Here is a 115,343-nt window from a genome sequence, read left to right on the forward strand (position 1 = left end):
CCAGGCCCCTGTTCAGCCGCGTCGTTGAAGGTGGCCTGCCACTCGGTGCGAGCAGTACGGGGCAGGCTCACTGATCAGGTTGGAAAGGGCTCATTCCCAGCCCGTTGTCGAGCAGGACGACACGCCGGGCATGACGAGGAATGTCGATGTCGACCTCTACGAGGCTGCCGTCCGGCCTTTCGTGTATCGAGTAGCGACGGGCGCGTGTGCGATCACCCGCGTATCGCATCACTGCGCCGGTCACGACGCTTGCGCCGATCAGCCCGGCGACGCCCACGGTAAATTGGCGTTCCAATGACGCCACGTTCCCTCCCCGGCGATGTACAAGTGACTGCCATCCCGAAAGCTAGCACGCAGTATCGGGTTAAAATAACGGGGTTAATTGATTCTTCGGCCCGGGCGGTTGTTCTCGCGGGGCAGGGTGGCCCGGCCGGGTGCACTCCGGCTGTACTTGCGGAGTTCTATGTAGAGCTCGCCTATCATTTTTTTCAGGGCGGCATTTTCTTGGGTCAGTTCCGCTATACGGGCTGCGTCTTCGCCGCTTCTTCCGCCCTCGCCGGCCAGGCCGTTGCGGCCTCCTTCGATGAATTGCCGACGCCAGTTCGAAACGGACTGTTCGGAGACTCTGGCCTCTCGCGCGGCTTCACCCGCCGTCAGTTCACGGCTCACTACTCTAAGTATCAGAGCGAGTTTTTTGTCCGTCGGCAGTATCGGCGGACGTCCCATCTGCGACCCCGTCCTCTTGTTCACCTGCGTGCGTTGACTCGCCGTCTTCACGGTTTGACGTAGCAGCAGATGAACATGGGGGCATGCTCGTTGTAGGGGGTGCCGTCCCACCGCGCCATGTGGGCCTCGCGCTCCAGTCCGGCGGCCCGGGCGTAGCCGTCGATGTCCTCAGGAGTGGTCAGGCGAGTGAGCTCAGAGCCGACCCGGGTCGTGCCGTCGGCACCGTACAGGATGTGGGAGCAGTGCCACCGGTCGTCGGCGAGCAGCGTGGAATGGGTCTGCACCCCGGTGCCGGGCTCCGGGTAGGGGACGAAGTAGGTGGTGCGGGTCCGTCCTTCGTGCAGTTCCAGAATGGGCGGCTTGTTGTGTGTCTCGATCACCAGCCGGCCGCCGGGGACGAGGAGGTCGGCGGCGCGCTGGACCGCCTGTCGCTGGTCCTCCGGTGTGGTCAGCACGGAGAGGGTCGCGCATACGCAGTAGACCAATCCGTAGTGGGACTGCTCGGTGTACGTGCGTATGTCCCCGTGTACGGGGGTGACGTCACCGCCGTGCTTCAGTTTGACGCGCAGCGCATCCAGCATCTCGGGAGAAGAGTCGACGCCCGTCACACGGCCGACATCTGCGGAGAGCGGGATGGCGATCCTTCCCGTGCCGACGCCGAACTCGAGAGTCCCCGCCTCAGGATCGGGATGGAGAGCCTTCAGGCCCTCCACTGCCTCTGCGGTGACACTGTCGTCCGGTATCAGTCGGTCATACCACCCCGCGAACTGCCGCCCATAGCCGATGTCCTGAACCCCGTTTTTCATCGGTATTCCTCTCTTGGCCCCCACTATCGGTACCAGTGGGCGCCGCCGTGAAACGAGGAACTGGAGCGAGGCAAGGAATGAAAGGCTCGCAGAGACGGCCGAGTACTATAACTCGGCCGTAAGCATGGTTGGTCAGACCAGCAGATCCTGTCGATTCAGCAGTGACGCCTCAGCGAGGTATACGTGGGGGGAGTGACTTCGCCATACACGTTATCAGTCCCTCTGTGCGACGGCAATGGACTTTCTGTGGGCGAAGTGCGCCTGACCGGGCCGCGGTTGACTGCCTCGATGCCGCAACAGAACAGCGGATGAATTAGCCAGGAAGGCCGATTGTGGACGGCTCGGGCAGAAGTCCGCTCGCCGGGCGGCGCACGGTCCCGCTCTGTTCGGCCGCGCAACGGGCAGGAAGCAGACGGCCGTCTCGGTCCGCGGTGCCTTGCGGCGGGACACGAGAGCCCCTCTCGTTGCTGGTGTGAAGATCGCGATCCGGTGCCGGGCCGGGGACAGCACGCCTAGGCCGCCAACTCGGGCACGTCACGTATGCCGAAACAGCGCCGCAGTACGGAGCGGGCAGCCAGGTAGCCGGACATACCGTGGACCCCCGGGCCGGGCGGGGTGGCGGAGGAGCACAGGAAGACGCCCGGCAGCGGTGTGCGGTAGGGGTCGATGCGGGCGACGGGGCGCGCGAGGCTCTGGTACAGGGTCATGGCGCCGGTTCCGATGTCCCCGCCCACATAGTTGGGGTTGTAGTGCTCGTAGGCCGCGGCGGACACGGAGCGGTGGGCGATCACGGTATCGGTGAAGCCGGGGGCGTATCGCTCGATGCGGGCGCGCACGAGGTCGTAGGGGTCGGTCGGATCACCGTTCGGTACGTGCGCGTACGCCCACACCGGGCGTGTGCCGGCCCGTGCGCGTCCGGGGTCGGTCACCGCCGGATCCACGACGAGCACGAAGGGCTCCCCGGTCCGTACCCCGCGGGCGGTCGCCGTCTCCTGTCTGACCATCTCGGCGTGTGTGCCGCCCAGATGCACCGATCCGGCCCGGCCCACCGCGGGTGCCGACCACGGGATCGGCCCGGACACCAGGAAGTCGACCTTGGCGGCGCCGGGACCGTAGCGGAACCGGGCCAGGGCGCGCGCGTAGGGGCCGGCCAGCCGGTCGCCCGCGAGGGCCAGGAAACCTTTGGGACTGACGTCCAGCAGCACGGCGCGGGCTCCGTCCACCTCGGCCAGGTCCCGCACGTGGTGTCCGGTGCGGAAGACTCCCCCGTACGCCGTGATGTCCTCGGCCATCGCCTGTGCGATGCGGCCGCTGCCACCACGCGGCAACGGCCACCCGGTACCGTGTGCGAGGTGGCCGAGAAGCATGGCCACCGTGCCGGCTGCGAGGCTCGGCAGCCTGCCCACCGCGTGCGCGGCGACACCGGTGAGGAGCGCCGCCGCCTCCTCGCCGAAGCGTGCCGCGCCCAGACCGCTGCCGTGCACTGCCACCCGACGGGCGAGCAGCAGTGCGGCGGCAGGGTCTCGCGGAAGCCTGCGCTGTCCGGAGAGGACCAGGTCGACGACGCCTTCGCTGTGCTCGAGCAGAGGACCCATCAACCGCCGCCACCGACTGCCGTCCGGACCCAGGCCGTCGCAGGTCGCCGCCAGCGAGCGGTGGGCGAGGGCTGCGCGGCCTCCGCCGAGCGGGTGTGCGTAGCTGATATCCGGATGCAGGAGTTCGACGCCGCGGGCCGCCAGGTCGAACTCCTGGAAGAACGGGGAAGCGGCGGCCATGGGATGCACCGCGGAACAGATGTCGTGCACGACGTCGGAGTCGAACAAGGACGTGGTGCGCAGGCCTCCGCCGACAGCATCGGCTTTCTCGTAGAGCTCTACGCGCAGACCCGCGCGAGCGAGGACCACGCCGGCTGCCAGGCCGTTGGGCCCCGTGCCCACGATGGCCACATCAGCGCTGTTCACCCGTGCTCCTCGCTCTCGGCGGACCGAGCCCGGAACCCTGGCGTGAGGCGAGCCCCCGGGCACTGACCCGGATACCCGAACGCCGCTTCTGAGCCCGCCTGGAAGTTAACACGCCGCGCGGCCATAAAATTACGGTGTTAATTGACTGTGCAGCGCTCATTACCGGGAACGGAGAGGATGTGGCTGTTCGGCATGAACCATGGGTCTGCCGTTCGTGCCGCTGGGTTTCTTTCGGTGCCAGAAGGTGTGTTAGAAGTCCCGTCGACCTGCCTTCTACGAGAGGAGAACACGATGCGCGTCTCCCAGGAGCCGACTGCTACCGAAGCCGCCCTCTTCGCCAACTCCAGGCTCAGGAACGTCGGTCCGGGCTCGGTGAGGAAGAGCCTGGCCCGTCCGGTGATGTGTCTGGAGACCGCCACCACGGCAGAAGTGCTGGCGACACACCACGTCGCTGCGACCGCCACCACCGTCACGGTGCCGGCCACGGTGACCGTGGGCCACTTCTGACCGGCCCACCGCGCGGGCTGCCAGGAGCGGCGGCTGCCGGAAGTGAGGCCGGGGGCACCCGGGCCGCCGACGTGTCCCCGGTACCTCGGTCATCGCCGGGCTTCCCCTCGTGTGCCTGCCGGGCGGCGGTCAGTTCTCCGACGGGTCCGCGCACAGCCTCCTCAGCGCCGCCCCGCACCGCCGGGCGTAAGCATGCTGCAAGCCCCGCGTAGCCGCCCCGCCCGCCCGCGCGTACCACTTCGCCGCGCGGCTGAACGCCGCCACCGTCAGCCAGACCGTGCCGTCGCCGGTGCGGTCGACGACGAAGGCCTCCTCGCCGCACTCCGGGTGGCCGGGAAGCGTGCCGTAGGCCCAGCCGGCGCGGCGGGGTTCGTCGACGGTCCAGATGATGCGGCAGGGGGCCTTGATGACGCCGGCCAGGGTGACCGTGACGTCGACCTCCGGGGCGGCGCGGTCCGCGGTGGCGTCCAGGCCGACGCCGATCGCGCGGTGCATCTCCCAGGTGAGGACCGCCTCGGCGGCGCGGCGGAAGACCTGCTCGCCCTCGCCTATGCGCGTGCGCACGTGGAGCGGGTGGAAGCCGGGCGGGCAGGCGGCGAGGTCCTCGCGGGTCGCGCCGACCGGCTCGTAGGTGAAGGACGCCGAAGACATGGGACCCAAGAGTAAGGCGGCCCCCGGGAGCGACTTCGTCCCGGGGGCCGCTGCGGCTAAGTGGCCGGCGTCAGCTGACGTTGACCGCCGACCAGGCCGCCGCCACCGCGTTGTACTCGGTGCTGCCGGAGCCGTAGAGCGCGGCGGCCGCCGAGAGGGTGCCGGTGCGCGCCGACTTGTAGTTCGTCGTCGACGTGAAGTACGTCGTCAGCGCCTTGTACCAGATCTGGAGCGCCTTGGCGCGGCCGATGCCGGTGACCGTGGAGCCGTTGTACGTGGGGGAGTTGTACGAAACCCCGTTGATCGTCTTCGCGCCGCTGCCCTCCGAGAGGAGGTAGAAGAAGTGGTTCGCGACGCCGGACGAGTAGTGCACGTCCTTGCTGCCGACGGAGGAGGACCAGTTGTCCGCCGAGCCGCCGTCCTTGCTGGGCTTGTCCATGTAGCGCAGCGGGGAGCCGTCGCCGTTGATGTCGATCTCCTCGCCGATGAGGTAGTCACCGGGGTCGGAGGCGTTGTTGGCGTAGAACTCGACGCCCGTGCCGAAGATGTCGGACGTCGCCTCGTTCAGGCCACCGGACTCGCCCGAGTAGTTCAGGCCGGCGGTGTTGGCGGTGACGCCGTGGCTCATCTCGTGGCCGGCCACGTCCAGCGAGGTCAGCGGGTGGGTGTTGCTGTCACCGTCGCCATAGGTCATGCAGAAGCAGCTGTCGTCCCAGAACGCGTTGACGTACGAGCTGCCGTAGTGGACGCGCGAGTAGGCGCCGACACCGTTGTTCTTGATGCCGCTGCGGCCGAAGGTGGACTTGTAGAAGTCCCAGGTCTCCTGCGCGCCGTAGGCGGCGTCGGCGGCCGCCGTCACGTCGGTGGTGGAGCTGGAGGCGGTGCCGGTGCCCCACGTGTTGGTGGTGTTGGTGAACAGCGTGCCGGTGCCCGAGCTGCTGGTGTGCTTCAGGTTGTACGTCTTGTGGCCGCCGCGCGAGGCGTCGGTCAGCGAGTACGTCGAGCCCGACAGCGTGGTGGTGAGGCTGACGGTGCCCGAGTACAGCGTTTTGCCGGTACCGGTCGCGTTCTCGATGCCCTGGTACTCGAAGAGCTTCTTGCCGGTGGCCGCGTCGGTGATGACGTGCAGCTGGTTCGGGGTGCCGTCGTCCTGGAGGCCGCCGACGACCGTCTCGTAGGCGAGGACGGGCTTGCCCGAGCCGGCCCAGATCACCTTGCGCGCCCCGTCGGCCGCGGTCTTGGCGGAGCCGAGGGTCTTGGCGGCGGTCAGCGCCTGCTTCTCCGCCTTGGACGCGGCGATCTGCGGCTTGAGCGAGGCCACCTTGATGGCCGACTTCGTGGCCTTGGTGACGCCCTCGGTCTTGCCCGCCTTGGAGGTGTGGACGACCAGGTCGCCGCCGAGCACCGGCAGGCCCGCGTAGGTGCGCTCGTAGCGGGTGTGGACGGTGCCGTCCACGTCCTTCACGACGTCCTTGACGACCAGCTTCTCCTTGGCGCCGAGGCCTATGTGCTGGGCGGTCTCGGTGGCGCCGGCCTGCGCCTTCTGGATCAGGCTGGTTCTGGCGGCGGCGGACAGCGAAGTCGGGGCGGCGGCCAGGGACTTGGCGGCGGACCCGGTCGGGGTCTGCGCGGAAGCGCTGGTGGCCAACCCGGTGGAAAGCAGGGCTCCGGCCGCGACAGCGGTGGCGACGGCCAGGGTGGTGCGCTTGTGACGCGCGTAGAGGGGGCTCACTCAAGCTCCTTCTCGTGGGGGAGTCCGGGCAGCGTGGGGATACTGCCGGAGTGTGGCGTTGTGAAGTTGCTGTGTTGTGCGGCGGGTGAAGGAAGAGTGACACCAGGGGCGCGTACATGTCATGACCCTGAAGTGATGTTGGCTGAAATGCAGCTGTCAGCGCACTGTTGCGGCCATGTAAACGGGCGCCGCCCGGGGGAGCTGAACCTCCCGGACGGCGCCCTGCGTGTGGTGCCCTGGGCTGGGCCTACGGGAAGGTCAGCTTCCAGCTGTTGATCGTTCCGACGTCCTGCGCGGCCTGGTCCTGGACCTTCAACTTCCAGGTCCCATTGGCTGATTCGGAAGCAGCGTTCACTGTGAACGTGGCGTTCACGTTGTCCGCCGAATCGGACGAGCTGAAGTTCTTCAGGCGGTACGAGGTGCCCGACGGGCCGACCAGATCGATCACCAGGTCACCGCGCCAGGTGTGGCTGATATCGACCGTCACTTGGAGGTTGCTTGGCGCGTTTCCGCTCCTGCCCGAGACGGTGATGTTCGAGGTGACCGCGGGCCCGTTGTCCGGAATCGACACCGGCGTGGTGCTCTCGTACGAGGTGCCGCCACCGCCGCCGCCACCCGAGCGCGAGCCGACCGCGATGGCCGCCCAGGCGTCCTGCACCGCCTTGTACTCGGTGCTCGTGGTGCCGTACAGCTCACCGGCCGCCGCGAGGGTGCCGGTGCGGGCGCTCGCGTAGTTGGTGGTGGAGGTGAACTTGGTGGTCAGCGCCCGGTACCAGATCTGAAGCGCCTTGTCCCGGCCGATGCCGGTGACCGGAAGGCCGTCCGCCGTGGGCGAGTTGTAGCTGACGCCGTTGATGACCTTGGCGCCGCTGCCCTCGCTCAGCAGGTAGAAGAAGTGGTTCGCGGGGCCCGAGGAGTAGTGCACGTCGAGGCCGCCGAGACCCGAGTACCAGCTGTCCTTGGACGCGCCGTCCTTGCTCGGCTTGTCCATGTAGCGCAGCGGGGTGCCGTCGCCGTTGATGTCGATCTTCTCGCCGACGAGGTAGTCACCGACGTCGGTCGAGTTGTTCGCGTAGAACTCCACGCCCGCGCCGAAGATGTCGGAGGTCGCCTCGTTCAGGCCGCCGGACTCGCCGCTGTAGTTCAGGCCCGCGGTGTTGGAGGTGACACCGTGGCTCATCTCGTGGCCGGCCACGTCGATGGCCGTCAGCGGGTCGGCGTTGCCCGACCCGTCGCCGTAGGTCATGCAGAAGCAGCCGTCGTCCCAGAACGCGTTCACGTACGAGTTGCCGTAGTGCACGCGGGAGTAGGCGCCGACGCCGTTGTTCTTGATGCCGTTACGGCCGAAGGTGCTCTTGTAGAAGTCCCAGGTCTCCGCGGCGCCGTAGTGCGCGTCCGCGCCCGCCGTGGCGGCGTTCGACGTGGTGCCGTTGCCCCAGGTGTCGCTGGTCTGGGAGAACAGGGTGCCGGTGCCGGAGCTGCCGTGGTTGAGGTTGTACGTCTTGTGGCCGCCGCGCGCCCCGTCGGTGAGGGTGTAGTTCGACCCCGACTGGGTGGTGGTCAGCGTGACCTGGCCGCTGTACTGGGTGTTGCCGACGCCGGTCTCGATGCCCTGGTACTCGTAGAGCTTCTTGCCGGTGGTCGCGTCGGTGATGACGTGCAGCTGGTTCGGGGTGCCGTCGTCCTGGAGGCCGCCGACGACCGTCTCGTAGGCCAGGACGGGCTTGCCGCTCGCCGCCCAGATCACCTTGCGGGCGGTGTTGGCGGCGGCCGGCTTGACGGCGCCGAGGGCCTTGGCGCGCTGGACCGCCTGCTTCTCGGCGCTCGTGGCGCTCACGGCGGGGGTGAGGCCGGCGACCTTGAGGGTGGCGTTCGTCGCCTTGACGACGGACTTGGTGGCGCCGGATTTCGCGGTCTCGACGACGAGGTCGCCGCCGAGGACGGGCAGCCCGGCGTAGGTGCGCTCGTAGCGGGTGTGCAGCGTGCCGTCGCCGTCCTTGACGACGTCCTTGACGGCCAGCTTCTCCTTGGCGCCGAGGCCTATCGCCCGGGCCGTGTCGGTCTTGGCGGCACTGGCGTCGCGGAGCAGCTCGGCGCGCTGCGAGGGGGTGAGCCTGACCGCCGCGTGGGATGAATTCGCCTTGCCCGAGGGGGCCTTGGCCGGGGCGGCGCCGGCAACGCCGGACTGGACGGCCGCGGCGATCAGCGCCGTGACGCCGGCGAGGGCGACGGCGGCGGTGCGGCGCGCGGTGGTCCGGGAGGGGGTGTGGGAGGTGCGTCTGCGCGAGGTATTGCTTCTCAACACGGACTCCTTCTGCGTGGCCGCGGGTCACGCGGCCAGGGGAGATCACAGCGGTGAAACTGTGGGGTTGCTGTGAAGCGACTGTGGGAAGGGTGGCAGCGGTACGCGCATCTGTCAGGAGCGCGTCAGGAATTTGGCCGGAATCAGTTCGTTGACCGGATATTCACGTTCGATATACGAACTCTTTACGCCTGTCCCCCGTGCCACGTGCGCCACAGCGCCGCGTACGCCCCGTCGGCCGCCACCAGCTCCTCGTGCGTACCGAGTTCGGTGAGGCGGCCGTCCTCCATCACCGCCACCCGGTCGGCGTCGTGCGCGGTGTGCAGGCGGTGCGCGATGGCGATGACCGTACGGTCCTGGAGTACGGCGGCCAGGGCGCGCTCGGTGTGCCGGGCGGTGGCCGGATCCAGCAGGGCCGTGGCCTCGTCCAGGATCAGCGTGTGCGGGTCGGCCAGCACCACCCGGGCGAGCGCGAGCTGCTGGGCCTGCGAACCGTCCGTGGCGTGGCCGCCCGCGCCCAGACGGGTGTCCAGGCCGTCCGGCAGCTCACGCACCCAGCCGTCGGCGCCGACCGCGGTGAGCGCGGACCACAACTGCTCGTCGCTGGCGGCCGGTTCGGCGATGAGCAGGTTCTCCCGGACCGTGCCGAGGAAGACGTGGTGCTCCTGGGTGACCAGGACGACCTGGCGGCGCAGCCGTTCCGGCTCCAGCCCGGCGACCGGCACCCCGCCCACCGTCACCGTGCCCGAGCCCGGCGCGTCGACGCCCGCGAGCAGCCTGCTCAGCGTCGTCTTGCCCGCACCGGACGGACCGACCACCGCCAGCCGCTCCCCGGGCCGCACGGTCAGGTCGACCCCGCGCAGCACCTCGCCGCCGCGCTCGTACGCGTACCGCACCGCGCGCACGTCGATCCGGTCGTCCGCCGGTTCCGGGCAGGCGCCCTCCGCCTCCGTCCGGGGAGCCTGCGCCAGCCCCTCCACCCGGGCGAACGAGGCGCCGCTGCTCTGGAGTTGCTCCACCCGCATGAGGATCTGGTCCAGCGGATCCGTGAACTGCCGCAAGTACAACGCGGCCGCTACCACCGCGCCGACCCCCACCATGCCGCGCTCGTGCAGCCACCCGCCGATCAGCAGCACGCCCGCCACCGGGACGGTGTACGTCACCTCGACCGCCGGGAAGAACACGGTCCGCAGGCGGAGCGTGTAGAAGCGGGTGCGACGGGACTTCTCCAGGGCGTCCCGGCTCGCCGCGATCCGCCGCTTCCGCAGCCGGAACGCCTCGACGGTCCTGGCTCCGGCCGCGGTCGACGCCACGATCTCGGCGACCTCCGAGGTGGCCGCCCCCTCGGCGAGATAACCGTCCCGGGCCCGGCGCAGATACCAGCGCAGCGCCAGCCAGACGGGGGTCAGGCCGAGCACCCCGAACAGGCCCAGCAGCGGGTCGAGCGCGAACACCGCGCCGAGCACGAACAGCGCCTGCGCGGTGCACACCAGCAACTCCGGACCGACGTCCCGCAGCGTGGTGCCGACGGTCGCCACATCGGCCGTGCCGCGCGCGGTCAGGTCACCCGTACCGGCCCGCTCCACCGTCGACGCGGGCAGCCCCAGCACCCGGTCGACGTACTCCTCACGCACCCGGGCCAGCGTCCGCTCACCGAACCGGTGCCCCACGTACCGCGCGCAGCGGGCCAGCAGCAACTGGGCCAGCGAGCAGAGCAGGATCCACAGCGCCAGCCGGTCCACCGCTCCGGCTCCGTGTCCCGCCCGTACCTCGTCGACGATCCGCCCGACCAGCCACGGCCCGGCGAGCCCCGCGACGGCCGCCAGCGCGTTGAGCACCAGCGTGGCGGCGAACGCCCGCCCGTCGGCCCGCACCAGCCGCACGGTCGCCTGCCGCACCCCGGCCCGGTCCGCGACCGGCAGCAGTCCCTCGCCCGTCGTCACCGTACGGCCTCCTCGGCGGTCTGCGCGGCGGTCTCTTCGACGTCTCGGGCCACCAGTGCCCGGTACTCCGGCTCCTGACCGAGCAGCCGCCGGTGCGGCCCGCTCGCCGCCACCTTGCCGTCCACCAGGAACAGCACCTCGTCCACCCGGTCCAGCACCAGCGGCGAGGTGCTCGTCACGACCGTCGTACGGCCCTCCCTCGCCTCCCGCAGCCGCTCGGCGACGGTGGCCTCCGTGTGCGCGTCCAGCGCCGAGGTCGGCTCGACGGCGAGCAGCACTTCCGGGTCGGCCAGCAGCGCCCGCACCAGCCGGATCCGCTGCCGCTGCCCGCCGGAGAGGCTGCGGCCCTGCCCGGCGACGGCCGAGTCCACTCCGTCCGGCAGTCCGCGTACGATGTCCTCGGCGGCGGCCGCGTACACCGCCCGGCGCAGCGCGGCCCCGTCGGCCGTGCGCTCGGCGGCGACGACCTCCCTGAGCGGTCCGGCGAACAGGTCCGCCTCGTTGTCGGCGACCAGGATCCGGGCCCGTACGTCGGCCAGCGGCACCGCGTCGAGCGGTGTCCCGCCCCAGGTGGCACCGGTGGGGCCGTACCGGCCGAGGCGGTCGATGACGGCGGCGGCCTCGGCGGGCCTGACGGCGACCAGCGCGACGAGCCGGCCCGGCGCCACCCGCACCCCGGACGCCGGGTCGTGCAGCTCCGCCGGCCCGTCCGGCGCGGGCCGTGTGCCCTCGTCCGGCTCCGGCTCCAGCCGCAGCAGCCGTACGACCCGGCGGGCGGCCACCACGGCCCGGTTCAGGTCGTAGGCCATCTGCACGAAGAACGCCACCGGCCCGATCAGCACCGCCACATAGCCGTACACGGCCACCAACTCGCCGATGGTCAGGGACCCTTGTGCCGCCAGCCGGGCCGCGAGCCAGGTCACCACGGCCAGGAACAGCGTGGGCAGGCCCACCCCGAGCGCCTGCACCCAGCTGGCCACGGCACCCACCCGATAGCCCTGCGCGCGCAGCCGCTGCGAGTCCTTCCGGAAGGCGTCCGCGAACAGCCCCTTGCCGCCGAGGCCGTTGAGCACCCGCAGCCCGCCCGCGAGGTCGCCGATGCGCGCCGCCAGCACGCCCTGCCGCTCCCGGTACTCGCTCTCCGCGCCCTGAAGCCGCAGCGTCAGCGGCCCGGTGAGCAGCGCGATCACCGGCACCCCGAGCAGCACCACCGCGGCCAGCGGCGCGGAGATCGACAGCAGCAGCCCGGCCACCACCAGGTAGACCACGATCGAGCCCGCCCCGGGCCCGACCACGGTCAGCGCCTGCGAGATCGTCTGCACGTCCCCCACTCCGATCGTGACGATTTCCCCGGCCCCGGCCCGGCGGGGCAGCGCGGCCCCCAGCCGGACCGCGTGCCCCACGACGACCTTGACCGTGCGGAAGTTGGCGTCCATCCGCACCCGCGTCATCGTCCGGTGCCGCATGATGCTCAGCCAGGCGTTGAACGCCCCGACCACGAACAGCACCACCGTCCACCGGGCGAGCGCGCCCGGATCGCCCGGCACCAGGCCGTCGTCGATCGCCCGGGACATCAGATACGGCGCCGCGGCCAGCAGCGTCATCCAGACGCTGCCCAGCAGCGCCCCGGCGAGCGACCGGCCGGGCTGGCACCGCACCAGCCACCACAGGTACCACCAGCCGCCACGACAGTCGGGCGTCCCGGGATCCTCGTAGGCGTCGATCATCCGTCCCCCGTTCTCTCGGCTCCGTAACCGGGCTCCGCTACGCCAGGCTGTCCCGCCACGCCCGGTGCAGGTCCGCGAACCTGCCCGTGCCCGCGATCAGTTCGGCCGGTTCGCCGTCCTCGACGATCCGGCCGTGCTCCATGACCAGTACCCGGTCGGCGATCTCCACCGTGGACAGCCGGTGCGCGATCACCACCGCCGTACGGCCCCTGAGCACCGTCGACATGGCGCGCTGCACCGCCCGTTCGCCCGGGACGTCCAGCGAGCTGGTCGCCTCGTCCAGGATCAGGACCGCCGGGTCGGCGAGCAACGCGCGTGCGAACGCCACCAGTTGGCGCTGCCCGGCCGAAATGCGCCCGCCCCGCTTGCGGACGTCCGTGTCGTACCCGTCGGGCAGGGCGCTGATGAACTCGTGCGCGCCGATCGCCTTCGCGGCCCGCTCGATCTCCTCCCGGGTCGCGTCCGGGCGCCCGATGGCGATGTTCTCGGCGACCGTGCCGGAGAACAGGAACGCCTCCTGCGTCACCATGACCACCCCGCGCCGCAGTTCGGGCACGGACAGCTCGCGCAGGTCCACGCCGTCCAGCAGGACCCGGCCGTCGGTGGGGTCGTAGAACCGGGCCAGCAGCTTGGCCAGCGTCGACTTGCCCGCGCCGGTGGAGCCGACGACCGCGACGGTCTGCCCGGCGGGGATCGTCAGGCCGAAGCGGGGCAGCACCTCACCGCCGGTGCGGTAGGCGAACCGGACACCGTCGAAGACGACCTCGCGGCCGGGATGCCCGCCCTCGAGGACCGGGAGCTCCCTGGGCTGCGACGGCTCCGGCACGGACGGCGTCTGCGCCAGCAGGCCCGCGATCTTCTCCAGGGAGGCCGCCGCCGACTGGTAGGAGTTCAGGAACATGCCCAGCCGGTCGATGGGGTCGTACAGCCGCCGCAGGTACAGGACCGCCGCCGCCAGCACGCCCAGCGCCAGCGAGCCGGAGGCCACCCGGTAGGCGCCCCACAGCACGATCCCCGCGACGGCCGTGTTGGCCACCAGCCGGGAGCCGACCACATAGCGGGCCATCTCCAGCAGGGCGTCGCCGTTGGTCCGCTCGTGCCGCCGGTTCAGCACGCGGAAGCCGGTGTCGTTCACGGCCTCGCGGCGGAACGCGCGCACCGGCCGGATGCCGTTCATCGTCTCCACGAACTTCACGATCACCGCCGCGATCGCCGTGGACCGGGCCCGGTACACCCGCCCGGCGCGCCGCTGGTACAGCCGGATCAGCAGGTACAGCGGCACGAAGGAGGCCACCGCGACCGCGCCCAGGCCCAGGTCCAGCCAGAGCAGCATCGCCGCGATGTACACGAAGGACAGGACGACCGTGACGAGTTCCTGGAGCCCCTCGCTGAGCAGCTCCCGCAGCGACTCGACGTCCGTCGTGGAGCGGGAGATGAGCCGCCCGGAGGTGTACCGCTCGTGGAAGTCGATGCTGAGCGCCTGCGAGTGCCGGAAGATACGGCCGCGCAGATCCAGCAGCACGTCCTGGTTGACCCGGGCGGAGGCCTCGATGAACGCGAACTGGAGCACCCCGGAGACCAGCGCGCACAGCAGATAGCCGGCGCCCACCGCGATCAGCGGCCCGTGGTCGCCGTGGTCGCGCAGCGCCGGTACGGCCCGGTCGAGGGCGTACGCCACCAGCAGCGGGCCGGCCTGCACCGCCGCCTGCTGGAGCAGCAGCAACAGCGTGGTGCCCGCCACCCGGGCCCGCATCGGGGCGAGCAGCGACCGCAGCAGGGCGGCCGTGGCGCCGGGCGGGGTGGGCAGGACGTCGCGGTCGAAGGGGTCGTCGGCGGCGGGCGGGCGGGGGAGTTCCTCCTCCTCGTCGGGGGCGGGGGCCGACGTGGTGGGGGCGGCGGTCATCGTTCGTCCTCCTCTTCCCTGAGTTCCCCGGGCTCCGCGCCGGACATCAGATGGGCGTACTCGGCGTTGGAGCGCAGGAGTTCCTGGTGGGTGCCGACGGCGGCGATACGGCCGCCCGAGAGCAGGGCGACCCGGTCGGCGAGCAGCACCGTGGAGGGGCGGTGGGCCACGATCAGCGCGGTCGTGTCGGCGAGGACCCGGCGCAGCGCGGCCTCCACGGCGGCCTCGGTGTGCACGTCGAGCGCGGACAGCGGGTCGTCCAGGACCAGGAACCGGGGGCTGCCGACCACGGCCCGGGCCAGCGCCAGCCGCTGCCGCTGCCCGCCGGACAGGCTCAGGCCCTGCTCGCCGACCTGGGTGTCGGTGCCCTGTGGCAGCGCGTGCGCGAACTCGGCCTGGGCGACGGCGAGCGCCCGCTCCAGCTCCGGGGCACCGGCCTCGTCGCCCGCTCCCATGAGAACGTTGTCGCCGACGCTCGCCGAGAACAGCGTGGGCTCCTCGAAGGCGACGGCGACCTGGGAGCGCAGCCGAGTGCGGGACATCGCGGTGATGTCCGCGCCGTCCAGCGTGATCCGGCCGGACGTGACCTCGTGCAGCCGGGGGATCAGCGCGGTGAGGGTGGTCTTCCCACTGCCGGTCGCTCCCACCAGGGCCATCGACTCGCCGGGGCGGATGTGCAGGTCGATGCGGTCCAGGACGGGCGGGGAGCCGGGCGGGGCGTCGGGGTAGCGGAAGCGGACGTCGTGGAACCGGATGCCCTCGTCCCCGTCGGCCGGCGCCGTCGTGTCGGCGTCCTCGGACTCCGGCTCCTCGTCCAGCACCTCGAAGTACCGCTGTGTGGCGGTCGCCGCCTCCTGGCTCATCGCCAGCAGGAAGCCGATCGAGTCCACGGGCCAGCGCAGAGCGAGGGCCGTCGACAGGAACGCCACCAGCGTGCCCGCCGACAGCTGACCGTCCGCCACCCGTACGGCCCCCCACACCAGCGTCACCCCGATGGCCAGCTCCGGCAGGGTGATGATCACACCCCAGATGGCCGCCAGCAGCCGGGCCTTGCGCAGTTCGGTCCCGCGCAGCGTGCCCGACAGCTCCCGGAACGCCCGCGCCTGGCTGCGGTGCCGTCCGAAGCCCTTGATGATCCGGATCCCGAGGACGCTCTCCTCCACGACCGTCGTGAGGTCCCCGACCTGGTCCTGGGCGCGCCGCGCCACCTGGGCGTACCGCCGTTCGAAGAGGAAGCAGGTGACCATCACGGGCACGGCCGGGCCCAGGATCACCAGTCCCAGCACCCAGTCCTGCATCAGCATGATGACCACGCCGACGAGGATCGTCACCGAGTTGACCAGCAGGAAGGTGAGCGGGAAGGCCAGGAACTGGCGCAGCAGCATCAGGTCGGTGGTGGCCCGTGAGAGCAGCTGGCCTGAGGCCCAGCGGTCGTGGAAGGCCACCGGCAGCCGTTGCAGATGCCGGTACAGCCCCGCCCGCAACTCCGCCTCGACATGCGACAACGGCCGCGCCACCAGCCATCGCCGAAGCCCGAACAGCAACGCCTCCGCGAAGCCGAGCAGCAGCAGGTACAGCGCGCCCAGCCACACCCCCTGCGGATCCCGGTCGGCCACCGGCCCGTCCACCATCCACTTCAGGACGAGCGGGATCACCAGCCCCGTACAGGAGGCCACGACCGCGACGAACGCGGCCGCGGACCACCGTGCCCGCGCGGGCCGCACGTACGGCCACAGGCGCAGGAGAACACGGACGGCGGAACGGTCTTGGGCGGTGGTTGCACGTGTCGTGGGCATCACCGCGAGCCTACGGACCGCCACTGACAACGCCCACCGAGTTTTGGCCGGACCAGCGTCGTCCGATGGTCCTACTACCTGCATGTTCGGTGGGCCGTACCGTCATGGTGGGTCGTACCGTCGCATCAACCGATCGGCTGATACGGGGTCGAGCGTGACGGCCGATGCGGTCCGGTACCCCGCCCCGGGACGCTCTGCGTATGCCATCCGTCATCGAAGTCAGCGACCTGCGCAACTACGACCGGGGAATCCTCGGCTAGCGCCCGACAGGCACCGGAGCCCGCTCAGCCGGCCACCCTCAGCAACAGCACCGCCCGCCCCGGCACCGTGATCTCCGTACCCGCCTCGTGCACCACCGTCGGGGCCTCGCCCTGGTCCTCCAGTGAGGTGTCGACGACCACCTCGTACCGCTCCGCCCACGGCGGGCCGGGCAGGACGAAGGGGGTGGGGGCGTCGCCCGCGTGGAGGACGGCGAGGAAGCTGTCGTCGAGGACCGGTAGGCCCCGCTCGTCCCGGCCGGGTATGTCGCGTCCGGAGAGGTACATGGCGAGGGTGGCGGCGGGCGCGTACCAGTCGCCCTCCGTCATCTCCGTGCCCCGCGAGGTGAACCAGGCCAGGTCCCGCAGACCGTCCGCCGACTGGGAGCTGCCGGAGAAGAAGGCGCGGCGGCGGAGCACCGGATGGCGGTGGCGCAGGGCGATCAGACGGGAGGTCAGATCGAACAGGGGGCGCCAGGCCGGGTCGTCCAGCAGGGACCAGTCGAGCCAGCTGATCTCGTTGTCCTGGCAGTAGGCGTTGTTGCTGCCGCCCTGGGTGCGGCCCAGCTCGTCGCCCGCCACCAGCATGGGGACCCCGGTGGAGAGCAGGAGGGTGGTCAGCAGGTTCCGCAGCTGGCGGCGGCGCAGGGCCCGTACGCCCTCGTCGTCCGTGTCTCCCTCCGCCCCGCAGTTCCAGGAGCGGTTGTCGTTCGAGCCGTCCCGGTTGCCCTCGCCGTTCGCCTCGTTGTGCTTGCGCTCGTAGGAGACGAGGTCGCGGAGGGTGAAACCGTCGTGCGCGGTGATGAAGTTGACGGAGGCGTAGGGACGTCGGCCGCCCCAGGCGTACAGGTCGCTGGAGCCCGACAGGCGGTAGCCGAGGTCGCGTACGTCGGGCAGGGCGCCGCGCCAGTAGTCGCGGACGGCGTCGCGGTAGCGGTCGTTCCACTCCGTCCACAGCGGGGGGAAGGCGCCCACCTGGTAGCCGCCGGAGCCGATGTCCCACGGCTCGGCGATCAGCTTCACCCGGCGCAGCACCGGGTCCTGGGAGATCACGGCGAGGAACGGGGAGAGCATGTCGACGTCGTGCATGGAGCGGGCCAGCGCGGCGGCCAGGTCGAAGCGGAAGCCGTCCACGCCCATCTCCGTCACCCAGTAGCGCAGGGAATCGGTGATCAGGCGGAGGACCTGGGGCTGGACGACGTGCAGGGTGTTGCCGCAGCCCGTGTAGTCGGCGTAGCGGCGGGCGTCGTCCTGGAGGCGGTAGTAGCCGCGGTTGTCTATGCCCTTCAGGGAGAGCGTCGGGCCCAGCTCGCCCGCCTCGGCCGTGTGGTTGTAGACCACGTCGAGGATGACCTCGATGCCGGCCGCGTGCAGCGCCCGGACCATGCGCTTGAACTCGCCGACCTGCTGGCCCGTCGTACCGGAGGCCGCGTAGGCGGCGTGCGGGGCGAAGTAGCCGATGGAGTTGTAACCCCAGTAGTTCCTGAGGCCGCGGCGCAGCAGGTGGTCCTCGTGCGCGAACTGGTGGACGGGCAGCAGTTCGACGGCGGTGACGCCCAGCTTCACCAGGTGCTCGATCGCGGCGGGGTGCGCCAGACCGGCGTACGTGCCCCGCAGTTCCTCCGGGATGCCCGGGTGCAGCTTGGTGAAGCCGCGTACGTGCAGCTCGTAGATGACCGAGTCCGCCCACGGGGTCTTGGGGCGGCGGTCGTCGGCCCAGTCCTCGTCGTCGTGCACCACGACGCCCTTGGGGACGTGCGGCGCCGAGTCCCGGTCGTCGCGCACGGTGTCCGCGACATGCTGCTCCGGCCAGTCCCGCACATGCCCGTACACCTCCGCCGGCAGACTGAACTCTCCGTCCACCGCACGGGCGTACGGGTCGAGGAGCAGCTTCGCCGGGTTCCAGCGGGCGCCGATCCACGGGTCCCAGCGGCCGTCCACCCGGTAGCCGTAACGCTGCCCGGGCATCACGCCGGGCACGAAACCGTGCCAGATCTCGTGCGTCAGTTCGGTCAGGCGAACGCGCGTCTCCCGCCCGCACTCGTCGAACAGACACAGCTGGACCGCCTCCGCACCGGCCGCCCACAGCGCGAAGTTCGTGCCGGCCACACCGTCCGGACCGACCCGGAAGCGCGCGCCCAGCGGAGTGGGCGCACCCGGCCAGACCGGCACGGTGGGCGGCGCGGCGCGCCGGCTGCCGTTCACCACTGCGGCGCGCTGTTCCGCCACTACCTGCTGCTCGGCCGAGCTGGTCACGGGTCAGCCTCCTGCGGCTCGTGGAACGACGTGGAAACGGGCACGCGGGGTCCCGCCGTGTGCCCCGTCGCGTCGTCCTCCCCACTGTTCTGCCCAGCGCTAGCGTCGCACTCACGTTTCCCAAGGGCGGTGACGATCGTTGAGTCCCCCGTGAGGCATGCACAAGGGCGCGCACGGCGCGCAGGCGTCGCGCTGGCCGCGGCAATGACATGGGCCGTGCTGGCCGGAGCCACCGGCTGCGGCCCGGACATCACGGACGACATCGGCATCGGCCGGGTTCTCGGCAAACCCCCGGCCCCCAAGGACACCATCCGCGTCTCCCCGGACGACGGCAGCAAGGAAGTCCGCTCCGACCAGCGGCTACGGGTACGGGTGCCCGACGGGCGCCTGGAGTCGGTGACCGTACGCCGCTCCCAGGACGCCCAGGAGACCCCGGTGCCCGGCCATCTGACGGCCGACGGCACGACCTGGGAGCCGGACGAGCCCAAGCTGGCGCTCGCCGCCAGGTACACCGTCGACGCGGTGGCGCTGGACGGCGCCGGGCACCGCTCGGCCCGGCACACCACCTTCACGACGTACGTCCCCGACGAGCGGTTCATCGGATACGTCACCCCCGAGAACCGCGCCACCGTCGGCACCGGGATGATCGTGTCCCTGGCCTTCAACCGGGAGATCGAGAACCGGGCCGCCGTCGAGCGGGCCGTCCGCGTCACCGCCCAGCCCCCCGTGGAGGTCCGCCCGCACTGGTTCGGCAAGGGCCGCCTGGACTTCCGCCCCGAGCGCTACTGGAAGCCCGGCACCCGGGTCACCGTCGACCTGCGGCTGCGCGACGTGGAGGGGGCGCGGGGGGTGTACGGGTTGCAGTACAAGACGGTCGTCTTCACCATCGGCCGCAGCCAGGTCTCTGTGGTGGACGCGGCCGAGCACACCATGGAGGTGCGCAGGGACGGCGCACTGCTCGCCACCGTGCCCATCACGGCCGGCGCTCCCGAGCACACCACCTACAACGGGAAGATGGTGGTGATGGAGATGCTCGACGTCACCCGTATGAACAGCCGCACGGTCGGCTTCGGCGGCGAGTACGACATCCCCGACGTCCCGCACGCCATGCGGCTCACCGACTCCGGCACCTTCCTGCACGGCAACTACTGGGCCCCGGACGCCCCCGGGAACGTCAACGTCAGCCACGGCTGCGTGGGCCTGAGGGACGTCAAGGGCGGCAGTTCGGACACGCCCGCGGGCTGGTTCTTCGACCGAAGCCTGGTCGGGGACGTCGTCGAAGTCGTGCACAGCAATGACAAAAAGGTCGCTCCCGACAATGGCCTCGGAGGGTGGAACATGGGGTGGAAGGAGTGGAAGGCGGGCGGCTCGGTCAGTTGACGCCCTGTCCAGTTGATGTTGCTACGAAACGGTGACCTTCGGCTGACACGATCCCCAAAACCCTGCGGTTAATATGCGCCGATGCGTGCGTGGGGCGCGCGCCGGGGCGCGGGTCCGACCAGGCCCGGGGAGGGGAGAAAGACTTGAACGTGCGGCCGATATCGGGGGCGTCGGTGGGGGGCCGGCGGGGCCGGAGGAAGTGGCCGGTGCTCATAGCCGGCGTCCTGCTGATGTCCGTCACCGCGTGCGGTGGGGGCGACTCGGACTCGGGGTCCGGGTCCGGCGGCGGGAAGAACAAGGGCTCCTCCGAGCAGAGCAAGCAGTCCGAAGCCGTGGTGACCATCTCGCCCAAGTCCGGTGCCACCGAGGTCGACACCAGCGGCGCCCTCAAGGTCAGCGCCGGCAAGGGCAAGCTGACCGAGGTCGAGGTCAAGGACGACAAGGGCACCACGATCACGGGCACCATCACCGGTGGCGGCACCGGCTGGAAGCCCTCGACCCATCTGGCCGCCGCCACCAAGTACACGGTGCACGCGGTCGCCAAGGACTCCGAGGGCCGTGCGGCGGCCGAGGACTCCAGCTTCACCACGCTGACCCCGAAGAACACCTTCGTCGGCTACTTCACTCCCGAGGACGGTTCCACGGTCGGCGTCGGCATGCCGTTCTCCATACGCTTCACCCGGGGCATCACCAACCCGGGGGACGTGCAGAAGGCCGTCCAGATAAAGACCGAGCCGGCCGTCGACGTCGAGGGCCACTGGTTCGGCAACGACCGTCTGGACTTCCGGCCCGAGAAGTACTGGAAGTCCGGCACCAAGGTCACCGTCAAGCTGAACCTCGACGGTGTCGAGGGCCGCGACGGTGTCTACGGCAAGCAGTCCAAGACGGTGAAGTTCACCATCGGCCGCAACCAGGTCTCCGTCGTGGACGCCAAGAAGCACACCATGAAGGTCACCCAGGACGGCAAGGTCATCAAGACCATCCCGGTCACCACCGGCAAGCCCGGCTACGACACCTGGAACGGCCAGATGGTCATGAGCGAGAAGCTCACCGTGACCCGCATGAACGGCGAAACGGTCGGCTACGGCGGCGAGTACGACATCAAGGACGTCCCGCACGCCATCCGCCTGACCAACTCCGGCACCTTCATCCACGGCAACTACTGGGGCGGCGGCGCCTTCGGCAACTACAACGCCAGCCATGGCTGCGTAGGCCTGCGCGACGTCAAGGGCGGCTACGACAGCGGCGTTCCGGCGGCCTGGTTCTTCAACCACTCGATGCTCGGTGACGTGGTGGTCGTCAAGCACTCCAACGACCGCACCGTGGACCCGGACAACGGGCTCAACGGCTGGAACATGTCGTGGGACAAGTGGAAGGCGTGAGCCCCCGCTGACCGACGTACGGGCCCGGTGCTGTCACGGACGGCACCGGGCCCGCTCGCGTGAGTCCCCGTGCTGTGCCTGCCCGGGGGATGTGTGATGGAGCGCACCGAAGGGGTCGCCGTTAGTCCCCGTGCTGTGCCTGCCTGGGGGCAGCCCCCGGCCCCCCGGCAGGGTGTGATGGACCGCACCGAAGCAGTCTCCGTTAGTCCCCGTTAACCTGCCTGCATGACCGTCTCTCTCGAAGTCGCCGAAGGCGTCGGCACCCTCCGTCTCGACCGCCCGCCCATGAACGCCCTGGACGTCGCCACGCAGGATCGGCTCAAGGAACTCGCCGAGGAGGCCACGCGCCGCGACGACGTGCGCGCCGTGGTGATCTACGGCGGCGAGAAGGTGTTCGCGGCGGGCGCGGACATCAAGGAGATGCAGGCCATGGACCACACCGCGATGGTCCTGCGCTCCCGCGCCCTCCAGGACTCCTTCACCGCCGTGGCCCGCATCCCCAAGCCGGTGGTCGCGGCCGTCACCGGATACGCGCTGGGCGGTGGCTGCGAACTGGCCCTGTGTGCCGACTACCGCATCGCCGCCGACAACGCCAAGCTCGGCCAGCCGGAAATCCTGCTCGGTCTGATCCCGGGCGCGGGCGGCACCCAGCGGCTGCCCCGGCTGGTCGGCCCCTCCAAGGCCAAGGACCTGATCTTCACGGGCCGCATGGTGAAGGCCGACGAGGCGCTGGCGATCGGCCTGGTGGACCGGGTGGTCCCGGCCGCCGAGGTGTACGCCGAGGCGCACGCCTGGGCCGCGAAGCTGGCGCAGGGCCCGGCGATCGCGCTGCGCGCGGCGAAGGAGTCGATCGACACCGGCGTGGAGACCGACCTCGAGACCGGGCTCGCCGTCGAGCGGAACTGGTTCGCGGGGCTGTTCGCCACCGAGGACCGCGAGCGGGGCATGCGCAGCTTCGTGGAAGAGGGGCCGGGCAAGGCGAAGTTCCTCTGAACTTCTCGCCGCTTCTCGCCCGTAGGTACGTGCAATTGACGCGGCGTCTGATCCGGGTCCCTCGATGGGGCGGTTTACAGGAGCCTTAAAGCAACCTTAAGCCTGTCTTGTCGGGGGATTCCGGCGCTTGCCCGGGAACGAGCCGTCGCCGCAGGTCGGACCGGATGGCGGCGGCTTCGGAATGCCGCTGGCATATGCTGGCCGGATCCTGTGGGGCGGTAGCGCGCGGGGGGCGTATTCCTTCGGAACGGCCCCGGAGGGCGCCTCGGACGGCCATGATGGGGGCATGGCGGGGCTGGAGGGCATCGAACAGCCGCGGGGACACGGCCGTGCGACCGCGGCGCGCTGGTCGCCTGCGGTCGAGGACGAACGGGCGCTCAAAGCAGTCGAGTTGTTCGGCAATCCGACGGAGGCCGAGGTTCCGCTCCCGTCCCGCCCGGAGTCGGCGGCCACCGCCCGCCGGCTCGCCCAGGTCGTCGTCCTGCGTCAGTGGGCGCTCACCCCGAAGACGGCGGAGGATGTCGTCCTGCTCGTCTCCGAACTCGTGGGCAACGCCGTACGGCACACGGGCGCGCGCGTCTTCGGCCTCCGCATGCGCCGCCGCCGCGGCTGGCTCCGTGTCGAGGTCCGCGACCCCTCCCGAGGGCTGCCCTGCCTGATGCCGGTTCAGGAGATGGACATCAGCGGCCGGGGCCTGTTCCTGGTCGAGAAACTGTCCGACCGCTGGGGCGTGGACCTCCTGCCGCGCGGTAAGACGACCTGGTTCGAAATGCGAGTCGCCGACCGCTAGGCCACAGCGGCCCGAAACATCCCCTGATCAGGCTAATGTGCGTGTTTCTTACCATGCGCCTATTGATGTGAGATGCTCCGGGCGGGCGCGAGGCCCGCCGTTCGGGCGGACGAGGCGACTCTCGCATCAGGTCCTGGACCCGTCCAGCGGCCCGGAAACGCCTCCCCCGGATGAGGTCCAATGTGCGCATTTCTTACCATGCGCCCCTTAAATGGTGTGGGTGACCACCACCAACCGACGCGGGGTGCTCCGGACGGGCGCCGGGCTCGTCGCCGGGAGCGCGCTCGCCGTCGGCTGCGGGGAGACCGGCGCCCCCGCACACCCCGCCGCGAGCGCCACGCGGCCGCGCGCTCCCGGTCGTTCGGCGGCCACACCCGGGCCGGCCCCGTCCCCGCGCGCCTTCCCCCGGCACCCGGCCCAGATCACCCATGGCCCGCGCACGGATGCCGCCGTCGCCCTGACCTTCCACGGCCAGGGCGAGCCCGCCCTCGCCCGCCGCCTGCTCACCGAGGCAGAGCGGCAGGGCGCTCGGATCACCGTCCTCGCCGTGGGCAACTGGCTCGACGAGCACCCCGACCTGGCCCGCCGCATCCTGGACGGCGGCCATGACCTGGGCAACCACACCCAGCGCCACCTCGCGATCAACGCCATGTCCGAGGCGGGCGCCCGCTCCGAGATCACCGCCTGCGCGGACCGTCTGAGGCGGCTCACCGGTTCCATCGGCACCTGGTTCCGGCCCTCGCGCGCGCCCACCGCCTCCGCACTGGTCACCCGGCTGGCCCAGGAGGCCGGCTACCCGCACGTGCTGTCGTACGACGTCGACTCGCTGGACTACACCCGGCCCGGCGCCCCCGCCATCACCCGCACGGTCCTGGACGAGGTCCGCGCGGGCTCCGTGGTGAGCCTGCACTTCGGTTATCCCGACACGGTCGTCGCCCTCCCCGCCGTACTCCAAGAACTCGGCCGCCGCGGGCTGCGCGCGGTCACCACCACGGAGCTGCTGAGCTGATGCATCCCACCCACGCCGCCCGCGCCCTGGCCGCCGCTTGCGCCCTCGCCGCCCTGACGCTGCTGTCCGCGTGCGGCGGCGGAACCGGGCAACACAAGGAAGAGATCCCCGGCAGCACGGCGCCCGTCCGGCCGTCCGTGCAGAAGGCGCAGGCCGACGGGCTGCCCGGGATGCCTCCCGTGCTCGACCCGGCCGACGTGTACGCCGCCGACCGCCCGAACCAGCTCTCGCCGGTGGTGCGGGACTTCCCGTCCCGGGTCTACGTGCCCAACACCAACTCCGACACCGTCTCCGTCATCGACCCGAAGACGTACCAGGTCATCGACACGATTCCGGTGGGCCGGCAGCCCCAGCACGTGGTGCCCTCCTGGGACCTGAAGACGCTGTGGGTCAACGACGACAAGGGCAACACCCTCACCCCCATCGACCCCCGGACGGGGAAGGCGGGCAAGCGGGTCGACGTCCACGACCCCTACAACCTGTACTTCACGCCGAACGGCAGATACGCCATCGTCATGGCCTCCCTCGACCGCGAGCTGGTCTTCCGCGACGCCCACACCATGAAGAAGGTGAAGACCGTCCCGGTCGCCTGCGCCGGCGTCAACCACGCCGACTTCTCCCTCGACGGCCGGTACTTCATCGTCTCCTGCGAGTTCAGCGGCGACCTGCTCAAGGTGGACACCGAGCGGATGGAGGTGATCGACAAGCAGAAGCTGCCGCTCGCCGGTGCCATGCCGCAGGACGTCAAGGTCTCACCCGACGGCAAGCGGTTCTACGTGGCCGACATGATGGCGGACGGCGTGTGGATCCTGGACGGCGACACCTTCGCCAAGCCCAGCTTCCTGCCCACCGGCAAGGGCGCCCACGGGCTGTACGTCAGCCGGGACTCCCGCGAGATGTACATCTCCAACCGGGGCGAGGGCAGCATCTCCGTCTTCGACTTCACCCAGGACAGGCTGACGAAGAAGTGGCGCCTGTCCGGCGGCGGCAGCCCCGACATGGGTGGGGTCTCCGCGGACGGCAAGGTCCTGTGGCTGTCCGGCCGTTACGACTCCGAGGTGTACGCCATCGACACCGGCACCGGCAGCCTGCTGGCCCGCATCCCTGTCGGCAGCGGCCCGCACGGCCTGGCCGTCTACCCCCAGCCGGGCCGCTACTCGCTCGGCCACACCGGCATCTTCCGCTAGCACACGCCGGCTCCTTGAGTCTCCACCCGCTGGAAGGTCCAGACTCGCCGGTGTGAGCGCAGACCGCACCCCCCTCTTCACCATCGGCGAGCTGGCCCGGGCCACCGGCCTCACCGTGCGGACCGTCCGCTACTGGTCCGACGAGGGCGCCCTGCCCCCGGTGGCCCGCTCCTCCGGCGGATACCGGCTGTACGACGCCGAGTCCGTCGCCCGCCTGGAACTGATCCGCACCCTGCGTGAGCTGGGCCTCGGCCTCGGCCATGTGCGCCAGGTGCTGGCCGGCGAGACGACGGTCGCGGAGGTTGCGGCGGCACACGTGGCCGCCCTCGACGCGCAGATCTGTTCCCTGAAGGTGACCCGGGCGGTGCTGTCCACGGTGGCGCGACGCGGATCGAGTGCGGAGGAGACGACCCTGATGAACAGGCTGGCACGGCTGTCGGTGGCCGAGCGGCAGCGGATCGTGGACGAGTTCGTGGAGCACATCTTCCATGGGCTCGACACGGCGGACCCGTGGATCCGGGAGCGGACGCGGAGCATCGGCGTGAGTCTGCCCGACGATCCCACGCCCGAGCAGGTCGACGCCTGGGTGGAGCTGGCGGAATTGCTTCAGAATCCGGACTTCCGGGCCGCGATGCGCAGGATGATCGAGTACAACGCCGCCGACCGTGGACCCGACGCTCCGGCAGGTTCCTCGATGCTGTTCTTCCAGCGGCTGATCGAGCTGGTCGGCGACGCGCGTGCGCGGGGCGTGGCGCCCGGCGACCCCGGAGCGGACGCCGTGCTGGCCGAGCTGCTCGGCGCGGACACCGACCGGGCGGCCGTCCTGCGGCGCATCGATCTGGGCAACGAGGTCGCCCGCTACCGGGAGTTGGCGGCCGTCATCAAGGGGCAGACGGAGCCCCCGACGTACCGGGAGGAGTTCGCCTGGGTGGTCGCCGCACTGAAGGTCTGGCCGGGCCGTTAGTCTGACCTGCGTCAGCACGACAGCAAGACCGAAGCAACGCGACACAAAAGGGGCGGATCGGTGGCGGACATCGAGGAAGCACGCAAGCAGTTCCAGCGGATCGATGCGGACGGTGACGGTTTCATCACCGCCGCCGAGTTCAAGTCCGCCCTCGCCCAGGGAGGCGACTGGAACGTCACCGACACGGTGGCCGAGGCCGTCATCAGGACCCGTGACCTCAACGGCGACAAGGTCCTGTCCTTCGACGAGTTCTGGGCCTACCTGAGCAAGTGACGCGAGCCGAAGGGGGGCGCCCGGCCGGGCGCCCCCCTTCGCCTACCGGACGGCCCGGCTCACCGCGGACAGCACCGCGCGCACCGAGGCCGTGCCGGACGACGGACCCTCGCCCGCGCCCCAGACCGTGGCGCCGTTCACCCGGCACTCCGCGTAGGCGACCGTCCTCTCCCCGATCGCGTGCTCGGCCTGCTCCAGCACCTCCACGTCGAACCCGGCGCCGGCGAGCGCGTGGAGGACGCCGGACAGCGGCGCCGTCTCCGCGTGGTCCCCGAGTCCCCGCGGGCCCTGCACCATGTACGTCGCCCGGAACAGGTCGTACAGCTCCTTCGGCGCCACCTCCCGTCCGGTGTCGTCCGCGACCTCCTGGACGACCCGCGAGAAGTCCGGCCGCATGCGCTCGGGCAGGTCCAGCCCGTGGTGCGTGCGCAGCAGATAGGCCATGCCGCCCTTGCCCGACTGGGAGTTGACGCGGATCACGGCCTCGTACGAACGGCCCACGTCGGCCGGGTCGATCGGCAGGTACGGCACCGCCCAGGGGGCCGACTCCTCCGCCAGACCGGCCCGCGCCGCCTGCCCGGAATGATGGGCCAGGCCCTTGCTGATCGCGTCCTGGTGGGTGCCGGAGAACGCCGTGTACACCAGGTCGCCCGCGTACGGGTGCCGCGGGTGCACCGGCAGCCGGTTGCAGTGCTCGACGGTCTCCCGGACGGTGTCGATGTCCCGGAAGTCGACCATGGGGTCCACCCCTTGGGCGTGGAGGTTGAGCGCGAGGGTCACCAGGTCGACGTTGCCGGTGCGCTCCCCGTTGCCGAACAGGCAGCCCTCCACGCGCTGCGCCCCGGCCAGAACGGCGAGTTCGGCGCAGGCCACTCCGGTGCCGCGGTCGTTGTGCGGGTGGACCGAGAGGATCACCGAGTCCCGGCGGGACAGGTTGCGGTGGGCGTACTCGATCTGGTCGGCGTAGACGTTCGGGGTGGCGATCTCGACCGTCGCCGGGAGGTTGTGCGTCACCGGGCGGTCCGGGCTCGCGTCCCACACCCTGGTCAGCCCGTCGCACAGTTCCAGGACGAAGTCGGGCTCGGTGAGGTTGAAGGTCTCCGGGGAGAACTGGAAGCGGAGGCCGGCCGTGTCCCCGGCCCGGCGGGCCATGTGCTCCGCCGCCTCGCGCACGGTGTGCCACACCTGGCCCCGGTCCCGCCCGAGGACCACCTCGCGCCACACCGGGGACGTCGCCACGTACAGGTGCACGACGGCCCTCGGCAGCCCCTCGATCGCCTCGAAGGTCCGGTCGATCAGGTCCCGCCGGGCCGGGGTGAACACGACGGGTGTCACGTCGTCCGGCACGGTGCCCGCGGTCACCAGATGCCGTACGAAGTCGAAGTCCGTGCGGCTCGCGGACGGATAGCCGACCTCGATCTCCTTGAAGCCGACGGAGACCAGCAGGTCGAACAGGCGGCGCTTGCGCGGGGTGTCCATCGGCTCGGCCAGGGCCTGGTTGCCGTCGCGCAGGTCGACGGGGACCCAGAGCGGGGCGCGCTCGAAGCGGGCGGACGGCCAACTCCGGTCTTGGGCGGGGACGTTCACCCGCTCCTGGAAGGGGCGGTAGCGGTGGTACGGCATAGGGCTCGGACGCTGGGGGTTCCAGAGCGGATGAGGTGCGGTCGTGGTCATCGTCTGCTGCTGCCTTCGGCTCGGTCAAACGGTGACCGGCAGCACGGCGACCCGCGGCGGGGTGCCGGTCGCGTCAGGCCCCGCCGCGGCAGCCGAGGAGAAGGAGACCGCGAAGCGTCATGCGGGGCACGCTAGCGACTCCTCGGCTCCTCGGACAAGTGAGAATTTCCTCAACCCTCCTATCGCTCAGACAAGTTGGTGCATCGCCGATGACGCCAGGTCCCGTCCGCCCCAGCCCGTCGGTCGAACAGGCGGCCCAGCGGCTGCGCGCGCGGATCACCGGCGGCCACTGGCCGGTCGGCACCCGGCTGCCCGGCGAGACCACCCTCGCGAAGGAACTCGGCGTCGGCCGCTCCACCGTCCGCGAGGCGCTGCGCGCCCTGGCCGGGGCGGGGCTGGTGCGGGCCCGGCACGGCGCCGGGGTCTTCGTCATCGCCACCGAACCCGCCGAGGACTGACCCACCAGGCTGCGCCGTGCCCAGGTGAGCGACGTCTGCGAGGTCCGGACGGCGGTCGAGGTGCACGCGGCCCGGCTGGCCGCGCGCCGCCGCACCCCGGAGGACGTCACCGCGATCGAGGCGGCGCCGGCGGGCCGCCGTGCCGCCGCCACGGCCGACGAAACGGCGGACGACACGGCCTTCGTCGACGCCGACATCGCCTTCCACGCGGCCGCGGTCGCCGCCGCCCGCAACCCCGTCCTCACCGACCTGTTCACCGAGTGCACCCCCGTGCGCGCGGGACGGTGACGCGGAGACCGCCGCGCAGGTGCTGCACGCGGACCTGGAGGACCCGTTCGCGGGCTAGGGGATACGTTTGCGGTACTGGCCCGGTGCCACCCCGTACTCCCGCTTGAAGGCCTTGGCGAAGGCGAACTCCGAGGTGTAGCCGGTGCGCTGGGCGATCTGGCGGAGCGGCAGGTCGTCATGGCGCAGGAGGCGGCCGGCGGTGGTCATGCGCCACCAGGTCAGGTACGTCAGCGGTGGTTCGCCCACCAGGGCGGTGAAGCGGCGGGCGAAGGCGGCGCGCGACAGGCCGCCCGCCGCGCCTAGCTCCGCCACCGTCCAGGGGTGGGCCGGGTCGCCGTGGATCGCGCGCAGCGCCGCCGAGACGGCGGGGTCGGCCAGCGCGGCCGACCAGCCCCGCAGCCGCCCCGCCTCGCGCTCGCTCTGCCACCAGGCCCGCAGGATGTACAGCAGCAGGGTGTCCAGCAGGGAGGTGACGATCGCGTCCGAGCCGGGCAGGGCCTCCTCCAGTTCCATCCCCAGCAGTTCCACCGCCGCCCGCAGCGAGCGGTGCGTGCCGACCCGGGCCGGCAGGTGCACGATCTCGGGCAGTTCGGCGAGCAGACGGTGGGAGCGGCCGCGGTCCAGCCGGTAGGTGCCGCACAGGGTGACGGTGTCGGGGCAGCCCGACGGCGGCTCGGGTGCGGGCGCCGGCGCGCTCCATGTGCCGTCCGCCAGGAGCCGTACCTCCCGCAGCGGTACGTCGAGGCCGCTGGCCAGCGCGTGTTCCTGCCCGTGCGCCAGGAACACCACGTCCCCGGGTGCCAGCGCGACCGGCTCGCCCTCCACCGGGATCAGCCAGGCCGACCCGCGCAGCACCACGTGGAACCCGGCCTCCTCCGCGGCGGCGAAGCGCAGCCCCCAGGGCGCGTGCTTGTCCCGCCGGGCGGAGTGCGGCCGCCCGGTACGCATGGCGGCGACGGCGTCACTGAGTACGTCCACGGGCCGAGCGTATCGAGCGGAGCGGGCTCGGAAGACGTACGGACATGAAGGCGAGGGCAGCAGACATGGATCGTCTCGTGATGCGCCGCCTAGCGTCTGAGGCATGTCAACCAACGCACGCACAGTGCTCTTTCACGAACTCGGCGGCCCGGAGGTCCTCACGGTCGAGGAGGTCGAACTGCTCGCGCCCGGACCGGGCGAGGTGCTCGTCAAGGTCGAGGCGCTCGGCCTCAACCGCGCCGAGGCGATGCTCCGCTCGGGCATCTACTACTACCAACCGACCTTGCCGGGCTCGCGCAACGGCTACGAGGCCGCGGGCGAGGTCGAGGCGGTCGGCACCGGGGTGACGGCCTTCGCGCCGGGCGACCCGGTGCTGACGGCGGCCAACTTCAACCTCAGCTCCCACGGGGTGTACGGCGACCGGGTGCTGCTGCCCGAGACCGCGCTGGTCCCGCGCCCGGCCGGGACCGACGCGGTCACCGCGGCCGCAGTCTGGCTCACCTACACCACGGCCTACGGCGCCCTGGTCCAGCGGGCGGGCATGGCGGCCGGGGACCACGTGCTGATCACCGGCGCGTCCAGCGGGGCCGGCACCGCCGCGATCCAGGTCACCCGGCGCTCCGGTGCCGTGCCCATCGCCACCACCCGCACCGCGGCCAAGCGGCAGTTGCTGCTGGACCTGGGCGCGGAGCACGTGATCGTCAGCGGCGAGGAGGACGTCGTCAAGGAGACCAGGCGGCTGACCGGAGGGCTCGGGGCCGACATCGTGCTGGACGCCGTCGGCGGCTCCTTCTTCCGCGAGCTGGGCGAGGCCACTGTCCAGGACGGCACCCTGATCAGCTACGGCTGGCTGTCCGAGCGGCCCATCGAGCTTCCCCGGGCCTGGCCGCTCACCGTCCACGGCTACAACAACTTCACCGTCACCGGCACGGAGGACGGCCGCCGCCGCGCCGCCCACTACATCGGCTCCGGGCTCACCGACGGCACCCTCCGCCCTGTCGTCGCCGAGGTCTTCGACGGCCTGGACCGCATCCGGGACGCCCACCGCCTGATGGAGTCCAACCAGCACACGGGCAAGATCGTCGTACGGGTCTGACGACGTTCACCCGGTTGCCGTGACCCGCGGCGGAATAGCCCCCGCGCCCCCGCGGTTGACGCAGCACGACAAACGCATGCGCGCGCATCAACCCGGAAAGGTCTGTCATGAAGATCGGCATCATCGGGGCGGGCAACATCGGCGGCAACCTCACCCGGCGGCTCACCGCCCTCGGCCACGACGTCTCCGTCGCCAACTCGCGCGGTCCGCACACGCTCACCGAACTGGCCGAGGAGACGGGCGCGACCCCCGTACCGGCCGAGGAGGCGGCACACGGCGCGGAGGTCGTGGTCGTCACGGTCCCCCTGAAGGCGGTCCCGGCCCTGCCGAAGGGCCTGCTCGACGGGGCGGCCGAGGGCGTGGCCGTGATCGACACCGGCAACTACTACCCACAGCAGCGGGACGGCCGTATCGCGGCGATCGAGGACGACGGCCTCACCGAGAGCCGCTGGACCGAACGCCAGATCGAGCACCCCGTGATCAAGGCCTTCAACGGCACCTACGCCCAGGACATCCTCGACCGACCGCTCCCGGCCGGTGCCCCCGACCGCATGGCCCTGCCGGTGGCCGGCGACGACGCGGCGGCCAAGGCGAAGGTCCGCGCGCTGATCGACGAACTCGGCTTCGACACGGTCGACACGGGCGGCCTCGACGAGTCCTGGCGCCAGCAGCCCGGCACCCCGGTGTACGGCCTGCGGGCGGGCGTGGACGGCGTACGGAAGGCCCTGGCGGAGGCGTCCCAGGAGCGCCCGGCGGACTTCCGGGGATAGGACTGCGCAGACTCGGCCCGGGTCTACCGACCCACCACCCGGGCCACGAACGCGTCCAGCACCCCGCCCCCCACCTCCACCGGACGGGTCCGGTCCTGCCAGTCCACGATCGTGTGGGAGCGGGCCGCCGTCCGCAGGGACAGCACCTGGGCCCGGGAGCCCTTGCCGTCGCGGACGTCCAGCGCGGCGAGGGCGGCCCGGGCCCAGTCCCTGGCGGAGGCCAGCCAGGGGGCGGCCGGAGCGCGCAGCGCGGCGGGGACCGTGTCCGGCGCCGAGGCGAGGACGGTGAGCCGCTCGCGCAGGGCCCGCTCGGCCTTCCCGCCACCCCGCCAGTACGCCGCCGTCAGCGCCGCCAGCTGAGGTGCCTGCCCGGAGTCCAGTCGTGAGGCCCGGTTGACGTCGGCGAAGGCGCGCAGCGCCGTGAGGGCATGCCCGTCTCCGCCGGCCAGCACGGCCAGGCCCGCGTCGAGCGCGTCGGCGGGCCGGTACGCCGTGGGGTTCCAGGCGTACGCGGCCATCGAGAACAGCGCCGGGTCGGAGGCGGCGGCCTGGGGCATCGGGTTGGCCAGGAGGCCCGCCACCGCTCCGGGCAGCCCCTCGTCACGACCTGTGTACGGGCCCAGCAGCAGGTGCTGCGCGGTGTAGTCGTTGACCGGGTAGTTGTCCCACACCAGCACCGCGTGCCCGTACCGCTGCCCGGCCTCGCGGGCCTGGTCGGCACGGATGCTCGGCGAGACGATGAGCGGCCCGGTCCACATCACGCAGACGCCCCGGTCCAGCCGGTCCGCCAGCGCGGACTTGTACGGGCTGGCGGCCGACCCGTCGTACTCGGTGGGCACCGTGAGCAGCGGGGCGGCGCCCGGGCGGGCGTCGAGGAACTCGCGCCGCACCCGGTTCAGCAGGTCGGCCTGCGCCCGCCCGACCGCGCCCCGCCCGTTGCCGTACACGGTCGCGTCGCGCGCGCAGTTCCAGCGGTCGATGTCGATGTCGTCCAGCGGCACGGCGAAGGCACGCACCCCCGCGTCCCACAGCTGCCGGAACTTGCCGACCAGCGCGGCGGTGTCCGTGGCGGAGGAGTAGCAGACCGACTGGCCGGGGGAGAGGGCGTACACGAGGGAGACGCGGTCGGCCTCCGCCCGCCGGGCCAGGGTGCGCAGCTCGGCCAGCCGTGCCTCGGGGTAGCGCTCGCGCCAGCGGGCGCGCAGGTAGGGATCGTCCTTGGGGCCGTAGACGTAGGTGTCGAGCTTGAAGCGGGCGGCGAAGTCCAGCTGCTCCAGGCGCTCCCGCTGGGTCCAGGGCTCGCCGTAGAAGCCCTCGACGATCCCGCGGGCCGGAGTGGCGGGCCAGTCGCGGACGCGGAGGGCGGGCAGTTCGGTGCGGGCAGCCCCCGAGCCGACCGGGCGGACCAGCTGCGCGAGGGTCTGGGCGGCGTGGAAGGCACCGGCCGCGTCCGCTCCCGCGAGGACGGCGCGGGGCCGGCCGTGGTCGGTGCCGACGGCGAGGACGTACCCGCCGGCGGTCAGCTCGCCGGGCCCGTCGGCGCCCAGCGCCGACAGCTCCTTCGGCGTACCGCCCGTCGCCACCGTGACCAGCAGCTCCCCGGGCCCGGGCGCGTCCCCGAGGCGGACCTCCCGGGCACCGCCCGCGCGCAGCGCCCGGGTGACGGCGTCCAGCGTGGAGGCGTCGGTGCCGGCGTCGGAGCGGACCGCCACACTGCGGCCGATCCGCACGGAACCGGCGTCGCGGCGCACACTCCGCGGCGTGGGCCACAGGGCGGGCAGGCCCGCCGGGGCGCCGCCCCCGCGGGTCACGGCCGAGCCGCCGCCCGCCGAAGCAGCCGGAGCTGCCGCCGAGGCGCCTGCCGGGCCCTCCGGGCCGCCGCAGGCGCGGGCGGACACCACGATCACCAGACCGAGCACGAAGCCCAGCAACAGTTGCGGCGGGATGCGGAACTGGCGCACCCGGGCCCCCTCCACCGTCTGTCTGCGCGTTGCCATTGGCGGCGAACTACCACTCGCCGGACAGATTATGACGGAACGACAGTTTCTGTTCGGGGGTTTCCCGGTTGTCGGTGCGAGATCGTACGCCTGCGTGTGACGTTGTGGCGGAAATACCGCCGAACACGTCGGCAAGAGGGCATTGTGCGCCAGATGGCGTAGACACTGCCGCAAGCAGGTTCTATCCAGATATGCGCGGGGCGCACGCGAGCCCTGCTCCGGCACAGGAGGTCGCACATGCTGGTCCCGGACGATCCGCTCACCCACTGGATCGTGCTCCTCGACATCGAGGACTTCAGTCTGCGCCCGGAGACCACGCAGGCGACGCTGCACCAGAGCATGCACCAGGTGGTCGCATTCGCGCTGCGACGCGCCGGACTGGACCTGGACACGTGCCCCTGGCAGGACCGGGGGGACGGCATGCTGCTGCTGATCCCCATCGGCACCAGCCCCACCCGGCTGCTGCGTGAGCTGGTGCGCGGCCTGGAGGACGCCCTGGTGGCGCACAGCGGCCAGTACAACCACGACCACCGGATGCGGTTCAGGGTCGGGCTCAACCAGGGGCTGGTGATCCAGCAGGGGCAGCTGTGGACCGGCAACGCCATCAACGACCTGGCCCGGCTGGTGGACGCGGGCCCCGTCAAGCAGGTGCTCGCCCGGGCCGGCCGGGCCCACCTGGTGGTGGTCGTCTCGGAGGACATCCACCAGAAGGTGGTGCTGGGCGGCTATCCGGGCCTCGACCCGGCGGCCTACCTGCCCGCCGACTTCGTCACCAAGCACGGCGAGCCGCGCCGGGGCTGGGTCACCGTACCCGGCTACCCGGCGCCGCCCGGACTTCCCGCGGACTCGGGGGAGCCGCCACGTGACAGCAGACCCGGGGACACCCCCGGCACGGGCGGCCGCGCGGGAGCGGCAGGCGGCGGGACCGAACCGGGGAGCCCGGTCCCGCCGCCGACGCCGTACATCAGCGGCGTGACGAACAGCCAGATAGCCGTGGGGGACGGTGCGACGGCCGTCAACGGGCCCTACGTCAACGGTCCCTACGTCCACGGTGACTACGTGAACGGCGACAAGACCGTGTACCACTACGGACACCCGGCCCCGCCGCACCGCACCGGTCCCGCGGACGGCTCATGAGCACCCCCTCCTCACCCCCGCCCACCACCGCACAGCCCACGACGACCACCGCACCCACCGCGAGCACGGGAGCCCCGCAGCCGCAGAGCGGGGGCGCGCCCCCGCCGGGCAGCGGCAGCGGCGCACCCCCGTCCGGCCCGGGCACCGGCGGCGACGGCGGTGCCCCCCAGCAGGGCAACCCCCAGCAGGGTGACGGCCAGCAGCCCGCGTCTTCCGACAACACCGCCGGCACCAGCGACACCGCCCGCCAGGCCACCGCCCGCCCCGGTCAGGGAAGCCTGCGCGCCGGGCTGCTGCGCACCGCCTGGACCCACATCGGCGGCGACCGCGTCGAGGGCGACAAGATCGTCATCCACGCCGACGGGGAACGCGGGGTCGTCCTGCGCGCCCTGGCCGCCGGCATCGTGGACACCGTCCGGCGCACCTTCCAGGCGCCGCCCCGCTGGGACGACGTCGTCGCCGACGCCTGGCGGCGCCGCTCGGTCGTGCTGCGCGGCCCCGGTGGCGCCGGCAAGACCGCCGCGGCCGTACGACTGCTGCTCTCCGCCCAGACCCAGGCCTTCTACCTGCTGGACTCGGTCGCCGAACTCACCCGGCTGACCGAACTCAAGCAACTCGGCCGCGGCGCGGGCCTGTTGCTCGACCGGCCCGTCGACCTCGGCGAGTTACGCGGCTCCCAACTGGCCGGCCTCGAGGACCTGCTGTCACAGGCCGAGGCCCACCTGGTGCTGATCGCCGGCCCGGAGACCGAACTCGGCCACAGCGTCGGCGAGTACGTCCAGCGAATAGGCCGCCCCGACACCCTGCACGACGTGCTGCTGGCCCACCTGGCGCACCGGCTCGGCGAGGACGACGCCGAACACGCCCTCGCCGCGGCGGGCGTGCGGGCCCTGTGCGAGGAATTCCTCGACCCGGCCGCCGCCTGCCGCGACGCCGCCCGGCTGGCCGAGGTCATCGGGCACGAGCACGCCGCCGGCGTCATCGACCTGGAGCGGGTCCGCGCCCGGATGGACCAGACCGGCGGCGAGGGCCCCGAGGAGTGGTTCGAGGGGCTCGGCGACACCGGCCTGCGCACCCACGCCGTCGCCCTCGCCGTCCTCGGCGGACTGCCCCAGGAGTACGTCGCCATGGCCGCGAGCGCCCTCCTGGACCGCTTCCGCAGCGACCGCGGCGTCCTGACCGCCAGCGTCGAGCACGGCCCCGTACCACTGCGGCAGGACCCCTTCAGCCAGTCCCGCCGGATGCTCGACGAGAAGCTGCGCGCCCGCACCGTCACCGCGGTCACCCGGGGCGACAACGGCTGGCTGCCGTGCACCGTCGCCGAGTACCGCGACCCCGACTACCCGGCGCGGATCATCCGGCACGCCTGGTCGCAGTACACCATCCAGGGCGAACTCCTCGACTGGCTGGCCGACCTGGTCGACAAACCCTCGCAGCAGGTGCGCAGCTTCGCCGGGACCGCGCTCGGCCTGATCGCCACCGAGTCCTTCGACGCCATCAGCACCCTCGTCTTCCCCGGCTGGATCCGCGACGGGGCAAGCGGTGAACAGCGCCGCGAGGCCATCGCCTACGCCCTGCGCGTCTGTGCCCGCGACCCCGACCTGCGGCCCGGGGTGCGCGCCCTCGTCGAAGGCTGGTACCTCGGCGGACCCTGGGAGTTCCAGGCCGCCGCCGCCCGCGCCTACGGCCTGTGCCTGGGCGGCGCCGGCCTGCCCACCGCCCTCCAGGCCCTCACCCGGCTCGGCACCGTCGACTCCGTCCAGGTCGCCATCGCGGTCGGCGACGCCGTCGCCGACCTGATGGAGGAAGACGTCCGGGCCAACGCCCCGGCGGTGCTGCGCGCCCTCGCCGAGATGGCGCACGAACCGAAGAGCCGCCACACGGGACACCTCGCCTTCCTGATCCTCGCCAACGCCCTGGTCACCGACGAGCCCCCGGCCGGCGGCCTGCCCGGGCGCAGCCGCCCCACCCTGCTCAGACTGGCCGCCGACAGCCCGCCCGGCGGCGAACTGCGCCGCCTCATCGGCTACCTGTGGGCCGAGGCCATCAGCGGCGAGGTCTACTCCGAACCGGCCGGGACCGTCCTGGACGCCTGGGCCACCCAGGCGGAGACCGACCCCGAGCTGCTGGCCGACCTCGTCCGCGTCCTGGCCGACGACGTCGCCGCCCGCTCGCCGCGCGCCGGCCTGCTCCTCCAGCGCTACGCCGCCCACTGGACCGACCGCGACCGTTTCCGTCCCCTGCCCCGCTCGGCGGCCGTCCTCGGCGCCGCCCTGCGGGCCACGCCCTCCGCTCGACCCACTCAGCCAGGAGGTGACCGGTGAACGACCCGGTCTCGTTGATCGTCAACCGGACGACGGTGCCCCGTATGGCGGTCGGCCCCACCAAGGCGACCGAACCGCACCTCGCGGTCGTGTACGCCACCGCGTCCGGCGAGGTGGAGTGCTTCGAGGGCCGCCCGATGACCCCCTCGCAGCAGGTGTTCTCCAAGTACCGCATGCGCTACGAGGTCGATCTGCGCCCCCGGCGGCGCAGCGCCGTCCTCGGCCGCAACCCGCTGGTCTCCCGCGACGGCGTGCACGCCTTCGAGGTGAAGGTCGACTTCGCCTTCCGCGTCGACAGCTGGGACGGCGCCAAGGCCGTGGTGCGCTCCGGCATCGACAACCCGCTGCCCCTCGTGCACAACTACCTCACCAGCCTCTTCCACGGCGCCGGACAGCGCTTCGCCATCGAGGACTCCTTCGGCCTCCAGCACTACCTCAACCAGAAGTGCGCCCAGCAGGTCACCCTCGCGGAGGGCCTGATCGTGTACGGCTGCCAGGTGACCGTGCAGCCCGACGACAAGTCCAAGCTCTACCTGGAGTCCCTGATCGAGGCCGGCCGGCGCGAGGCCCTCGGCCAGGCCGAACACGTACCCAACCTGGGCGAGGTCCTGCGCCAGGGCCAGCTCGACTCCAAGAAGCAGGAACTGGAGATAGAGGCCACCGCCCGGCAGGCGGCGGCGCTGCAGAGCACCCTCACCACCAGCGAGGGGCTGATCCGGCACTACCTGATCACGCACCCGGAGGACGCCGCCGGCGCCTTCGAGATGATGCGCAAACTGGAGGAGGCCCGCTTCGCGACCACGGAGCTCCAGAACCAGCGCGCCCTCGGCCTGCTCCAGCTGATGGCGGAGAAGAACCTCGTGCAGGCCGGCGACCTGGACGCGACGCGGCAGTTGCTGACCGACGCGGTCGGCCGGGCCACCGGCGGCGAGGCCCAGCTGCCGCCCGCCGCCACCCCGCAGCTGACCGGTGCCCGGCCCTGGGACGCCCCGCCGGCCCAGCTGTCCGCCGCGCCCGCCGCCGGGCAGGCCCAGGCCCCGCCGGCGTACACCCCCACCCAGACCCAGCCCACGTACACCCCGCCCCAGCCCACGGCCCCGGCCGCCTCCGCCCCCTACGGCGCGGGCCCCGGCTCCACCGTGGCCGGCGACCCCGTCCCGCCGTCCGCCGGACGGCCGACCACCCCCGCCTACACCGCCCTGATCTACCTGGTCCTCGACGAGTCCATGGACCGCAACTGCCTGGAGGAGCTCAACCGGGGCCTGAGCGACCTGCACTCCGCGCTCTCCTCCGCCCCGGAACTCTCCACCGCGCTCAGGCTGTCCGTCCTCGGCATGGCCGCCACCACCGAACCCCGGCTCCAGCTGGAGACGGTCGCGCCCGGCACCCGCACCCCCATCCTCACCGGACGGCCGGGACTGTCGTACGGGCACGCCTTCCAGCTGCTGACGACCGTCCTCGGGCAGGACGTCGGCGTGGTCAAGGGCGAGGGCGTGCAGGTGCTGCGGCCCATCGTCCACTTCGTCACCGGCGGCGCGACGGAGGAGGGCAACGGCTGGCGCGAGGCCCACCGCACGCTGACCGACACCACCGGCAACCCGGCGGCGCCGCACGTCATCGCGCTGGGCCTGGGCCGCGCCGACACGTTCGCGGTCCGCGGTGTGGCCACCCGGCCCGAGTTCGCCTTCATGGCGCCGCCCAACCAGGACGCCGTGTCCGCCGCGCACAGCTGCGCCGCCTTCCTGCGGGACAGCGTCGTCGGCTACGCCCGCCGGATCGCCTCCGGCGACCCGCAGTTCGCGGTGAGCCCGCCCGACGGCTTCCGGCGGGCCGAGGACGCGTTCTGACCCGCCCGGCCCGGTCCCACGAACCACACAGTTCCCACCACGCAAGAACGGAAAGACGATGATGGAAAGCAACCGGGGGCACTTGCTCCCCATCTACGTCCTCGCCGACGAGTCGGGCTCGATGACCGACTACATAGACGAGCTCAACGACGGTCTGCGCTCGCTGCACCAGGCGCTGCTCGGCGAACCGATGGCCGCCGCCAAGGTGCGCTTCTCGGTGCTCGGCTTCTCCGACGACGTGGTCGAGCGGGTCCGTCTGGTCGACCTGCGCAGCGCCAACGAGTTCCCGCGGCTGCGCACCCGCGGCATGACCAGCTACCGCAACGCCTTCGAGGACCTGATCGTGCGTATCCCGGGCGATGTGAACGCCCTCAAGCGCGAGGGCTACCAGGTGCACCGGCCGGCCGTGTTCTTCTTCAGCGACGGACTGCCCAACCACCACGAGGACTGGCAGGACGCGCACCGCCGCCTCACCGACCGCAACACCACCCTCGGCGCACCGAACATCATCGCCTGCGGAATCGAGGACGCCGACGCGCAGACCATCAACCAGGTCGCCACCCAGCCGCAGTTCGGCTTCATCGTCAACAAGGGCGTCGAGGTCGGCAGCGCCATCGCCAAGTTCTGCACGGCCCTCACGCAGAGCGTGATCCGCTCCGGGCGGTCACTGAGTTCGCCGTCCCCGGAACTGATGGTGGACAAGCCGGAAGGCTTCACCGTCGCGATCGATGTGATCTGACGTGCCCCTGTTCTCGCACCGCCGGTCCGAAGACGACCCGAAGGAGCGGCGGCACGTTCCGGCGCCGCCCGGCCCGGCCCCGGACCTGTACCCCAAGGAACCCGCCGGATCCGGTCCGGCCGCCCAGCCCGGCGGGCCGAACGTCCGGACACCGGCGGCCGTGACCGCGCCCCCTCGGAGCGAGCTCGCCGGCGGCTGGCTGCCCCTCTCCGTGGACGGCGCCGTCCCCGCCTTCGACCCCAGGCCGCCCACGGGCGGGCTGTCGTACCGCCCCGACACCGTCTGCGACGGCTGGTCGACCAGTGCGCTCGACCTGAGGCTGGCCTCGGTGCGCGGCTACGCCCACCGGGCCGAGGGCAAGCCCCGCGAGGACGACGCGGCGGCGGCCTGGGACGAACTCACCGGCGCCGTCGTGTTCGCCGTCGCCGACGGCGTGTCCGACGCGCGCGAGCCGCACATCGGCTCCCAGCTGGCCTGCCGCAGCGCGGTCGACGAACTGCTCGCCCAGGTGCGGGCGAGCGGCGGATTCGTCACCGACTGGCGCAAGCTGCTCAGCACCGTCCACTGGCAGCTGGTCGAGCAGGCCCGCCGCATCCTGCGGGCGCAGGACACCCCGAGCGTGGACGACACCGCCGCGCTGCTGGCCACCACCCTGGTCGCGGGGGCGGCCACCCCCACCGCGGAGGGGGTGCGGGTGGTCCTGGTGTCGGTGGGCGACTCCGGGGTCTGGGTGATCAAGAACCAGGAGGTGTACCCGCTCAAGGGCGGGAAGTCGTTCGGCGCGGACGGGCTGCTCTCCTCGGCCGTCCGGCCGATGCCGTACGTGCCCGCCGACACCGATCCGTTCGAGTACCTCCTGGACCCGGGCAGCGTCCTGCTGGTCGGCACCGACGGCTTCGGCGACCCCGTCGGTGACGGACGGGGTGCCGTGGCCCGGCTGTGCGTCCAGGAACTGTCCCGGCCGCTGCCGCCGCTGGGCTTCGCGTACGCGCTCGACTTCTACCGCGAGACCTTCGACGACGACCGCACACTGGTGGCTCTGTGGCCGCGCGGAGGGGCGCCGGGAGCGGTGCGATGAACGACGTCAGGGTGCCCTGGACGCCCGCCGAGCAACTGGGCGACTACCCCGCGCACCGTCTGGGCGGCGGCGGCCAGGGCATCGTGTACGGGGTGCCGGACCCGCACGGGAAGTTCCCCGGGCAGTCCCTGGTCTACAAGGAGTACCTGCCGAACGTCCCGTACGACGGCGACGTGCTGTACGACATGGTCTGCTTCCGCCAGCTCCTCGACCCGGCCGGTCGTGCCTTCCTGGACGACCGCCTGACCTGGCCGACGGTGCTGGTGTACCGGGACGACACGCCCACCGACCCGCGGCCCTCGCGGAACCCCGGGACCACGGTGACCGGCTTCCTCATGCGGCGCGTGGGCCCGGAGCACGAGCTGCACAGCCCCGTCCTGAACGGGGCCAAGCAGCAGGCGATGGAGTTCCTCCTCAACGACGACTCCTACAGCGCCCACATCGGGCTGCCCGTCGACGACGCGCAGCGCCTGGAGCTGCTGCTCGATCTCGCCCGCACCGTGGACCGGCTGCACGGGCACGGTGTGGCGGTGGGCGACCTGTCACCCAAGAACGTCCTGTTCACCCTGCGCGGGCAGGCGCGCTGCCTGCTCATCGACTGCGACTCCATGCGCTACCGGGGCAAGGACGTGCTGACGCAGGTGGACACCCCGGACTACGAGGTGCCGGCCCCGGAGAAGACCACCGCGACGGTCGCCACGGACTCCTACAAGTTCGGGCTGCTGGCCGCGCGGGTCTTCAACCGCAGCCAGGACAGCAGGGACCTCACCCCGCTCAGGGCCGTCTCCACCCAGCTCGCGAACCTGGCGGCGCGCGCCCAGAGCCAGGACCCGCAGCGGCGGCCCCGGCTCGCCGAGTGGATACCCGTACTGGAACTGGAACACGGCCGCGTCAAGCGCACCCCGCCGCCGGCCGCCGTCGCCCCGCAGCCGAATCCGTGGCAGCTACCCACCCAGACCGCGCAGACCCCCGTCCTCACCCCGCTGCCCCGCCCGCGGCAGACCGCCTCGGCGGCCAGCCGGTGGGTCGGCGGGCTGCTCACCGCGGTGCTGATCGGGGTGGTCGGCGGCTACGCGGCGACGCACGTGGCGAGTTCGGGCGGCTCGGGCGACTCCTCGTCCTCGTCGGCCACGGGGACGCCCACCCCGCGCACGTACGTCGGCGGTGACCCGCCGACCGACCAGGCCTCCCCGGACCCCGGCGACGAGACCAATCCTTCCGGCGTGGCCGTGGCCTCCGGGGCCACCGTCGACTACTCCCAGGTCGCCGACGACGATGCCGCCGAGGACGTGGCCGAGATGTTCGCCCGTTTCTTCGGCGCGATCAACGAACACCGCTACGACACCGCGCTGAAGTACTACGACCCTGACACCGGCGTGGTCGACCTCGGCACCACGGCCGGCCGCGACAAGTGGAAGGGGGTCATGTCCAGCACCCAGGACAGCGACTTCGTGCTCGGCGGCCTGTCCTCGGACGGCCGGTACACCCTGGCCACGCTGAACTTCACCAGCCACCAGGACCCGGGCTACGGACCCAAGGGCAGCCCCGACGACACCTGCGACCAGTGGTCGATCACCTACCAGCTGACCCATTCGGACGGCTACCGGATCTACCAGGCGTCCAAGGACGGGGTGAGCTACACGACCTGCTGAGGCCCCCCGGCCCGGGCTCACCCGCCGAACGCCTGCCGCTTCAGCTGGTCCGCCGACCGCACCAGCAGGGCCTGACGCCCCGTCATGATCCATCCTCGGGACCGCCACTGCTCCAGGACGCGGCTCACCGTGCGCCGTGAGGTCAGCAGCAGGCCGGCCAGGTCGTCCTGGGAGAGGGCCAGGCCGATGCGGTGGCCGGTGCCGTCGGGGTCCGGGTGGCCGCAGCGCTCGACCAGGTCCAGGAGGAGGACGGCGAGCCGGGCCGGCACCGGCTCGGTGATGCCGGCGCGCTGGAGGTCGGCCTCGCGCAGGCGTTGCGAGAGGGTCTGCTCCAGGGCCGCGGCGACGCCCGGGCGGGACCGGGCGAGCACCTGGAAGCGGGTGGCGGGCAGGTTCAGCAGGTCGGTCGAGGTGGCTGTGACCAGGGAGGCCGAGCGGCGCCCGCGCTCCACCGCGGCCTGCTCGCCGAGGAGTTCGCCGGGACCGCGCAGCGCGAGCAGGGCGCGGTAGCCGGCGTGCGACTGGGCGATCACCTTCACCCAGCCGTGCAGCAGGACGACCAGGTGGTCCGAGTCCTCGCCCTGGGTCAGGAACTGCCGGTCCGCCGGCAGGGACATCCGCGTCGCCGCCCGCAGCAGCGCGGCCCGGTCACCCGGGTCGAGGGCCTCCCAGAAGGGGGCGGGACGGATGGTCACGGCGCCTCGCCTCCCGTCGACGTACACCGGTGCACCGGAACGGCATCAGTGTGGCCCCGCCGCATCCTTGTGAAACCTGCCCCGGCCGACGAATTCGGGCACGGCGATCGCACGGCACCCGGGTGCTTCCTGTTCCTCCAGGGGCTACCGCGCAGTAACCGCTTGCCCCTACGCTGCCGCCAACTCCGTGACTACGAAGGGGATTTCACGTGCGTACGGTCAGACGGCTGGCGGCGCTGCTCGGTGCGGCCGCGATGGTGCTGATGGGACCCGGCAACGCCCATGCGGCGTCGGGGAAGTTGTCCGAGACTACGGCGATCGGTACGCACAACGCGTACGACAAGGCCAAGTACACCTATTTCGCACAGGCGTTGGACTCGGGAGCCTCGCTGCTCGAACTCGACGTCTACGTCGACAGCCTGAGCCACCGCTGGCGGGTCAGCCACAGCAACCCGCTGGGCAACGACAACAACTGCGAATACGCCAGCACCCCGAGCGACCTGTACAGCAAGCAGCGCAACCAGGACCTCGGCAGCTGCCTGGACAACATCGCCGCCTGGAACCAGCTCCACCCCGACCACGCGCCGATCGTCTTCAAGGTCGAGATGAAGGTCGGCTTCAACAACAACGCCGGCCTCGGCCCCGACGAGTTCGACTCGCTGGTCGCCTCGAAGCTGGGCAGCAGCGTGTACAAGCCCTCCGACCTGCTGGGCTCCACGTACTCCACGCTGGACGCGGCGGCCAAGGCGAACGCCTGGCCCAGCCGGGACGCTCTGAAGGGCAAGTTCCTCTTCGAGCTGATCCCCGGCACGGTGGAGGAGTCCAACCCCTTCGACAGCTACTGGACGGACGAGGAGTACGGCGACCACCTGCGGGACCTGTACGCGGCCGGGGACATCTCGGCGGCCCAGGCCTTCCCCGCGGTCCTCGGCGCGGCGAGCGGCGACCCGCGTACCAGCCGCTACGACGCCTCGATCCAGCCGTGGTTCGTGTTCTTCGACGGTGACGCGGCGTCGTACGTCAACAACGGCTACGCCACGTCCTTCTACTCCACGAACCACTACATCCTGATCATGACGGACGCCCACAACGTGTCCCCGGCCATCTCCTCGACCGATCCGACGGACGCCGAGGCCGCGGCCCGGCTGTCCCTGCTGGCGGCGGACCATGCCAGCATCATCACCTCGGACTGGTCGGCGAAGTCGGCATCGGTGCTCGGGTCGGTGACGGCCCGGGGTTGAGCGAGCACATGCCGGAATTCCGGGGGCGGCGCCGGATCGGGAGTGCCAGGGTGGGGCATATACCAGTCAACTCGTGTCACCCCACTGGCACTTCAGGAGTCCCCCCATGTTGCACGGCATCGACGTGAGCGCCTATCAGTCCTCCTCGTACGACACCGACGGCCTCTCCTTCGTCTTCATCAAGGCGACGGAGGGCCGTTCGTACGTCAATCCGAGGCTCTCCGCCCAGACGAAGCACGCCCGGGACGCCGGTCTGGTCGTCGGCTTCTACCACTTCCTGTGGCCCGGCGACCTCACCGCCCAGGCCGAGTACTTCCTCAAGCACGCCCCCGAGAAGGCGGGCGATATCCTCGCCGTCGACTGGGAGACGACCAGCGAGGGAACGCACGCGAGCAACGCGGAGAAGGACCGCTTCATCCGGAAGCTGAAGGAGCTGCGGCCGCACAACCGGGTCGTGCTGTACGCGAACCGGAACTACTGGCTGAACGTGGACATCACCTCGTACGCCGGTGACGGTCTGTGGATCGCCGACTACGTCACCGCGGGCAAGCCCCGCATCAAGGCCAAGTGGCGTTTCCACCAGTACAGCAGCGAACCCCATGACAAGGACGTGGCCGACTTCGCGAGCAAGGCCGCGCTCGTGAAATGGGCCAAGGACGTCTGACGCCCACCGCACTGAGGGGGGTGCCCGGGGGTACTCGCTAGATATGAAGCTGCATCTTCCGGGTCGGAAAGATCCCCACGGCGGCGACGAGGTCCCCTCCCCCGAGGAGGCGGGGCCCGGCCCCGAGGTCGAGCGGCGGGCGCCGGACGCGCCGACGAAGCTGCCGAGGCAGGCGTGGAAAGCGGTGCTCAAGGGAAGCCTGCGGGAGTTCCAGGACGACGAGCTGACCGACCGGGCCGCGGCGCTGACCTACTACGGCGTGCTCTCGCTCTTCCCCGCCCTGCTGGTGCTCGTCTCCCTGCTCGGGATCACCGGCAGGTCGGTCACCGACAAGGTGCTGGCCAACCTCAGGCAGCTCACTCCCGGCTCGGCCCGTGACATCATCACCCGGGCCGTCGAGCAGTTGCAGAACAACTCCGGCACCGGCTCGATCGTGGCCGTCGTCGGCATCCTGCTGGCGGTGTGGTCGGCGTCCGGGTACGTCGCGGCGTTCATCCGCACGGCCAACCGGGTCTACGACATGCCCGAGGGCCGGCCGATGTGGAAGATCCTTCCGGTGCGCGTCGGGCTGACGGTCGTGCTGATGGTGCTCGCGGTGGCCAGTGCGCTGATCGTGGTCTTCACCGGCGGGCTGGCCCGCCAGGCCGGCAAGGCCCTCGGGATCGGCGACACCGCGCTGACGGTGTGGTCGGTCGCCAAGTGGCCCGTCCTGGTGCTCCTGGTCACCATCATGATCGCGATCCTGTACTGGGCCGCCCCGAACGCCAAGGTGAAGGGCTTCCGGTGGGTCACCCCGGGCAGCTTCCTCGCCCTGCTGATCTGGATGATCGCCTCCGCCGGGTTTGCGTTCTACGTCGCGAACTTCGGCTCGTACAACAAGACCTACGGCACCATGGCCGGGGTCATCGTCTTCCTGGTCTGGCTGTGGATCAGCAATCTCGCCATCCTGCTCGGCCTGGAGTTCGACGCCGAGACGGTCCGGCAGCGGGCGATCACCGGCGGCCTGCCTGCGGACAAGGAGCCCTACACCGAGCCCCGCGACACCCGGAAGTGGGACGAGGAGGACCTGCGCCGACTGGACGGCCCCTGAGGGGGCAGGTCCCGCCGCGATCCGGTCCGAGAGCGGCAAGAATCACCTATCAGGCGGCATTAGTCGAAATACCAGGATGTTGCGGTCGTCTTCTCTGGCACGTTACGCCTCTGCCCTATCTCTCCATGGAGGCGACGCGTGCCAGAGCTCTATCCCAGGTGGTCCGATCGGCTGATACGCGAGATCGACGCCGTCGTGGTCCGCAGGTCCAAGGCGAGCAAGGTGCCGGCCCTGGTGCTGGCCAGACAGGACGGCGGGGACGTGGCGGCGGCGGCCCGTCTGGTCCGGGACTACAAGCGCCGGCTCACGCACAGGGACCGGAACCCGCACAGCCAGGTGCCGCACGCCGTCGTCGACGACGAGGCGATGCGCGGGGGCGGGTTCGTCGAGGCGATGGACGGCGTGGCACAGCAGCTCCAGCTGACCATGCCGTCGGGGCGCCTCAGGCTGCCGCACTTCCACACGTGCCGGGCCGTGCTGGACCAGGAGAGCGGTGCCGGAGACGTCCGGGCCCAGCAGCAGCCGATCCTCGACGGACTGCACGCCGCGCTGCTGGGCCGGAGGGCGGTGCTCGGGGCCGGCGACAGGATCGCGGGTTTCTTCGGGCAGCACTTCCTGACCGGCTGGCTCCAGGGCTTCGTGGCGGCGTTGATCGTCGGCTTTCCCCGCTTCTGCTACCGGTTCCATCTGCGGCACTGGGGCCTGCGCTGGGTCGCCGAAGAACTCGACGCGGCCTGTTTCCTGGACGCCGCGCTCTCGTTCTGCCGGGACGGCCGACTGGACCGGGACGACCCGCGAGTGCGCCGGATCCTGCTGCGTGCGCTGCTCACCGATCTGCGCAGGGCCACCCGGTGGAGGTCTCCTCTGAGCCACCTGTGGGCCCGGCGCCGGTGGGCCGTCGTCGTCATGATCCCCGAGATCCACGACGTGAACGGGCCCGGCCGCACATTGCTCGGAACGTTCGAGGAACTCGCCCGCGACCAGCCGTCCCAGCCCCTGCTCATCCTGGCCGCCTGCGCGGGACCGCCGCCGGAGTACGCCCTCCCGCTCGACGCCGACCTGAAGCGGCCGAACGGCATCGCCGACGAGGTCTGCACCGCCCTCACCGAGGGCAGCGACGAACCCGTACGCCTGGTCACGCTGACCGCCGAGGACGACGACGCGGAACGCACGGCGGAGACCTGGCTGATCAACCACCCGAGCGTCACAGCCCGCAGGAACAGGTCCGTCGACTGGCTCGGCCCGACCGCGCTGCCGTTCCTGGCCACGGCCACCGCCGGTGCCCTCCTGGCCCAGCACTTCCTCTGGTCGGGGGCTCCACCGCGCCCGCATGCGGCGCCCTCCTCCTGCGTGACGGTTTCGACCGGTGAGCGCGTCGGCGTGACCGACGGAAGCCAGTGCGACCTGGCGGTCCCGGGAGAGCGCGGGAAAGAGCTCAGGGAGCTGGAACAGCAGGTCACGGAGGAGAACGCGAAGATCACCGACGGACGGTTCCGGACGCTCGTCTTCCTCGCGCCCCTGAGCCTCCAGGCCGACGTGTACGACGACCCGCCGATCGGTCTTCAGATCCTGCGCGGCGTCATCGCCCAGCAGCACAAGCTCAACAGCGAGAACCGCCAGAACAAGATGCCGATCCGCCTGCTGATCGCCAACACCGGCCAGTACTTCCTGTACGGGTCGAGCATCGGCAAGGGCCCGGACGTCACCCGGATGATCATCCGCCGCAAGGCCGAGGACCACATCGCCGCGGTCCTCGGAATCACCCAGAGCCGCGCCGAGTCCCTGGAAGCGGCCCGGGAACTCGACGCAGCCGGGATCCCGGTGATCGCCAACGGAGTGACCGGCAGCAACATGGTCGGTCCCGACTCTCCGCCGCGCTACTTCCAGGTCACCACGCCCAACGCGCGGGTTGCGTCCGTCCTGGCCGACTTCATCCACCACTCACCGACGGTCCGAGCCCTCACCAGCGGCAGACCGCACGCCGTGGTGGTGTACGACTCGAACGACACCTACTTCAGCACGGACCTGAGAAACCTGTTCGTCGACGCCTACCGCCCCTACGGAAAGATCGACGAGTTCACCTTCAGCGAGAAGCCGGGGGTGAGGACACCGGAGGACATCGCGACCGACGTGTGCAACAAGGCCACGGCTGTCCACGGCGTCATCGTCTACCTGGGCCGTTCCGGAGTCCTGCCGAGCCTCCTCAACGCCATGCAGCGGGCCGGCGGCCAGTGCCAGCCGTCGCGGGGCACCATCCCGCTGATCGCCGAGAGCGCCCCCATCGGCTTCCAGGTCGATCCGGTGGGGACGGCGCAGGCATACCCGTACATGACGATCTTCTACGAAACGGCGAACGCGCCCACACAGGACCCCCGGGACCCCTACTCCCAGTTCGCCCGAGACTTCGCCGCGGTCTTCGGCGACCGCGGCGCCGACGCCGACGCCGCCGGCGGCTTCGACACCGTCGGCATCGTCACCAAGGTCGTCGAGAACCTGCTCCCCGCCTCCCGCAACGGCGACGTCGAATCCGACGACATCTACCTCTGGCTGACAGCCCACGGCGTGTCCGACTACCCCGGAGCGTCCGGCGTGCTCCGGCTGGACGGCCAGAACAAGTTCCCGCCCGACAAAGCGGAGTTCATCCGCGAGATCCTGCAACCGAACGGCACGGCGGTCACGTTGCTGAGCTGCGGAATCCTCCCCAACCGGCAGAATCCCGCCACATGGGGCACTCCACCGGACGCCTTCCCCTGCCCGCGGCACTGAGACCTCAGCACTCGATGATGTTGACCGCGAGCCCGCCCCGGGCCGTCTCCTTGTACTTGACGGACATGCCGACGGCTGTTGATCACGCGTTCGACCTGGAGATCTCCCCGTGCGTCAACCCCTTTGCCGACAGCGACAGGACCATCTCGTCCACCCCGCCCAAACGCCGCTGCCGCTTCTTGACCAGCTGCGGCTCGAACGCCCCGGCCCGGTCCCGCGGCACCGTGATCTCCACAGGACCGGCCTCGGTGGTCACCGTCTTGGACCGGTGACCGTTGCGGTAGTTCGCACAGCGTTCGTCGCGTCCACGGTGGCCTTCCCGGCCTCGATGTCACTCGTCACGTCAGTCATCAACTGTCGCTTCCAGCCCGGGAGTTGCACCACTCACCGTACGGACCCGCATTAGGCGCCGTCTCAAAGTCGTCAGGGACGGATCACCGGGATCCAATAGGCTCGGAGATGATCCCGGAGGAGGACACTGAACAGCAGTGACAAAAAAGCGAGTTGTCATCGTAACCGGCGGAGGTTCGGGCATCGGGGAGGCGACGGCCCGGCTGCTGAGCGAGAGCGGCCACCACGTGGTCGTCTCCGGTCGGCGGAGCGAGCCCCTGCGACGCCTCGAAGCCGAGGCCGGGGTACTGGCCCATCCGTCCGACGTGGGGGACGCCGACGCGGCGGACGATCTCGTCCAGGCAGCCCTGGCCGCCCATGGACGACTCGACGGACTGGTGCTCAACGCGGGCATCGGGCGCGGCGGAGCCGTGGGCGACCTGTCGTTGGAGGACTGGGACGAGGTGATGCGCACCAATCTCACCGGCCCTCTGATGCTCCTGCGCGCGGCGCTCCCGCACCTGCTGGAGTCGAGCGGGGCCGTGGTCGGCGTCGCTTCGGTGTCCGCGCTGCGCAACGGCACGAGCAACGCCCCGTACGCCACGTCCAAGGCGGCCCTGCTCCAGCTCTGCCGCTCCGTCGCCGTCGACTACGGGCGTCAGGGAGTGCGGGCCAACATCGTGTGCCCCGGATGGGTACGGACCGAGATGGCCGACCGGCGCATGGCGCGTTTTGCGGTGGAAGCCGACCTTCAGGGTGGTGTGGATGCCGCCTACGACGCGGCGACCGGGCTCCTGCCCATGGGCCGGCCGGGCGAACCGCGTGAAGTCGCCGAGGCGATCGACTGGTTGCTGTCCCCGGCGGCGTCGTACGTCAACGGCTCGGTCCTCACCGTCGACGGCGGCGCGACGGCCCTCGATCCGGGGACCCTCGGGTTCGATTTCCAGATCACCCGACGCGGCTAAGGGCTGTCCCGCAATGATCAATTGAGTCGAGACGGTCAGCATCGGGGACGGCCTTCTCGGGCCGGTCTATCCGGCGAGTGCGAGGTTGTGCAGGCGGGCTATGCCGAGCATGGCGTGATGAACACCGTCTCCCTTCAAGCGGCAGTCGCGGAGGATCATCCAGCTCTTCATGCGGGCGAAGGCGTGCTCGACGCGAGCACGGACCTTGCGGTGTGAGCGGTTGTGCTCCTCTTTCCAGGCCGGGAGTTCGGTCTGGCCGGGTTCGCGGCGGTGCGGGATCACCAGGCCAGTGCCGCGGTAACCCCCGTCGGCGATCACCGTTGCGTTGCCGACGGCGGCCTTCGCTCCAGACAACTCCCATGCCCTGCAGTCGTTGCGGTTGCCGGGCAGAGGGCGGCCAACCACGACGACCAGCCGTGTATCAGCGTCGATGACGACCTGGTGGTTGGTGGAGTACCGGTAGTTCTTCGACTGCTCGGCCACCGCATGGTCACGCGTGGGCATCAAGGTGCCGTCCGCGATGAGCACGGTGTCTTTGCGGAACCGTCGGCGCGGCCGCAGCTCGAGCAGCGGTGCGAGGCGGTTGATGACGCGGGCGGCCGCAGACTTCGAGATTCCGAACAACGGCGTGAGCTGGCGCAGCGTCAAGTTCGTGCGCCAGTACGCCGCGAGCGGCAGGACGCGGTCCTCCAGGGGAAGGCCCCGCGGCCGGCCTCGACGGACCGCGTCCGCTCCCTCACGGCGCAGGGCGGTCACCAGCTTGCCTAAGCAGCGCGGGCTCAGCCCGGTGAATGGGTCTATCCAGGACGGTTGTGACGCCGTGATCACTACTCCCACGTCAAGATCGTCCCACTACCCCAGAGCCCAGCGTTACGAAGATCAGTACTTGCCAGAATTCTGTTGGGCGGTCTCGTCACCGGCCGGTCGACACCCGGCTGCGACGCCGTCCTTCGTGATCGTTTGCGGGACAAGTCTTAGTAGGACTCCGTTAGGTCTGTCTTGATCTCGGTGTTGTGGTCCTGGTGGGGAGGGGCTGATGGCAGGTGGTGCAGGTGCCGGTCCAGCACCTCAGGATGTCTTGGAGTGCGTCGAGGATCTGGTAGAGGGTGAGTGCGGTCCAGGTGCTTTTGGGGCCAGACGCTGTTCGGTAAGAAACGCGTGGGCCGCGGTCACCAGGGTGACGTGGTGGTGCCAGCCGGGCCAGGACCGGCCTTCGAAGTGGTCCAGGCCCAGTCCGTGCTTGAGTTCGCGGTAGTCGTGCTCGATGCGCCAGCGGACCTTGGCCAGACGGACCAGGTCGGCGATCGGAGTGTCGGCCGGCAGGCTGGACAACCAGTAGTCGGTGGGAGTCTCGGCCTCTTCGGGCCATTCGACCAGCAGCCAGCAGTCGGGCAGGATGCCGTCCCACCAGCCCTGTTCGGCTGAGGCGGCGGCTCGGATGGGACGTTCGACGGCGTTGCCGGCCGGGCGGACGCGCACGGCGGCGAAGCGGGAACGTAACTCGCCGCGCGAGCCCTGCCGCCAGGTGAGGGAGGTGAACGCCTCCTGCCCGAGGTCGGTGGCAAGGGCTGCCACTGAGGGTGCGGGGTGGCGGTAGCGGGGCTGGGGCCAGCAGCCGACAGGGCCCTTGCGGTCCGGGGCTGTCGGTTGGGCGTCGAATGGGTGGGCGGTCACGTCCGCGCGGACGGCCAGCATGTAGTCGATTCCCCGCTCTGCCAGGCTGGCCCGCAGGTGGGCGTTGGTGCCGTAGGCGGCGTCGGCCACCACGGCCGGCGGCCTCATGCCCCAGTCGGCCAGCGTGTCGAGCATGTCCAGAGCCAGCCGCCACTTCTCGCGGTGCCCGGCCTCGGACGGAATGCGGGTGACGGTCCTGCGGTCGGTGTCAGCCGCCCACTCCTTGGGCAGGAACAGCCGCCACTTGCAGTGGGCAGGAGGCCGTGTCCCTGGCGGCGTGGACGCTGACCGCGACCTGGCAGTTGGCGCGTTTACCCAGGGCTCCGCAGTACTGCGGAGCCACGGCGACCGACATTCTTCCGTCCTTGGGCAGCGACACGTCGTCGATCACCCAGGCCGTCGGGTTGACCAGCGGCAGCATGCGTTCGCAGATCCGCCGCTGCACCGGCACCGGGTCCCAGGTGGACTGGTTCACGAACTGCTGCAGGTTCTGTTCGTTGCCGTCCGGCAGCCGCGAGGCCATGGCCTGGATCGACTTGCGGCGGCCGTCCAGCATCAGTCCCCGCAGGTAGCAGTCGCCTTTGGCCCGCTGGTCCTTGCGCGGCACCGACGCAAACACATCAGCCACGTATAACGCCAACTTCGCCCGGACACGGTTCACTTCATGTGCGTCCATCCCCCCAACATGCCCAGGAACAGGCCGAACCGAAAGACCTAACGGAGTCCTATTAGGCATGCGTAGACGTCGGATCAGGGTCGTGAGGCCGGCGAGGACCGGTCGTGGCGGGGGAGCGGGTCCGTCATCGTGGGCCACATCCGGGCGATCCCCAGCAGTGTCGCCGGGCTGCCATGGACCACACCGGGCAGCGGGCAGGGGTCGGCGGGCGGTGCGCCGGCGAGTTTGCCGCGCCGGGCCTGGTCCAGTGCGCCGGCGAGTGCGGCCGACGTGAGGCGGTCCTCCCGTACCCCTGCCTGCCGGGCGTGCCGGTGCGCCGTCTCGTAGGCGTCCGGCCGGATCCATCGCTGCAGATCCAGGAGCGCGTCATAGGTTTCGATGGTCTGCCGGTGTGCCTGGAGCGCCAGTGAGGAGCGCGGCCGCAGCACCTCCCGCAGTCTGGTGCGCTGCGGTCTGGCGAGGGCGACGTGGGGCACCGCCGTCATCAGGTCGCGCCACAGCGGCCACAACCGCCAGGTGGTCCACAGGGCGTTCGCCGACCGGACGAGGGCGGTCGCGGTGGGGACCAGCAGTGATGCCGCCCGGAAGAAGCCGTGGACCCCGATGATCAGCGACAGGTAGGGGAGCATGCGCGGTGTGCGGCCGTAGAGGTGCCAGAGATAACCGAACCAGAAGACGACGGCGAGGACGCTTCCCACCGCGAACAGCCGCAGCGACCACACGAGATCGCGGTCTCCCGTGCGCATGCTGTACAGCCAGCAGACCACGAGTGCGACGGCGTCACCGACGAGGTGGGCGCCGATGAGGATCAGCCAGTAGGCGGACGCCGGATCGGCAGGCCCCTGCACGGACGCCGTTCCCGCACGTGGTTCGAGCTGCAACACGTCCAGGACGAGCAACGCGGCCAGGGCCGCCGGGAGCCCCACCGTCACGGACAGCCGCAGGCGGCGCGTCCGGGTGGGGTCGACCATGAAGAGCAGGACCAGCCCGGCGCTGAGGACGCCGATCAGATTGCGGGCCAGGGAAACCGTGTGGAGTTCGACGCCGGCATCGGTCAGCCATCCGACGACCCTGGGCTGGAAGAGGGTGATGGCGAGGGTCGCGGCCAGGACCGCGAGCCACAGCCCCCGTTGGCGTGGCTGGAGCAGCGCGGGCCGGGCCCGCCAGAGCAGGGCGAACCACAGGGTGAGGACGCTCCACAGTCCGACCAGGGCAGCCAGCTCACTCACCGACTTCGACCCTCACTCCCAGGAACGCGCCGAGTCGGCCCAGCCGGCCGCCCGCCCGGCCGGCCGTCCCGGCGCTCTGTATCAGGCTGGCGATCATCTCGGCCTCCTGCTCCTCGGCAGTCGTGTAACTGGTCCGGGCCATCAGCCGTTTGACGAGATGCGGCTGCAGACCGCTGAGTAGCCCGGCGATCGGCTCGTCGGCCTCGGCCGTGGCGCCACGGTGGTGGTCGCACAGCACATGGCCGATCTCGTGGAGGATGATGTGCTCCCGGTGCAGGGGCGCGGTCCGGGCCTCGTAGAAGACGTAGTCGGCGTCGTCCGTACCCAGCCAGAGACCGCAGGCACCGGCGATCGCCGCCTGCTCCGGTAGCTCTTTGAGAACGAGTGGGCGGCCTCTGAGTGCTTCCACCCGCTCGCAGACCGCGTCGAAGGAAAGCGACCGGGGCACTGCGAGATCGCGCAGAATCACCGTACATCGCCGCTGTAACTCGGCATACTCGCCCGTTCGCCGCACGTCCTGTGTCACTCTCACTGGTCGTTGCCGCTCGGCTTCCGCGGTGTGCCTATCGGCCGGAACGGTGGGGACGTCCCCCCGGGTCGGACTCCGGGGACATCGCGTTCACCACGGCGAGCAGGGCGTCCAGCCCCGCTTCCGACAGCCCGTCGGCACGGAAGGCCAGCGTGCGCACCTTGCTGTTCCCCAGAGCAACGGCGAACTCCATCTGGCGTCTCACCCGCTCGGAGACCTCCTCGTCGGTGAAGTAGTCCGGGGTGACCCCGAAATGCTCTGCCAGGACCCGAAGATGGTCGCGCGTCACGTTCCGCTTCCGGCCCGTCGCCAGTTCCCAGAGGTAGGTGGCCGAGAACGTACGCCCCGTGCTCTCGCGGATCTCCTCCGCGATCTTGCTGTACGGAGGCCGGTTGCCGCGGTAGTACGCATTGACGATGTCCTCCAGCCGTCGGGCCAGGGACGACGGGCCTGTCGTGCCGCGCTCGGCGCTGCCGGTACTCGTCAAGTCTCCAACTCCCGGTCGAGAGAACGCTTCCTGCCCCCAGCGGACAGGGTGTGGTTTCAACCTAAGCCGCCGACCGCCACCTTGAACACGTCCGGGGCAATGTATTCAGGCCAAAGGATGGCATCGGCGGGCGCCAGCGAATCAGTTGACACGCTTTCATCCGCTCAGTACGGTCCCGATTGCTTGCGCAATCGCACGGTAGTCCGAACGTCACGCCGGCTGACCTCCGGCGGACCTGGCGCTGCGGTGAAGGAAAAGCACAAGACAAGGGGGAATCGCAGGAATGACATCCGCACGGCAGCCGGGCGAATCCGACGCCGACCCGGCCTGTGGAGACAGCGGTGCCGGACCGGCACTCTACGCCCGGATAAGGCGGAAACTGAAGCAGGAGATACTGGCAGGCGTCTACGCCGAGGGGGAGTATCTGCCCTCGGCGGGCGAACTCGCAAAAAGATACGGCGCCAACAGGAACACGGTCCTGCGGGCGCTGCGTATGTTACGCGCGGAAGGGCTGATCGACTTCGGCCGGGGCCGCGGCACGGTCGTGATGCACTCCGCCGGAAAAGCGGACCTCGCCGAGATAGCGGAGCAACTCCGGCATGTCGTCAACCGTGCCGATGCCTCGGGAATCTCCCGAGCGGCCGTCGTGGCCGCCGTACAGCGGATCCCCCCGGTGTCTGCCACACGTACCCCGATGGGTGGACCCGCCGCGCCGATTCGACGGGGAACCGCGGCTACGGCTCGTACGGGCCGCGCGGCCGCGGCGCCGCGTGATGCGCGATCGCGTCGACTGCGGTGGCGATAAGGCTAATACGCAGGGTCAGGATGGAGCCATGGAAGCCAGGTGTTCGCGCCCGGCCACCGGATCGCTCCGACTCGGCCGCGCGTGGTCGAAAGGCCAGGTTGCCACGGGTCCCGAAGCCCGGGGCAGGCAGATTTTCCCGGCGGCCACGCAGCGTATCGGGAGTGTTCCTTCATTGATCGTCGTAATCGCCTCCGCCTAGATTCACCGGTGAGCGGACGACCGATCGAGTCACCGCTTCCACTCCTTACGGAAAGGAGGTGACAAGCATGGGTCGGAAGATCTATGAGGCGCCGGCGATGTTCATTGCCGGTGATTTCCGATTGGACACCGGATTCCTGCGGCGCGGTCCGCATGAGCCCAGGGTCCGTCTGCCGCTTGCAGCCTAGGGAATCTCTGGGAGAACGATGTCGAGCCACGGCGAAAGCTGGTTTGTGGTACTGCCTGATTGCGAAGCCGGCCTCGCCGTGGCCTCGCATGTGGAAACACGACTGAAGAGCACGGCGGAAAAGCGGGTGCTCCATGCCTCCGGTCGCCCCTTCCTGATCGGCTCCTGGGGCCCCGCGTTCGTCACCACCACCCGGCACGGTCTGCGGATCGCGCTCATCGGGTGCGGTTCCGCCGACGAGCACGAGGTCGCGCAACGCCTCGCCGAACAGCGCGACATCGAGTCCGCTGCCCGCGTCGCACGCTCGCTGCGCGGCGAGTTCCATCTCGTCGTCGCGGCGGGCGGGCGGTTGCGGGTCCGGGGCACCGTGTCGGGGATGAGGCGCGTCTTCCACGGCGACACCGAGGGCACCACGGTGGCGAGCAACCGCGCGGACGTTGTCGCCCGGCTGCTCGACGCGCCCCTCGACGAGGAACTCCTCGCCGTCCGCCTGCTGGACTCCGTCCCCCATCCGCTCGGGGACATGCCGCTGTGGCGGGGCGTGCACGCCGTCCCCCCGGGTTTCCAACTGGACGCGGGCCCGGACGGCGCCTCCCGCACACGCTGGTGGAGTCCCCCCGAGCCCCGGCTGGGTCTGGAGGAGGGCGCGGCACTGCTGCGGACGGAACTCGACGCGGCGGTCCGGGTGCGTACGCGGGCTGCGGCCACCATCAGTTCCGACCTCTCCGGAGGACTCGACTCCACCGCCGTCTGCGCCCTCGCCGCCGCTGCGGGGGCTGCCCCGGTCGCCCTCACCATGTCCAGCCGCGACCCGGGGGACGACGACCTCCACTGGGCGAAGCTGGCCGTGGCCGACCTCGACCACGCGGAGCACGTCGTGCTTCCCGTCGACCACATCCCGCTGTTCTACAGCGGCCTGCTGGAGGTCACCGGGCCGGTCGACGAACCGGCGCCGACCATCCTCGACCAGCCCCGGCAACTCGCCGGCCACGACGAGATGTTGGCCCGCGGCTCCACGCTGCATCTCACCGGGATGGGCGGCGACCACGTCCTGTGGGGCCACCCAGCGCATGTGCTCGAACGGCTGACCACCGACCCGCTCGGTGCCCTGCGCCACCTCCGCGGCTACCGGGCGCACAACAGATGGTCGTTGCGGGACGCCCTGTCGGTGATCGCCGACCGCAGGCCCTACGGGCAGTGGCTGGCCGACAGCGCCGACCGGCTCACCGCCGCACGGGCCGCGCCGCACAGCGCCGACGTCCTCGCCTGGGACGTCCCGCCCCGGATGCCCGGCTGGGCGACACCGGACGCCGTCGCCGCGGTGCGCGACAGGATGCGGCGGGTGGCGCAGTCGGCCGTTCCCCTGGGCAGGACCCGTGCCCGGCACAACGAGCTGAACGTCCTGCGCCACGGAACGCGGGTGACGCGCATCCTGCACCAGGTTGCCGAGCACGGCGGACTGCCCATGGCCAGCCCGTTCTTCGACGACCGTGTCATCGAGGCGTGCTGGTCGGTGCGGGCGGAGGAGCGGTCGTCGCCCTGGCGGTACAAGCCACTGCTCAAGGCCGCGCTGCGCGGCGTCGTACCGGCCGCCGTACTCGAACGCGAGACCAAGGGAGAGGCGTCGACCGACGCGGCCAACGGACTGCGGGAGAACCGCGCCCGGATCGCCGAGCTGTGGCACGACTCCCGTCTCGCCCGGCTGGGACTGGTCGACGCGGACCGGCTCGTCAGAACCACACTGCAGCCTTCCTCGCCCGAACTCCGGTATGCGGGCCTCGACTCGACGCTCGCCTGCGAGATCTGGCTGCGCACCACCTGAGCGCCATGAGCGCCATCCGAAGGGGGAACTCATGCGGCTGAGAGCCGACGTGTCACTGGTGGAGACCGACTACGGAAAGATCCTGCTGGACGGGCGCAGCGGAAAGTACTGGGAGCTCAACCCCACCGGCAGCCTGGTGCTGGACGAACTGATGTCGGGCGGCGACCTCGACGCGGTGATCACCCGGCTCACCGCCGAGTTTGAGGTCGGCGCGGAAACGGCGCGTGCTGACGCCGAGGCGCTCGTCGCGGCGCTGGTCGAGGCGAGGCTGGTCGACCGGTGAGCTTCCAGACCGTACTGCGCGCCCGGTCCGAGGTCCCCCGGCGGGCGCGGATCGCCGCGCGCCTGGCCGTGGCGGTCGCCAAGCCGCTCACCCGTCTCCCGCCGGACCTCATCCGCCGGTTGCTGACCGCGCTCGCCCGTGGCGCCCGGCCGGTCGGCTTCGAGCAGGCGGCGGCCGCGCGGGACGCGGTGACCACAGTCAGCCTGGTGTGCGCCGGACGCGAGGGATGCCTGCAGCGGTCGATCGCGACCGCGCTGCTGTGCCGCACCCGGGGCAGCTGGCCGACCTGGTGCGTCGGGGTCCGTACCGCCCCGCCGTTCGCCGCGCACGCCTGGGTGGAGGCCGACGGACGCATGGTGGGCGAGGGCGCCCCCGAGGGTTATTTCCGGGTGCTGATCAGCGTGGCACCGCACCACACTAGGGAGGCAACCGATGGCCGGCACGGCCGAGGATGAACGCGTCGGCATCCGTGACCTGTTCGCGCTGCTCCTGCAGCGGCGGACGACCGTCGTCTGGGCGCTCACGCTGACGGTCGTCGGCACCGCGCTCGGGCTGCTGCAGCCGCTGATGACGATGCGGCTGATCGACCGGGTGGGAACCGGGCAGTCGCTGCTCGGCCCGGCCCTGCTGCTCGCGGGGCTGTTCGCCGCCCAGGCCTGCATCGAGGGCGTGGGTCAGTTCCTGCTCGACGTGGTCGGCGAGGGCGTCGTACTGCGGCTGCGCAAGAACCTGACGAACCGGCTGCTGCTCGTCCGAATCGACGCCTTCGACCGCCACCGGGTCGGCGATCTGCTCTCCCGCGTGGGCACGGACACCACCGTGCTGCGCGACATGGTGGCGGGCAGCTTCGTCCAACTCGTCACCGTGGCGCTCACCGCCGTCGGAACGGCGGGACTGATGCTGTGGATCGACCCCGTCATGTTCGCCGTCGTCATCGCCACGATCGTCGCCGCGGCGATCGTCGTCGCCGGTGTCATGACCGGCATCCGCGGGGCCACCGAGCAGTCCCTCACGGACGTCGGCACCATGACGGCCGATCTCGAACAGGCGCTGGGCAACATCCGCACCGTACGCGCCTGCGGAGCCGAACTCCGCGAGGCCGAACGCATCGGGGCGGACGCGGAGGCCGCCTGCGCGAGCGGGGTGCGCTCCGCGCGCCTCGGCTCCCTCGTGTCGCCGATGATGGAGGTCGCGGTCAACGGCTCGTTCCTGCTCGTCCTGCTCATCGGCGCCGTACGGGTCTCGAACGGCAACATGACGATCAGCGAGCTGGTCGCCTTCCTGCTCTACGCGACCTATCTGGTCATGCCGTTGGCCGGCCTCTTCAGCGCGATCAGCCTCATCCAGCGCGGACTCGGATCCCTGAAACGCATTCAGGAAACCCTGAAGCTGCCCGTGGAGACCACCCCGGACCCCTGCGAGGTCCCCGCCCAGGGCTCCGGCCCGCTGCTCCAACTGCGGGACGTCTCCTTCGCGTACGGGGACCGCCAGGTCCTGAGCGGGGTGTCCCTGCAGATCCCGGAGCGCGGCTACCTCGCCCTGGTGGGCAGATCCGGCGCGGGCAAGACCACCGTGACCTCCCTCATCGAGCGCTTCCACGACCCGGACGAGGGAGCGGTACTCTTCCGGGGCACCGAGCTCGGACGACTCGAACACCGGGCCTACCGGCGGCACGTGGCGCTGGTGGAACAGCACACGCCGCTGCTCTACGGATCACTGCGCCACAACCTCACCTACGCCGCGCCGGACGCGTCCGAGGACGCCGTCCGCGACGTGCTCGACACCGTCGACCTCGGCCCGCTCGTACGGCGCCTGCCGGACGGGCTCGACACCGAGGTGGGGGAGCGCGGGCTGCGGCTGTCGGGCGGCGAGCGCCAGCGCGTGGCCATCGCCCGCGCCCTGCTCGCCGAGCCCGATCTGCTGGTGCTCGACGAGCCGACCTCGCACCTCGACACCATCAGCGAGGCCGAACTCGCCGAAGCCCTGCTGAAGGTGTCCGAACGCTGTGCCCTGCTGGTCATCGCCCACCGGCTGTCGACGGTCCGTGCCGCGCCGCGGATCGCCGTCATGGACGGCGGCCGGGTCAGCTCCGTGGGCACCCATGAAGAACTCCTCGTTCGTGACCGTATGTACGGGCAGTTGGTCGAAAGCCATCTGATCCAGTCGGAGAAGTCCGCGCAGAAGTCGGCACAGAACTCCGCGCAGGAGCCGGCGCTGTGACCTCACCTGCCCGCGATCTTCACGAAGCCCGTCGACACGAACCCCAGTGGACCGCCGCCCTGCAGAGACTGGACCGGCTGACTCCGCGGGAGTCGGAGGTCTTCGTCATGATGGCGGAAGGGCTGTCCAACGAGGACATGGCGAACCGGCTCCATTTGACCGAACGGACCGTGCGCGCCCATCTGTCGGCCATTACCGAAAAGCTGGAACTGCATTCGCGGCTGAGTCTCTGTCTGGCGTCCTACGTCTTTCGGAATACTGTCGCCGACGACAATATGTGCCGGTGCGGCCGGCGAGGAGAATAGGAATCATGCAGAGGCCGTTTCTGCATCATTCCGCCCTCGGGCGGAATTCATCACCGGAAAGGAAATGACATGGCCGGCAACGAATTCGATCTGGATGTCCGGGTCACCTCGCCGTCCGCGGCCGGCGTGGACCGCGCACCGGCGTCCGTCTCGTCGCTTCTCACGCGCTCGGTCTGCACGCGCGTGACCTGCCGAGGCACCTGCACCTGCGTCTGCACCAGCATCTGCACCTCGGGTTGCGTGAAGAAGCCCTGACGTGACGAAGCCCTGAACGGGCCGGGCCCGACGCTCTGAACGGGCCCACGTTCGACAACGGGTGTTGCCGTGGGCTCAGCACGGCAACACCCGTTTCCACTGCGACGCCGAACGGCCGCGACACGAGGGATGGACATGCTGGAGAACCGGGAGACGGCCAGCGGGCCGGTTCGGGGCGACGACGACTCACGCACCGAACGCGCACACCGCGCGGTCCGTCTCGTCGCCGAACGGACCTCGACCACCGACCAGGTGGCCGAACTGGCCCTGACCGCCGCGGAACAGGCGGTGCACCCCGTGGGCTGGTACCCGCCGAGCCTCAGTCACGGTCAGGCCGGAACCGCGCTGCTGCACCTGTACGCCGCCCGCGCCGGGCTCGGCGACCGGGAGACCGCCTTCGCACACATCCGGGAAGCCGTGCTCAGCACCCGGGTCGTACCTCTGGAGAATCCCGGGATCTTCGGCGGAACCAGTGGACTTGCCCTGGCCCTGGCCGACTGCGCCGCCGACGAACCACGCTTCCTGCCGAGCCTGCACCGCATGCACGAGCAGCTCGCCGCCCAGGTCCTCGACACCGACTACCCGGCCGTCGAACGCGTCCTGAGCGACGCCGACTACGACTGGATCGGCGGCGCGGCCGGCGTACTCGCGTACCTCGCCACGGTCGAGGACCCGAGCCCCGCAGTCCGCGAGGCCGTGCGCCGGCTCCTCGGCTATCTGGTGTGGCTGAGCGAACCGGCACGGACCGAGCGCACCCCGCGCCGCTGGCTGCTCGTCCCCTACGTCTACCCACCCGTCGGGGACTACCACGCCAGATATCCCCACGGGTATCTCAACCTGGGCTTCTCGCACGGCGTTCCCGGAGTAGCGGCGGCGCTCGCGGCGGCCTTAGCCTCGGGCCACCGGCACCCGGGACTCGAATCGGCCGTGACCACCCTCACCTCCTGGATCCTCAGGCACCGGGCCGCCGACGAGTTCGGCCCGCTGTGGCACGACGGCGTGGCGGTCGACGAACACGGCGAAGAGCAGCCCCGGAGCCACGGCCACGACCAGATCGCCTGGTGCTACGGCACCGCGGGTGTCGCCTCGGCCCTGCTCGACATCGCCCACGCCACCGATGACGGCGACCTGCTGACCACCGCGGTCACCGCGTTCGAGGCCGTCCTGCGCAGGGCGGAGCAGGCCGGGCCGCTGTCGCCCACCCTGTGTCACGGACAGGCCGGACTGCTGATGATGTGCCGCGCGTTCGCACCCTCGAGCCGCCTGGCGCGCGACCGGACACCGGTCCTGCTCGACCGGCTGCTCGACCACGCCGACGAGGCACGTCCGGCGGTGTTCGCCGATCACGAGCTGCCCGGACACCTGGTGGACGACCCGGGCCTGCTGACCGGAGCCGCCGGCGTGGCCCTCGCGATCCTCGCGGCCCTGAACGACGACCGTCCGGCCTGGTTCCGGGCCTTCTTCGCAAGGTGATGCGCATGTCCCGGTACGTACCCGCCGACTTCTACCTGCTGCGCTCTCCCGCGATGCCCGTTCAGACCTACCTCGACTTCATGAGCGACCCGGAGCAGACCTCCGACGCCCTGTTACGGCTGGCCCAGGACCCGGAGGTCCGGCGGGCGGTCTTCGTCGCCAGCGAGGGCCTGGCGGACGGGCTCGCCCACCTGGAGCGGATGTCCCCCAAGAGCGTGGCGCGCCTGCACTCGCGGCTGTGGCGCTATCTCACCAGGATGTCCACCCGGCCCACCCCTTTCGGGGCGTTCTCGGGCGTGGCCGCCGGGACCTTCTCCGGGCGCACCACCGCGCGGCTGGAGAGCCCTGTCATCGGGGGTGCCCGGGTGCGCGCGGACATGGCGTGGATCCTCGCCTGCATCGAGCGGTTCGAGAGCGACCAGGAGATCTGGCGGGGGCTGGGGATCGTCCGCAACGCCACGGCCCATGTCTCCGGCGACCGCATGGTCCTGCCGCACGCCGACGTTTACGGCAGGAGCGACCGCACGTCGGTCCGCGTGCGGGCGACCCCCGCCGTCCACACCGTCCTGGACACCGCCGCGACCCCCGTGACGTACCAGGAGATCATCGACGCGCTGTCGGCCGCCTTCCCCGAGGCGTCCGCAGCGGCCAAGGAGAGCCTGGTGCAGCGGCTGTGGGACCTCAACTTCCTCACCAGTGACCTGCGTCCGCCCCAGACGTCGGCCAGGCCCGAGGAGTACCTGCTCGACCGGCTCGCCGGAGTCCCGCAGGCGGCCGACGCGGTCGAGCGGCTGCGCGAGGTCGTCGAGCTGGTCCGGCACGCGGACGACCCGGCCTCGTTCGCGCAGTTGCGCGCCGCCCAGGAAAAGCTCGTACCGGGCTACACGGGGCAGACCTACCAGCTCGACTCCACCATCGACCTGCGGTCGGACGAGCTCAACCGGTCCGTAGCCGACGCCGCGGCCGACACGGTGGACGTCCTTATGCGCCTGAGCGCGGCCACCGGCCCCGGCAACTCCCACCTGACGCGGTACCGGGAGGACTTCCTCGAACGGTACGGCCAGGGCGTACGCGTCCCTGTCCTGGAACTCCTCAGCCCGGACCAGGGCCTGGACGCGCCGGAGTCCTACACCGAGCCGCCCCGCACGGCCGGGCCGACCGGCGGCATCGAGCCCGAGGACACCTCCAACTACGACCGTGCCGTCGTCGAGTTCGTGCAGCGGGCCTGGCGCGACCGGTCCCTCGAAGCGGACCTCACCGACTCCTGGCTCGACCGCCTCGCCCCCGAGGCGTCCCCGGGACCGCTGCTGCCCACGATGGACCTCTACCTGCAGCTGGAGGCCGCCGACCGGCAGGCCGTCGACCGGGGCGAGTGGCGGGCCGTCGTCCGCGCCGACGGCCTCGCCCACGGCGGGCGTACCTTCGGCCGCTTCTTCGACCTGCTCGGCGACCGCCTCGTGGACCGGCTGCGCGACCTCGCCCGGCGGGAGGAGGAGCTCCAGCCGCACGTGGTCCACGCGGAACTGGCCTACCTCCCCACCTACGGCCGGGCGGGCAACGTCGCCGCACACCCCGGCCTGCGCGGATACGAGATACCCGTCAACACCGGCCCGTCGGTGCCCGCCGACCGCGTGCTGCCCTTGGACGACATCCTGGTCGGCGCCGACGGCCGGCGGTTCCACCTGTGGTCGCGGCGGCTCGACCGCGAGGTCGTCGTGACACAGCACCACATGCTCAGCCCGCTGGCCGCCCCGAACGTCGCCCGCTTCCTGCTGGAGGCCTCGCAGGACGGGTGTGTCATGCCCGGCGGATTCCACTGGGGCCCCGTGTCCCACGCGGCGTTCCTGCCCCGGGTGACCCGCGGCAAGGTGGTGCTCCGGCCCGCCGAGTGGCGGCTGGACGGCCGCGGCCTCGCGGGCCTCACGGCATGGCGCGAGCGGTGGCACGTACCGCGCCATGTGTACCTCGTGGAGCACGACAACCGGCTGCTGCTCGACCTCGACCACCCCCGCTGCGTCACCGAACTGCGCGAGGAGGTCCGCCGCAAGGGCGGTGCGGCCGTACTGCTCCACGAGATGCTGCCGGACTTCACGCACCACTGGCTGAGCGACGACACCGGGCGGCGGTACACGGAGGAGATCGTCGTCCCCGTCGTGGCCGCCGGCCCCGAGACCGTCCGGCGCGGCGGGGCCGGACTCCAGGTGGAGATCCCGGCACGGCGCTACGTGCCGGGCAGCGAGTGGTCGTACATCAAGCTGTACGCCGCCTTCGAACGCCACGACGAGATCATCGCCGGTCCGCTGCGTGAACTCGTCGCGGAACTGCGCGCCCAGGACGCCATGGACCGGTGGTTCTACATCCGGTACGCCGATCCGCGCCCGCAGTTGCGCATCCGGGTGCGCAGCGACCGGCCGGAGACGCTCGGGCGGCTCGGCGCCTGGGGCAAGAGCGTGGTGGACAGCGGACTCGCCCAGGACCTCGCCATGGACAGCTACTGTCCCGAGACCCTGCGCTACGGCGGCCCCGACACTTTCGACGCGGTCGAGCGGTTCTTCGAGGCGAACAGCGACGCGACCGCCCAACTCATCGCGGAACGCGTCGAGTTGCCGGAGCTGACCGACGAGCACCTGGCCGTGGCCGCGGTGGACACCCTCTTCCACCAGTGGGGCGTCCCGCTCGCCGACCGCCTGGACCTCCTCCCCGGCCACGTCGACGACGGCACCACCCGCGACGACTTCCGCAAGCGACGCGACTACCTCTGCGAACTGCTGCTGCCCTGGGACCGGTTCACCCATGACAGGGGCCGGGACCACCGCCTGTGGATCGCGGCGGCCCTCGCGCCCCAGGAACCGGCCGTCCGCGCCGCGGCCGCGGCGGTCGGCGAGGCCGCCGGACGCGAGCGTCTCGCGGTGCCGTTCCCCCATGTCCTCGGCAGCCTCGCCCATATGCAGGTCAACCGTCTGCTGCCGGTCGACCGGACCCGGGAGGAGCGCTGCTACGGGCTGCTGCGGCACACCCTGCGCGCCCTGCGCGGCCGACTGGCCGCCGAGGAGGCCAAGTGATCTGGCTCCGTGTGCTGCGGCTGTTCTGGAAGCTGAGCGCCCGGAAGGTCACCGCGTTCGCTGTCGTCTCGGTCCTGTCGGCCGCGATCCCGGGCGTGCAGGTCGCCCTGACGGCGAGCGCGGTGCAGTCCGTCGCGCACGCCGCGGGCGGCAGCGACGGCGCACAGGGACAGGCCCTGCGGGCCGGCGTAGCCCTGCTGCTGATCGCCGTCGCCGGACACGCGCTGGACGTGTGGGGACAGTACCTGGACTCGCTGCTCCGCCTGGAACTCACCACCAGGATCGGCGAGCAGGTGATGGTCAAGGGCACCCTGCTCGACCTGGAGCAGTACGAGAACGCCGAGTCGTACGACAACCTCCAGCGCGCCTTCCAGGAGAGCAGCGGAGGCCGTATCTACCAGCTGTTCTCGGAGCTGCTCACGGTCAGCCGCGAGCTGGTCACCGTGGTCTCGGTGAGCATCGTGCTGTTCGCCTGGTCGCCCTGGGTGGCCGTGTTCATCCTGGTGTCACCGGTCCCGTCGGTGGTCGCCCACATGATCTACACGCACAAGGCGTACGCCGTCGAGTACGGACGCGCGGCCGATCGCCGGCGGATGTACTACTACCAGTACCTCACCACGACGGATCACTCCTTCAAGGAAGTACGCCTGTTCCAGCTCGGACCGCACTTCGTCGAGCGGTACCGGAGGCTGGCCCGGGAGTTCTTCCGGGTCGACCGGCGGCTGGCGCGAAGCCAGTCGGCCATCGTCGGCGCGCTGGGCGCGCTGAGCGTCCTCGCCTCCTCCGGCGCGCTGCTGTGGGCCATCGCCTCGGCTGCGGACGACGGACAGGTGGGCCGGCTGGCCGGCTATCTGCAGTCCATGGGAGCCATCCAGGCGTCGGCACACGGCATGCTCCTGGGCATCGCCTCGCTCTACAAGGACACGCTCTTCCTCGGCAACCTCTTCGCGTTCCTTGACCTTCCGGAGCGCCGGATCACCGGCGGAACCCGGCCGTTCCCGGCGAAGCTGCGCAAGGGCATCGAGTTCCGCGACGTCAGCTTCGTCTACCCCGGCACCGACCGGCTCGTCCTGGACGGTGTCGACTTCCTGCTGCCGGCGGGGGAGTGCGTGGCGCTCGTCGGTCAGAACGGCGCGGGCAAGACGAGCGTCGTCAAACTGCTGACCCGGCTCTACGAGCCGACGGGCGGCCGGATCCTGATCGACGACGTACCGATCGAGGAATACGACATCGACGACCTCCAGCGCCATATCGGCGTCATCTTCCAGGACTTCATCCGCTACGAGATGTCCGTCCGCGACAACATCGGCTTCGGCCGGGTCGAGGCGATGGACGACGACGAGCGCATGCGGGCCGCCGCGACGGCCGGCGGAGCCGACACCATCGTGGCGGACTTCCCCGACCGCTACGACACCATGCTCGGCAGGCACTTCGAGGAGGGCCGGCAGCTGTCGGGCGGTCAGTGGCAGAAGGTGGCCCTGAGCCGGGCCTTCATGAGGAAGGCTCCCGTGGTCGTGCTCGACGAACCCACGTCGGCGATCGACGCCGAGGCCGAGGCCGAGATCTTCGGCCGGCTGCGCGACATCGCGGGTGAGGCCACCTCCCTGATCATCGCCCACCGCTTCTCCACGGTACGCATCGCCGACCGGATCGTGGTCCTGGACCGGGGCAGGGTCATCGAGGAGGGCACCCACGACGACCTGCTCGGCGCCGACGGCGTCTACGCCCATCTGTTCAATCTGCAGGCAGCGGGATATCTCGGCGAACCCGCCTCTCAGTGAAGGCCAGTTCATGGAAACGTCGGTCATCTTCCCGGTCATGCCCAAGGACCCCACGGACGCGGTTCCGTTCGCGGAACTCGTCGCGGGAGGGGACCTGGCACGGCTGTGGCAGGGCCAGTCCCTCACCATCGAATCCCATCAGTTGTTCGCCTACCTCGCGGGCATGGGATTCCGGTTCCCGGTCGGTACGTCCGTGACCCTGATGCCGTTGCGCCATCCGATGGAGGCGGCGGCCCACGCCCGCTCCCTCGCCCGTCTGACCGGCAGACGGATGACGCTCGGAATCGGGCCCGGATCACCCGACTTCGTGGCGAGTCTGCGCGGTGAGCCCTATGAGAGCCCGAGAGCCGCGTGCGCCGACTATCTCCGCCAACTGCGTGGATTCCTCGGTGAGCGGCGGGAGGAGGGTGAGCGGAGGGACGAAGCATCCGGGGGCGGCGAAGCGCAATCCGGACTGCCCGATCTCGGTCATCCCGGTGTGGAGATCGGCCTGGGAGTCCTGCGTCCGGCGCTCGCCCGGGTGGCAGGTGAGCTGGCCGACGCGGCGATCAGCTGGATGACACCGCCCGCGTACCTCGCGCGTGACCTCGTGCCCGCCCTGCACCGCGGCGCCCGAGCGGCGGGCCGCCCCGTGCCGCGGCTGGTCACCGTCGTGCACGTCGCCGTCGCCCGCAGTGGGCGCGATCCGCGCCAACTCGCCTTCACGGCCGCCCGTGCGCACCTCGGCGCACCGCACTACACCGACATGCTCAAGCGCGCGGGGCTGCGGGTGCACCCGTCACAGCCCTATCTCAACGCGCGCGCCCTGGTCGACTCGGGAACATTCGTCTACGGAACTCCGCGGGAAGTGGCGGCCGCATTGGGCGAATACGCCCGGGCCGGCGTGGACGAGGTGGTCCTCAACTCGGCGGGTGTCGGTCTTGCGCACGGCTGGAATGCCGCCGTCGAGGACCTCGCCGAAATCTCGGCCGAAATCCGCCTCGCACAGCCGGACTTGATCGCGTGAGGGCTAGGATCGCCTTGCCGAGAGGTGACGCGAAAGGAATGAACGATGACCGAGGAAGTGCAACGGTGGCTGAAGGAGAATGCTCTGCCGTTACGGGACTTGCACGCCGAGGCATCGGAACCGGATCACGGCGACCTGGAGCCGTTGCGAAAAACCTTGAACGACGTACGAGTTCTGGGAATGGGTGAGGCGACGCACGGGACCGCCGAATTCTTCCGGCTCAAGCATCGATTACTGCGGTTCCTCGTCGAGGAAATGGGGTGCACCACCCTGGCGATGGAGGCCAGCGCCTCGGCCGCGCGGGCCGTCGACGATTACGTGCTGCACGGCACCGGTGACGCCGCCGACGCACTTGCGGGCCTCGGCTTCTGGACCTGGCGGACCCGGGAGATGCTCGACGTCGTCGAGTGGATGCGGGAGCACAACCGGACCGTTCCGCGCGAGCGCGCCGTGCGTTTCGTCGGCATCGACCCCCAGCGCTGCGGTCCCGCCCTGACCGCCCTCGATGCCGCGCTGCGCACACTGGCGCCGGAACGGGCGGACCTCGGCGGCGGCCTCCTCGGCACGCTGGCCGACGCCAAGCCGGGATCCCTCACCGTCCAGAGGCAGCAGATCCTCGCCGAGGCGCGTGAACCCGTACGCTTCCTCGAAGAGGGCAGGGCCGGACTCGCGGCACGCGCCGGAGCCGAAACGGTCGACGACGCGCTGGCCCACGCACGCAGGATCGTGGCGGCGGCCGACGTGGCCTCGCGGCCGCTGCGCGGCGACGGCCAGGAACCGGGCGCACTGGCGGTCCGGGACCGGTACATGGCACAGGAAGTGATCGCCCTGGAGGAGCGGTCGCCCGGCAAGGTGGCCGTATGGGCCCACAACGGCCATGTCATGACCGACTGTTACGCGGGAGACGTACCCGCGATGGGACAGCACCTCCGAAGCCACTACGGAGAGCGCTACTACGCCCTCGGCCTGCTCTTCGGGGCGGGCGCCTTCCGCGCCCGCCCCGGGAACTCCGCGAGGCGCACGCCCAGGAAGCACACCGTCGCATCGGCGGGCCCGCGGTCGGTCGAGGGCCGGCTCGCCTCGGTCACACCGGAGGATCACCTCGTCGACCTGCGCGGCGGCCGGGCCCGGCCCGCCGTCGCCGAGTGGCTGGAGGACCGCCGGTTCGTACGGTCCTTCGGCGCCTCGGTGCCGCGCGTGACGTACCGCTTCCACCTGGCTCCGACGGTGCTGGCCCGGGAGTACGACGGGCTGGCGTACGTGGCCCGCTCGACACCTTCGACTCCGCTGCGCTGAGACGATGGGACCGACGCGCGGTCGCGACCGGTGGCGCGCGTTCGGCGACCAGTGGGGTGAGAGATGCGGTTCACCACCCGGCCACCCTCCAGGGTACCTTCGGCGTGTAATGAGCGCTCAGAGATCCTCGCCGTCCCGGGGACTTTCCACCGCGTAAGCAGGGAAGGCCCCGACAGCGCCGAAAGACACGAACGCCCTGGTCAGGGCATTTTTCCCTAGCACTCGATGATGTTCACCGCGAGCCCGCCCCGCGCCGTCTCCTTGTACTTGACGGACATGTCGGCGCCGGTGTCCTTCATGGTCTTGATGACCTTGTCCAGGGACACCTTGTGGGAGCCGTCGCCGCGCATCGCCATGCGGGCGGCCGTGACCGCCTTGACCGCGGCCATGCCGTTGCGCTCGATGCACGGGATCTGGACCAGGCCGCCGACCGGGTCGCAGGTCAGGCCGAGGTTGTGCTCCATGCCGATCTCGGCGGCGTTCTCCACCTGCTCGGGGCTGCCGCCGAGGACCTCGGCGAGGGCGCCCGCCGCCATGGAGCAGGCGGAGCCGACCTCGCCCTGGCAGCCGACCTCGGCGCCCGAGATGGAGGCGTTCTCCTTGAAGAGCATGCCGATGGCGCCCGCGGCGAGCAGGAAGCGGACCACGCCCTCCTCGTCGGCGCCGGGAACGAAGTTGACGTAGTAGTGCAGGACGGCCGGGATGATGCCGGCCGCGCCGTTCGTGGGGGCGGTGACCACCCGGCCCCCGGCCGCGTTCTCCTCGTTCACGGCCATCGCGTAGAGCGTGATCCACTCCATCGCGCGGGCCAACGGGTCGCCCTCGGCGCGCAGTTGCCGGGCGGAGACGGCGGCCCGGCGCCGTACCTTCAGGCCGCCCGGCAGGATGCCCTCGCGGGACATGCCGCGCGCCACGCAGACCTGCATCACCCGCCAGATGTCGAGCAGGCCCTCGCGGATCTCCTCCTCGGTGCGCCAGGCGCGCTCGTTCTCCAGCATGAGGGCGGAGATCGACAGGCCGGTCTCCTTCGTCAGTCGGAGCAGCTCGTCGCCGGTGCGGAAGGAGTACTTCAGGACCGTGTCGTCGAGCTTGATGCGGTCCGCGCCGACCGCGTCCTCGTCGACCACGAAACCGCCGCCGACCGAGTAGTACGTCTTGGCCAGCACTTCGGCGCCCTGCGCGTCGTACGCCCACAGGGTCATGCCGTTGGCGTGGTAGGGGAGGGCCTTGCGGCGGTGCAGAACGAGGTCGTCGTCGAAGGAGAACGCGATCTCGTGCTCACCGAGGAGGTTCAGGCGGCCCGACCGCTTGATGTCCTCCACCCGCTCGTCGGCCGTCTCCACGTCCACCGTGCGGGGCGAGGCACCCTCCAGGCCGAGCAGTACCGCCTTGGGCGTGCCGTGGCCGTGGCCGGTGGCGCCCAGCGAGCCGTACAGCTCGGCCCGCGCCGACGCGACGGAGCCGAGCAGAGCCTCGTTGCGCAGCCGGCGGGCGAACATGCGCGCCGCGCGCATCGGGCCGACCGTGTGGGAGCTGGACGGGCCGATGCCGATCGAGAACAGGTCGAAGACCGATATGGCCACGGGAACTCCTCAGTGCTGGGGTGGTGCAGGGGGGTGGGGTGCCCCGCCCACCTACGAGTGTGCGGGGCACCCCACGAAAAGGAACTACTTGTTCAGAGCGGGGTACAGCGGGTGCTTGTCGGCCAGGGCCTTGACCCGGGCCTTCAGGGCCTCCGCGTCGTAGGACGGCTTGAGCGTCTGGGCGATCACGTCCGCGACCTCGGCGAAGTCCTCGGCCGTGAAGCCGCGGGTCGCCAGGGCCGGCGTACCGATCCGCAGACCGGAGGTGACCATGGGCGGACGCGGGTCGTTCGGGATCGCGTTCCGGTTGACCGTGATGCCGACCTGGTGCAGCCGGTCCTCGCCCTGCTGTCCGTCCAGCTCCGAGTCGCGCAGGTCGACCAGGACCAGGTGCACGTCCGTACCGCCGGACAGGACGCTCACCCCGGCCTCGTGGACGTCCGGCGCGCTGAGCCGCTCGGCCAGCAGCCGCGCACCCTCCAGCGTACGACGCTGGCGCTCCTTGAAGTCCTCGGAGGCGGCGACCTTGAAGGAGACCGCCTTGGCCGCGATCACGTGCTCCAGGGGGCCGCCCTGGAAGCCCGGGAAGACGGAGGAGTTCAGCTTCTTCGCGAAGTCCTTCTTCGCCAGGATGATGCCGCCGCGCGGGCCGCCGAGGGTCTTGTGGGTGGTGGAGGTGACCACGTCCGCGTACTCCACCGGGTTCGGGTGGAGACCGGCGGCGACCAGGCCCGCGAAGTGCGCCATGTCGACCCACAGGTACGCCCCGGCCTCGTCGGCGATCCGGCGGAACTCGGCGAAGTCCAGCTGCCGCGGGTACGCCGACCAGCCCGCGATGATCACCTTCGGCCGGTGCTCCTTGGCCAGCCGCTCCACCTCGGCCATGTCGACCAGGCCGGAGTCGTCGACGTGGTAGGCGACCACGTTGAACTGCTTGCCGGAGAAGTTCAGCCGCATGCCGTGGGTCAGGTGGCCGCCGTGCGCCAGGTCCAGGCCGAGGATGGTGTCGCCGGGCTGGGCCAGCGCGAACAGGGCGGCCTGGTTGGCGGAGGCACCGGAGTGGGGCTGCACGTTGGCGTACTCGGCGCCGAACAGCTCCTTGATCCGGTCGATGGCGATCTGCTCGGCGACGTCGACGTGCTCGCAGCCGCCGTAGTAGCGGCGGCCCGGGTAGCCCTCGGCGTACTTGTTGGTGAGGACCGAGCCCTGCGCCTCCATGACCGCGAGCGGCGCGAAGTTCTCCGAGGCGATCATCTCGAGGGTGGACTGCTGGCGCTCGAGCTCGGCGTCGACCGCGGCGGCGATCTCCGGGTCGAGCTCGTGCAGGGACGTGTTCAGGACAGTCATACGGCTACGACTCCTCAGCCGGCGGTGTGGGTGACGTACTCGTCGGCGGAGAGCAGGTCGGCCGGCTCCTCCGTGACGCGGACCTTGAACAGCCAGCCACCCTCGAAGGGGGCGGAGTTCACCAGCGACGGGTCGTTGACGACGTCCTCGTTGGTCTCGGTGACCTCACCGGTGACCGGCGAGTACAGGTCGGACACCGACTTGGTCGACTCGAGCTCGCCGCAGGTCTCACCCGCGGTCACGGTGGAGCCGACGTCGGGGAGCTGGGCGTAGACGACGTCACCGAGCGCGTTGGCCGCGAACTCCGTGATGCCGACCGTCGAGACGCCGTCCTCGGCGGCCGACAGCCACTCGTGCTCCTTGCTGTAGCGCAGCTGCTGGGGGTTGCTCATGGCCTGGATTCTCCTGTACGCGCGGGAGCGCTGATGAAGGGGGGGACTGCTGTGAACGCGTGTGATCAGCGGGAATGTGCGCAGGGTCACGTCCGGATACCGGTACCCGCGCCAAGTGTCTACTTCTGGCGCTTGTAGAACGGCAGCGCCACGACTTCGTACGGTTCGTGGCTGCCCCGGATGTCCACGCCGACACCGGGCGTGCCCGGCGCCGCGTGCGCCGCGTCGACGTAGGCCATGGCGATGGGCTTGCCCAGCGTGGGGGAGGGCGCACCGGAGGTGACCTCGCCGATCACCGCGCCGCCGGCGACGACCGCGTATCCGGCGCGCGGCACCCGGCGGCCCTCGGCGACCAGGCCGACCAGGACGCGCGGCGGGTTCCGCTCGGCGCGCGCGGCGGCCTCGGCCAGCGCCGCCCGGCCCACGAAGTCGCCCTCCTTCTCGAACTTCACCACCCGGCCGAGCCCGGCGTCGAAGGGGGTGAGCGAGGTGGTGAGCTCGTGCCCGTACAGCGGCATGCCCGCCTCCAGGCGGAGCGTGTCCCGGCAGGACAGGCCGCAGGGCACCAGCCCGACGCCCTCGCCGGCCTTGCTCAGCGCCTGCCACAGCTCGACCGCGTGCTCGGGCTTCACGAAGAGCTCGAAGCCGTCCTCGCCGGTGTAGCCGGTGCGCGCGATGAGCGCCGGGACGCCGGCGACGGTGCCGGGCAGGCCCGCGTAGTACTTCAGGCCGTCGAGGTCGGCGTCGGTGAGGGACTTCAGGATGCCGGGGGACTCCGGGCCCTGGACGGCGATCAGGGCGTAGGCGTCCCGGTCGTCGCGGACCTCGGCGTCGAAGCCGGCGGACCGCTCGACGAGCGCGTCGAGGACCACCTGGGCGTTGGAGGCGTTGGCCACGACCATGTAGTTGCTCTCGGCCAGCCGGTAGACGATCAGGTCGTCCAGGATGCCGCCGTCGGCCCGGCAGATCATGGTGTAGCGGGCGCGCCCGACACCGACCGAGGCGATGTTCCCGACGAGGGCGTGGTTCAGCAGGTCGGCGGCCTGAGGGCCGGTCACGGTGATCTCGCCCATGTGGGAGAGGTCGAACAGCCCGGCCTTGGCGCGCACGGCGAGGTGCTCGTCGCGCTCGGAGCCGTAGCGCAGGGGCATGTCCCAGCCGGCGAAGTCGGTCATGGTCGCGCCGAGCGAACGATGCAGGGCATCGAGCGCGGTACGGCGGAGTTCGGTACTGCTCATCGGCGGTCGTCTCCCAAAGGCATGACAGGCGAGGTCGTTCCTCCCCATCTGTCATCGGAACCTGAGAGGTTCGCCCTGACCACAGGAGTGATCATGGCTTGCACCTTGGGTGGAGCCGCTGACACAGCGGCCCGCTTTTCAGATGTGCCTCGCCCGCGCGGTAACGGGGCCTGAGAGATTCAAGGGAGGGACTTGCTCCTTCGGCGCCCCGCACCATCGGTGCCGGGGACTCTCCCGCGCGGATTCAAACGGCCGGTATGCAGTTGGCGCGCACATCATTGCACGCCTCCCGGTCGCACGGCAGACCGGACGTGCGCCTCTCTTTGTGACACGCCTGTGGCCGCAAGCGGACGGAACCGCGAGACACCGTGCATTACCTTCTCTTTACATTCAGAGGGGAGAACCTTTCCTGAACCCCCCAGGGAGGACGATCACGGTGACAAGGACCACGGCATACGCGACGACGACGGTCATCGCCCTGCCCCAGCAGCCGGCGGCCCCGGCCCGCGAACGGTGCGACGAGCTCCCCCACGCTCGGCTGCGCTCGCGCGGGGGGACCCCCATGGCACCGGTCGCCCGCGACCTGCGGGACCGCGCGGGGCGCAGTCCGCACGGCCTGCTCTTCGGCCCCCGGGACCTGGTGGTGATCACCGGTCTGCCGGGCAGCGGCAAGTCGACGCTGATGCACCGCGCGGTCCAGGGCCCGCGCATCGACTCCCAGGACGCCCGCGACCGCTGGGAGCGCCGCATGCCCGGCTTCCTGCCGTACGCGGTGTACCGCCCCCTGGTCCGCCTCGCCCACTACGCCGGACTGCGCCGCGCCCTGCGCTCCGGCGAGGGGGTCGTCGTGCACGACTGCGGTACGCAGGCCTGGGTGCGCGACTGGCTGGCCCGCGCGGCCCGCCGCCGGGGCGGCACGCTGCACCTGCTGCTGCTCGACGTCCCGCCCGCCACGGCCCGGGAGGGCCAGCGCGAGCGCGGCCGGGGCGTCTCCCGGTACGCCTTCCTGCGCCACCGCAGGGCGGCCGCCCGGCTGCTGCGCGAGGTGGAGCGGGGCGAACTGCCCCAGGGCTGCGGCTCGGCGGTCCTGCTCGACCGGGACGCGGCGGACGTGCTGCGCCGGATCGGCTTCGCGACCTGAGGAGACCCGCCTGGCCGCGCACAGGTACCCGCTAGCCTTTCAGGCACAACAGTTGGTCCCAGCAGGCGGTAGGCAGATGGACTTCCCGGCGGACTTTCCCGCGGACTTCCCGGCACAGACGCACCCCCATCCGCACAGCGGTTGGCCCGGCAACGAGCTGGAGGAGGTGCTGTCGGCGTCGTTCGGCATCCCCTTGGCCGGCGGCCGGATCATCGAGGTGCTGGGCCGGAGCTACGTCTGGGTCCCGCTGCCCAACGGCGGCGGCCCCGGCAGCGGCCCGCTCGACCTGCCCACCATGGAGATCGACGGCCAGGCGTACGTGCCGGTGTTCAGCTCCGAGGAGCAGTTCCGCCAGGTCGTCGGTTCCCACATCGGGTACACCGTCGCCCCGGCCGTGGAGTTCGCCCGCGGCCTGCCCCCGCACGTCGGCATCGTCGTCAACCCGGACGGCATGGTCGGCGTCCCGCTCCCGCCGCAGGCCGTGGCCGAGCTGTGCCGGGCCGGCCGTACCCCGCTCGACGGCCCGGCGGGCGGTGGCCGCGTCCGCCTCTTCGAACCCGACTGGCAGGAGGACCCGGTCGACTTCCTCGCCGCCGCCTCCGCCGAGTTCGAGCGGATCAGCGTCGTCCGCACCGCCCGCCGCTGCCTGGCCGCCATCGAGACGGCCGACCCGGTCATGTTCATAGGCGTCGAACTCTCCCGGTGGGAGGGCGACCTGCGGGCCCTGCCCCTGGACGCCCTGGGCCGGGCTCTGGGCACGGTCCCGGTGCGGTGGCCGGTCAACCTGGTCCTGCTGGACGTGACCGACGACCCGGTGGCCGACTGGCTGAAGACGACCGTCCGGCCCTTCTACCAGTCCGGCAACTGAAACGCGCCCCCCGAGGGGCGCGGGGCCGTGTCGACACGCGGCCCGGAGCGACAAGCCACACACAACCCGCACTCGCCGACGGACACTAAGCCGCGAGCTCCCAGGCGCTTAAGCTGTTTCCACACGCGGGGCGACTTCTCGAAGGGGCGGTAACAGGTGAGCGCGAGCGGCACCGCTGCGACCGGACAGGTCGAGCACATGCTGCGCCAGGTGATGCCCGGGCGTTACGACGCCTACGAGGCACTCCTCAGGGCGCTCGCGACCCCCGCCTCCGGCCAGATCTGGATGCTCCTGTGGCACGGCCAGGCCGGATCCCCCGACGCCCAGTACGGGAACATGGAGGTGGACGGCTCGGGCTACGCGCCCTGCGTCACCTCAGCCCAGGAGCTGTCGGCCAGCGGCTGGAACCGCTCGTACGAGGTGGTCGACGCGGTCGACGTGGCCCGCACCCTCTACCCGGACCAGTTCGGCCTCTGGCTCAACCCGCACGCCCCGGGCGGCGGTGTCGGCGTCCCCTGGCTCGACCTGCGCAGGATCGCCACCGGTCTGGACCGCCAGCCGGCCGGCCCGCTGCGCCTGTCGGAACCAGGCGTCGAGGTCCCGCAGTTCTACGCCCTGCTCGCGCAGAACGCCCACCGCACCCAGGCCGTCCGCTCGTTGCGCCGCGCCTGGGTGCAGCCCGCGCTCGGGGCGCCGTACCTCGCCATCGGACTGGACGTGTACGACACCTCGCCGCCCGCCGTGGACTCGGTGCGCGCGATGATGCAGCAGTCCGTCGGGGCGGTCCCGGACGGGCTGCCGGTGTCGACCGTCGTGATGTCCGACGAGTACGACCCCGTCGTCATGTGGATGCGGGCCAAAGCCCGTCCCTTCTACGACCGTGAGGCGCACGCCCCCGCCCCGCCCACGGCACCCGCCGCCGGGTACGGTTATCCGCCGGCGCAGGGTGGCTACTGAGCGGATCGGACCTCCGTGGTCCGCCCATGGGCTTCACAGGGTCGGCACATTTCTCCGCGCGTAGATAACCGCCGATGGTCCTGAAGTGCCCGCTATGACGCTGTTGTACCAACTGGTTCGCGTCCGGGGGGCGTTACCCACTGTTCGGATAACGGAATCCCCTGCACAGCATCACGGTTGCGCATACTTTCCCCGTCAGCTCTGGCGGGTGATCGCGACGAAGCTGAAGACTCGCGACTCAGACGCAAGGTCGAGGGCCTCGTGTCTGAGTGCAAGTCGACAAAGCCGCAATCCGCGGCAGGCGCAGGCCGGTCACCACCGGCGAGAGGGGTCAGGTCACTGTGACCGCACCGATCGAGACCACCGGGGCGGCAGCCGAGGCACAGCCGGAAGCTGTGCTCGAGGGTGCCGGTAAGGGGCAGATCGAGGGCCGTTCCCTGGGGCAGATCGCCTGGACCCGGTTCAAGAAGGACAGAGTCGCCGTGGTCGGCGGCGTCATCGTGATCCTGCTGATCCTCATCGCGATCCTCTCGCGTCCGATCCAGGCGATGTTCGGCCTCGATCCCAACGCCTTCCACCAGGACCTGATCGTGCCCGACACCTCGCTGCCCAAGGGCGGCTGGGGCGGCATGAGTGCCAGTCATCCGCTGGGCGTCGACCCGAAGTTCGGCCGTGACATCGCCACCCGCATCCTGGAGGGCTCCTGGGTGTCGCTGGTGGTCGCCTTCGGCGCCACGGTCCTGTCCAACGTGATCGGCGCCATCATGGGTGTCGTAGCCGGCTACTACGGCGGACGGGTCGACTCGGTCATCAGCCGGCTGATGGACACCTTCCTCGCCTTCCCCCTCCTGCTCTTCGCCATCGCCATCTCCGCCACCCTTCAGGGCGGCGCGTTCGGCCTCAACGGACTGCCGCTCCACCTGAGCGTGCTCATCTTCGTCATCGGCTTCTTCAACTGGCCCTATCTGGGCCGGATCGTGCGAGGCCAGACCCTCGCCCTGCGCGAGCGGGAGTTCGTGGACGCCGCCCGCGGCATGGGCGCCAAGGGCCCGTACATCCTCTTCCGCGAGCTGATGCCGAACCTGGTCGGCCCGATCATCGTCTACTCGACGCTGCTCATCCCGACCAACATCCTCTTCGAGGCGTCCCTGAGCTTCCTCGGCGTCGGCATCCAGCCCCCGCAGGCGTCCTGGGGCGGCATGCTCCGGGAGGCCGTCACGTACTACCAGGTCGATCCCCAGTACATGATCGTGCCCGGACTCGCCATCTTCATCACCGTCCTGGCGTTCAATCTGCTCGGCGACGGTCTCCGCGACGCTCTCGACCCCCGCAGCCGCTAGGCAGCCCCCGAGAGTCCACCAAGTTTCCGATCAATGGAGGGGAAGCAGACCATCATGCGAAGGTCAGCACTGGCCGCGGTTGCGGCCATCGGCTCCGCCAGCCTGCTGGTAGCAGGTTGCAGCAAGGCCGATGACAACAAGGACGGCGGCACGCCGAAGGCGGCCGGTGCCAACAAGGCGACCACGGGTGTCGTCAACGCGTCCGACAAAAAGGGTGGCACGGTCACCTACGAAATGTCGGACGTGCCGGACTCGTTCGACCCGGGCAACACGTACTACGCGTACATGTACAACCTCAGCCGGCTCTACGCGCGCCCGCTGATGACGTTCCAGCCCGGCCCCGGCGAGAAGGGCAACACCCTCGTCCCGGACCTCGCCGCGAGCAAGGGCGTGCCGAGCGACGGCGGCAAGACCTGGACGTACAAGCTGCGTTCGGGCCTGAAGTACCAGGACGGCACGCCGATCACCTCGAAGGACGTCAAGTACGCCGTCGAGCGGTCCAACTTCGCGCGTGACGTGCTCTCGCTCGGCCCGAACTACTTCCAGCAGTTCATGAAGGACGGCGACAAGTACAAGGGTCCGTACAAGGACAAGAGCGCCAAGGGCCTGTCCTCGATCGAGACGCCGGACAACACCACGATCGTCTTCCACCTGAACCGCTCCTTCCAGGAGTTCGACTACCTGGTGGCGGCCCCGCAGACGGCTCCGGTGCCGCAGTCCAAGGACGACGGCGTCGACTACGTCAAGCACATCGTGTCCTCCGGCTCCTACCAGTTCCAGAGCTACCAGGAGGGCAAGCAGGTCGTCCTGGTCCGCAACAAGAACTGGGACCCGAAGACCGACCCGCTGCGCAAGCAGTACCCGGACAAGATCGTCGTCAACCTGAAGGTCAACGCGGAGACGATCGACAAGGACGTCCAGTCCGGCGACGCCACGGCGGAGCTCACCGGTATCGGTGTCGGGGCCTCCACCCAGGCCAGCCTGCTCAACTCCGCGGACGGCAAGGCCAGCACCGACAACGCCTACGGTGGCCGCCTCGTCTACGCGGCGCTCAACACCAAGGTCAAGCCGTTCGACAACGTCGAGTGCCGCAAGGCCGTCCAGTACGCCATCGACAAGGTCTCCGTGCAGACCGCCGAGGGCGGCCCGATCCGCGGTGACATCGCCACCACCGTGCTCCCGCCGGACATCACCGGCTACCAGAAGGCCGACGTCTACGCGACGCCCGGCAACAAGGGTGACGTCGCCAAGGCCAAGGAGCACCTGAAGGCCTGCGGCAAGAAGTCGATCACGACCAACATCACGGCCCGCTCCGACCGTCAGCAGGAGGTCGACGCGGCCACGGCGATCATCAGCTCGCTGAAGAAGGTCGGCATCAACGCCTCCCTGAAGCAGTTCCCGCAGGGCAAGTACTTCACCGACTACGCGGGTGTGCCGAAGTTCACCGAGAAGAACAACGTCGGCATCATGATGATGCAGTGGGGTGCCGACTGGCCGTCCGGCTACGGCTTCCTCCAGCAGATCCTGAACAGCAAGGCCATCAGCCAGTCCGGCAACACGAACCTGTCGCAGTTCGCGAACAAGGGCGTCGACGCCAAGCTGGCCCAGGCGATCGCCAGCCCGGACGTGGCCACCCGCAACAAGCTGTACGCCGAGATCGACAAGACCACCATGGACCAGGCGGTCATTGTCCCGCTGACCTACTTCAAGGTCCTGCTGTACCGCTCGCCGTGGGCGACCAACGTGGTCTCCACCTCCGCGTTCAGCGGTCAGTACGACTACCTCAACCTCGGCACCACGAAGAAGTAGCAGCCCCGGAAGGCAGGTGAAGGCATTGGTGCCCGCGGGCTTCGCGGCCCGCGGGCACCAGCGCCGGTCCCCGTGATCTCGTACATCCTCCGTCGGACGGTAGCGGCAGTGATCCTGCTGCTGGTCGTCTCCGCGGTCACCTTCGCCATCTTCTTCCTGCTGCCGCGACTGGCCGGTCAGACAGCGGACCAGCTGGCACAGCAGTACATCGGCAAGAGCCCGTCGAAGGCGGACATCGCCGCGGTCAAGCACAACCTCGGTCTGGACCAGCCCGTCTACGTCCAGTACTGGCACTTCATCAAGGGGATCGTGGCCGGCGCCGACTACAGCGTCGGTCCCAGCACGGTGCACTGCAACGCGCCCTGCTTCGGCTACTCCTTCAAGACCCACGAGGCGGTCTGGCCGAAGCTCGTCGACCGCCTTCCGGTGACCCTGTCGCTGGCCGCGGGCGCCGCCGTGATGTGGCTGGTGTCCGGTGTGCTGATCGGCGTCATCTCCGCGCTGAAGCCGCGCTCGGTCTTCGACCGCACCTTCATGGGCGTCGCGCTCGCCGGTGTCTCGCTGCCCATGTTCTTCACGGGCAACCTGGCGATCCTGCTCTTCACCTACCAGTGGCCGATCTTCGGCCGCACCTATGTCCCGCTCACCGAGAACCCCGCACAGTGGGCCAACACCCTCTTCCCGGCGTGGTGTTCGCTCGCCCTGCTGTACTCCGCCATCTACGCGCGGCTGACCCGCTCGGGCATGCTGGAGACGATGAACGAGGACTTCATCCGCACGGCCCGCGCCAAGGGCCTGCGTGAGCGCAAGGTCGTCGTCCGGCACGGACTGCGCGCCGCGCTCACCCCGATCATCACCGTCTTCGGCATGGACCTCGGTCTGCTGCTCGGCGGCGCGGTGATCACCGAGACCGTGTTCTCGCTGCACGGCATCGGTGAGTACGCGGTGGAGGGCATCACCGACAACGACCTGCCCCCCATCCTCGGCGTGACCCTGCTCGCCGCCTTCTTCGTCGTGATCGCAAATCTCCTGGTGGACCTGCTCTACGCGGCCGCCGACCCGCGGGTGAGGCTCTCGTGACCGAACTCTCCAAGACCGGCGCCGCAGTGGGGGAACCCACCTCCGGCAAGGCGCCCGAAGCCTTCCTCGAGGTCCGCGACCTCAAGGTGCACTTCCCGACCGACGACGGCCTGGTCAAGTCCGTCGACGGGCTCAGTTTCAAGCTGGACAAGGGCAGGACCCTCGCCGTCGTCGGCGAGTCCGGATCCGGCAAGTCCGTCACCTCGCAGGCCATCATGGGCCTGCACCGGCTCGGCGCCCGTGGCAAGAACGTGCGGATGTCCGGCGAGATCTGGCTGGACGGCAAGGAACTGGTCTCCGCGTCCCCGGACGAGGTGCGCAAGCTCCGCGGCCGCGAGATGGCGATGATCTTCCAGGACCCGCTGTCCGCCATGCACCCGTACTACAAGGTCGGCGACCAGATCGTCGAGGCGTACCGGGTCCACCACGACGTCAGCAAGAAGGTCGCCCGCACGCGCGCCATCGAGATGCTCGACCGGGTCGGCATCCCCGAGCCCGCCAAGCGTGTCGACAGCTACCCGCACGAGTTCTCCGGTGGTATGCGCCAGCGCGCCATGATCGCCATGGCGCTGGTCAACAACCCCGAGCTGCTCATCGCGGACGAGCCGACCACCGCCCTCGACGTGACCGTCCAGGCGCAGATCCTCGACCTGATCCGCGACCTTCAGAAGGAGTTCGGCTCCGCGGTCATCATGATCACCCACGACCTCGGCGTGGTCGCCGAGATCGCCGACGACGTCCTGGTGATGTACGGCGGCCGGTGCGTGGAGCGCGGTCCGGCCGGCGAGGTCTTCGAGCAGCCGCAGCACCCGTACACCTGGGGTCTGCTCGGTTCGATGCCCCGTATCGACCGCGAGACCTCCGACCGGCTCATCCCGGTCAAGGGCCAGCCGCCGAGCCTCATCAACGTCCCCTCGGGCTGCGCCTTCCACCCGCGCTGCCCGTACGCGGACATCCCCAAGGGGAACGTCACCCGGACGGTGCGCCCCGAGCTGGAGCAGGTGAGCACCGGGCACTGGACCGCCTGCCACCTCTCGGCGGAGGACCGTACGCGGATCTGGACCGAAGAGATTGCGCCGAAGCTGTGAGTGAGACGACGAAGACCAAGGCCGCCGATGGCGAGGTGCTGCTCAAGGTCGAGGGCCTGATCAAGCACTTCCCGATCAAGAAGGGCATTCTCCAGCGCCAGGTCGGCGCGGTGAAGGCCGTCGACGGCATCGACTTCGAGGTGCGCAAGGGCGAGACCCTGGGCGTGGTCGGCGAGTCGGGCTGCGGCAAGTCGACCATGGGCCGGGTCATCACCCGCCTCCAGGACCCGACCGGCGGCACGATCACCTTCGACGGGCAGGACATCACGCGGCTGAACACCGGCCAGATGCGCCCGCTGCGCCGTGACATCCAGATGATCTTCCAGGACCCGTACGGCTCCCTGAACCCCCGCCACACCATCGGCTCGATCGTCTCGGCGCCCTTCCGGCTCCAGGGCGTGGAGCCCGAGGGCGGCGTGAAGAAGGAGGTCCAGCGGCTGCTGGAGCTCGTGGGTCTGAGCCCCGAGCACTACAACCGCTACCCGCACGAGTTCTCCGGCGGTCAGCGCCAGCGCATCGGTATCGCCCGTGCGCTCGCCCTGAAGCCGAAGCTGGTGGTGGCGGACGAGCCGGTGTCCGCGCTGGACGTGTCGATCCAGGCGCAGGTCGTGAACCTGATGGACGACCTCCAGCAGGAGCTGGGCCTCACCTACGTGATCATCGCGCACGACCTCTCGGTCGTCCGGCACGTCTCGGACCGGATCGCGGTGATGTATCTCGGCAAGATCGTGGAACTCGCCGACCGCACCGCGCTGTACGAGGCGCCGATGCACCCGTACACCAAGGCGCTGATGTCGGCGGTGCCGGTGCCGGACCCGAAGCGCCGTGGCGTGAAGAGCGAGCGCATCCTGCTCCGGGGCGACGTGCCGTCCCCGATCGCCCCGCCGAGCGGCTGCCGCTTCCACACCCGCTGCTGGAAGGCCACGCAGATCTGCAAGACGACCGAGCCGCAGCTCGTGGAGCTGAGGGCCGGTCAGCGGGTCGCCTGCCACCACCCGGAGAACTTCGCCGACCAGGCCCCGCAGGACACGGTGCTGCTCTCGGTGGCGAAGCAGGCGTCGGAGCTGGTTCCGGACGCGGTGCTGGAGGAGTCCGCGGAGACGTCGGCCGCTGTCGCCGCGGAGACGTCCGGTGCCGTGGCGAAGGAGCCCGCGGCCGATGCCGTGGCCAAGGTTCCGGCCCCCCGGTCCGCCGAGTCCGAGTCCGAGACCGAGTCCGAGACCGAGACCGAGTCCCCTGCCGGTGCGGAGGCCGCCGACGCGGCGGCCTCGGACGTGAAGACCGGCCCAGGTGCCAAGGTCACGCCCGAGACGTCCACGCCCGACGCCGACGGCCCCGCCGAGGAGACCGCCGCCGCCACCGGTGCCGCCGCCGACGCTCCCGCCGAGGAGCCGGAGGCCGTCGTCGAGAAGACCGGCCGTGAGGCCGGGGCCACCCGGGAAGCCGAGGCCGAGGCCGAGGCCGACTCCGAGGAGCCGGCGGAAGCCGAGTCCCAGGAGTCAACCGACAAGTAGCACATGACAACTCGGTAAAGTCATGTACATGCATGAACGGGAGAGCGCAGAGTCGTCCGTGTCCGTCTACTGACCGGCACACGCTCGAAGGGACGACCATGGCACTCTCCCGTTCGGCGCGTTTAGGGGCTGTCGCCACCGCGGCGGCCTCCTTCTTCGCCGTCGCGGCCTCCTCCGCCCCCACCCCCGGCGCACCCGGCATCGGCGACAGCTACTTCCCGCAGCTCGGCAACGGCGGCTTCGACGCCCGCCACTACGACCTGTCCGTGGCCTACGACCCCGACACCGACCGCCTCGACGGCCGTACGACGCTCACGGCCCGCGCCACCCAGACCCTCTCCTCCTTCGATCTCGACCTTCAGAAGCTGGAGGTCACCCGGGTCGAAGTGGACGGCAGACGCGCCCGGTTCACCCGGGACGGCGACGAACTGCGGATCACCCCGCGCAGCCCCCTGCGCAAGGGCCGGACCTTCACCGCCACGGTCACCTACGGCGGCGTACCCGAACCCCTCGGCGGCCCCATCGTCTTCGGCTCGGACTACGGCTGGATGAAGACCGCCGACGGCGTCTTCGTCGCCTGCGAACCCAACGCCGCCTCCACCTGGTTCCCGTCCAGCGACCACCCCTCGGACAAGGCCACGTACGACATCCGTATCAAGGCGCCGAAGGGCCTGACCGGCGTCTCCAACGGCCGGCTGGTCTCGACGTACGACAAGGGCGCCTCGACGTACACCCACTGGCGCGAGAACCGGCCCATGGCGACCTACCTCGCGACCGCCACCATCGGGAAGTTCGACGTGAAGACGGGGAGGACGCCCTCCGGCATTCCGATCTACGTCGCCGTCGACCCGGTGCTGAAGAACAGCAACAACGTCAACGTGTACGCCGTCACCGCCGCCGCCACCGACTACTGGTCCGAGGTCTTCGGGCCGTACCCCTTCGAGGAGACCGGCGCGATCGTCGACGACATGCCCGAGGCCGGGTTCTCGCTGGAGGTGCAGAGCAAGCCCGCCTACTCGGCCGTGCGCAACGAGTCGACGATCGTGCACGAGCTGGCCCACCAGTGGTTCGGCGACTCGGTCAGCGTGGCGCGGTGGAAGGACATCTGGCTGAACGAGGGCTTCGCCACCTACGCCCAGTGGCTGTGGGCCGAGCACCAGGGCACCCGCTCGGCGCACGACTCGTTCCTGGCCGGCTACGACTCGCGCCCCGCCGGCTCCGACTTCTGGCAGATCAAGGTCGCCGACCCGCAGCACGACACCATGTTCGCCTCGGCCGTCTACCAGCGGGGAGCGATGACCCTTCAGGCCCTGCGGGAGCGGATCGGCGACAAGGCGTTCTTCCGGCTGCTGCCCGCCTGGACGAAGCTGCACCGGTACGGCAACGCCGACACCGCCGACTTCATCCGCCTCGCCGAGAAGGTGAGCGGACAGCAGCTCGACGATCTCTTCCAGACCTGGCTGTTCACCACAGGGAAACCGGCACTGTGAGCCTCGCTTCGTAAGGCTCATGCTCCCTGACGAGTGAGAATGTCGGGGTGGTCGAGCAACTCTTCAGTCCCTCCGTCCAGCACACCCTCGATGACGTCGGCATCTTCGTCTTCGCGATCTCCGGTGCGCTGCTGGCCGTCCGCAAGAACTTCGACGTCTTCGGCATCGCCGTCCTCGCCGAGGTCACCGCGCTGGGCGGAGGGCTGTTCCGTGACATCGTGATCGGGGCCGTACCGCCGGCCGCGTTCACCGACCTGGGGTATTTCATCGCCCCGCTGTTCGCCGCGCTCCTGGTCTTCTTCCTGCACCCGCACGTGGAGCGCATCCAGGCCGCGGTCAACGTCTTCGACGCGGCCGGCCTCGGCCTGTTCTGCGTGGCCGGCACGACGAAGGCGTACGACTACGGGCTCAACCTCACCGCATCGGCGATCATGGGGCTGGCCACCGCCGTCGGCGGCGGTGTGCTCAGGGACGTGCTCGCCAACGAGGTGCCGTCGCTGCTGCGCTGGGACCGTGACCTGTACGCGGTCCCGGCGATCGTCGGCGCCACCATGGTGGTGCTGTGCATCCACTACGACGTGCTGACCCCGTACACCACCGCTCTCGCCGTCGTCACGGCCTTCGTGCTGCGCCTGCTCGCGATGCGGTTCCACTGGCGAGCGCCGCGTGCGTGGAACCGCCGGTCGACGGTGACCGAGGAATAGTGCCGCCCGTGGCCGCCGTCCGCGGCCGGTTCTTGCCCATCTGGAGGGTCAGCCAGCGGAAGGACGGCACCACCTGCGGCCGCCACAGCGCCATGGTGTGGCCGCCGGCGCTGCGCGGCAGGAACACCACGTGCACGGTCGTCGGCGCCTTGGCGACCGCTTCCAGGGCCACGCCCGCCTGGTAGCCGTCCCTGGACTCGCCGGAGACGTACAGCGCGATCCGGGGCGGCACGGGCGACTTCTTGAGAAGCAGGTAAGGATTGTTCGCCGCGCGCAGGGCCGGGGTCTGCGAGGCGAGTGAGTTGCGTTCGCCGATCGGGTCGTTGTACCCGGACAGGCTCACGGCGGCCCGGTAGCGGTCGGGGTGGGCGACGGCCAGCTTGACCGCGCAGTGCGCGCCCGCCGAGTACCCGGCGACCGCCCAGCCGGACGGCGCGGGTTCGGCGCGGAAGTTGTCCATGACCATCTTGGGCACGTCGATGCTCAGCCAGCTGTCGGCGTTCACCGTGCCCGGGATGTTGGCGCAGCCCGTGTCCACCCCGGCCAGCAGGTTGGTGCGCGGCGCCACCAGGATGAACGGCGCGACCTGGCCGTCCTTCATCAGCGGCAGCAGCTGCTCGTGGGCCTTCAGGGAGCCGAACCAGGCCTTCGCCGAGCCGGGGTAGCCCGGCAGCAGCTCCACGACCGGGAACTTGTGGTGGCGGTAGGCGGGTTCGCCGTACTGCGGCGGCAGCCAGACGTAGACCTCGGCGTTCACGCCCGACACCCGTCCCTTGAGCTGGGTGACGCGGACCCCGCCGGCCGCGTGCATACCGGGGCCGTCGGCGGTCTGGAAAGCCTGTTTGACCTTGGGCAGCCGCTTGAACGCTATGCCGCCGGTGCCGTCCCGGCCGAGGTCGGCGGCCTGCTGGACGTGGTTGCCGGTGCCGAGCAGGTCGGCCCAGTTGTCGTAGAGGTTGTTGGAGTTGTTGACGAGGATGAACACCAGCGTGACCGCCGTGCCCTGGGCGAACAGCAGCATCAGCACCCGGGCCGCGACGCGCAGCGCCTTGGGCCCCCGCATCCTCGACCACAGGGCGAGCGGCAGAACGAGGGCGACGACGGACAGCACGATCGTCGTGCAGAGAAACGCAGTCCCGGTGAGGCTCATGCCCTCATAGAGGGGGATCAAGGCCTCGGGGTTACGGACGTGTCCGGACACTTACCGAGAAATTGCCGGGATCTCACCCGGCAGGCGGGACCTTGCCATCCATATCCTGCCATCCGCGTCTCATCGCCCGCGTCTCGTCGTCCGCATCTCGTCTCCAGCATCTCGTCATGCGCCCGAAACGTCCAAAGCTACCGCTTAGTAATTTCCTGTTGTACGGTTCACCCATGCCAGAAGCAGCCTCCACCCCCGTCATGCGGGCCGTGATCGGCGCCAGCGAGTTCGACCGCGACACCGCGGTCACCCGGCGCGAGCCCGGGGTCTACGACATCGACCTCTCCGCCGGCTGGACCATCATCAACGCCGTCAACGGCGGCTATCTGCTGGCCGTGCTCGGCCGTGCCCTCGCGGACACCCTCCCGCACCCCGACCCGTTCACGATCTCGGCGCACTACCTCACCGCCTCCCAGCCGGGTCCGGCGGTCGTCCGCACCGAGACCGTCCGCACCGGCCGCACCCTCTCCACCGGCCAGGCCTCCCTCTTCCAGTACGACGAGGCGGGCAACGAGGTCGAGCGGATCCGCGTCCTCGCCTCCTACGGCGACCTCGACTCCCTCCCCGACGACGTCCGGACGACGGCCACGCCGCCCGCGATCCCGCCCATGGACCAGTGCTTCGGCCCGGAAGACGGCCCGGCCCCGGTCGAGGGCAGCTCCGCCATCACCGACCGCCTGATGCTCAAGCTGGACCCCGCCACCCTGGGCTGGGCACTCGGCGCCCCCTCCGGCAAGGGGGAGATGCGCTCCTGGTTCGGCCTTGCGGACGGCCGGGACGCGGACCCCTTCGCGCTGCTGCTCGCGGTGGACGCGCTGCCGCCGACCGCCTTCGAGATCGGTCTGTCCGGCTGGGTCCCGACGGTCGAACTGACCGTGCACGTACGCCACCGCCCGGCGCCCGGCCCGCTGCGGGTCGCGATCACCACCCGCAACCTGGCCGGCGGCTTCCTCGAGGAGGACGCCGAGGTCTGGGACAGCACGGACCGCCTGGTCGCCCAGTCCCGCCAACTGGCCCGGGCCAGGCTCGGCTAGGGCCGGGTCACCCCCTGAGCGGGGTGCGGCCCAGCCAGGCCGCCAAGCGGGTGTAGGCGTCGGCTTCTTCGGGGGCGTCGACGACGTCGCCGAAGGGGGTGTCCGGGTCGCGCTGCGGGTCGGGCAGGACGCGGCGGGCCGTGGTGAGGGCGAACTCGGCGAGTTCCGGGTCGAGTTCGTGCGGGCGGCCGATCGACTCGGCCAGGTCCCAGGTGTGCGTCACGAGTTCCATGACGTAGCCGGACAAGGCGGCGTGGCCGGGGACCTCGCCCCACGGAACGCGGACCGGTGCCGTCATCCGCTCGTCGCTCTCCCAGGCCTTGAGGACCCGGGTGCGCGCCTCGTCGTACGCCGCCGCCCACTCGGCGTCCTCGACACCGTCGGCGAACGGGCGGACCGCGAGCCCGTCACCGCCCTCGCCGACCACCGCGATCCGCCGGGTGCCGCCGACCATGTGGCTGAGCAGCGTGCGTACGTCGAACTCGGCACAGGGCGTGGGGCCGGACAGCTGCTCGGGCCGCACGGTCTTGATGAGGGCCGCCGCCTGCTCCGTCGCGCGGGCGTAGCGGGGGCGGGGGTCGATGATGTCCATGGTGTGCCTCTCCTTGAGTCGTCGGGGCGAGCATCGCCGGATAACCTGACACCTCCCGTCAACATTTGCCGCGGGGTGCCCGACGGCGTGATCCTGGCCGGGTGAAGTCCGACCGCCTGCTGTCCATCCTGCTGCTCCTCCAGACCCGGGGCCGGGTCCCGGCGCACGAACTCGCCCAGCGGCTCGAGGTGTCGGCGCGCACCATCTACCGCGACGTCGAGGCGCTGTCCGCCTCCGGCGTCCCGGTGTACGCCGAACGCGGGCGGCACGGTGGCATCGAGCTCCTCGCCGGGTTCCGTACGGACGTCACCGGTCTCACCGCCGACGAGTCCCGCGCCCTGTTCATCCTGGCCGCCCAGGGCGCGCACGCCGCCCTCGGTCTGGACGCGGCCCTCGGCTCGGCGCTGCGCAAGGTGATGGCGGCCCTGCCCGCGCCGCACCGGCCGGCCGCCGAGCTGACCAGCCGCCGGATCCTGGTCGACGCCACCCGCTGGAAGAGCGGGCCGCAACGGGCCGTGGACCTGGAGACGCTTCAGGACGCGGTGTTCGCCGACCGGCGCCTGCGGCTGCGCTACCGGCACAGCGGGGAGCGGGAGCCGAACACGTACACCGTGGACCCCTACGGCCTGGTCGCCAAGGCGGGCATCTGGTACCTGGTCGCCGACCGGCGGGGCAGGCCGCGCCTGTTCCGCGCCGACCGGGTGCGTTCCGCCCGGGTCCTGGACGACCCCGTGCGCCGCCGGCCCGGCGTCGAACTCGCCGACGTCTGGAAGGTGCTGCGGCAGCAGGTCGAGGAGCCGCCGGGGGGTGTGGAGGTCACCGTACGGGTGCGCCGGGAGCGCCTCGACATGTTCGTCCGGATCACGGCCTCCTTGCTGGCCGAACTCCCGGACGACGACGCCGAGGGCGAGTGGGTGACAGCCCGGCTCACCTATCCGTCCGTCCGCGCGGCCCGCCAACTCCTCGCGTTCGCCGACGGGGTGGAGGTCCTCGCGCCGCCCGAGGCGCGCGCCGACCTGCTGGCCGCGGCGCGTTCTGTCACGGAGCTGTACCAGTGAGTAGGCCCGGGTCGTAGTCGAAAGCCCAGGTGGGGGCGGGTACTTGGGGCGCCCTTTACCCGGTGGACAGGGCGGCCACAGAAAGGACACAAGAACGCCCTAAGCGCCGTTGATTGAGTGCCCGCCTCAGGACTTCCTCACCTTTTCTGGAGCTGGCTCTCATGAAGCGTGCACGCCTCGTCCCGGCCGTCGCCCTGCTCGCGCTCTCCCCGCTGCTGCTGACCGCGTGCGGCTCGAGCGACTCCTCGTCCTCCGGCGGCGGCTCCGCCCAGCAGAGCTGCCAGCCGCCGTCCGGCATGCCGACCGGGGGCGCGTCCGGGCGCCCGAGCGGTGCGCCGAGCGGTGCACCGTCCGGCGCGCCGACGGGCGCGGCCTCGGGCAAGCCGACCGGAACCCCCTCGGGCGCCCCCTCCGGCATGCCGAGCGGCGCGCCCGGCGGCGGCCAGGGCGGCCCCGGTGGCGGTCAGGGCGGCGGCTGTGGCGGCCCCGGCGGCGGGCAGCCGGGGCAGGGGCAGCAGGCTCAGCAGGGCTGACGAGGGTCTCGTACCGCAGGGGCGGTGGGTCCGGTGAACGGGCTCGCCGCCCCTGCGCGTTCGCGCGGGTCAGTCGTGCCAGTGGTGGCGGCCGACGCTGATCAGCCGCAGCTGCCGGGTCGCGAGCCGGGTGACGCGCTCCCGCTCCTCTTCGGAGGTGTGCGGTGCCTCCTGAGCCTCCAGGAAGAGGGAGGCCGTGATGAGCATCTGGTCGACGTAGAGGTGCGCGAGCATCAGCAGATCGTCGTCGCTCCACCCCTCCGCCTCGGGGTCCTTGGCAAGCTCGGCCTTCACCTCCTGGGCGAACCGGGCCAGTTGGGCCCGGATGGCCTCCCGCACCGGCTGGACCCCGCCGTGGCGTTCGCGGGCGATGAAGCGGACGTGCGCGGGGAACACGTCGACGTGGTGGGCGATCAGCTCGACGGCCCGCGCGATGCGTTCCTCGCTGTCGCCCGCCGAGGACACCGTCGTCCGCACCATCGGGTGCAGACTGCCCAGCGCCTCGTCGACCAGCGCCACGCCGAGGTCCGCCGTGGAGCGGAAGTGCCGGTAGAACGCGGTGGGCGCGACTCCGACGGCGCGCGTGACCTCGCGCAGGCCCAGGCTGCTCAGGCTCTGTTCCTCCAGCAGCCCCAACGCCGCGTCCAGGAGCGCCTGCCGGGTCTTCTGCTTCTGGGCCTGCCGGAGCCCAAGGGTGTGACTCATGTCATCCAGTTAACAACTGTTCTCCGGAATTGAAAAGCCGTCGGGCGCGCTAGACTCATAAGTCAGTGAACAAGTGTAACCACAACCGTTCACCGAAATTTCACGCGAGCACCTCAGAGCTCCTCGGAGGGGGGATCCATCTCATGCTGTTCATCGTCGCGGCTCTCCTGCTGCTCGGCGTCGTCCTGGGCACCGTGGCCCACGCGCCGCTGACCTTCACCGCCATCGCCGCCGCCGTCATCGCCACCTGGCTCGGCATCTTCGCGCTCCGCGAACGCCACGGCCGCCGGCGCGGCACGTCCGCCAACTGACCCGCACCCCACCCCCACCCGCCTTTGTCCATCCGTCTCTTCCGTCGGAAGGCTGACCACCATGCAACTCACCGCACCGGCGACCCGCCGTACCGCCGTCCGTGACGCCGACGGCATGGCCGTCGCGTCCTTCATCCTCGGCCTCCTCGGCCTCCTCGTCCTGAACCTGTTCCTCGGCCCGATCGCCATCGTCCTGGCCGGTGTGGCCCTGTGGCGGGACACCGCCCGCCGTGGCCGCGCCCTGCTCGGCATGACCCTCGGCGTCGCCGACCTGCTGGTCCTGGTGGCGTTCATGCAGGTGGACAACACCGTGTCCTGGAGCTTCTAGGGAACTCCCGCAGAGCTCCAGGGAGCTCGGCGAGCCGTACGAGCGTGTGGGAAGCGGCCTGGACGAGCCGCGACCACCGCCGAAGGGCCCCGTAGAATCGGGCTCACCATGGCTTACCTCGACCACGCCGCGACCACCCCGATGCTCCCGGAGGCGGCAGAGGCACTGACCGCCCAGCTGAGCATCACCGGCAACGCGTCCTCCCTGCACGGATCCGGCCGCAAGGCCCGCCGTACGGTCGAGGAATCCCGCGAGACCCTCGCGGACGCGCTGGGCGCCCGCCCGAGCGAGGTGGTCTTCACCTCCGGCGGCACCGAGGCCGACAACCTCGCCGTCAAGGGCCTGTACTGGGCCCGCCGTGACGCCGACCCGGCCCGCACCCGCGTACTGGCCAGCCCAGTCGAACACCACGCCGTCCTCGACGCCGTCCACTGGCTCGGCGAACACGAGGGCGCCACCGTCGAGTACCTCCCGGTCGACTCCTACGGCCGTGTCCACCCCGAGGTCCTGCGCGAGGCCATCGCCCGGAACCCCGAGGACGTCGCCCTGGCCACCGTCATGTGGGCCAACAACGAGATCGGCACGGTCCTGCCGGTCCGTGAACTGGCCGACGTCGCGGGCGAGTCCGGCATCCCCCTGCACGCCGACGCCGTCCAGGCCTTCGGCCAGGTCCCCGTCGACTTCGCCGCCTCCGGCCTCGCCGCGATGACCGTCTCCGGCCACAAGATCGGCGGCCCGTACGGCATCGGCGCCCTCGTCCTCGGCCGCGAGTGGGCCCCCGTACCCGTCCTGCACGGCGGTGGTCAGGAGCGCCACGTCCGCTCCGGCACCCTGGACGTCCCGGCCATCGCCTCCTTCGCGGTGGCCGGCCGCCTCGCCGCCGAGCAGCGCGAGTGGTTCGCCCGCGAGATCGGCGCCCTGCGCGACGCCCTGATCGAGGCGGTCCGTACGGCGGTCCCCGACGCGATCCTGGGCGGCGACCCGGTGGACCGCCTCCCGGCCAACGCCCACTTCACCTTCCCCGGCTGCGAGGGCGACTCCCTGCTGCTCCTGCTCGACGCGCAGGGCATCGAGTGCTCCACCGGCTCCGCCTGCACGGCCGGTGTCGCCCAGCCCAGCCATGTCCTGCTGGCCACCGGCACCGACCCGGACCTGGCCCGCGGCACCCTGCGCTTCTCCCTCGGCCACACCTCCACCGAGGCGGACGTCGAAGAGGTCGCGAAGGCGATCGGCCCCGCGGTGGAGCGTGCGCGCGCCGCGGGGCTGACCTGACGGCCGGGCCGAGGGTTCGACGTGACCTAACCGTCCGTCGCGCTGGCACTCGCGGTGGCGCTCGCGGTCGCGGAAGCCGAGGCCGAGGCCGAGGCCGAAGCCGAGGCGCTCGGACTGGCCGAGGCCGTGGAGTCGGTGCTGTCCGTACTGGTGGTGGACGAACCGTCATCCGTGATCATGAGGGACGCCATCATGCCCTCGTCCTCGTGCTGGAGCAGATGGCAGTGGAGCATGTACATGTACGTGTCGTCGGCGAAGTCGGTGAACTCCATGGCGATCTCGATGGACCCGCCGCCCACCACCTCGTAGGTGTCGTACCAGCCGAGTTGGACGCCGCTGGGATCGTCGCCGTTGACGGAGATCAGCTGGTACGGCACGTCATGCAGGTGGAAGGAGTGCTCCAGCTGCGTGTTGTTCTTGATGGTCCAGATCTCCTTGGACCCGAGCGTCGTGCTGATCATGGCCATGGAGGACATGGTGGTCCCGGCCGAGCCGTTGATCAGCATGGTGGCGCCGCTCTGGCCGAGCGTGATCGTCCGGGCGGTGAAGTCGCTGGTGTCGTACCGGTCGATGGTGTTCAGCGTGCTGGGCAGGTCGTCCGGGGTGTCGCTGCCGCTCGCGGTGACGGTGAGGAAGTCGTAGGTGCCGCTGCCGCCGCGCACCCAGCCGGTGGTGATCACCGCCTGGAGCGTGACGTCCTCGGTGAGGTCCATGACGACCTCGGCGCGGGCGCCGGCCACCAGGCGGACGGACGTCACCTCGGCGGCCTCGGCCAGATAGCCCTGGTCCGTGGCGATCTGCGTCATCGTGCCGCCATCGCTGCGCTGGACGGTGATGATGTCGGACGGCGAGGCGTTCAGGATCCGGAAACGGGTGCGGGTCTTGGTCGCCTCGAAGGTGAGCGTGGTGTCGTCGACGTTCGTGCCGTTGCACAGCACCGGATAGACGAGGCCGCTGCTGAGATAGCCGGTCAGGTTGTACTTGACGTCCCCGGACGTGTCGGCGGCCAGGCACTGGAGGATGATCGGGATGTCGTCGACGCCGTAGTCGCTGGGCAGGGCGGCGGAGGTGTCCGAGTCGTCCTCGACGATGATCATCCCGGCCAGTCCGGCCACCACCTGCTCGGCCGTCGTGCCCAGGGCGTGAGGGTGGTACCAGAGGGTCTTGGCCTCGTCCTTCACCTCGAAGGTGGGGGCCCAGGTCTCCCCGTCGGCGAAGGCCACCTGCGGGCCGCCGTCCATCTTGGCCGGGACGTGGGCGCCGTGGAAGTGGACGGTGGTGTCCGCGCCCAGGCTGTTGGTGATGTTCAGCAGCACCGTGTCGCCCTTGGTCCACTTCATGGTCGGGCCGAGGTACGACTGGTTGTAGCCCATGGTGTCGCTGGTGACGCCGGAGACCACCTCGTTGGTCCCCGTCTTCGCCTCCAGGGTGAAGGTGGTGGTGCCGTCCGAGGTGGTGCCCTCCAGGAGGTCCGGGACGGTGAGCGCGCCGGACGCCGCGGACGCCTTGTCGCTTCCGTTGCTCAGCAGTGCGAAGGTCGTGCCGGCCGCCCCGACCGCCGCCAGGCCGAGCCCGGCCATCCCGCCGAGGAACTTCCGCCGGTGCAGGCCCTTGCCGCCCTTGGTCCTGCTGTCCTTGACGTGCTCCCGCTTGGCGTGCCCGCGCTTGACGTGGGTGCCGTTGTCGCTTTTGCCCGCAGTGGTGTCGGGCTCGGTGATGTCAGACATGACACCGGATGGTTGACGTATGAATTATGTAAAGGCTGAGTCGAAGCTGGGCAGAAGCTGCGCGCGCTGTGCGACCGCCGTGAGTGGGGTTCTTTTTCAACTGCCTTGAATGAAAGCCAAGTTGACGTGCGGCAGGTCACATCCCCCGTGCGGGACGCATCGGACACATGAGTCATTGAGTCGTTTCATAGGCCGCTCGGCGCGTGATGTGAGTCACACGTGTCGGCTTATGAGCCCCAAGTACCGGTCCCAGTCCCAGTACCGACCGGGGTCCGTGTGGTCCGTCCCCGGCACCTCCACATGACCGATAATGTGCTCCCGGTCCACGGGTATGCCGTACCGCCCGCAGATCGCGGCCGTCAGCCGCGCCGAGGTCGCGTACATCGCGTCCGTGAAGGAGGACGCGTGCTCCACGAACCCCTCGTGCTCGATGCCGACGCTCCGCTCGTTGTACTCCCGGTTGCCCGCGTGGAAGGCCACGTCCAGCTCGCGGATCAGCTGGGTCAACCGCCCGTCCTTCCGCACGATGTAGTGCGCCGCCGCCTGGTGCGCCGGGTCCTGGAAGGCCTTCACCGCGCTCGCGTAGTCGCCCTGCGTGACATGGACGACCACCCGGTCCACGGGATAGTCGTCCGGCCGGTCCGCCCGCCGGTAGTTCGCCGGGGACGCCGCCACCCAGCGCGCACCCCGGAAGTCCACCGCGCCCGCCACCCGCGGCTTCTCCACCCCCGGCAGCCGCCACCACAGGTGCGACAGCTCCTGACGGGCCAGCGCGGCCGTGCCCACGGCAGCCGCAACCCCGCCGACGAGCAGGGCCCGCCGCCCCAGCCGCCGGTCGGAGTCGCCCCTCGCCGCGTTCGCCTCTGTCACCCCGCTGTCACCCCCATGTGATCGTCAACGGATATGCGGGGCCTCCGGTTCCCGCGCCCCCGTACCCTGGAGGGGCTATGACTGACACCCCGCAGCGCACCCGTCCCCTCCGCGTCCTCGCCGCCATGTCGGGCGGCGTGGACTCCGCCGTCGCCGCCGCCCGCGCGGCCGAGGCGGGCCACGACGTGACCGGCGTCCACCTCGCGCTCTCCGCGAACCCGCAGTCGTTCCGCACCGGGGCGCGGGGCTGCTGCACCATCGAGGACTCCCGCGACGCCCGCCGGGCCGCCGACGTCATCGGCATCCCGTTCTACGTCTGGGACCTCGCCGACCGCTTCCGCGAGGACGTGGTCGAGGACTTCATCGCCGAGTACGAGGCCGGCCGCACCCCGAACCCGTGCCTGCGCTGCAACGAGAAGATCAAGTTCGCCGCGCTCCTGGACAAGGCCCTGGCCCTCGGCTTCGACGCGGTCTGCACCGGCCACTACGCCAAGGTGATCGTGGGCGCGGACGGCACACGCGAACTGCACCGCGCCTCCGACATGGCCAAGGACCAGTCCTACGTCCTCGGCGTCCTGGACGACCGGCAGCTGGCCCACGCGATGTTCCCGCTCGGCGACACGGTCACCACCAAGGACGAGATCCGCGCGGAGGCCGAGCGCCGAGGCCTGGCCGTGGCCAAGAAGCCCGACTCGCACGACATCTGCTTCATCGCCGACGGCGACACCCAGGGCTTCCTGGCCCGGCGCCTGGGCAAGGCCGAGGGCGACATCGTCGACGAGTCCGGCACCAAGGTCGGCACGCACGAGGGCGCGTACGGCTTCACCATCGGCCAGCGCAAGGGCCTCAGGATCGGCACCCCGGCCCCCGACGGCAAGCCGCGCTACGTGCTGGACATCTCCCCGGTGAACAACACCGTGACGGTCGGCCCGGCCGCCGCCCTGGACGTGACCGGCCTGACGGCGATCAAGCCGCGTTGGTGCGGCGCGGCCCCCACCGGCCCGGGCACCTACACCGCCCAGCTCCGCGCCCACGGCGGTGAGACCGAGGTCACCGCCGAACTGGTCGACGGCTCCCTGGAGGTCCGGTTCGCGGAGCCGGTACGGGGCGTGGCCCCCGGCCAGGCGATCGTCCTGTACGACGGCACGCGCGTGGTGGGCTCGGCGACGATCGCCGCCACGGTACGGGACACGGCCGGGGTGGCGTGAGCCCGCGCCCCACGAGGTCGTGAGCCCGCGCCCTACGCGGTGAAGAACTCCGCTAGCACCGGCGCGAGCACGTCCGGGTCGACCACGTGCGTCTGGTCGTCCAGCACGCGGTACGTGCCTTCCGGCGCCGCCTCCGCGACCGTCCGGGTCGCCTCGCGCAGCCAGTCCGGGCTCGCGCCGCCCGCGACCGCCAGGAGGGGAACGGCGAGCGACGCGAGCCGGTCCCTCGGAATCGTGCTGTCGCCCATCACGGCGTCGTCATAGGCCAGGGTCGGCGCGATGGCCTCCATGTCGGCCCACATGGGGGACTGGCGGGCACCCTGGATCACGGCCTCAGCCAGGCCCGTGAGCCTCAGGAACAGCTCGACCGCGTCGCCGCGCCGGCCCTGCGCGAGTGCCTCGCCGAGGTTCCTGGTGTACTCGGCGCGCTCCTTCACGCCCGCCTCGTCCACGGCGAAGGGCGCCTCGTACACGGCCACCCGGCGCACCGGCAGCCCGCTCTCCGCCGCCCGCAGCGCCAGCGCGCCGCCCGAGGACATGCCGTAGACCGCCGCCTCGCCGCCCACCGCCTCGATCAGCGCCGCGATGTCCTCGACCTCGCGCTCCACCGCGTACGGCGCCGTGTCGCCGCTCCCGCCGCGGCCCCGGCGGTCGTACACGACGGCCTGGAAACGGTCCGCGAGCCGCTGTGCCAGGGGCGCCATGGTGTGGCCCGTGGACATCGCGCCGCTCACGAGGATCACCGCGGGACCCCGGCCGGTGGTTTCGTAGGCGATACGGGTGCCGTCGCCGGAAAGCGTCTCCTTGTCCATACCAGTGCAGATTGCCGCACGGTACGGAACTAGTCGGTCATGACACGTCGACTTCGTAGAAGCAGAAGTGGTCCTTGATCCGTGCCACGTCCGGCTTCGGATCGGGGTACGCCCACACCAGGTCGGGCGCGTCCGGCAGCGACCAGTAGGAGGCCGTCCCCTTGAAGGGGCACTGCGTATGGGTGTCGGAGGGCGTGAGGAGGTCCAGCCGTACGTCCTCGGCGGGGATGTAGTACCGCACCGGACAGCCGGTCTCCCGCAGCACCAGAGGGCGGTCGGTCTCGGCGAGCACCTGCTCCCCGCGCACCACGCGCACGTGCTGCTCGCCCTGCTCGATGGTGATCGTGTGTCCATGGGCCATGTAAGGGAAGCGCCGGCAGGCCCCGGCTTCTTCCCTCGTACCCTGACCGCATGCGAATCTGCGTCTTCCTCTCCGCCGCCGACCTCGACGACCGCTACACCCGACCCGCGCGCGAGTTCGCCGAACTGATCGGCAAGGCGGGGCACACGCTGGTGTGGGGCGGTTCGAACGTCGGCCTCATGAAGGTGGTCGCCGACGGGGTGCAGCAGGCGGGCGGCCGGCTCGTCGGCGTCTCCGTCGGCTTCCTGGCGAACAAGGCGCGGCCCGGCGCCGACGAGATGGTGATCGCCCACGACCTGGCCGAGCGCAAGAAGCTGCTGCTGGAGAAGGCCGACGCCGTGGTGATCATGGTGGGCGGCACCGGGACGCTCGACGAGGCCACCGAGATCCTGGAGCTGAAGAAGCACGGCCGCACCGACAAGCCGGTGGTGCTGCTGAACACGGCGGGCTTCTACGACGGGCTGAAGGAGCAGTTCCGCCGCATGGAGGACGAGGGGTTCCTGCCCCGCCCGCTGGCCGACCTGGTCGGCTTCGCCGACGAGCCGGTGTCGGCGCTGGCCTACCTGGAGGAGCACCAAGGCGCCGCGTGAGCGGCGGGCGGTGCGAGCATGGCGGCATGGCTACTCATGTGATCACCGGGGCGGGTTCCGGCATCGGCGCGGCCGTGGCCCGCCTTCTGCACGCGCGCGGGGACGAACTCGTCCTGCACGCGCGCGACGCGGGCCGCGCGAAGGAACTGGCGGCCGAGTTCCCCGGCGCGAGGACGCTCGTGGGCGACCTCGCCGACCCGGACCGGCTGTCCTGGGCCTTCTCCCACCAGACGCTCCCGGAGCGGGTCGACTCCCTCCTCCACATCGCCGGCGTCGTCGACCTCGGCGAGGTGGGCGACCTGACTCCCAAGTCCTGGCGCCACCAGCTCAACGTCAACCTGATCGCCCCGGCCGAGCTGACCCGCCACTTCCTGCCCCAGCTCCGCGCCACACGGGGCCACGTGGTGTTCGTCAACTCCGGCGCCGGCCTCGCCGCCCACGCCGGCTGGTCCGCCTACGCCGCCTCCAAGCACGGCCTCAAGGCCCTCGCCGACTCCCTCCGCCACGAGGAACACGGCAACGGCGTCCGCGTCACCTCGGTCTACCCCGGCCGCACGACCAGCCCCATGCAGGCCAAGGTCCACCAGCAGGAGGGCAAGGAGTACGACCCCGCCCAGTGGATCGCCCCCGAGTCCGTCGCCACCACGATCCTCACCGCCCTGGACCTCCCCAGGGACGCGGAAATCAACGACGTGACGGTACGACCGGGTCGCTGACAACGGCTGGGAGGCGCGGCCCGCTCTTATCAGCCTGTCTGGGGGTGCCCCCTCTGGGGGAGTTCGAGGGCGAGGCCGTTCAGGCCGAAGGGGCGGAGCCCCTGGGGACGGGAACGGGCAGGGGCGGCGGGGGCGAGACAACCGAGGCCCGCACGCAGCACCCCCGCCCCCCACCTACGTAGGCTTCACCCGTGACCGACAACTCGCCCTTCGGCCCAGCCACAGGCATCGGCTCCCTCCCGGGCACCGACGCCCGAGAAGCCGCCAAGACAGCCACCGGCAGCTTCGACGACTTCCCCTTCCTCCCCGAGCTGCCCGCCCGCGGCCCCGGCGCCGACATGATCGGCCGCACCGCCGGAATGCTCGTCGAGCTGTTCGCGCGCGTGGAGCCCAGCGGCTGGCGGATCGGGGACCGGCCGGGCCGGGACACCAAGCGGGCCCGCTCCTGGCTCGGCGAGGACCTCGACGCGCTTGAGGAGTTCACACAGAACTACGAGGGCCCGCTGAAGGTGCAGGCCGTCGGCCCGTGGACGCTCGCCGCCGCCCTCGAGCTGAAGAACGGCGAGGCCGCCCTCTCCGACCCCGGCGCCTGCCGCGACCTCGCCGCCTCCCTCGCCGAGGGCCTGCGCCAGCACCTCGCCGAGGTCCGGCGCAGGATCCCCGGTGCCCACCTCGTGCTCCAGCTCGACGAGCCCTCCCTCACCGCCGTCCTGCGCGGCCAGGTGAAATCCGCCAGCGGCTACCGCACCCACCGCGCCGTCGACCGGCAGATCGTCGAGGCCACCCTCCGAGATCTGGTCGGCATGCACGCGCCGGACCCCGTCGTGGTCCACTCCTGCGCCCCCGACGTGCCCTTCCCCCTGCTGCGCCGGGCGGGCGTGGCCGGGGTCTCCTTCGACTTCTCGCTTCTCACCGAGCGTGACGACGACGCGATCGGCGAGGCGGTGGAGGGCGGCACCCGGCTCCTGACCGGAGTCGTGCCCGGCACGGACGGTCCATTGTCAGACCCTGCCGGTAGCGTCATGGGTGTCAGGACGTTGTGGCGCAGGCTGGGGCTGCATCCGGGGCTGCTCGCCCGGGCGGTGACGGTCACCCCGGCGTGCGGACTCGCGGGCGCTTCCCCGGAGTACGCGCGCCGGGCGCTCGCCCACTGCGTCCGGGCGGCGAGATCCCTCGCGGACAACCCAGAGTAACGGGAGGACAACACGGTGGCCGGCGACAAGCAGCAGGCGGAGACGGCAGTGCCCGCCGAGGCACGGGAGAAGCACGCGCAGCTCGCTGAGCAGATCGAGGAGCACCGCTTCCGGTACTACGTGAAGGACGCTCCCGTCATCAGCGACGCCGAGTTCGACGGGCTCCTGAAGACTCTGGAGGCGCTGGAGGAGGAGTATCCGGAACTGCGCACGCCGGACTCGCCGACCCAGAAGGTCGCCGGGTCGTACCAGACGGAGTTCACGTCGGTCGAGCACCGCCAGCGGATGCTCTCCCTCGACAACACCTTCAACGACGACGACCTCGCCACCTGGGCCGATCGCATCGCCCGCGAACTCGGCGACCAGGAATACCACTTCCTGTGCGAGCTGAAGGTCGACGGCCTCGCCGTCAACCTCACCTACGAGCACGGCCGTCTCACCCGCGCCGCCACCCGCGGGGACGGCCGCACCGGCGAGGACATCACCCCGAACGTCCGCACGATCGCGGAGATCCCGGACCGCCTGAAGGGCGACCGTGTCCCCGACCTGGTGGAGATCCGCGGCGAGGTCTACTTCCCGATGGAGCGGTTCGAGGAGCTCAACCGCCGCCTGGTCGCGGCCGGGGACAAGCCCTTCGCCAACCCCCGTAACGCGGCGGCCGGTTCGCTGCGCCAGAAGGACCCGCGCGTCACCGCCACCCGCCCCTTGCACATGGTGGTCCACGGAATCGGCGCCCTGGAGGGCTACGAGGGCCTCACCCGCCTCTCCCAGGCGTACGACCTGCTGGGGACCTGGGGCCTGCCCACCTCCCGGCACAACCGTGTGGTCGACGACCTCGACGGCGTACGGGAGTTCATCGCGTACTACGGCGAGAACCGCCACTCCGTGGAGCACGAGATCGACGGTGTGGTGGTCAAGCTCGACGAGATCCGCCTCCAGGGCCGGCTCGGTTCCACGGCCCGCGCCCCTCGCTGGGCGATCGCGTACAAGTACGCGCCGGAGGAGGTCAACACCAAGCTGATCGACATCAAGGTGGGCGTCGGCCGCACCGGCCGGGTCACGCCGTACGCCCAGGTCGAGCCGGTCACGGTCGCGGGCAGCGAGGTGGAGTTCGCCACCCTGCACAACCAGGACGTCGTCAAGGCCAAGGGTGTCCTCATCGGCGACACGGTGGTGATCCGCAAGGCCGGTGACGTCATCCCGGAGATCCTCGGGCCGGTCGTCGACCTGCGTGACGGCAGTGAGCGCGAGTTCGTGATGCCGGGCGAGTGCCCCGAGTGCGGTACGCCGCTGCGGGCCATGAAGGAGGGCGACATCGACCTCCGCTGCCCCAACGCCCGCACCTGCCCGGCGCAGTTGAGGGAACGCGTCTCCTACCTCGCGGGCCGTGAGTGCCTGGACATCGAGCACTTCGGCGGGGTGGTGGCGGCGGCGCTGACGCGCCCGCTGGAGCCGGCCGACCCGCCGCTGGTGGATGAGGGCGATCTGTTCGACCTGACGGTGGAGAAGCTGCTGCCCATCAAGGCGTACGTGCTCGACCCGAACAGCGGTCTGCCCAAGCGGGACCCGAAGACGGGCGAGGACAAGGTCGTCACGGTCTTCGCCAACAAGGAGGGCGAGCCGAAGAAGAACACCCTCGCGCTGCTCCAGAACATCGAGGAGGCCAAGGCACGTCCGCTGGCCCGCTTCCTGAACGGGCTTTCCATCCGCCATGTGGGACCCGTGGCGGCACAGGCCCTCGCGCGCGAGTTCCGCTCCGTCGACCGCATCGAACAGGCCACCGAGGAGGAGTTGGCGACCACCGACGGCGTCGGCCCCATCATCGCCGCGGCCCTGAAGGAGTGGTTCGCCGAGGACTGGCACCGCGAGATCGTCCGGAAGTGGAAGGCGGCTGGAGTCCCGCTGGAGGAGGCGGGCTCCGGCGAGGACGAGGGGCCGCGTCCGCTGGAAGGGCTCACGGTGGTCGTCACCGGCACGCTGGAGAACTTCACACGCGACGGCGCCAAGGAGGCGTTGCAGAGCCGAGGTGCGAAGGTGACCGGTTCTGTATCGAAGAAGACGTCATTCGTTGTCGTGGGTGACAACCCGGGATCGAAGTACGACAAGGCCATGCAGCTCAAAGTGCCGGTTCTGAACGAGGACGGTTTCGGCGTCCTTTTGGAACAGGGCCCCGAGGCGGCGGCCGAAGTCGCGCTTCCGACCGGGGAGTAGCGGTTGAAGGCCGCCCGAACAGCGCATATCAGATGTATACGGGTGGCCAGGGTGCATTCGGGCAACCGTCGACGACCGCTGCCCGTGGAAGCGTTCCGCGGCCTACTGTTGAGGTGTGCACCTGCCGTGCCCAGCTGCGGTCGGGGCATCCCCCTGCCCGTGCGGAGCAAGGGGAAGGGCTTTCCAACGCGGAGCCGCTGAGGGTTGTCGGGCGTCGGGCCGCGTGGCGTGGGCACCGCCGGTTGTGAGAGGGACGGGAATGGAACCGACCGAGAGCGCCGCTCCGGACTCCCGGCTGCGCCTGCGCCGCATGGCGGACGCATGGCGGGCGAGCCGGTGGCCGGGGCGGACCGCGGAGCGCCCGGGCGCCCAGGGACGCGCCGCCAGGCCGCCCACCGCGACGGACCCGCGCACCACCCCCGTACCACTGGCCGTCGAGCCCGCCGCGCTGCCGGGCGCCGAACCCGAACGGCACCTGTCCTGGCCCGCGCTGCACGCGGCCGTCGTGGCGGCCGCCGCCTTCGCCCTGGGCGCCGGATTCCTCCGCGCGTTCACCGACAACCACGCGCTCTTCCCGTCCGGCACGGTCGGCTGGTCCCTCGCCGTGCTGACCGGTGTCATCGTCGGCCACCTGGTCATGCTCGGCCGCTCCCGCTGGTGGGGCGGCACCGGTTCCGGCGCCGCCCTCACCATCGCCGTCCTGCTGCTGTACGGCTGGGTGCCCGCCGGCATGGTCAGCCTCACCGTCGTCGTCCTGGTCGGCATAGCCCGCCGCCACCGCTGGCGCCAGGGGGTGCTGCAAGGCGCGGTGGACATCCTCGGGATCGGCGCGGGCGCCCTGGTGCTGGGCGCCTTCGGCCGCGTACCCACCGTCGAGCGGCCCTGGAATCCCGAGAGCTGGACCGTCACCACCGCCCCCGAGGTCATCCTCGTCGCGGCCGCCTACCTCGGCGTCATCCGCATCCTGACGTGGTACCTGCACGCCCCGCGCGGCGGTCTGCCCACCGTCGCCCGCACCGCCCTGGTCCGGCACGGCCTGGTCGCCGTGGCACTGCTCGGCATCGCCCCGCTGGTCTGCGTGGTCGCCGTCGCCCAGCCGCTGCTGCTCCCGCTGTTCGCCATCCCGCTCATCGCGCTCGACTCCACCCTGTGGATAGCCCGGGCCCGGGCGGAGGAGCAGCTGCGCGATCCGCTGACCGGGCTGCCCAACCGGCAGTGGCTCCTGGAGCGGATCTGGACGGCCCTCGACGACGCCGAACGCATCGGCGCCCGCGCCGCCCTCATGCTGATCGACCTGGACCGCTTCCGGTCGGTGAACGACACCCTCGGTCATCTCGCCGGTGACCGGCTGCTGTTGCAGATAGCGGACCGGCTGCGCCTGGCGCTGCCGCGCGGCGCGGAGGCCGCCCGGCTCGGCGGCGACGAGTTCGCCGTGTTACTGCCCGTCGCCGACTCCACCACGTCGGCGACCCGGGTCGCCCGCGGCCTCGTCACCGCCCTCAGCTCCCCGCTCGACCTCGACGGGCTCACCCTCGTCCTGGAGGCCAGTGCGGGCGTCGCCGTCTTCCCCGACCACGCCCTGGACGCCGAAGGGCTGCTGCGCCGCGCGGACGTGGCGATGTACCAGGCGAAGCGGGACCGTACGGGCGTCGAGGTCTACGAGTCCAAGCGGGACTCCAACACGCCCGACCGACTGGGCCTGCTGGGCGACCTGCGCCGGGCTCTGGACGCGCACGAGGTCCAGCTGCACTACCAGCCCAAGGTCCGCTTCGACGGCCAGGTGGCCGGTCTGGAGGCCCTGGTCCGCTGGGTGCACCCGGAGCGCGGGAAGGTGCCGCCGGACGAGTTCATAGCGATCGCCGAGTCCTCGGGGCTGATGCCCCTTCTGACGGAGTACGTACTGGAGACCGCCCTCGGGCAGGTCGCCGAGTGGCGCGCGCAGGGCCTGTACGTGCCGGTGGCCGTCAACGTCTCCCCGCGCGACGTGCACACCCCCGGCTTCGCGGGCTCGGTGGCCGCGCGGCTGGCCCGGCACGGTGTGCCCGCGGGAGCGCTCCAACTGGAGATAACGGAACACGTGCTGCTGGAGGACCCGCAGCGGGCCGCCGACACCCTCGCCGGACTGACCGGGCACGGCGTGAAGATGTCGCTGGACGACTTCGGCACCGGGTACTCGTCGCTGGTTCATCTGCGCCGGCTGCCGGTCAGCGAGCTGAAGATCGACCGCTCGTTCGTGGCCCGTCTGGCCGTCGACACGCAGGACGCGGCGATCGTCCGCTGCACGGTCGACCTCGCCCACTCCCTCGGCCTGCTCGTCGTCGCCGAGGGCGTCGAGGACGACGAGACCTGGGAACGCCTGCGGGACCTCGGCTGCGACGCCGTACAGGGGTGGCTGGTGGCCGCGGCGATGCCGCCCGAGGAGACGACCGCCTGGCTGCTGGCCCGCGGGTCGCGGGGATGGCAGCGGCCACGGGCGGCTCTGCCGGCTGCCGAGTGACTTTCCCGCCGGTCCGCCTCGCTCAGCCCCGGCGGAGTACCGTCAGTCCGCCCGCGCCGTGAAGTGACCGATCAACAGCGCCAGCCGGGTCTCGTGGGCGTGCTCGGGCAGACGACCGCCGCGCATCAGCGTGACCAGCCCGTGCAGGCAGGCCCAGTACGTCTCCGCGAGGAGGCCGAGGTCGTCGCCGTCCGCCGCGATCGGTTGCACGGCCTGCACCAGTTCACCGAACGCCTCCTGAAGCGCGGCCGGAGCCTCGGGCGTCGCGAACGGCAGGTCCACGGTGCGCGTGAACATGGCGTCGTAGAGGGCCGGCCGGCGCCGGGCGAACGCGGTGTACGCCTCGCCCACCGCTGCCAGCGCGGCCCGGGCGCCCTCGGCCGCCGTACGCGCCGCCCGTAGTTCGGCGGTCAGGTCCGCGCAGCCCCGCACCGCGACGGCGACCATGATCGCGTCCTTGCCCTTGAAGTGGCTGTAGAGGACGGGCTGGCTGTACTCGATCTCGGCGGCCAGCCGCCGCGTCGTCACCGCGTCCCAGCCCTCGGCCTCCGCCAGTTCCCGCGCGGCCGCGACGATCAACCGCTCGCGCTCCGCTCGTTCGCGCTCCCGGCGCGTCTGGATCGACATGCTTCATATTCTAGCAACGCTAGACAGTCTGTCGGCGCTCTGCTAGCTTCGCTCTTGTCCCTAGCGCTGCTAGCAAGGAGAGAGACATGACCGTCACCGCGTACACCCTGGCCGTCGTCCTCGACCTGTTCTGCCTGTTCCTCGGCTACCGGTTCCTGTTCCAGCCCGGCCCCGCGGCCGCCGGTTACGGCGTCCCGGCGGACCCCCGCGGCGACGCCGGCGCCTACCTGACCAACAAGGGCCTCAAAGACGGCACGTTCGGCGTGGTGGGCCTGGTACTGCTGGCCTTCGCCGGGGCGCGTCCCGAGGCCTGGTTCATGCTCTGCGTGGCACTCCTGCCGCTCGGCGACACGCTGATAGTCCTGCGGCACGGCGGTACGAAGGCCGTCGCGTTCGGGATCCACTTCGCCACCGCTGTCGTTGTACTGATCAGCGCCGCCCTGCTCTTCCTCGTCTGACCACAGCACTTTTCCCAGCACGTCAACCGCATCGACCGGGGGTTTGGACATGTCGCTGTTCGTTCCGAAGTTCGACGAGTCCGTGATCGTTCGCGAGGCCGAGGCCGAAGTCGTCGGCCGCGCGCCCACCACCGTCCGCCTGCTGGCCGACAGCAGTGCGACCGGCGGCGCCCTCTCCACCCAGCGCGTCACCCTCACGGGCGGCGCCGACGGCGCCAAGCCGCACTGGCACGACCACTCCGCCGAGATGTTCTTCCTGCTGGACGGTGCCGCCGAGATCCTCTCCGGCGAGGACGTCGTCACCGCCGGTCCCGGCGACCTCGTCATCGTCCCGCCCGGCAAGCCGCACGCCTTCGCCGCCGTGCCGGGTGCCGACGCCGATCTGCTGATCGTCATCACCCCGGGCGTCGAGCGCTTCGAGTACTTCCGCCACCTACAGCGCATAGCCCTCGGCGAGGCCACCCCGGACAGCCTTCTCGAGGTGCAGGAGCTGTACGACAACCACTTCCTGCGCAGCCCCGCCTGGGACTCCCGCCGGTGACAGGGCAAACCGTTTCACGGGCACAGGGCCCCGCCCCATAGGATTGGGGACTGGCGTCACATTCCCGCCTGCCCCGCGACGCCTGGCACGCACGCTCGCGGCGTTGCCGAATCGCCCACGTGGCTCCGCCACGAGGGCGCTCCGGCGCCTTGCGATCGCACGCGCCAGACGCCGCGTGGCCCGCCCTCCGGGCGGACGGCGGGAATGCGACACCAGTCCCCGGCCCCAAACCACACACACTCACCCCAGAGGAACGCTGCATGCCTGGCATCACGCGCGAGGAGGTCGCCCACCTCGCCCGGCTGGCGCGTCTGGAGCTGAAGCCCGAAGAGCTCGACCACTTCGCGGGACAGCTGGACGACATCATCGGCGCGGTCGCCCGCGTCAGCGAGGTCGCCGACCAAGACGTACCGCCGACCTCGCACCCGCTCCCGCTGACGAACGTCATGCGCCCGGACGAGGTCCGTCCCTCGCTCACCCCCGAGCAGGCGCTCTCCGGCGCCCCGGCCCAGGAGCAGCAGCGTTTCAAGGTGCCGCAGATCCTGGGGGAGGACTGACCATGACGGACATCATCAAGCTCACCGCGGCCCAGACCGCCGAGAAGATCGCCTCCGGCGAGCTCACGGCCGTCCAGGTCACCGAGGCCCACCTCGCGCGCATCGAGGCCGTCGACGAGAAGGTGCACGCCTTCCTGCACGTCGACCGCGAGGGTGCCCTCGCCCAGGCCCGCGCCGTCGACGAGAAGCGCGAGCGCGGCGAGAAGCTCGGCCCGCTGGCCGGCGTCCCGCTCGCGCTCAAGGACATCTTCACCACCGAGGGCGTGCCCACGACCGTCGGTTCGAAGATCCTCGAGGGCTGGATCCCGCCGTACGACGCGACGCTCACCACGCGGCTGAAGGCCGCCGACGTGGTCATCCTCGGCAAGACCAACATGGACGAGTTCGCCATGGGGTCCTCCACTGAGAACAGCGCCTACGGGCCGACCGGAAACCCCTGGGACCTCACCAAGATCCCCGGCGGCTCCGGCGGCGGCTCCTCCGCCGCCCTCGCCTCCTTCCAGGCGCCGCTCGCCATCGGCACCGACACCGGCGGCTCCATCCGCCAGCCGGCCGCCGTCACCGGCACCGTCGGCGTGAAGCCGACCTACGGCGCGGTCTCCCGCTTCGGCATGGTGGCGTTCTCGTCCTCCCTCGACCAGGGCGGCCCCTGCGCCCGTACGGTCCTGGACGCGGCCCTCCTGCACGAGGTGATCGCCGGCCACGACCCGCTCGACTCCACCTCCATCGACGCCCCGGTCCCGCCGGTCGTCGAGGCCGCCCGCAACGGCAGCGTGGCGGGCATGCGCGTCGGCGTGGTCAAGCAGTTCCGCGGCGAGGGCTACCAGGCCGGCGTCATCCAGCGCTTCGACGAGTCCGTGGAGCTGCTGAAGGAGCTGGGCGCGGAGATCGTCGAGCTGGACTGCCCGTCCTTCGACCTCGCCCTGTCGGCGTACTACCTCATCGCGCCGTCCGAGTGCTCCTCCAACCTCGCCCGCTTCGACGGCCTGCGCTACGGCCTGCGCACCGGCGACGACGGCGGCCACTCGGCCGAGGAGGTCACCTCCCTCACCCGTGAGGCGGGCTTCGGCCCCGAGGTCAAGCGCCGCATCATGCTCGGTACGTACGCCCTGTCGAGCGGGTACTACGACGCCTACTACGGCAGCGCGCAGAAGGTCCGCACGCTCATCACGCGCGACTTCGAGAAGGCCTTCGAGCAGGTCGACGTGATCGTCTCCCCGACGACCCCGACCACCGCCTTCGCGATCGGCGAGCGCGCCGACGACCCGATGGCGATGTACCTGGCCGACCTGTGCACCATCCCGACCAACCTGGCGGGCAACGCGGCCATGTCGCTGCCCTGCGGTCTCGCCCCGGAGGACAACCTCCCGGTCGGACTGCAGATCATCGCTCCGGCGCTGAAGGACGACCGTCTCTACAAGGTCGGTGCCGCTGTGGAGGCCGCCTTCGTGGAAAAGTGGGGGCACCCGCTCCTGGAGGAGGCTCCGTCGCTGTGAGCAAGGCACTGTCGAAGGCCAAGGGCTTCAAGAAGTCCAAGTCCGGCCTCTACCTGTCCATGGCCACCACCGCGTTCGGCGCGGTCAGCGTCGCCAAGCAGGCCAAGCTGGCCCGCGCCGAGAGCGACACGCTCCGCCTGATCGACGCCGCCGTGTCCGCCGCCGCCATCGTCACCGGCCTCGCCATCCTCTACCGCGAGCTGAAGCGGTTGGGCGACGACGACGTCCTGCTGGGCTGAGAGGGAAGTTTCACCGTGACCACCACGACCGACCTGGTGTCGTACGAGGACGCGCTGGCGTCGTACGACCCCGTCATGGGCCTTGAGGTCCATGTCGAACTCGGCACCAAGACCAAGATGTTCTGCGGGTGTTCGACCGAGCTGGGCGCCGAGCCCAACTCGCAGACCTGCCCGACCTGCCTCGGCCTGCCCGGCGCGCTGCCGGTCGTCAACGCGACCGGCATCGAGTCCGCGATCAAGATCGGTCTCGCGCTGAACTGCGAGATCGCCGAGTGGTGCCGCTTCGCCCGGAAGAACTACTTCTATCCGGACATGCCGAAGAACTTCCAGACCTCCCAGTACGACGAGCCGATCGCCTTCAACGGCTACCTCGACGTGCAGCTGGAGGACGGCGAGACCTTCCGCGTGGAGATCGAGCGCGCCCACATGGAGGAGGACACCGGCAAGTCGACGCACGTCGGCGGTGCCACCGGCCGGATCCACGGCGCGTCCCACTCCCTGCTGGACTACAACCGCGCCGGCATCCCGCTGATCGAGATCGTCACCAAGCCGATCGTCGGCGCCGGCGAGCGTGCCCCCGAGGTCGCCCGGGCGTACGTGCGTGAGCTGCGCGAGCTCATCCGGGCGCTCGGCGTGTCGGAAGCCCGCATGGAGATGGGCCAGATGCGCTGCGACGTGAACCTGTCGCTGCGCCCGAACGGCACCGAGAAGTTCGGCACCCGTTCCGAGACGAAGAACGTCAACTCGCTGCGGTCCGTGGAGCGCGCGGCCCGCTTCGAGATCCAGCGGCACGCGGCCGTGCTGTCGTCCGGCGGCACGATCGTGCAGGAGACCCGGCACTTCCACGAGGACACGGGGTCGACGACCTCGGGCCGCGTGAAGGAAGAGGCCGAGGACTACCGGTACTTCCCGGAGCCGGACCTCGTCCCGGTGGCCCCGTCCCGCGACTGGGTCGAGGAGATCCGGGCCGCGCTGCCCGAACTGCCGCTGGCCCGCCGTACCCGGCTACTCGCCGAGTGGGGCATCTCCGCCACCGACATGCAGGCGATCATCAACGCCGGCGCGCTGGACCCGATCGTCGCCACGATCGACGCCGGCGCCGACGCGGCCTCCGCCCGCAAGTGGTGGATGGGCGAACTGGCGCGCAGCGCCAACGAGTCCGGCAAGTCCCTGGACGAGCTGGCGATCACGCCGGCGCAGGTCGCCCGGGTCACCGAGCTGGTCTCGAAGGGTGACCTGAACGACAAGCTGGCCCGCCAGGTCATCGAGGGCGTCCTCGCGGGTGAGGGCACTCCGGACGAGGTCGTCGACAAGCGCGGTCTGAAGGTCGTCTCCGACGAGGGCGCGCTCACCGCCGCCGTCGACGAGGCCATCGCCGGCAACCCGGCCATCGCGGACAAGATCCGCGGCGGCAAGGTGGCCGCGGCCGGCGCCCTGGTCGGCGCGGTCATGAAGGCCACCCGGGGCCAGGCCGACGCGGCCCGCGTCAAGGAGCTCATCCTGGAGAAGCTGGGCGTCAGCGAGGGCTGAGTCCTCACGGTGTACGGCCCCGGAGGCAGGACCTCCGGGGCCGTTCGCCTGCCTACGGCGTTGAACGGGCTCCTCGCGTGCTGCGTACGGGAAAGGTATGCGCAAGAGTTCGATAGCAGTCGAAGCCGCTCCCCGCACCTGGACCACTCAGCGACAGGTACTACGCTCGCCCGCCATGAGTGGACGTACTGATTCCGGCACGCGATCTGAGATAGCCGAGGTGAACGACGTAGAGGACCCTGCCGAGGAGCCCGCGGAGGACCAGGCCGCGGAACCCGCGGAGGACTCCGCCGAAGACCTCGCAGAGGGCCAGGCCGAGGACCCCGCCGAGGACGCGCGACGGGCTCGCTGGACGGCCGGCGGCACCGGAGCCGTGCTGACGCTGGCCGGTGTCACCGCATCGCTGATGCGCCTGAGCGGTGTACCGGCCCTGGTGCCGGCCGCGTACGGCGTCGGTGCCGGCGTGTGCGCGCTCGCCGGGGTGCTGGGCGCCAAGGGCCGTACCCGGCGGGCGCTGTGGCTGCTGGTCGTGGGCACGATGATCATGGCGCTCGGAGACCAGTTCGACTGAAGTGCCCCGAGGGGTGACAGAGTTCGTGTGACTGTCCTGTGATGTGCCTCCCAGTCGCGTGAATCGGCCCGTGAACGTGGCGGACCATCACTTTCGCCGTGCAAGAGTTGTCCTCCCCTTGCTCACATGTTCTTTGCGGGCTGTTCCGTTTCTGGACGATCGTTCCCGGCCAAAGACCCACATTCAGTACCTGGGAGCACGTCCGTGGCAGCCCTTGCCCGTTGGTGTGTCCGGCACCGCCTGGTAGCCGTCCTGTTGTGGCTCCTCGCTCTCGGAGGGGCGACCGCGGCCGCGGCCGTCACCGGCTCGTCCTACTCGAACGACTACGAGGTACCCGGCACCGAATCCGGCCGCGCCGCCCAGCTGTTGCGGCAGGGATTCCCGGGCGTGGCCGGCGACGGCGACACCGTCGTCTGGCACACCACCTCCGGCACGGTCCGCGCCGCCGACGTCGAACAGACCATGACCCACGCCCTCGACAAGATCGCCCACCTGCCGGGCGTGGCCTCGGTGACGAGCCCCTACGACGGACAGGGCACCGGCAGGATCAGCCGGGACGGACACACCGCGTACGCCACCGTCACCTTCGACCGGCAGGCCGAGGACGTCAGCGGGTCCGAGGCCCAGGCCGTCGTACGCGCCGCCAAGCCCGCCGAGGCCGACGGGCTCCAGGTCGAACTGGGCGGCAGCGCCATCGCACTGACGAAGTCCTCCGGCGGCCACCTGGCCGAGGCGGCCGGCGTGGTCGTGGCCGCGGTCGTGCTGTTCCTCGCCTTCGGCTCGCTCGCCGCCTCACTGCTGCCCATCGCCACCGCGCTGGTGAGCGTCGGCACCGCGTACGCCGCGACCGTGCTGCTCGGCCACGCCATGACCGTCGCCGACTTCGCCCCCATGCTGGGCATGCTGATCGGGCTCGGCGTCGGCATCGACTACGCGCTGTTCATCGTGACCCGGCACCGGCGTGGACTGAAGCGCGGTCTGGAGGTCACCGAGGCCGCGGTGGGCGCCGTCGCCACCACCGGACGTGCGGTCGTCTTCGCGGGTGCCACAGTGTGCATCGCCCTGCTCGGGATGTTCATACTGCGGCTGGGCTTCCTCGACGGTGTCGCCGTCGCCGCCTCGCTGACCGTGGTGCTCACCGTCGCGGCGGCCGTGACCCTGCTGCCCGCGCTGCTGTCCTTCATCGGCCCGCGCGCCCTGAGCCGACGCGAGCGGCGCCGGCTGGCCGAGCACGGGCCGCAGCCGGAGCTGCCCACGGGTCTCGCCGCCCGCTGGTCCGCCTTCGTCGAACGCCACCCCAAGCTGCTCGGCACTGCGGCCGTGGCCGTCATCGCCCTGCTCGCACTGCCCACACTCGCCCTCCGCCTCGGCACCTCCGACCAGGGCAACGACCCGAAGTCGTCCACCACGCGCCAGGCGTACGACCTCCTCGCCGAGGGCTTCGGACCCGGCGTCAACGGGCCGCTCACCCTGGTGACCCGCGTGGACGGCGGCGCCGGCAGGCTCGCCCTCGACAACCTCGACGCCACCCTGCGCGCCACCGAGGGCGTCGCGTCCGTGACGCCCGTGCGGTACGACAGCGGCGGCGACACCGCCTACCTCACCGTCGTCCCCGACTCCGCGCCCCAGTCGCAGCGGACCAGCGAGCTCGTCGACCGGCTGCGCACCGAGGTCCTCCCGCGCGCGGAGACCGGCACCTCGCTCGACGTGCGCGTCGGCGGGGTCACCGCGAGCTACGACGACTTCGCCACCGTGATCGTCGGCAAGCTGCCCCTGTTCGTCGGAGTCGTCATCGGGCTCGGCTGCGTGCTGCTCCTGGTCGCCTTCCGCTCGCTCGGCGTCCCGCTGAAGGCCGCCGTGATGAACATCGCCGCCGTCGCCGCCGCCTTCGGCATCGTCGTCGCCGTCTTCCAGTGGGGCTGGGGCAGCGAGCTGCTCGGCCTCGGCAGGGCGGGTCCGATCGAGCCCTTCCTCCCCGTGATCATGGTGTCGGTACTCTTCGGCCTCTCCATGGACTACCAGGTCTTCCTGGTCAGCCGGATGTACGAGGAGTGGCTCGAGACCGGTGACAACCGGCGGGCCGTCCGCGTCGGCCTCGCCGAGACCAGCCGGGTGATCAACTCCGCCGCGGTCATCATGATCTCGGTCTTCCTCGCCTTCGTGCTCAGCGGCGACCGCGTGATCGCCATGTTCGGCATCGCGCTGGCCTCCGCCGTCGCCCTGGACGCCTTCGTGCTGCGCACCCTCCTCGTCCCCGCCCTGATGCACCTGCTCGGCAGCGCCAACTGGTGGCTGCCGCACTGGCTGGAGAGCCGTCTCCCGCGCATCAGCATCGAGCCGCCCGAGTGCCGCGTCCCGCATGAGAGGCTCACGGAGGTCGTGATGGGACTTCAGAAGGAGCGGCAGCGCGATGTACGCGATATCGCTGGGTGACGACGGTGCCGAGCTTCGCCCCCTGGAGATCTGGCACGCCGAGGAGCTCATCGCCAACATCGACCGGGGACGGGAGTTCATCGGCCGCCACGTCGGTCTGCCGGACGTGGTGACCGACCTGGAGTCGGCCCGCACCTGGCTGCGCGCCTACGCCGACAAGCGCGCCGCGGACGCCGGCAGTCTGCACGGGGTGTGGCTGGACGGCAAGCTCGTCGGCGGGCTGCTGTTCCGCGTCTGGGACACGCCCAGCGGGGTCTGCGAGGCCGGCTGCTGGGTGGAGCCCTCCGCCGCCGGGCGCGGGCTGGTCACGCGCGGTATGCGGGTGCTGCTGGAGTGGGCGTTTGACGAGCGCGGCATGCACCGTGTGGAGTGGCATGTGTCGTCGGCCAACGAACCCAGCATCAACGTGGCGCGACGGCTGGGCATGACCCGCGAGGGCGTGCTCAGGGAGAACGATCTCTACCGGGGCGTGCGCACCAGCACCGAGATCTGGTCGGTGCTCGCCCCCGAGTGGCGTAAGGCACGCGCGCGTGCCGCCCACAACGATCATTAAGAGACCTCTCAGACAGCGTCCGTACGGTGCGAGGCATGGGAACGAAGACAGTGGACGAAGCCGAGACCGGCGCCGAGGCCAAGAAGGGCGAGGCGACGGCAGACGTCACCAAGACCGACGAGGAGCGGGCCGAGGAGCGCGCCGCCGGCGAGGTGCCGACCGAGAACAAGGAGACGGACGGCGAGGAGCCGGCCGGCGTGACCGAGGAGGTGGGCCCCTCCGGTGTCGGACAGGGCGCCGGTGCCGTGGTCTCCGCCGCCCTGGGCGTGGTCTCGCTCACCGGCGGCTGGATCGGCACCGTGGCCGCCGCACGCGAGACCCTCGTCGGCCAGTTGCAGACCTCTTCGGGCGCGACCGTCGCCAAGCAGGTCAAGGAGGTCTACGGCGACGCCTGGCACACCACCGCGCTGTGGGCCGGCGTGTTCGCCCTGGCCGCGCTGATCACCGGCGTCGTGGTCCTGGCCCGGCCCGCCTTCGGCGCCCCCGGGAAGCCGCAGGCCGCGTGGATCAAGTCGGTCGCCTGGGCGGGCGTCTCCCTCGGAGTCATCGGCCTGCTCCTGGCCGTCCTGAAGTACTCCGACGCTTTGCTCGACCTGCCCTCCACGAGCTGAACCACCGCAGACCCGAGAGACCTCAGGAGCCTTAGGGGCCTCAGGCCGTCCGTGAACACCTTACGGACGGCCTGAGGCCCCTTACGTGTGTCCCGGGCCCCGTCGGCCCGCCGAAGATGCGGAACCTTCCCGATGTGGCGTACCCCCCTGGGAGACGAAAGTGGAGGCATCACCGGAACCGACCCCGGAAACACCTCTCACCAGGGAATTCACCATGTTCGAGCTCGAACTGCACCACGCCCGTTCCACCGAGCTGCTCCGCCGGGCCGAGACCGAGCGCCTGGCCCGCGAGGCCGTTCGCGGCCGGCGCGCGGCCCGCCGCGAGGAGGCGGCCC

Annotated in this window: 99 protein-coding genes, 4 pseudogenes and 2 riboswitches (1 of these 105 running past the window's edge); of the genes and pseudogenes, 69 read left to right on the top strand and 34 right to left on the bottom strand. The window is 70.8% G+C overall.

Annotation, left to right across the window (positions count from 1 at the left end):
* Nucleotides 1-67: 67 nt before the first annotated feature.
* The 4 genes from ACWGJM_RS29575 to ACWGJM_RS29590 form a co-directional block, all read right to left on the bottom strand.
* Nucleotides 68-304: a hypothetical protein gene (locus tag ACWGJM_RS29575; protein WP_453414783.1), complete on the bottom strand. Its 237-nt coding sequence runs from the start codon at nt 302-304 to the stop codon at nt 68-70.
* Nucleotides 305-378: 74 nt separating this feature from the next.
* The gene (locus ACWGJM_RS29580) at nt 379-726 is read right to left on the bottom strand and encodes a transposase (RefSeq protein ID WP_453414784.1); all 348 of its coding nucleotides are present in this window, start codon (nt 724-726) and stop codon (nt 379-381) included.
* Between the two features lie 47 nt (nt 727-773).
* Nucleotides 774-1,532, bottom strand: a complete 759-nt coding sequence (locus ACWGJM_RS29585; protein ID WP_453414785.1) for a class I SAM-dependent methyltransferase — start codon at nt 1,530-1,532, stop codon at nt 774-776.
* A 512-nt stretch (nt 1,533-2,044) separates the two neighbouring features.
* Nucleotides 2,045-3,493, bottom strand: a complete 1,449-nt coding sequence (locus ACWGJM_RS29590; protein ID WP_453414786.1) for a phytoene desaturase family protein — start codon at nt 3,491-3,493, stop codon at nt 2,045-2,047.
* Nucleotides 3,494-3,784: 291 nt separating this feature from the next.
* On the opposite strand from ACWGJM_RS29590, the gene ACWGJM_RS29595 reads away from it, so the two are divergent.
* Nucleotides 3,785-4,000, top strand: coding sequence for a hypothetical protein (locus tag ACWGJM_RS29595; RefSeq protein WP_453414787.1), 216 nt, complete (start codon nt 3,785-3,787; stop codon nt 3,998-4,000).
* Between the two features lie 129 nt (nt 4,001-4,129).
* On the opposite strand, the gene ACWGJM_RS29600 is transcribed toward ACWGJM_RS29595, so the two are convergent.
* The 8 genes from ACWGJM_RS29600 to glgX form a co-directional block, all read right to left on the bottom strand.
* Nucleotides 4,130-4,651 carry a DUF1990 domain-containing protein gene (locus ACWGJM_RS29600; RefSeq protein WP_453414788.1) on the bottom strand — a complete coding sequence of 174 codons (522 nt, stop codon included), beginning with the start codon at nt 4,649-4,651 and terminating at the stop codon, nt 4,130-4,132.
* Between the two features lie 70 nt (nt 4,652-4,721).
* Nucleotides 4,722-6,383, bottom strand: a complete 1,662-nt coding sequence (locus tag ACWGJM_RS29605) for a M4 family metallopeptidase (RefSeq protein WP_453414789.1) — start codon at nt 6,381-6,383, stop codon at nt 4,722-4,724.
* A gap of 247 nt (nt 6,384-6,630) precedes the next feature.
* Nucleotides 6,631-8,685 (bottom strand): M4 family metallopeptidase, encoded by a 2,055-nt coding sequence (locus ACWGJM_RS29610; RefSeq protein WP_453414790.1) that lies wholly within the window; start codon nt 8,683-8,685, stop codon nt 6,631-6,633.
* A gap of 185 nt (nt 8,686-8,870) precedes the next feature.
* Entirely contained in the window at nt 8,871-10,628 is a 1,758-nt protein-coding gene (locus tag ACWGJM_RS29615; protein ID WP_453414791.1) for an ABC transporter ATP-binding protein, read from the bottom strand.
* Nucleotides 10,625-12,355: an ABC transporter ATP-binding protein gene (locus ACWGJM_RS29620; protein ID WP_453414792.1), complete on the bottom strand. Its 1,731-nt coding sequence runs from the start codon at nt 12,353-12,355 to the stop codon at nt 10,625-10,627. Before ACWGJM_RS29620 ends, ACWGJM_RS29615 begins: the two co-directional genes overlap by 4 nt.
* 37 nt (nt 12,356-12,392) lie before the next feature.
* Nucleotides 12,393-14,258, bottom strand: coding sequence for an ABC transporter ATP-binding protein (locus tag ACWGJM_RS29625; protein ID WP_453414793.1), 1,866 nt, complete (start codon nt 14,256-14,258; stop codon nt 12,393-12,395).
* Nucleotides 14,255-16,054, bottom strand: coding sequence for an ABC transporter ATP-binding protein (locus ACWGJM_RS29630; RefSeq protein WP_453414794.1), 1,800 nt, complete (start codon nt 16,052-16,054; stop codon nt 14,255-14,257). Before ACWGJM_RS29630 ends, ACWGJM_RS29625 begins: the two co-directional genes overlap by 4 nt.
* 284 nt (nt 16,055-16,338) lie before the next feature.
* Nucleotides 16,339-18,567 (bottom strand): glycogen debranching protein GlgX, encoded by a 2,229-nt coding sequence (gene glgX / locus ACWGJM_RS29635; protein ID WP_453414795.1) that lies wholly within the window; start codon nt 18,565-18,567, stop codon nt 16,339-16,341.
* 204 nt (nt 18,568-18,771) lie between these two features.
* On the opposite strand from glgX, the gene ACWGJM_RS29640 reads away from it, so the two are divergent.
* From ACWGJM_RS29640 to ACWGJM_RS29675, 8 genes are all read left to right on the top strand, one after another.
* On the top strand, nt 18,772-19,947 hold the full coding sequence (locus tag ACWGJM_RS29640; RefSeq protein WP_453414796.1) for an Ig-like domain-containing protein: 1,176 nt from the start codon (nt 18,772-18,774) through the stop codon (nt 19,945-19,947).
* 143 nt (nt 19,948-20,090) lie between these two features.
* On the top strand, nt 20,091-21,329 hold the full coding sequence (locus ACWGJM_RS29645) for a L,D-transpeptidase (RefSeq protein ID WP_453414797.1): 1,239 nt from the start codon (nt 20,091-20,093) through the stop codon (nt 21,327-21,329).
* A 225-nt stretch (nt 21,330-21,554) separates the two neighbouring features.
* Nucleotides 21,555-22,322, top strand: coding sequence for an enoyl-CoA hydratase/isomerase family protein (locus ACWGJM_RS29650; protein ID WP_453414798.1), 768 nt, complete (start codon nt 21,555-21,557; stop codon nt 22,320-22,322).
* Nucleotides 22,323-22,608: 286 nt separating this feature from the next.
* A complete protein-coding gene (locus ACWGJM_RS29655) occupies nt 22,609-23,112 on the top strand; it encodes an ATP-binding protein (protein ID WP_453414799.1) in 504 nt (167 codons plus the stop codon).
* 220 nt (nt 23,113-23,332) lie between these two features.
* Nucleotides 23,333-24,121, top strand: a complete 789-nt coding sequence (locus ACWGJM_RS29660; protein WP_453414800.1) for a polysaccharide deacetylase family protein — start codon at nt 23,333-23,335, stop codon at nt 24,119-24,121.
* Nucleotides 24,121-25,308 carry a YVTN family beta-propeller repeat protein gene (locus ACWGJM_RS29665; RefSeq protein ID WP_453414801.1) on the top strand — a complete coding sequence of 396 codons (1,188 nt, stop codon included), beginning with the start codon at nt 24,121-24,123 and terminating at the stop codon, nt 25,306-25,308. The genes ACWGJM_RS29660 and ACWGJM_RS29665 overlap by 1 nt, the downstream gene beginning before the upstream one ends.
* A 52-nt stretch (nt 25,309-25,360) precedes the next feature.
* Entirely contained in the window at nt 25,361-26,272 is a 912-nt protein-coding gene (locus ACWGJM_RS29670) for a helix-turn-helix domain-containing protein (protein ID WP_453414802.1), read from the top strand.
* A 60-nt stretch (nt 26,273-26,332) separates the two neighbouring features.
* Entirely contained in the window at nt 26,333-26,545 is a 213-nt protein-coding gene (locus ACWGJM_RS29675; RefSeq protein WP_199213668.1) for an EF-hand domain-containing protein, read from the top strand.
* A gap of 42 nt (nt 26,546-26,587) precedes the next feature.
* Here the strand turns inward: ACWGJM_RS29675 and ACWGJM_RS29680 are convergent, their stop codons facing one another.
* Complete coding sequence (locus ACWGJM_RS29680) at nt 26,588-28,219, bottom strand: 2-isopropylmalate synthase (RefSeq protein WP_453414803.1); 1,632 nt, start codon at nt 28,217-28,219, stop codon at nt 26,588-26,590.
* Nucleotides 28,220-28,428: 209 nt separating this feature from the next.
* On the opposite strand from ACWGJM_RS29680, the pseudogene ACWGJM_RS29685 reads away from it, so the two are divergent.
* Nucleotides 28,429-28,947 (top strand): annotated as a pseudogene (locus ACWGJM_RS29685) (FadR/GntR family transcriptional regulator); the annotation flags it as partial.
* Nucleotides 28,948-29,019: 72 nt separating this feature from the next.
* Here the strand turns inward: ACWGJM_RS29685 and ACWGJM_RS29690 are convergent.
* Entirely contained in the window at nt 29,020-29,943 is a 924-nt protein-coding gene (locus ACWGJM_RS29690; protein WP_453414804.1) for an AraC family transcriptional regulator, read from the bottom strand.
* Nucleotides 29,944-30,046: 103 nt separating this feature from the next.
* Between ACWGJM_RS29690 and ACWGJM_RS29695 the strand changes: the two genes are divergently transcribed.
* Nucleotides 30,047-31,039, top strand: a complete 993-nt coding sequence (locus tag ACWGJM_RS29695) for a zinc-dependent alcohol dehydrogenase family protein (protein WP_453414805.1) — start codon at nt 30,047-30,049, stop codon at nt 31,037-31,039.
* A gap of 107 nt (nt 31,040-31,146) precedes the next feature.
* Nucleotides 31,147-31,809 (top strand): NADPH-dependent F420 reductase, encoded by a 663-nt coding sequence (locus tag ACWGJM_RS29700; RefSeq protein ID WP_453414806.1) that lies wholly within the window; start codon nt 31,147-31,149, stop codon nt 31,807-31,809.
* Between the two features lie 23 nt (nt 31,810-31,832).
* Here ACWGJM_RS29700 and ACWGJM_RS29705 read toward each other — a convergent pair whose 3' ends face one another.
* A complete protein-coding gene (locus tag ACWGJM_RS29705; RefSeq protein WP_453414807.1) occupies nt 31,833-33,806 on the bottom strand; it encodes a beta-N-acetylhexosaminidase family protein in 1,974 nt (657 codons plus the stop codon).
* Nucleotides 33,807-34,043: 237 nt separating this feature from the next.
* Between ACWGJM_RS29705 and ACWGJM_RS29710 the strand changes: the two genes are divergently transcribed.
* Genes ACWGJM_RS29710 through ACWGJM_RS29735 form a run of 6 tightly spaced genes read left to right on the top strand, consistent with a single transcriptional unit; the run spans nt 34,044 to nt 42,583 of the window.
* Nucleotides 34,044-34,943 (top strand): hypothetical protein, encoded by a 900-nt coding sequence (locus ACWGJM_RS29710; protein WP_453414808.1) that lies wholly within the window; start codon nt 34,044-34,046, stop codon nt 34,941-34,943.
* Entirely contained in the window at nt 34,940-37,267 is a 2,328-nt protein-coding gene (locus ACWGJM_RS29715) for a hypothetical protein (protein WP_453414809.1), read from the top strand. Before ACWGJM_RS29710 ends, ACWGJM_RS29715 begins: the two co-directional genes overlap by 4 nt.
* Entirely contained in the window at nt 37,264-39,114 is a 1,851-nt protein-coding gene (locus ACWGJM_RS29720) for a hypothetical protein (RefSeq protein WP_453414810.1), read from the top strand. Before ACWGJM_RS29715 ends, ACWGJM_RS29720 begins: the two co-directional genes overlap by 4 nt.
* A 58-nt stretch (nt 39,115-39,172) precedes the next feature.
* Nucleotides 39,173-39,853 carry a vWA domain-containing protein gene (locus ACWGJM_RS29725; RefSeq protein ID WP_453414811.1) on the top strand — a complete coding sequence of 227 codons (681 nt, stop codon included), beginning with the start codon at nt 39,173-39,175 and terminating at the stop codon, nt 39,851-39,853.
* Nucleotide 39,854: 1 nt separating this feature from the next.
* Nucleotides 39,855-40,931 (top strand): protein phosphatase 2C domain-containing protein, encoded by a 1,077-nt coding sequence (locus tag ACWGJM_RS29730; RefSeq protein ID WP_453414812.1) that lies wholly within the window; start codon nt 39,855-39,857, stop codon nt 40,929-40,931.
* Entirely contained in the window at nt 40,928-42,583 is a 1,656-nt protein-coding gene (locus tag ACWGJM_RS29735) for a lipopolysaccharide kinase InaA family protein (RefSeq protein WP_453414813.1), read from the top strand. The genes ACWGJM_RS29730 and ACWGJM_RS29735 overlap by 4 nt, the downstream gene beginning before the upstream one ends.
* Nucleotides 42,584-42,600: 17 nt before the next feature.
* Here ACWGJM_RS29735 and ACWGJM_RS29740 read toward each other — a convergent pair whose 3' ends face one another.
* Entirely contained in the window at nt 42,601-43,278 is a 678-nt protein-coding gene (locus ACWGJM_RS29740) for a Crp/Fnr family transcriptional regulator (protein ID WP_453414814.1), read from the bottom strand.
* A 209-nt stretch (nt 43,279-43,487) separates the two neighbouring features.
* On the opposite strand from ACWGJM_RS29740, the gene ACWGJM_RS29745 reads away from it, so the two are divergent.
* The 4 genes from ACWGJM_RS29745 to ACWGJM_RS29760 all read left to right on the top strand — a co-directional run bounded on the left by ACWGJM_RS29745 (nt 43,488) and on the right by ACWGJM_RS29760 (nt 49,039).
* Entirely contained in the window at nt 43,488-44,519 is a 1,032-nt protein-coding gene (locus tag ACWGJM_RS29745; RefSeq protein ID WP_453414815.1) for a phosphatidylinositol-specific phospholipase C domain-containing protein, read from the top strand.
* Nucleotides 44,520-44,625: 106 nt separating this feature from the next.
* Nucleotides 44,626-45,183 carry a GH25 family lysozyme gene (locus ACWGJM_RS29750; RefSeq protein WP_453414816.1) on the top strand — a complete coding sequence of 186 codons (558 nt, stop codon included), beginning with the start codon at nt 44,626-44,628 and terminating at the stop codon, nt 45,181-45,183.
* A gap of 43 nt (nt 45,184-45,226) precedes the next feature.
* Nucleotides 45,227-46,273: a YihY/virulence factor BrkB family protein gene (locus ACWGJM_RS29755; RefSeq protein WP_453414817.1), complete on the top strand. Its 1,047-nt coding sequence runs from the start codon at nt 45,227-45,229 to the stop codon at nt 46,271-46,273.
* Between the two features lie 138 nt (nt 46,274-46,411).
* On the top strand, nt 46,412-49,039 hold the full coding sequence (locus ACWGJM_RS29760) for an ABC transporter substrate-binding protein (protein ID WP_453414818.1): 2,628 nt from the start codon (nt 46,412-46,414) through the stop codon (nt 49,037-49,039).
* 97 nt (nt 49,040-49,136) lie between these two features.
* Here ACWGJM_RS29760 and ACWGJM_RS29765 read toward each other — a convergent pair.
* Nucleotides 49,137-49,370: pseudogene (locus ACWGJM_RS29765) on the bottom strand (transposase); the annotation flags it as partial.
* Nucleotides 49,371-49,527: 157 nt separating this feature from the next.
* Here ACWGJM_RS29765 and ACWGJM_RS29770 point away from each other — a divergent pair.
* The gene (locus tag ACWGJM_RS29770; RefSeq protein ID WP_453414819.1) at nt 49,528-50,334 is read left to right on the top strand and encodes an SDR family NAD(P)-dependent oxidoreductase; all 807 of its coding nucleotides are present in this window, start codon (nt 49,528-49,530) and stop codon (nt 50,332-50,334) included.
* 66 nt (nt 50,335-50,400) lie between these two features.
* Here ACWGJM_RS29770 and ACWGJM_RS29775 read toward each other — a convergent pair whose 3' ends face one another.
* The 5 genes and pseudogenes from ACWGJM_RS29775 to ACWGJM_RS29795 form a co-directional block, all read right to left on the bottom strand.
* Complete coding sequence (locus tag ACWGJM_RS29775) at nt 50,401-51,171, bottom strand: transposase (RefSeq protein WP_453414820.1); 771 nt, start codon at nt 51,169-51,171, stop codon at nt 50,401-50,403.
* A gap of 231 nt (nt 51,172-51,402) precedes the next feature.
* Nucleotides 51,403-52,684 (bottom strand): annotated as a pseudogene (locus ACWGJM_RS29780) (IS701 family transposase).
* A 74-nt stretch (nt 52,685-52,758) separates the two neighbouring features.
* Nucleotides 52,759-53,913 (bottom strand): MAB_1171c family putative transporter, encoded by a 1,155-nt coding sequence (locus ACWGJM_RS29785; RefSeq protein ID WP_453414821.1) that lies wholly within the window; start codon nt 53,911-53,913, stop codon nt 52,759-52,761.
* Nucleotides 53,906-54,361: a regulator component gene (locus tag ACWGJM_RS29790; RefSeq protein WP_453414822.1), complete on the bottom strand. Its 456-nt coding sequence runs from the start codon at nt 54,359-54,361 to the stop codon at nt 53,906-53,908. Before ACWGJM_RS29790 ends, ACWGJM_RS29785 begins: the two co-directional genes overlap by 8 nt.
* 115 nt (nt 54,362-54,476) lie before the next feature.
* A complete protein-coding gene (locus ACWGJM_RS29795; RefSeq protein WP_453414823.1) occupies nt 54,477-54,929 on the bottom strand; it encodes a hypothetical protein in 453 nt (150 codons plus the stop codon).
* Between the two features lie 283 nt (nt 54,930-55,212).
* Between ACWGJM_RS29795 and ACWGJM_RS29800 the strand changes: the two are divergent.
* The 13 genes and pseudogenes from ACWGJM_RS29800 to ACWGJM_RS29860 all read left to right on the top strand — a co-directional run.
* A pseudogene (locus tag ACWGJM_RS29800) lies at nt 55,213-55,416 on the top strand (GntR family transcriptional regulator); the annotation flags it as partial.
* A gap of 584 nt (nt 55,417-56,000) precedes the next feature.
* Complete coding sequence (locus ACWGJM_RS29805; RefSeq protein WP_363294646.1) at nt 56,001-56,120, top strand: keywimysin-related RiPP; 120 nt, start codon at nt 56,001-56,003, stop codon at nt 56,118-56,120.
* A 90-nt stretch (nt 56,121-56,210) separates the two neighbouring features.
* Nucleotides 56,211-57,941, top strand: coding sequence for an asparagine synthase-related protein (locus ACWGJM_RS29810; protein WP_453414824.1), 1,731 nt, complete (start codon nt 56,211-56,213; stop codon nt 57,939-57,941).
* Between the two features lie 31 nt (nt 57,942-57,972).
* Nucleotides 57,973-58,224, top strand: coding sequence for a lasso peptide biosynthesis PqqD family chaperone (locus tag ACWGJM_RS29815; protein ID WP_453414825.1), 252 nt, complete (start codon nt 57,973-57,975; stop codon nt 58,222-58,224).
* The gene (locus tag ACWGJM_RS29820) at nt 58,221-58,679 is read left to right on the top strand and encodes a lasso peptide biosynthesis B2 protein (protein ID WP_453414826.1); all 459 of its coding nucleotides are present in this window, start codon (nt 58,221-58,223) and stop codon (nt 58,677-58,679) included. The genes ACWGJM_RS29815 and ACWGJM_RS29820 overlap by 4 nt, the downstream gene beginning before the upstream one ends.
* Nucleotides 58,657-60,444 (top strand): ABC transporter ATP-binding protein, encoded by a 1,788-nt coding sequence (locus ACWGJM_RS29825; protein ID WP_453414827.1) that lies wholly within the window; start codon nt 58,657-58,659, stop codon nt 60,442-60,444. The genes ACWGJM_RS29820 and ACWGJM_RS29825 overlap by 23 nt, the downstream gene beginning before the upstream one ends.
* Complete coding sequence (locus ACWGJM_RS29830) at nt 60,441-60,749, top strand: response regulator transcription factor (protein ID WP_453414828.1); 309 nt, start codon at nt 60,441-60,443, stop codon at nt 60,747-60,749. Before ACWGJM_RS29825 ends, ACWGJM_RS29830 begins: the two co-directional genes overlap by 4 nt.
* 69 nt (nt 60,750-60,818) lie before the next feature.
* Complete coding sequence (locus ACWGJM_RS29835; protein ID WP_453414829.1) at nt 60,819-61,004, top strand: FDLD family class I lanthipeptide; 186 nt, start codon at nt 60,819-60,821, stop codon at nt 61,002-61,004.
* Between the two features lie 135 nt (nt 61,005-61,139).
* Nucleotides 61,140-62,477, top strand: coding sequence for a lanthionine synthetase C family protein (locus ACWGJM_RS29840; RefSeq protein ID WP_453414830.1), 1,338 nt, complete (start codon nt 61,140-61,142; stop codon nt 62,475-62,477).
* Between the two features lie 5 nt (nt 62,478-62,482).
* Nucleotides 62,483-65,539 (top strand): lantibiotic dehydratase, encoded by a 3,057-nt coding sequence (locus ACWGJM_RS29845; RefSeq protein ID WP_453414831.1) that lies wholly within the window; start codon nt 62,483-62,485, stop codon nt 65,537-65,539.
* Nucleotides 65,536-67,320, top strand: a complete 1,785-nt coding sequence (locus ACWGJM_RS29850; protein ID WP_453414832.1) for an ABC transporter ATP-binding protein — start codon at nt 65,536-65,538, stop codon at nt 67,318-67,320. The genes ACWGJM_RS29845 and ACWGJM_RS29850 overlap by 4 nt, the downstream gene beginning before the upstream one ends.
* 37 nt (nt 67,321-67,357) lie before the next feature.
* Nucleotides 67,358-68,326, top strand: coding sequence for an LLM class flavin-dependent oxidoreductase (locus tag ACWGJM_RS29855; RefSeq protein WP_453414833.1), 969 nt, complete (start codon nt 67,358-67,360; stop codon nt 68,324-68,326).
* A 45-nt stretch (nt 68,327-68,371) separates the two neighbouring features.
* Nucleotides 68,372-69,622: an erythromycin esterase family protein gene (locus ACWGJM_RS29860; RefSeq protein ID WP_453414834.1), complete on the top strand. Its 1,251-nt coding sequence runs from the start codon at nt 68,372-68,374 to the stop codon at nt 69,620-69,622.
* Nucleotides 69,623-69,837: 215 nt separating this feature from the next.
* On the opposite strand, the gene ACWGJM_RS29865 is transcribed toward ACWGJM_RS29860, so the two are convergent.
* The 4 genes from ACWGJM_RS29865 to gcvT form a co-directional block, all read right to left on the bottom strand.
* On the bottom strand, nt 69,838-71,205 hold the full coding sequence (locus ACWGJM_RS29865; RefSeq protein WP_453414835.1) for an L-serine ammonia-lyase: 1,368 nt from the start codon (nt 71,203-71,205) through the stop codon (nt 69,838-69,840).
* Nucleotides 71,206-71,289: 84 nt separating this feature from the next.
* Complete coding sequence (locus ACWGJM_RS29870; protein WP_453414836.1) at nt 71,290-72,552, bottom strand: serine hydroxymethyltransferase; 1,263 nt, start codon at nt 72,550-72,552, stop codon at nt 71,290-71,292.
* Nucleotides 72,553-72,566: 14 nt separating this feature from the next.
* Nucleotides 72,567-72,944 carry a glycine cleavage system protein GcvH gene (gcvH, locus tag ACWGJM_RS29875; protein ID WP_453414837.1) on the bottom strand — a complete coding sequence of 126 codons (378 nt, stop codon included), beginning with the start codon at nt 72,942-72,944 and terminating at the stop codon, nt 72,567-72,569.
* A gap of 119 nt (nt 72,945-73,063) precedes the next feature.
* Nucleotides 73,064-74,182, bottom strand: a complete 1,119-nt coding sequence (gcvT, locus tag ACWGJM_RS29880; RefSeq protein ID WP_453414838.1) for a glycine cleavage system aminomethyltransferase GcvT — start codon at nt 74,180-74,182, stop codon at nt 73,064-73,066.
* A 38-nt stretch (nt 74,183-74,220) separates the two neighbouring features.
* Nucleotides 74,221-74,330: riboswitch (glycine riboswitch) on the bottom strand.
* Nucleotides 74,331-74,429: riboswitch (glycine riboswitch) on the bottom strand.
* Between the two features lie 183 nt (nt 74,430-74,612).
* Here gcvT and ACWGJM_RS29885 point away from each other — a divergent pair.
* The 10 genes from ACWGJM_RS29885 to ACWGJM_RS29930 all read left to right on the top strand — a co-directional run bounded on the left by ACWGJM_RS29885 (nt 74,613) and on the right by ACWGJM_RS29930 (nt 86,173).
* Complete coding sequence (locus tag ACWGJM_RS29885) at nt 74,613-75,323, top strand: AAA family ATPase (RefSeq protein ID WP_453414885.1); 711 nt, start codon at nt 74,613-74,615, stop codon at nt 75,321-75,323.
* A 76-nt stretch (nt 75,324-75,399) separates the two neighbouring features.
* Nucleotides 75,400-76,191 (top strand): enhanced serine sensitivity protein SseB, encoded by a 792-nt coding sequence (locus ACWGJM_RS29890; protein WP_453414839.1) that lies wholly within the window; start codon nt 75,400-75,402, stop codon nt 76,189-76,191.
* A gap of 156 nt (nt 76,192-76,347) precedes the next feature.
* The gene (locus ACWGJM_RS29895; protein WP_453414840.1) at nt 76,348-77,148 is read left to right on the top strand and encodes an enhanced serine sensitivity protein SseB C-terminal domain-containing protein; all 801 of its coding nucleotides are present in this window, start codon (nt 76,348-76,350) and stop codon (nt 77,146-77,148) included.
* 341 nt (nt 77,149-77,489) lie between these two features.
* The gene (locus ACWGJM_RS29900; protein ID WP_453414841.1) at nt 77,490-78,488 is read left to right on the top strand and encodes an ABC transporter permease; all 999 of its coding nucleotides are present in this window, start codon (nt 77,490-77,492) and stop codon (nt 78,486-78,488) included.
* 54 nt (nt 78,489-78,542) lie between these two features.
* On the top strand, nt 78,543-80,297 hold the full coding sequence (locus ACWGJM_RS29905; RefSeq protein ID WP_453414842.1) for an ABC transporter substrate-binding protein: 1,755 nt from the start codon (nt 78,543-78,545) through the stop codon (nt 80,295-80,297).
* Between the two features lie 72 nt (nt 80,298-80,369).
* Nucleotides 80,370-81,377, top strand: a complete 1,008-nt coding sequence (locus tag ACWGJM_RS29910) for an ABC transporter permease (RefSeq protein WP_453414843.1) — start codon at nt 80,370-80,372, stop codon at nt 81,375-81,377.
* Nucleotides 81,374-82,465 (top strand): ABC transporter ATP-binding protein, encoded by a 1,092-nt coding sequence (locus tag ACWGJM_RS29915; protein ID WP_453414844.1) that lies wholly within the window; start codon nt 81,374-81,376, stop codon nt 82,463-82,465. Before ACWGJM_RS29910 ends, ACWGJM_RS29915 begins: the two co-directional genes overlap by 4 nt.
* Entirely contained in the window at nt 82,462-83,979 is a 1,518-nt protein-coding gene (locus ACWGJM_RS29920) for an ABC transporter ATP-binding protein (RefSeq protein ID WP_453414845.1), read from the top strand. Before ACWGJM_RS29915 ends, ACWGJM_RS29920 begins: the two co-directional genes overlap by 4 nt.
* A 98-nt stretch (nt 83,980-84,077) precedes the next feature.
* Entirely contained in the window at nt 84,078-85,469 is a 1,392-nt protein-coding gene (locus tag ACWGJM_RS29925) for a M1 family metallopeptidase (protein WP_453414846.1), read from the top strand.
* Nucleotides 85,470-85,516: 47 nt separating this feature from the next.
* Complete coding sequence (locus ACWGJM_RS29930; protein WP_453414847.1) at nt 85,517-86,173, top strand: trimeric intracellular cation channel family protein; 657 nt, start codon at nt 85,517-85,519, stop codon at nt 86,171-86,173.
* Here the strand turns inward: ACWGJM_RS29930 and ACWGJM_RS29935 are convergent.
* Nucleotides 86,082-87,323 carry an alpha/beta hydrolase gene (locus ACWGJM_RS29935; RefSeq protein ID WP_453414886.1) on the bottom strand — a complete coding sequence of 414 codons (1,242 nt, stop codon included), beginning with the start codon at nt 87,321-87,323 and terminating at the stop codon, nt 86,082-86,084. The two genes, ACWGJM_RS29930 and ACWGJM_RS29935, sit on opposite strands and share 92 nt — an antisense overlap.
* Before the next feature lie 224 nt (nt 87,324-87,547).
* Between ACWGJM_RS29935 and ACWGJM_RS29940 the strand changes: the two genes are divergently transcribed.
* On the top strand, nt 87,548-88,408 hold the full coding sequence (locus ACWGJM_RS29940; protein ID WP_453414848.1) for a thioesterase family protein: 861 nt from the start codon (nt 87,548-87,550) through the stop codon (nt 88,406-88,408).
* Between the two features lie 7 nt (nt 88,409-88,415).
* Here ACWGJM_RS29940 and ACWGJM_RS29945 read toward each other — a convergent pair whose 3' ends face one another.
* On the bottom strand, nt 88,416-89,000 hold the full coding sequence (locus ACWGJM_RS29945; RefSeq protein WP_453414849.1) for a TIGR03086 family metal-binding protein: 585 nt from the start codon (nt 88,998-89,000) through the stop codon (nt 88,416-88,418).
* A 101-nt stretch (nt 89,001-89,101) separates the two neighbouring features.
* On the opposite strand from ACWGJM_RS29945, the gene ACWGJM_RS29950 reads away from it, so the two are divergent.
* Nucleotides 89,102-90,058, top strand: a complete 957-nt coding sequence (locus ACWGJM_RS29950; RefSeq protein WP_453414850.1) for a helix-turn-helix transcriptional regulator — start codon at nt 89,102-89,104, stop codon at nt 90,056-90,058.
* A 161-nt stretch (nt 90,059-90,219) separates the two neighbouring features.
* A complete protein-coding gene (locus ACWGJM_RS29955; RefSeq protein WP_453414851.1) occupies nt 90,220-90,591 on the top strand; it encodes a hypothetical protein in 372 nt (123 codons plus the stop codon).
* 69 nt (nt 90,592-90,660) lie between these two features.
* Here the strand turns inward: ACWGJM_RS29955 and ACWGJM_RS29960 are convergent, their stop codons facing one another.
* On the bottom strand, nt 90,661-91,296 hold the full coding sequence (locus ACWGJM_RS29960) for a TetR family transcriptional regulator (RefSeq protein ID WP_453414852.1): 636 nt from the start codon (nt 91,294-91,296) through the stop codon (nt 90,661-90,663).
* 143 nt (nt 91,297-91,439) lie between these two features.
* Between ACWGJM_RS29960 and ACWGJM_RS29965 the strand changes: the two genes are divergently transcribed.
* From ACWGJM_RS29965 to ACWGJM_RS29975, 3 genes are all read left to right on the top strand, one after another.
* Nucleotides 91,440-91,607 carry a hypothetical protein gene (locus tag ACWGJM_RS29965; RefSeq protein ID WP_453414853.1) on the top strand — a complete coding sequence of 56 codons (168 nt, stop codon included), beginning with the start codon at nt 91,440-91,442 and terminating at the stop codon, nt 91,605-91,607.
* Nucleotides 91,608-91,668: 61 nt separating this feature from the next.
* Nucleotides 91,669-91,935, top strand: a complete 267-nt coding sequence (locus ACWGJM_RS29970; RefSeq protein WP_453414854.1) for a DUF4190 domain-containing protein — start codon at nt 91,669-91,671, stop codon at nt 91,933-91,935.
* 108 nt (nt 91,936-92,043) lie between these two features.
* Complete coding sequence (locus ACWGJM_RS29975) at nt 92,044-93,207, top strand: cysteine desulfurase family protein (RefSeq protein WP_453414855.1); 1,164 nt, start codon at nt 92,044-92,046, stop codon at nt 93,205-93,207.
* A gap of 26 nt (nt 93,208-93,233) precedes the next feature.
* On the opposite strand, the gene ACWGJM_RS29980 is transcribed toward ACWGJM_RS29975, so the two are convergent.
* Together ACWGJM_RS29980 and ACWGJM_RS29985 are read right to left on the bottom strand one after the other, a co-directional pair.
* Nucleotides 93,234-94,934, bottom strand: coding sequence for a multicopper oxidase family protein (locus ACWGJM_RS29980; RefSeq protein WP_453414856.1), 1,701 nt, complete (start codon nt 94,932-94,934; stop codon nt 93,234-93,236).
* A gap of 213 nt (nt 94,935-95,147) precedes the next feature.
* A complete protein-coding gene (locus ACWGJM_RS29985; RefSeq protein ID WP_453414857.1) occupies nt 95,148-95,804 on the bottom strand; it encodes an N-acetylmuramoyl-L-alanine amidase in 657 nt (218 codons plus the stop codon).
* A 77-nt stretch (nt 95,805-95,881) separates the two neighbouring features.
* On the opposite strand from ACWGJM_RS29985, the gene mnmA reads away from it, so the two are divergent.
* The gene (mnmA, locus tag ACWGJM_RS29990; RefSeq protein ID WP_453414858.1) at nt 95,882-97,012 is read left to right on the top strand and encodes a tRNA 2-thiouridine(34) synthase MnmA; all 1,131 of its coding nucleotides are present in this window, start codon (nt 95,882-95,884) and stop codon (nt 97,010-97,012) included.
* A gap of 32 nt (nt 97,013-97,044) precedes the next feature.
* Here mnmA and ACWGJM_RS29995 read toward each other — a convergent pair whose 3' ends face one another.
* Together ACWGJM_RS29995 and ACWGJM_RS30000 are read right to left on the bottom strand one after the other, a co-directional pair.
* A complete protein-coding gene (locus tag ACWGJM_RS29995; RefSeq protein ID WP_453414859.1) occupies nt 97,045-97,824 on the bottom strand; it encodes an alpha/beta fold hydrolase in 780 nt (259 codons plus the stop codon).
* Nucleotides 97,825-97,861: 37 nt separating this feature from the next.
* Complete coding sequence (locus ACWGJM_RS30000) at nt 97,862-98,185, bottom strand: DUF427 domain-containing protein (RefSeq protein WP_453414860.1); 324 nt, start codon at nt 98,183-98,185, stop codon at nt 97,862-97,864.
* Between the two features lie 50 nt (nt 98,186-98,235).
* Here ACWGJM_RS30000 and ACWGJM_RS30005 point away from each other — a divergent pair, with 50 nt between their 5' ends.
* From ACWGJM_RS30005 to ACWGJM_RS30025, 5 genes are all read left to right on the top strand, one after another.
* Entirely contained in the window at nt 98,236-98,775 is a 540-nt protein-coding gene (locus ACWGJM_RS30005) for an LOG family protein (protein WP_453414861.1), read from the top strand.
* A gap of 26 nt (nt 98,776-98,801) precedes the next feature.
* Nucleotides 98,802-99,491, top strand: coding sequence for an SDR family oxidoreductase (locus ACWGJM_RS30010; protein WP_453414862.1), 690 nt, complete (start codon nt 98,802-98,804; stop codon nt 99,489-99,491).
* 191 nt (nt 99,492-99,682) lie between these two features.
* Entirely contained in the window at nt 99,683-100,684 is a 1,002-nt protein-coding gene (locus tag ACWGJM_RS30015; protein ID WP_453414863.1) for a methionine synthase, read from the top strand.
* 15 nt (nt 100,685-100,699) lie between these two features.
* On the top strand, nt 100,700-102,895 hold the full coding sequence (gene ligA, locus ACWGJM_RS30020; protein WP_453414864.1) for an NAD-dependent DNA ligase LigA: 2,196 nt from the start codon (nt 100,700-100,702) through the stop codon (nt 102,893-102,895).
* A 259-nt stretch (nt 102,896-103,154) separates the two neighbouring features.
* Nucleotides 103,155-105,392 (top strand): putative bifunctional diguanylate cyclase/phosphodiesterase, encoded by a 2,238-nt coding sequence (locus tag ACWGJM_RS30025; RefSeq protein ID WP_453414865.1) that lies wholly within the window; start codon nt 103,155-103,157, stop codon nt 105,390-105,392.
* 42 nt (nt 105,393-105,434) lie between these two features.
* Here the strand turns inward: ACWGJM_RS30025 and ACWGJM_RS30030 are convergent, their stop codons facing one another.
* On the bottom strand, nt 105,435-106,019 hold the full coding sequence (locus ACWGJM_RS30030; RefSeq protein WP_453414866.1) for a TetR/AcrR family transcriptional regulator: 585 nt from the start codon (nt 106,017-106,019) through the stop codon (nt 105,435-105,437).
* 86 nt (nt 106,020-106,105) lie between these two features.
* On the opposite strand from ACWGJM_RS30030, the gene ACWGJM_RS30035 reads away from it, so the two are divergent.
* The 11 genes from ACWGJM_RS30035 to ACWGJM_RS30085 all read left to right on the top strand — a co-directional run.
* Nucleotides 106,106-106,477 carry a DUF4267 domain-containing protein gene (locus tag ACWGJM_RS30035; RefSeq protein ID WP_453414867.1) on the top strand — a complete coding sequence of 124 codons (372 nt, stop codon included), beginning with the start codon at nt 106,106-106,108 and terminating at the stop codon, nt 106,475-106,477.
* Nucleotides 106,478-106,526: 49 nt separating this feature from the next.
* Nucleotides 106,527-107,018, top strand: a complete 492-nt coding sequence (locus tag ACWGJM_RS30040) for a cupin domain-containing protein (protein WP_453414868.1) — start codon at nt 106,527-106,529, stop codon at nt 107,016-107,018.
* A gap of 260 nt (nt 107,019-107,278) precedes the next feature.
* Nucleotides 107,279-107,575, top strand: coding sequence for an Asp-tRNA(Asn)/Glu-tRNA(Gln) amidotransferase subunit GatC (gene gatC / locus ACWGJM_RS30045; protein ID WP_031117542.1), 297 nt, complete (start codon nt 107,279-107,281; stop codon nt 107,573-107,575).
* A 2-nt stretch (nt 107,576-107,577) separates the two neighbouring features.
* The gene (gene gatA / locus ACWGJM_RS30050) at nt 107,578-109,071 is read left to right on the top strand and encodes an Asp-tRNA(Asn)/Glu-tRNA(Gln) amidotransferase subunit GatA (RefSeq protein WP_453414869.1); all 1,494 of its coding nucleotides are present in this window, start codon (nt 107,578-107,580) and stop codon (nt 109,069-109,071) included.
* Nucleotides 109,068-109,310, top strand: coding sequence for a hypothetical protein (locus ACWGJM_RS30055; RefSeq protein ID WP_132856738.1), 243 nt, complete (start codon nt 109,068-109,070; stop codon nt 109,308-109,310). Before gatA ends, ACWGJM_RS30055 begins: the two co-directional genes overlap by 4 nt.
* Before the next feature lie 15 nt (nt 109,311-109,325).
* Nucleotides 109,326-110,840, top strand: a complete 1,515-nt coding sequence (gene gatB, locus ACWGJM_RS30060) for an Asp-tRNA(Asn)/Glu-tRNA(Gln) amidotransferase subunit GatB (protein ID WP_453414870.1) — start codon at nt 109,326-109,328, stop codon at nt 110,838-110,840.
* Nucleotides 110,841-111,015: 175 nt separating this feature from the next.
* On the top strand, nt 111,016-111,411 hold the full coding sequence (locus ACWGJM_RS30065; protein ID WP_453414871.1) for a hypothetical protein: 396 nt from the start codon (nt 111,016-111,018) through the stop codon (nt 111,409-111,411).
* A 204-nt stretch (nt 111,412-111,615) separates the two neighbouring features.
* The gene (locus ACWGJM_RS30070) at nt 111,616-113,844 is read left to right on the top strand and encodes an MMPL family transporter (RefSeq protein WP_453414872.1); all 2,229 of its coding nucleotides are present in this window, start codon (nt 111,616-111,618) and stop codon (nt 113,842-113,844) included.
* On the top strand, nt 113,822-114,397 hold the full coding sequence (locus ACWGJM_RS30075) for a GNAT family N-acetyltransferase (protein WP_453414873.1): 576 nt from the start codon (nt 113,822-113,824) through the stop codon (nt 114,395-114,397). Before ACWGJM_RS30070 ends, ACWGJM_RS30075 begins: the two co-directional genes overlap by 23 nt.
* Nucleotides 114,398-114,432: 35 nt before the next feature.
* Nucleotides 114,433-115,008: a hypothetical protein gene (locus tag ACWGJM_RS30080; protein ID WP_453414874.1), complete on the top strand. Its 576-nt coding sequence runs from the start codon at nt 114,433-114,435 to the stop codon at nt 115,006-115,008.
* 214 nt (nt 115,009-115,222) lie between these two features.
* Nucleotides 115,223-115,343 carry the 5' portion of a hypothetical protein gene (locus tag ACWGJM_RS30085; RefSeq protein WP_453414875.1) on the top strand. 68 nt of this gene lie beyond the right edge of the window, so the window shows 121 of its 189 coding nt (coding positions 1-121); its start codon is at nt 115,223-115,225; its stop codon lies beyond the right edge, outside the window.

This window comes from Streptomyces sp. NPDC054834 (assembly GCF_053611185.1).

What these genes read in the sequence shown, in the direction of transcription:
- ACWGJM_RS29580 (WP_453414784.1), bottom strand. Translation starts at nt 726, where the DNA reads ATGGGACGTCCGCCGATACTGCCGACGGACAAAAAACTCGCTCTGATA.
- ACWGJM_RS29585 (WP_453414785.1), bottom strand. Translation starts at nt 1,532, where the DNA reads ATGAAAAACGGGGTTCAGGACATCGGCTATGGGCGGCAGTTCGCGGGG.
- ACWGJM_RS29595 (WP_453414787.1), top strand. Translation starts at nt 3,785, where the DNA reads ATGCGCGTCTCCCAGGAGCCGACTGCTACCGAAGCCGCCCTCTTCGCC.
- ACWGJM_RS29600 (WP_453414788.1), bottom strand. Translation starts at nt 4,651, where the DNA reads ATGTCTTCGGCGTCCTTCACCTACGAGCCGGTCGGCGCGACCCGCGAG.
- ACWGJM_RS29620 (WP_453414792.1), bottom strand. Translation starts at nt 12,355, where the DNA reads ATGATCGACGCCTACGAGGATCCCGGGACGCCCGACTGTCGTGGCGGC.
- ACWGJM_RS29625 (WP_453414793.1), bottom strand. Translation starts at nt 14,258, where the DNA reads ATGACCGCCGCCCCCACCACGTCGGCCCCCGCCCCCGACGAGGAGGAG.
- ACWGJM_RS29630 (WP_453414794.1), bottom strand. Translation starts at nt 16,054, where the DNA reads ATGCCCACGACACGTGCAACCACCGCCCAAGACCGTTCCGCCGTCCGT.
- ACWGJM_RS29640 (WP_453414796.1), top strand. Translation starts at nt 18,772, where the DNA reads ATGACATGGGCCGTGCTGGCCGGAGCCACCGGCTGCGGCCCGGACATC.
- ACWGJM_RS29650 (WP_453414798.1), top strand. Translation starts at nt 21,555, where the DNA reads ATGACCGTCTCTCTCGAAGTCGCCGAAGGCGTCGGCACCCTCCGTCTC.
- ACWGJM_RS29655 (WP_453414799.1), top strand. Translation starts at nt 22,609, where the DNA reads ATGGCGGGGCTGGAGGGCATCGAACAGCCGCGGGGACACGGCCGTGCG.
- ACWGJM_RS29665 (WP_453414801.1), top strand. Translation starts at nt 24,121, where the DNA reads ATGCATCCCACCCACGCCGCCCGCGCCCTGGCCGCCGCTTGCGCCCTC.
- ACWGJM_RS29680 (WP_453414803.1), bottom strand. Translation starts at nt 28,219, where the DNA reads ATGACCACGACCGCACCTCATCCGCTCTGGAACCCCCAGCGTCCGAGC.
- ACWGJM_RS29695 (WP_453414805.1), top strand. Translation starts at nt 30,047, where the DNA reads ATGTCAACCAACGCACGCACAGTGCTCTTTCACGAACTCGGCGGCCCG.
- ACWGJM_RS29700 (WP_453414806.1), top strand. Translation starts at nt 31,147, where the DNA reads ATGAAGATCGGCATCATCGGGGCGGGCAACATCGGCGGCAACCTCACC.
- ACWGJM_RS29705 (WP_453414807.1), bottom strand. Translation starts at nt 33,806, where the DNA reads ATGGCAACGCGCAGACAGACGGTGGAGGGGGCCCGGGTGCGCCAGTTC.
- ACWGJM_RS29710 (WP_453414808.1), top strand. Translation starts at nt 34,044, where the DNA reads ATGCTGGTCCCGGACGATCCGCTCACCCACTGGATCGTGCTCCTCGAC.
- ACWGJM_RS29715 (WP_453414809.1), top strand. Translation starts at nt 34,940, where the DNA reads ATGAGCACCCCCTCCTCACCCCCGCCCACCACCGCACAGCCCACGACG.
- ACWGJM_RS29725 (WP_453414811.1), top strand. Translation starts at nt 39,173, where the DNA reads ATGATGGAAAGCAACCGGGGGCACTTGCTCCCCATCTACGTCCTCGCC.
- ACWGJM_RS29735 (WP_453414813.1), top strand. Translation starts at nt 40,928, where the DNA reads ATGAACGACGTCAGGGTGCCCTGGACGCCCGCCGAGCAACTGGGCGAC.
- ACWGJM_RS29750 (WP_453414816.1), top strand. Translation starts at nt 44,626, where the DNA reads ATGTTGCACGGCATCGACGTGAGCGCCTATCAGTCCTCCTCGTACGAC.
- ACWGJM_RS29755 (WP_453414817.1), top strand. Translation starts at nt 45,227, where the DNA reads ATGAAGCTGCATCTTCCGGGTCGGAAAGATCCCCACGGCGGCGACGAG.
- ACWGJM_RS29805 (WP_363294646.1), top strand. Translation starts at nt 56,001, where the DNA reads ATGGGTCGGAAGATCTATGAGGCGCCGGCGATGTTCATTGCCGGTGAT.
- ACWGJM_RS29815 (WP_453414825.1), top strand. Translation starts at nt 57,973, where the DNA reads ATGCGGCTGAGAGCCGACGTGTCACTGGTGGAGACCGACTACGGAAAG.
- ACWGJM_RS29825 (WP_453414827.1), top strand. Translation starts at nt 58,657, where the DNA reads ATGGCCGGCACGGCCGAGGATGAACGCGTCGGCATCCGTGACCTGTTC.
- ACWGJM_RS29835 (WP_453414829.1), top strand. Translation starts at nt 60,819, where the DNA reads ATGGCCGGCAACGAATTCGATCTGGATGTCCGGGTCACCTCGCCGTCC.
- ACWGJM_RS29840 (WP_453414830.1), top strand. Translation starts at nt 61,140, where the DNA reads ATGCTGGAGAACCGGGAGACGGCCAGCGGGCCGGTTCGGGGCGACGAC.
- ACWGJM_RS29845 (WP_453414831.1), top strand. Translation starts at nt 62,483, where the DNA reads ATGTCCCGGTACGTACCCGCCGACTTCTACCTGCTGCGCTCTCCCGCG.
- ACWGJM_RS29855 (WP_453414833.1), top strand. Translation starts at nt 67,358, where the DNA reads ATGCCCAAGGACCCCACGGACGCGGTTCCGTTCGCGGAACTCGTCGCG.
- ACWGJM_RS29860 (WP_453414834.1), top strand. Translation starts at nt 68,372, where the DNA reads ATGACCGAGGAAGTGCAACGGTGGCTGAAGGAGAATGCTCTGCCGTTA.
- ACWGJM_RS29870 (WP_453414836.1), bottom strand. Translation starts at nt 72,552, where the DNA reads ATGACTGTCCTGAACACGTCCCTGCACGAGCTCGACCCGGAGATCGCC.
- gcvH (WP_453414837.1), bottom strand. Translation starts at nt 72,944, where the DNA reads ATGAGCAACCCCCAGCAGCTGCGCTACAGCAAGGAGCACGAGTGGCTG.
- gcvT (WP_453414838.1), bottom strand. Translation starts at nt 74,182, where the DNA reads ATGAGCAGTACCGAACTCCGCCGTACCGCGCTCGATGCCCTGCATCGT.
- ACWGJM_RS29890 (WP_453414839.1), top strand. Translation starts at nt 75,400, where the DNA reads ATGGACTTCCCGGCGGACTTTCCCGCGGACTTCCCGGCACAGACGCAC.
- ACWGJM_RS29905 (WP_453414842.1), top strand. Translation starts at nt 78,543, where the DNA reads ATGCGAAGGTCAGCACTGGCCGCGGTTGCGGCCATCGGCTCCGCCAGC.
- ACWGJM_RS29925 (WP_453414846.1), top strand. Translation starts at nt 84,078, where the DNA reads ATGGCACTCTCCCGTTCGGCGCGTTTAGGGGCTGTCGCCACCGCGGCG.
- ACWGJM_RS29935 (WP_453414886.1), bottom strand. Translation starts at nt 87,323, where the DNA reads ATGAGCCTCACCGGGACTGCGTTTCTCTGCACGACGATCGTGCTGTCC.
- ACWGJM_RS29940 (WP_453414848.1), top strand. Translation starts at nt 87,548, where the DNA reads ATGCCAGAAGCAGCCTCCACCCCCGTCATGCGGGCCGTGATCGGCGCC.
- ACWGJM_RS29945 (WP_453414849.1), bottom strand. Translation starts at nt 89,000, where the DNA reads ATGGACATCATCGACCCCCGCCCCCGCTACGCCCGCGCGACGGAGCAG.
- ACWGJM_RS29955 (WP_453414851.1), top strand. Translation starts at nt 90,220, where the DNA reads ATGAAGCGTGCACGCCTCGTCCCGGCCGTCGCCCTGCTCGCGCTCTCC.
- ACWGJM_RS29960 (WP_453414852.1), bottom strand. Translation starts at nt 91,296, where the DNA reads ATGAGTCACACCCTTGGGCTCCGGCAGGCCCAGAAGCAGAAGACCCGG.
- ACWGJM_RS29965 (WP_453414853.1), top strand. Translation starts at nt 91,440, where the DNA reads ATGCTGTTCATCGTCGCGGCTCTCCTGCTGCTCGGCGTCGTCCTGGGC.
- ACWGJM_RS29970 (WP_453414854.1), top strand. Translation starts at nt 91,669, where the DNA reads ATGCAACTCACCGCACCGGCGACCCGCCGTACCGCCGTCCGTGACGCC.
- ACWGJM_RS29975 (WP_453414855.1), top strand. Translation starts at nt 92,044, where the DNA reads ATGGCTTACCTCGACCACGCCGCGACCACCCCGATGCTCCCGGAGGCG.
- ACWGJM_RS29980 (WP_453414856.1), bottom strand. Translation starts at nt 94,934, where the DNA reads ATGTCTGACATCACCGAGCCCGACACCACTGCGGGCAAAAGCGACAAC.
- mnmA (WP_453414858.1), top strand. Translation starts at nt 95,882, where the DNA reads ATGACTGACACCCCGCAGCGCACCCGTCCCCTCCGCGTCCTCGCCGCC.
- ACWGJM_RS29995 (WP_453414859.1), bottom strand. Translation starts at nt 97,824, where the DNA reads ATGGACAAGGAGACGCTTTCCGGCGACGGCACCCGTATCGCCTACGAA.
- ACWGJM_RS30000 (WP_453414860.1), bottom strand. Translation starts at nt 98,185, where the DNA reads ATGGCCCATGGACACACGATCACCATCGAGCAGGGCGAGCAGCACGTG.
- ACWGJM_RS30005 (WP_453414861.1), top strand. Translation starts at nt 98,236, where the DNA reads ATGCGAATCTGCGTCTTCCTCTCCGCCGCCGACCTCGACGACCGCTAC.
- ACWGJM_RS30010 (WP_453414862.1), top strand. Translation starts at nt 98,802, where the DNA reads ATGGCTACTCATGTGATCACCGGGGCGGGTTCCGGCATCGGCGCGGCC.
- ACWGJM_RS30025 (WP_453414865.1), top strand. Translation starts at nt 103,155, where the DNA reads ATGGAACCGACCGAGAGCGCCGCTCCGGACTCCCGGCTGCGCCTGCGC.
- ACWGJM_RS30030 (WP_453414866.1), bottom strand. Translation starts at nt 106,019, where the DNA reads ATGTCGATCCAGACGCGCCGGGAGCGCGAACGAGCGGAGCGCGAGCGG.
- ACWGJM_RS30035 (WP_453414867.1), top strand. Translation starts at nt 106,106, where the DNA reads ATGACCGTCACCGCGTACACCCTGGCCGTCGTCCTCGACCTGTTCTGC.
- ACWGJM_RS30040 (WP_453414868.1), top strand. Translation starts at nt 106,527, where the DNA reads ATGTCGCTGTTCGTTCCGAAGTTCGACGAGTCCGTGATCGTTCGCGAG.
- gatC (WP_031117542.1), top strand. Translation starts at nt 107,279, where the DNA reads ATGCCTGGCATCACGCGCGAGGAGGTCGCCCACCTCGCCCGGCTGGCG.
- gatA (WP_453414869.1), top strand. Translation starts at nt 107,578, where the DNA reads ATGACGGACATCATCAAGCTCACCGCGGCCCAGACCGCCGAGAAGATC.
- ACWGJM_RS30065 (WP_453414871.1), top strand. Translation starts at nt 111,016, where the DNA reads ATGAGTGGACGTACTGATTCCGGCACGCGATCTGAGATAGCCGAGGTG.
- ACWGJM_RS30075 (WP_453414873.1), top strand. Translation starts at nt 113,822, where the DNA reads ATGTACGCGATATCGCTGGGTGACGACGGTGCCGAGCTTCGCCCCCTG.
- ACWGJM_RS30080 (WP_453414874.1), top strand. Translation starts at nt 114,433, where the DNA reads ATGGGAACGAAGACAGTGGACGAAGCCGAGACCGGCGCCGAGGCCAAG.